This window comes from Micromonospora sp. IBHARD004 (genome assembly GCF_052814115.1).
In genome coordinates this window covers 4155427-4264862 of the sequence record NZ_CP199934.1, presented here as the reverse complement: position 1 = coordinate 4264862, position 109436 = coordinate 4155427, and the positions used below count along the sequence as shown (strand labels likewise).

Annotated in this window: 110 protein-coding genes, 5 pseudogenes and 1 riboswitch (2 of these 116 only partly in view); of the genes and pseudogenes, 74 read left to right on the top strand and 41 right to left on the bottom strand. The window is 74.6% G+C overall.

The features are described from left to right. The 6 genes in view from cbiE to cobA are tightly spaced (at most 14 nt apart) and all read left to right on the top strand, a layout consistent with a single transcriptional unit that may run on beyond the window. Positions 1–840, top strand: the 3' portion of a protein-coding gene (gene cbiE, locus ACTWO6_RS20850; RefSeq protein WP_446220714.1) for a precorrin-6y C5,15-methyltransferase (decarboxylating) subunit CbiE. 471 nt of this gene lie to the left of the window's left edge; the window shows 840 of its 1311 coding nt (coding positions 472–1311); its start codon lies off the left edge, out of view; it ends in the stop codon at positions 838–840. 14 nt (positions 841–854) lie between these two features. Continuing rightward, positions 855–2564: a precorrin-3B C(17)-methyltransferase gene (cobJ, locus tag ACTWO6_RS20845; RefSeq protein ID WP_446220713.1), complete on the top strand. Its 1710-nt coding sequence runs from the start codon at positions 855–857 to the stop codon at positions 2562–2564. Continuing rightward, entirely contained in the window at positions 2561–2803 is a 243-nt protein-coding gene (locus ACTWO6_RS20840) for a DUF362 domain-containing protein (RefSeq protein WP_446215497.1), read from the top strand. The genes cobJ and ACTWO6_RS20840 overlap by 4 nt, the downstream gene beginning before the upstream one ends. Next, entirely contained in the window at positions 2800–3879 is a 1080-nt protein-coding gene (locus tag ACTWO6_RS20835) for a HoxN/HupN/NixA family nickel/cobalt transporter (protein WP_446215496.1), read from the top strand. Before ACTWO6_RS20840 ends, ACTWO6_RS20835 begins: the two co-directional genes overlap by 4 nt. After that, a complete protein-coding gene (locus tag ACTWO6_RS20830; protein ID WP_446215495.1) occupies positions 3876–4466 on the top strand; it encodes a precorrin-8X methylmutase in 591 nt (196 codons plus the stop codon). Before ACTWO6_RS20835 ends, ACTWO6_RS20830 begins: the two co-directional genes overlap by 4 nt. After that, positions 4463–6142 carry a uroporphyrinogen-III C-methyltransferase gene (gene cobA / locus ACTWO6_RS20825; RefSeq protein ID WP_446215494.1) on the top strand — a complete coding sequence of 560 codons (1680 nt, stop codon included), beginning with the start codon at positions 4463–4465 and terminating at the stop codon, positions 6140–6142. The genes ACTWO6_RS20830 and cobA overlap by 4 nt, the downstream gene beginning before the upstream one ends. 36 nt (positions 6143–6178) lie before the next feature. On the opposite strand, the gene crcB is transcribed toward cobA, so the two are convergent. Then, the gene (crcB, locus tag ACTWO6_RS20820; protein ID WP_446215493.1) at positions 6179–6541 is read right to left on the bottom strand and encodes a fluoride efflux transporter CrcB; all 363 of its coding nucleotides are present in this window, start codon (positions 6539–6541) and stop codon (positions 6179–6181) included. Further along, a complete protein-coding gene (locus ACTWO6_RS20815; RefSeq protein ID WP_446215492.1) occupies positions 6538–7011 on the bottom strand; it encodes a FluC/FEX family fluoride channel in 474 nt (157 codons plus the stop codon). Before ACTWO6_RS20815 ends, crcB begins: the two co-directional genes overlap by 4 nt. 432 nt (positions 7012–7443) lie before the next feature. On the opposite strand from ACTWO6_RS20815, the gene paaK reads away from it, so the two are divergent. The 3 genes from paaK to ACTWO6_RS20800 all read left to right on the top strand — a co-directional run bounded on the left by paaK (position 7444) and on the right by ACTWO6_RS20800 (position 9805). Further along, positions 7444–8751 (top strand): phenylacetate--CoA ligase PaaK, encoded by a 1308-nt coding sequence (gene paaK / locus ACTWO6_RS20810; protein WP_446215491.1) that lies wholly within the window; start codon positions 7444–7446, stop codon positions 8749–8751. 1 nt (position 8752) lies between these two features. Next, positions 8753–9172 (top strand): hydroxyphenylacetyl-CoA thioesterase PaaI, encoded by a 420-nt coding sequence (paaI, locus tag ACTWO6_RS20805; RefSeq protein WP_446215490.1) that lies wholly within the window; start codon positions 8753–8755, stop codon positions 9170–9172. 66 nt (positions 9173–9238) lie between these two features. Beyond that, positions 9239–9805, top strand: coding sequence for a dienelactone hydrolase family protein (locus ACTWO6_RS20800; RefSeq protein ID WP_446215489.1), 567 nt, complete (start codon positions 9239–9241; stop codon positions 9803–9805). A 124-nt stretch (positions 9806–9929) separates the two neighbouring features. Here the strand turns inward: ACTWO6_RS20800 and ACTWO6_RS20795 are convergent, their stop codons facing one another. After that, a complete protein-coding gene (locus ACTWO6_RS20795) occupies positions 9930–12230 on the bottom strand; it encodes an AAA family ATPase (protein ID WP_446215488.1) in 2301 nt (766 codons plus the stop codon). A gap of 247 nt (positions 12231–12477) precedes the next feature. Between ACTWO6_RS20795 and ACTWO6_RS20790 the strand changes: the two genes are divergently transcribed. From ACTWO6_RS20790 to ACTWO6_RS20780, 3 genes are all read left to right on the top strand, one after another. Continuing rightward, a complete protein-coding gene (locus ACTWO6_RS20790; protein WP_446215487.1) occupies positions 12478–15444 on the top strand; it encodes an ATP-binding protein in 2967 nt (988 codons plus the stop codon). Positions 15445–15553: 109 nt separating this feature from the next. Continuing rightward, positions 15554–16324, top strand: a complete 771-nt coding sequence (locus ACTWO6_RS20785; protein WP_446215486.1) for a DUF5995 family protein — start codon at positions 15554–15556, stop codon at positions 16322–16324. An 84-nt stretch (positions 16325–16408) separates the two neighbouring features. Further along, positions 16409–17158, top strand: coding sequence for a phosphotransferase enzyme family protein (locus ACTWO6_RS20780; RefSeq protein WP_446215485.1), 750 nt, complete (start codon positions 16409–16411; stop codon positions 17156–17158). 4 nt (positions 17159–17162) lie between these two features. Here the strand turns inward: ACTWO6_RS20780 and ACTWO6_RS20775 are convergent, their stop codons facing one another. Further along, positions 17163–17321: a CGNR zinc finger domain-containing protein gene (locus ACTWO6_RS20775; protein WP_446215484.1), complete on the bottom strand. Its 159-nt coding sequence runs from the start codon at positions 17319–17321 to the stop codon at positions 17163–17165. A gap of 425 nt (positions 17322–17746) precedes the next feature. Between ACTWO6_RS20775 and ACTWO6_RS20770 the strand changes: the two genes are divergently transcribed. Both ACTWO6_RS20770 and ACTWO6_RS20765 read left to right on the top strand, forming a co-directional pair. Continuing rightward, positions 17747–18187 (top strand): hypothetical protein, encoded by a 441-nt coding sequence (locus tag ACTWO6_RS20770; protein WP_446215483.1) that lies wholly within the window; start codon positions 17747–17749, stop codon positions 18185–18187. A 148-nt stretch (positions 18188–18335) separates the two neighbouring features. Continuing rightward, the gene (locus tag ACTWO6_RS20765) at positions 18336–20435 is read left to right on the top strand and encodes an amino acid transporter (protein WP_446215482.1); all 2100 of its coding nucleotides are present in this window, start codon (positions 18336–18338) and stop codon (positions 20433–20435) included. Positions 20436–20567: 132 nt separating this feature from the next. On the opposite strand, the gene ACTWO6_RS20760 is transcribed toward ACTWO6_RS20765, so the two are convergent. The 3 genes from ACTWO6_RS20760 to ACTWO6_RS20750 form a co-directional block, all read right to left on the bottom strand. After that, positions 20568–21287 carry a TIGR03557 family F420-dependent LLM class oxidoreductase gene (locus ACTWO6_RS20760; RefSeq protein WP_446215481.1) on the bottom strand — a complete coding sequence of 240 codons (720 nt, stop codon included), beginning with the start codon at positions 21285–21287 and terminating at the stop codon, positions 20568–20570. A gap of 180 nt (positions 21288–21467) precedes the next feature. Then, a complete protein-coding gene (locus ACTWO6_RS20755; protein ID WP_446215480.1) occupies positions 21468–21674 on the bottom strand; it encodes a hypothetical protein in 207 nt (68 codons plus the stop codon). 136 nt (positions 21675–21810) lie between these two features. Continuing rightward, on the bottom strand, positions 21811–23016 hold the full coding sequence (locus ACTWO6_RS20750) for a low temperature requirement protein A (protein WP_446215479.1): 1206 nt from the start codon (positions 23014–23016) through the stop codon (positions 21811–21813). A gap of 172 nt (positions 23017–23188) precedes the next feature. On the opposite strand from ACTWO6_RS20750, the gene ACTWO6_RS20745 reads away from it, so the two are divergent. Beyond that, on the top strand, positions 23189–24103 hold the full coding sequence (locus ACTWO6_RS20745) for an aminoglycoside phosphotransferase family protein (RefSeq protein ID WP_446215478.1): 915 nt from the start codon (positions 23189–23191) through the stop codon (positions 24101–24103). A gap of 50 nt (positions 24104–24153) precedes the next feature. Here the strand turns inward: ACTWO6_RS20745 and ACTWO6_RS20740 are convergent, their stop codons facing one another. From ACTWO6_RS20740 to ACTWO6_RS20730, 3 genes are all read right to left on the bottom strand, one after another. Beyond that, on the bottom strand, positions 24154–24924 hold the full coding sequence (locus tag ACTWO6_RS20740; protein ID WP_446215477.1) for a hypothetical protein: 771 nt from the start codon (positions 24922–24924) through the stop codon (positions 24154–24156). Between the two features lie 179 nt (positions 24925–25103). Further along, complete coding sequence (locus ACTWO6_RS20735) at positions 25104–25451, bottom strand: TcmI family type II polyketide cyclase (protein ID WP_446215476.1); 348 nt, start codon at positions 25449–25451, stop codon at positions 25104–25106. A gap of 82 nt (positions 25452–25533) precedes the next feature. Further along, entirely contained in the window at positions 25534–26334 is an 801-nt protein-coding gene (locus tag ACTWO6_RS20730; protein WP_446215475.1) for an AfsR/SARP family transcriptional regulator, read from the bottom strand. 413 nt (positions 26335–26747) lie between these two features. Between ACTWO6_RS20730 and ACTWO6_RS20725 the strand changes: the two genes are divergently transcribed. From ACTWO6_RS20725 to ACTWO6_RS20690, 8 genes are read left to right on the top strand one after another with little or no spacing between them, the layout of a single operon-like run. Next, the gene (locus ACTWO6_RS20725) at positions 26748–27080 is read left to right on the top strand and encodes a TcmI family type II polyketide cyclase (protein WP_446215474.1); all 333 of its coding nucleotides are present in this window, start codon (positions 26748–26750) and stop codon (positions 27078–27080) included. Further along, positions 27077–28798, top strand: a complete 1722-nt coding sequence (locus ACTWO6_RS20720; RefSeq protein WP_446215473.1) for an acetyl-CoA carboxylase carboxyltransferase subunit alpha — start codon at positions 27077–27079, stop codon at positions 28796–28798. Before ACTWO6_RS20725 ends, ACTWO6_RS20720 begins: the two co-directional genes overlap by 4 nt. Further along, on the top strand, positions 28795–29268 hold the full coding sequence (accB, locus tag ACTWO6_RS20715; protein WP_446215472.1) for an acetyl-CoA carboxylase biotin carboxyl carrier protein: 474 nt from the start codon (positions 28795–28797) through the stop codon (positions 29266–29268). Before ACTWO6_RS20720 ends, accB begins: the two co-directional genes overlap by 4 nt. Continuing rightward, a complete protein-coding gene (locus tag ACTWO6_RS20710; RefSeq protein WP_446215471.1) occupies positions 29268–30710 on the top strand; it encodes an acetyl-CoA carboxylase biotin carboxylase subunit in 1443 nt (480 codons plus the stop codon). Before accB ends, ACTWO6_RS20710 begins: the two co-directional genes overlap by 1 nt. Then, entirely contained in the window at positions 30707–31417 is a 711-nt protein-coding gene (locus tag ACTWO6_RS20705) for an SRPBCC family protein (protein WP_446215470.1), read from the top strand. The genes ACTWO6_RS20710 and ACTWO6_RS20705 overlap by 4 nt, the downstream gene beginning before the upstream one ends. Beyond that, the gene (locus tag ACTWO6_RS20700) at positions 31410–31814 is read left to right on the top strand and encodes a cupin domain-containing protein (RefSeq protein ID WP_446215469.1); all 405 of its coding nucleotides are present in this window, start codon (positions 31410–31412) and stop codon (positions 31812–31814) included. The genes ACTWO6_RS20705 and ACTWO6_RS20700 overlap by 8 nt, the downstream gene beginning before the upstream one ends. After that, the gene (locus ACTWO6_RS20695; RefSeq protein ID WP_446215468.1) at positions 31811–33079 is read left to right on the top strand and encodes a beta-ketoacyl-[acyl-carrier-protein] synthase family protein; all 1269 of its coding nucleotides are present in this window, start codon (positions 31811–31813) and stop codon (positions 33077–33079) included. The genes ACTWO6_RS20700 and ACTWO6_RS20695 overlap by 4 nt, the downstream gene beginning before the upstream one ends. After that, a complete protein-coding gene (locus tag ACTWO6_RS20690; protein ID WP_446215467.1) occupies positions 33076–34329 on the top strand; it encodes a beta-ketoacyl synthase N-terminal-like domain-containing protein in 1254 nt (417 codons plus the stop codon). Before ACTWO6_RS20695 ends, ACTWO6_RS20690 begins: the two co-directional genes overlap by 4 nt. Before the next feature lie 32 nt (positions 34330–34361). Here the strand turns inward: ACTWO6_RS20690 and ACTWO6_RS20685 are convergent, their stop codons facing one another. Then, positions 34362–34520 carry a mycothiol transferase gene (locus ACTWO6_RS20685; RefSeq protein ID WP_446215466.1) on the bottom strand — a complete coding sequence of 53 codons (159 nt, stop codon included), beginning with the start codon at positions 34518–34520 and terminating at the stop codon, positions 34362–34364. 26 nt (positions 34521–34546) lie between these two features. Here ACTWO6_RS20685 and ACTWO6_RS20680 point away from each other — a divergent pair, with 26 nt between their 5' ends. Together ACTWO6_RS20680 and ACTWO6_RS20675 are read left to right on the top strand one after the other, a co-directional pair. Further along, on the top strand, positions 34547–34942 hold the full coding sequence (locus ACTWO6_RS20680) for a zinc ribbon domain-containing protein (protein WP_446215465.1): 396 nt from the start codon (positions 34547–34549) through the stop codon (positions 34940–34942). 240 nt (positions 34943–35182) lie between these two features. Continuing rightward, positions 35183–35659 (top strand): SLOG cluster 4 domain-containing protein, encoded by a 477-nt coding sequence (locus ACTWO6_RS20675; RefSeq protein ID WP_446215464.1) that lies wholly within the window; start codon positions 35183–35185, stop codon positions 35657–35659. Positions 35660–35666: 7 nt separating this feature from the next. On the opposite strand, the gene ACTWO6_RS20670 is transcribed toward ACTWO6_RS20675, so the two are convergent. From ACTWO6_RS20670 to ACTWO6_RS20660, 3 genes are read right to left on the bottom strand one after another with little or no spacing between them, the layout of a single operon-like run. Beyond that, positions 35667–36308, bottom strand: coding sequence for an HAD family hydrolase (locus tag ACTWO6_RS20670; RefSeq protein WP_446215463.1), 642 nt, complete (start codon positions 36306–36308; stop codon positions 35667–35669). Between the two features lie 57 nt (positions 36309–36365). Beyond that, on the bottom strand, positions 36366–36758 hold the full coding sequence (locus ACTWO6_RS20665; protein ID WP_446215462.1) for an MmcQ/YjbR family DNA-binding protein: 393 nt from the start codon (positions 36756–36758) through the stop codon (positions 36366–36368). Between the two features lie 52 nt (positions 36759–36810). Further along, complete coding sequence (locus ACTWO6_RS20660; RefSeq protein WP_446215461.1) at positions 36811–37278, bottom strand: nucleotidyltransferase domain-containing protein; 468 nt, start codon at positions 37276–37278, stop codon at positions 36811–36813. A gap of 51 nt (positions 37279–37329) precedes the next feature. Between ACTWO6_RS20660 and ACTWO6_RS20655 the strand changes: the two genes are divergently transcribed. The 4 genes and pseudogenes from ACTWO6_RS20655 to ACTWO6_RS20640 form a co-directional block, all read left to right on the top strand. Continuing rightward, the gene (locus tag ACTWO6_RS20655) at positions 37330–37884 is read left to right on the top strand and encodes a dihydrofolate reductase family protein (protein WP_446215460.1); all 555 of its coding nucleotides are present in this window, start codon (positions 37330–37332) and stop codon (positions 37882–37884) included. A gap of 30 nt (positions 37885–37914) precedes the next feature. After that, positions 37915–38100 (top strand): annotated as a pseudogene (locus tag ACTWO6_RS20650) (alpha/beta hydrolase); the annotation flags it as partial. A gap of 85 nt (positions 38101–38185) precedes the next feature. Beyond that, positions 38186–39454, top strand: coding sequence for an alpha-hydroxy acid oxidase (locus tag ACTWO6_RS20645; protein WP_446215459.1), 1269 nt, complete (start codon positions 38186–38188; stop codon positions 39452–39454). A 41-nt stretch (positions 39455–39495) separates the two neighbouring features. Next, positions 39496–39727, top strand: a pseudogene (locus tag ACTWO6_RS20640) (PLP-dependent aminotransferase family protein); the annotation flags it as partial. Here the strand turns inward: ACTWO6_RS20640 and ACTWO6_RS20635 are convergent. Both ACTWO6_RS20635 and ACTWO6_RS20630 read right to left on the bottom strand, forming a co-directional pair. Continuing rightward, positions 39705–40760 carry a LacI family DNA-binding transcriptional regulator gene (locus ACTWO6_RS20635; protein ID WP_446215458.1) on the bottom strand — a complete coding sequence of 352 codons (1056 nt, stop codon included), beginning with the start codon at positions 40758–40760 and terminating at the stop codon, positions 39705–39707. The pseudogene ACTWO6_RS20640 and the gene ACTWO6_RS20635 sit on opposite strands and share 23 nt — an antisense overlap. 90 nt (positions 40761–40850) lie before the next feature. Continuing rightward, positions 40851–42665: a GH32 C-terminal domain-containing protein gene (locus ACTWO6_RS20630; protein ID WP_446215457.1), complete on the bottom strand. Its 1815-nt coding sequence runs from the start codon at positions 42663–42665 to the stop codon at positions 40851–40853. Between the two features lie 51 nt (positions 42666–42716). Here ACTWO6_RS20630 and ACTWO6_RS20625 point away from each other — a divergent pair, with 51 nt between their 5' ends. The 6 genes from ACTWO6_RS20625 to ACTWO6_RS20600 all read left to right on the top strand — a co-directional run bounded on the left by ACTWO6_RS20625 (position 42717) and on the right by ACTWO6_RS20600 (position 48733). Next, entirely contained in the window at positions 42717–43739 is a 1023-nt protein-coding gene (locus tag ACTWO6_RS20625; RefSeq protein WP_446215456.1) for a substrate-binding domain-containing protein, read from the top strand. Positions 43740–43837: 98 nt separating this feature from the next. Next, on the top strand, positions 43838–44866 hold the full coding sequence (locus tag ACTWO6_RS20620; protein ID WP_446215455.1) for an ABC transporter permease: 1029 nt from the start codon (positions 43838–43840) through the stop codon (positions 44864–44866). Continuing rightward, positions 44863–45708, top strand: a complete 846-nt coding sequence (locus tag ACTWO6_RS20615) for an ATP-binding cassette domain-containing protein (protein ID WP_446215454.1) — start codon at positions 44863–44865, stop codon at positions 45706–45708. The genes ACTWO6_RS20620 and ACTWO6_RS20615 overlap by 4 nt, the downstream gene beginning before the upstream one ends. Before the next feature lie 48 nt (positions 45709–45756). Then, a complete protein-coding gene (locus ACTWO6_RS20610; RefSeq protein WP_446215453.1) occupies positions 45757–46713 on the top strand; it encodes a carbohydrate kinase family protein in 957 nt (318 codons plus the stop codon). Positions 46714–46773: 60 nt separating this feature from the next. Beyond that, on the top strand, positions 46774–47025 hold the full coding sequence (locus tag ACTWO6_RS20605) for a hypothetical protein (protein WP_130337177.1): 252 nt from the start codon (positions 46774–46776) through the stop codon (positions 47023–47025). A 55-nt stretch (positions 47026–47080) separates the two neighbouring features. Beyond that, a complete protein-coding gene (locus ACTWO6_RS20600; RefSeq protein WP_446215452.1) occupies positions 47081–48733 on the top strand; it encodes a ribulokinase in 1653 nt (550 codons plus the stop codon). A 14-nt stretch (positions 48734–48747) separates the two neighbouring features. Here ACTWO6_RS20600 and ACTWO6_RS20595 read toward each other — a convergent pair whose 3' ends face one another. After that, on the bottom strand, positions 48748–49371 hold the full coding sequence (locus ACTWO6_RS20595) for a hypothetical protein (RefSeq protein ID WP_446215451.1): 624 nt from the start codon (positions 49369–49371) through the stop codon (positions 48748–48750). Positions 49372–49549: 178 nt separating this feature from the next. After that, positions 49550–50968, bottom strand: coding sequence for a glycine hydroxymethyltransferase (locus tag ACTWO6_RS20590; protein WP_446215450.1), 1419 nt, complete (start codon positions 50966–50968; stop codon positions 49550–49552). An 18-nt stretch (positions 50969–50986) separates the two neighbouring features. After that, a riboswitch (ZMP/ZTP riboswitch) is annotated at positions 50987–51076 on the bottom strand. A 41-nt stretch (positions 51077–51117) separates the two neighbouring features. Here ACTWO6_RS20590 and ACTWO6_RS20585 point away from each other — a divergent pair. Continuing rightward, positions 51118–51573, top strand: a pseudogene (locus ACTWO6_RS20585) (metallophosphoesterase); the annotation flags it as partial. A gap of 129 nt (positions 51574–51702) precedes the next feature. On the opposite strand, the gene ACTWO6_RS20580 reads toward ACTWO6_RS20585, so the two are convergent. The 4 genes from ACTWO6_RS20580 to ACTWO6_RS20565 form a co-directional block, all read right to left on the bottom strand. Next, positions 51703–52203, bottom strand: coding sequence for a hemerythrin domain-containing protein (locus ACTWO6_RS20580; RefSeq protein ID WP_446215449.1), 501 nt, complete (start codon positions 52201–52203; stop codon positions 51703–51705). Between the two features lie 116 nt (positions 52204–52319). Beyond that, the gene (locus tag ACTWO6_RS20575) at positions 52320–52508 is read right to left on the bottom strand and encodes a hypothetical protein (RefSeq protein ID WP_446215448.1); all 189 of its coding nucleotides are present in this window, start codon (positions 52506–52508) and stop codon (positions 52320–52322) included. Positions 52509–52559: 51 nt separating this feature from the next. Then, positions 52560–53429 (bottom strand): NAD(P)H-hydrate dehydratase, encoded by an 870-nt coding sequence (locus ACTWO6_RS20570; RefSeq protein ID WP_446215447.1) that lies wholly within the window; start codon positions 53427–53429, stop codon positions 52560–52562. Continuing rightward, positions 53413–54144 carry a histidine phosphatase family protein gene (locus ACTWO6_RS20565; RefSeq protein ID WP_446215446.1) on the bottom strand — a complete coding sequence of 244 codons (732 nt, stop codon included), beginning with the start codon at positions 54142–54144 and terminating at the stop codon, positions 53413–53415. The genes ACTWO6_RS20570 and ACTWO6_RS20565 overlap by 17 nt, the downstream gene beginning before the upstream one ends. 134 nt (positions 54145–54278) lie before the next feature. Here ACTWO6_RS20565 and ACTWO6_RS20560 point away from each other — a divergent pair, with 134 nt between their 5' ends. The 3 genes from ACTWO6_RS20560 to ACTWO6_RS20550 all read left to right on the top strand — a co-directional run bounded on the left by ACTWO6_RS20560 (position 54279) and on the right by ACTWO6_RS20550 (position 56051). Further along, complete coding sequence (locus ACTWO6_RS20560; RefSeq protein WP_446220712.1) at positions 54279–54509, top strand: hypothetical protein; 231 nt, start codon at positions 54279–54281, stop codon at positions 54507–54509. Positions 54510–54707: 198 nt separating this feature from the next. Beyond that, positions 54708–55034 carry a hypothetical protein gene (locus ACTWO6_RS20555; RefSeq protein WP_446215445.1) on the top strand — a complete coding sequence of 109 codons (327 nt, stop codon included), beginning with the start codon at positions 54708–54710 and terminating at the stop codon, positions 55032–55034. 42 nt (positions 55035–55076) lie between these two features. After that, positions 55077–56051 carry a DNA polymerase domain-containing protein gene (locus ACTWO6_RS20550; protein WP_446215444.1) on the top strand — a complete coding sequence of 325 codons (975 nt, stop codon included), beginning with the start codon at positions 55077–55079 and terminating at the stop codon, positions 56049–56051. A gap of 4 nt (positions 56052–56055) precedes the next feature. Here the strand turns inward: ACTWO6_RS20550 and ACTWO6_RS20545 are convergent, their stop codons facing one another. Next, entirely contained in the window at positions 56056–56562 is a 507-nt protein-coding gene (locus ACTWO6_RS20545) for an Lrp/AsnC family transcriptional regulator (RefSeq protein WP_446215443.1), read from the bottom strand. A 72-nt stretch (positions 56563–56634) separates the two neighbouring features. On the opposite strand from ACTWO6_RS20545, the gene pdhA reads away from it, so the two are divergent. From pdhA to ACTWO6_RS20520, 5 genes are all read left to right on the top strand, one after another. Then, positions 56635–57840, top strand: a complete 1206-nt coding sequence (gene pdhA / locus ACTWO6_RS20540; protein ID WP_446220711.1) for a pyruvate dehydrogenase (acetyl-transferring) E1 component subunit alpha — start codon at positions 56635–56637, stop codon at positions 57838–57840. Beyond that, on the top strand, positions 57840–58856 hold the full coding sequence (locus ACTWO6_RS20535; RefSeq protein ID WP_446215442.1) for an alpha-ketoacid dehydrogenase subunit beta: 1017 nt from the start codon (positions 57840–57842) through the stop codon (positions 58854–58856). The genes pdhA and ACTWO6_RS20535 overlap by 1 nt, the downstream gene beginning before the upstream one ends. After that, the gene (locus ACTWO6_RS20530) at positions 58853–60268 is read left to right on the top strand and encodes a dihydrolipoamide acetyltransferase family protein (protein ID WP_446215441.1); all 1416 of its coding nucleotides are present in this window, start codon (positions 58853–58855) and stop codon (positions 60266–60268) included. Before ACTWO6_RS20535 ends, ACTWO6_RS20530 begins: the two co-directional genes overlap by 4 nt. Positions 60269–60507: 239 nt before the next feature. Continuing rightward, complete coding sequence (locus tag ACTWO6_RS20525; RefSeq protein WP_446215440.1) at positions 60508–62187, top strand: right-handed parallel beta-helix repeat-containing protein; 1680 nt, start codon at positions 60508–60510, stop codon at positions 62185–62187. Positions 62188–62386: 199 nt separating this feature from the next. Next, positions 62387–63658, top strand: a complete 1272-nt coding sequence (locus tag ACTWO6_RS20520; protein ID WP_446220710.1) for an Ig-like domain-containing protein — start codon at positions 62387–62389, stop codon at positions 63656–63658. Between the two features lie 72 nt (positions 63659–63730). Here the strand turns inward: ACTWO6_RS20520 and ACTWO6_RS20515 are convergent, their stop codons facing one another. After that, positions 63731–64750, bottom strand: a complete 1020-nt coding sequence (locus ACTWO6_RS20515) for an SMP-30/gluconolactonase/LRE family protein (protein ID WP_446215439.1) — start codon at positions 64748–64750, stop codon at positions 63731–63733. Positions 64751–64969: 219 nt separating this feature from the next. Here ACTWO6_RS20515 and ACTWO6_RS20510 point away from each other — a divergent pair, with 219 nt between their 5' ends. Further along, complete coding sequence (locus ACTWO6_RS20510; RefSeq protein ID WP_446215438.1) at positions 64970–65335, top strand: STAS domain-containing protein; 366 nt, start codon at positions 64970–64972, stop codon at positions 65333–65335. Between the two features lie 133 nt (positions 65336–65468). Here ACTWO6_RS20510 and ACTWO6_RS20505 read toward each other — a convergent pair whose 3' ends face one another. After that, positions 65469–65837, bottom strand: a complete 369-nt coding sequence (locus tag ACTWO6_RS20505) for an FKBP-type peptidyl-prolyl cis-trans isomerase (RefSeq protein ID WP_446215437.1) — start codon at positions 65835–65837, stop codon at positions 65469–65471. Between the two features lie 176 nt (positions 65838–66013). Then, positions 66014–66589, bottom strand: a complete 576-nt coding sequence (locus tag ACTWO6_RS20500; protein WP_446215436.1) for a hypothetical protein — start codon at positions 66587–66589, stop codon at positions 66014–66016. Between the two features lie 218 nt (positions 66590–66807). Between ACTWO6_RS20500 and ACTWO6_RS20495 the strand changes: the two genes are divergently transcribed. Beyond that, positions 66808–67506 (top strand): CBS domain-containing protein, encoded by a 699-nt coding sequence (locus ACTWO6_RS20495; RefSeq protein WP_446215435.1) that lies wholly within the window; start codon positions 66808–66810, stop codon positions 67504–67506. Positions 67507–67607: 101 nt separating this feature from the next. On the opposite strand, the gene ACTWO6_RS20490 is transcribed toward ACTWO6_RS20495, so the two are convergent. Continuing rightward, positions 67608–68324: a helical backbone metal receptor gene (locus tag ACTWO6_RS20490; protein WP_446215434.1), complete on the bottom strand. Its 717-nt coding sequence runs from the start codon at positions 68322–68324 to the stop codon at positions 67608–67610. A 30-nt stretch (positions 68325–68354) separates the two neighbouring features. On the opposite strand from ACTWO6_RS20490, the pseudogene ACTWO6_RS20485 reads away from it, so the two are divergent. Beyond that, positions 68355–68501 (top strand): annotated as a pseudogene (locus tag ACTWO6_RS20485) (nitroreductase family protein); the annotation flags it as partial. A 9-nt stretch (positions 68502–68510) separates the two neighbouring features. Here the strand turns inward: ACTWO6_RS20485 and ACTWO6_RS20480 are convergent. From ACTWO6_RS20480 to ACTWO6_RS20460, 5 genes are all read right to left on the bottom strand, one after another. Continuing rightward, positions 68511–69059: a hypothetical protein gene (locus ACTWO6_RS20480; protein WP_446215433.1), complete on the bottom strand. Its 549-nt coding sequence runs from the start codon at positions 69057–69059 to the stop codon at positions 68511–68513. Beyond that, positions 69056–69574, bottom strand: coding sequence for a DUF6286 domain-containing protein (locus ACTWO6_RS20475; RefSeq protein WP_446215432.1), 519 nt, complete (start codon positions 69572–69574; stop codon positions 69056–69058). The genes ACTWO6_RS20480 and ACTWO6_RS20475 overlap by 4 nt, the downstream gene beginning before the upstream one ends. 1 nt (position 69575) lies before the next feature. Next, positions 69576–69932: an Asp23/Gls24 family envelope stress response protein gene (locus ACTWO6_RS20470; protein ID WP_446215431.1), complete on the bottom strand. Its 357-nt coding sequence runs from the start codon at positions 69930–69932 to the stop codon at positions 69576–69578. An 11-nt stretch (positions 69933–69943) separates the two neighbouring features. Further along, positions 69944–70132 carry a hypothetical protein gene (locus tag ACTWO6_RS20465; RefSeq protein ID WP_446215430.1) on the bottom strand — a complete coding sequence of 63 codons (189 nt, stop codon included), beginning with the start codon at positions 70130–70132 and terminating at the stop codon, positions 69944–69946. 88 nt (positions 70133–70220) lie between these two features. Continuing rightward, the gene (locus tag ACTWO6_RS20460) at positions 70221–70346 is read right to left on the bottom strand and encodes a hypothetical protein (RefSeq protein ID WP_446215429.1); all 126 of its coding nucleotides are present in this window, start codon (positions 70344–70346) and stop codon (positions 70221–70223) included. 280 nt (positions 70347–70626) lie between these two features. Here ACTWO6_RS20460 and ACTWO6_RS20455 point away from each other — a divergent pair, with 280 nt between their 5' ends. Then, on the top strand, positions 70627–71502 hold the full coding sequence (locus tag ACTWO6_RS20455) for a hypothetical protein (RefSeq protein ID WP_446215428.1): 876 nt from the start codon (positions 70627–70629) through the stop codon (positions 71500–71502). Positions 71503–71847: 345 nt separating this feature from the next. After that, a complete protein-coding gene (locus ACTWO6_RS20450; protein WP_446215427.1) occupies positions 71848–73125 on the top strand; it encodes a hypothetical protein in 1278 nt (425 codons plus the stop codon). A 64-nt stretch (positions 73126–73189) separates the two neighbouring features. Here the strand turns inward: ACTWO6_RS20450 and ACTWO6_RS20445 are convergent, their stop codons facing one another. Beyond that, complete coding sequence (locus ACTWO6_RS20445) at positions 73190–74437, bottom strand: MDR family MFS transporter (RefSeq protein WP_446215426.1); 1248 nt, start codon at positions 74435–74437, stop codon at positions 73190–73192. Positions 74438–74571: 134 nt separating this feature from the next. Between ACTWO6_RS20445 and ACTWO6_RS20440 the strand changes: the two are divergent. Together ACTWO6_RS20440 and ACTWO6_RS20435 are read left to right on the top strand one after the other, a co-directional pair. After that, positions 74572–74715, top strand: a pseudogene (locus ACTWO6_RS20440) (hypothetical protein); the annotation flags it as partial. A gap of 20 nt (positions 74716–74735) precedes the next feature. Beyond that, a complete protein-coding gene (locus ACTWO6_RS20435; protein ID WP_446220709.1) occupies positions 74736–74906 on the top strand; it encodes a mycothiol transferase in 171 nt (56 codons plus the stop codon). A gap of 116 nt (positions 74907–75022) precedes the next feature. Here ACTWO6_RS20435 and ACTWO6_RS20430 read toward each other — a convergent pair whose 3' ends face one another. Further along, a complete protein-coding gene (locus ACTWO6_RS20430) occupies positions 75023–75370 on the bottom strand; it encodes a histone-like nucleoid-structuring protein Lsr2 (protein ID WP_130337113.1) in 348 nt (115 codons plus the stop codon). A 259-nt stretch (positions 75371–75629) separates the two neighbouring features. Here ACTWO6_RS20430 and lon point away from each other — a divergent pair, with 259 nt between their 5' ends. Next, entirely contained in the window at positions 75630–77966 is a 2337-nt protein-coding gene (gene lon / locus ACTWO6_RS20425) for an endopeptidase La (protein WP_446215425.1), read from the top strand. A 69-nt stretch (positions 77967–78035) separates the two neighbouring features. Here the strand turns inward: lon and ACTWO6_RS20420 are convergent, their stop codons facing one another. After that, entirely contained in the window at positions 78036–79835 is a 1800-nt protein-coding gene (locus ACTWO6_RS20420; RefSeq protein WP_446215424.1) for a DEAD/DEAH box helicase, read from the bottom strand. Positions 79836–79903: 68 nt separating this feature from the next. Next, positions 79904–80746 (bottom strand): hypothetical protein, encoded by an 843-nt coding sequence (locus tag ACTWO6_RS20415; RefSeq protein WP_446215423.1) that lies wholly within the window; start codon positions 80744–80746, stop codon positions 79904–79906. Between the two features lie 133 nt (positions 80747–80879). Here ACTWO6_RS20415 and ACTWO6_RS20410 point away from each other — a divergent pair, with 133 nt between their 5' ends. Genes ACTWO6_RS20410 through ACTWO6_RS20400 form a run of 3 tightly spaced genes read left to right on the top strand, consistent with a single transcriptional unit; the run spans position 80880 to position 83197 of the window. Then, on the top strand, positions 80880–82031 hold the full coding sequence (locus ACTWO6_RS20410; RefSeq protein WP_446215422.1) for a sensor histidine kinase: 1152 nt from the start codon (positions 80880–80882) through the stop codon (positions 82029–82031). Beyond that, on the top strand, positions 82028–82633 hold the full coding sequence (locus tag ACTWO6_RS20405) for a response regulator transcription factor (protein ID WP_446215421.1): 606 nt from the start codon (positions 82028–82030) through the stop codon (positions 82631–82633). Before ACTWO6_RS20410 ends, ACTWO6_RS20405 begins: the two co-directional genes overlap by 4 nt. 48 nt (positions 82634–82681) lie before the next feature. Continuing rightward, the gene (locus ACTWO6_RS20400; protein ID WP_446215420.1) at positions 82682–83197 is read left to right on the top strand and encodes a 2'-5' RNA ligase family protein; all 516 of its coding nucleotides are present in this window, start codon (positions 82682–82684) and stop codon (positions 83195–83197) included. 100 nt (positions 83198–83297) lie between these two features. On the opposite strand, the gene ACTWO6_RS20395 is transcribed toward ACTWO6_RS20400, so the two are convergent. Further along, complete coding sequence (locus tag ACTWO6_RS20395; RefSeq protein WP_446215419.1) at positions 83298–85517, bottom strand: family 43 glycosylhydrolase; 2220 nt, start codon at positions 85515–85517, stop codon at positions 83298–83300. Between the two features lie 292 nt (positions 85518–85809). Between ACTWO6_RS20395 and tnpB the strand changes: the two genes are divergently transcribed. The 9 genes from tnpB to ACTWO6_RS20350 all read left to right on the top strand — a co-directional run bounded on the left by tnpB (position 85810) and on the right by ACTWO6_RS20350 (position 95460). Next, positions 85810–87210, top strand: coding sequence for an IS607 family element RNA-guided endonuclease TnpB (gene tnpB, locus ACTWO6_RS20390; RefSeq protein ID WP_446215418.1), 1401 nt, complete (start codon positions 85810–85812; stop codon positions 87208–87210). Between the two features lie 11 nt (positions 87211–87221). After that, the gene (locus ACTWO6_RS20385) at positions 87222–87968 is read left to right on the top strand and encodes an ArsR/SmtB family transcription factor (protein WP_446215417.1); all 747 of its coding nucleotides are present in this window, start codon (positions 87222–87224) and stop codon (positions 87966–87968) included. A gap of 196 nt (positions 87969–88164) precedes the next feature. Next, positions 88165–89175, top strand: coding sequence for a cytochrome P450 (locus ACTWO6_RS20380; RefSeq protein ID WP_446215416.1), 1011 nt, complete (start codon positions 88165–88167; stop codon positions 89173–89175). Continuing rightward, positions 89172–89978 (top strand): isocitrate lyase/PEP mutase family protein, encoded by an 807-nt coding sequence (locus ACTWO6_RS20375; protein WP_446215415.1) that lies wholly within the window; start codon positions 89172–89174, stop codon positions 89976–89978. Before ACTWO6_RS20380 ends, ACTWO6_RS20375 begins: the two co-directional genes overlap by 4 nt. 110 nt (positions 89979–90088) lie before the next feature. Then, complete coding sequence (locus tag ACTWO6_RS20370) at positions 90089–91057, top strand: hypothetical protein (protein WP_446215414.1); 969 nt, start codon at positions 90089–90091, stop codon at positions 91055–91057. Between the two features lie 5 nt (positions 91058–91062). Continuing rightward, positions 91063–92676 carry an asparagine synthetase B family protein gene (locus ACTWO6_RS20365; protein ID WP_446215413.1) on the top strand — a complete coding sequence of 538 codons (1614 nt, stop codon included), beginning with the start codon at positions 91063–91065 and terminating at the stop codon, positions 92674–92676. Between the two features lie 219 nt (positions 92677–92895). Further along, positions 92896–93399 carry a DUF1203 domain-containing protein gene (locus ACTWO6_RS20360; RefSeq protein ID WP_446215412.1) on the top strand — a complete coding sequence of 168 codons (504 nt, stop codon included), beginning with the start codon at positions 92896–92898 and terminating at the stop codon, positions 93397–93399. Between the two features lie 28 nt (positions 93400–93427). Beyond that, positions 93428–94360, top strand: a complete 933-nt coding sequence (locus ACTWO6_RS20355; protein ID WP_446215411.1) for a PfkB family carbohydrate kinase — start codon at positions 93428–93430, stop codon at positions 94358–94360. Between the two features lie 98 nt (positions 94361–94458). Beyond that, positions 94459–95460 (top strand): linear amide C-N hydrolase, encoded by a 1002-nt coding sequence (locus ACTWO6_RS20350; protein WP_446215410.1) that lies wholly within the window; start codon positions 94459–94461, stop codon positions 95458–95460. Positions 95461–95516: 56 nt separating this feature from the next. On the opposite strand, the gene ACTWO6_RS20345 is transcribed toward ACTWO6_RS20350, so the two are convergent. Next, complete coding sequence (locus tag ACTWO6_RS20345) at positions 95517–96965, bottom strand: LVIVD repeat-containing protein (RefSeq protein WP_446215409.1); 1449 nt, start codon at positions 96963–96965, stop codon at positions 95517–95519. Between the two features lie 269 nt (positions 96966–97234). Between ACTWO6_RS20345 and ACTWO6_RS20340 the strand changes: the two genes are divergently transcribed. Further along, a complete protein-coding gene (locus ACTWO6_RS20340; RefSeq protein ID WP_446215408.1) occupies positions 97235–97447 on the top strand; it encodes a hypothetical protein in 213 nt (70 codons plus the stop codon). Here ACTWO6_RS20340 and ACTWO6_RS20335 read toward each other — a convergent pair. Next, the gene (locus ACTWO6_RS20335) at positions 97426–98871 is read right to left on the bottom strand and encodes an LVIVD repeat-containing protein (RefSeq protein WP_446215407.1); all 1446 of its coding nucleotides are present in this window, start codon (positions 98869–98871) and stop codon (positions 97426–97428) included. The genes ACTWO6_RS20340 and ACTWO6_RS20335 overlap by 22 nt on opposite strands. A 138-nt stretch (positions 98872–99009) precedes the next feature. On the opposite strand from ACTWO6_RS20335, the gene ACTWO6_RS20330 reads away from it, so the two are divergent. Genes ACTWO6_RS20330 through ACTWO6_RS20310 form a run of 5 tightly spaced genes read left to right on the top strand, consistent with a single transcriptional unit; the run spans position 99010 to position 103078 of the window. Beyond that, complete coding sequence (locus tag ACTWO6_RS20330) at positions 99010–99702, top strand: DUF305 domain-containing protein (protein WP_446215406.1); 693 nt, start codon at positions 99010–99012, stop codon at positions 99700–99702. A 37-nt stretch (positions 99703–99739) separates the two neighbouring features. Next, on the top strand, positions 99740–100468 hold the full coding sequence (locus tag ACTWO6_RS20325; protein ID WP_446215405.1) for a hypothetical protein: 729 nt from the start codon (positions 99740–99742) through the stop codon (positions 100466–100468). Positions 100469–100518: 50 nt separating this feature from the next. Continuing rightward, positions 100519–101184, top strand: a complete 666-nt coding sequence (locus tag ACTWO6_RS20320; RefSeq protein ID WP_446215404.1) for a GntR family transcriptional regulator — start codon at positions 100519–100521, stop codon at positions 101182–101184. Beyond that, positions 101181–102416 carry a sensor histidine kinase gene (locus ACTWO6_RS20315; RefSeq protein ID WP_446220708.1) on the top strand — a complete coding sequence of 412 codons (1236 nt, stop codon included), beginning with the start codon at positions 101181–101183 and terminating at the stop codon, positions 102414–102416. Before ACTWO6_RS20320 ends, ACTWO6_RS20315 begins: the two co-directional genes overlap by 4 nt. Continuing rightward, on the top strand, positions 102413–103078 hold the full coding sequence (locus ACTWO6_RS20310) for a response regulator (protein WP_446215403.1): 666 nt from the start codon (positions 102413–102415) through the stop codon (positions 103076–103078). Before ACTWO6_RS20315 ends, ACTWO6_RS20310 begins: the two co-directional genes overlap by 4 nt. 115 nt (positions 103079–103193) lie before the next feature. Here ACTWO6_RS20310 and ACTWO6_RS20305 read toward each other — a convergent pair whose 3' ends face one another. Further along, positions 103194–103748 (bottom strand): hypothetical protein, encoded by a 555-nt coding sequence (locus ACTWO6_RS20305; protein ID WP_446215402.1) that lies wholly within the window; start codon positions 103746–103748, stop codon positions 103194–103196. Between the two features lie 322 nt (positions 103749–104070). After that, on the bottom strand, positions 104071–105465 hold the full coding sequence (locus tag ACTWO6_RS20300) for a serine/threonine-protein kinase (RefSeq protein WP_446215401.1): 1395 nt from the start codon (positions 105463–105465) through the stop codon (positions 104071–104073). 558 nt (positions 105466–106023) lie between these two features. On the opposite strand from ACTWO6_RS20300, the gene ACTWO6_RS20295 reads away from it, so the two are divergent. The 4 genes from ACTWO6_RS20295 to egtB form a co-directional block, all read left to right on the top strand. Beyond that, complete coding sequence (locus ACTWO6_RS20295) at positions 106024–106665, top strand: RNA polymerase sigma factor (RefSeq protein ID WP_446215400.1); 642 nt, start codon at positions 106024–106026, stop codon at positions 106663–106665. Between the two features lie 16 nt (positions 106666–106681). Further along, the gene (locus ACTWO6_RS20290; RefSeq protein WP_446215399.1) at positions 106682–107434 is read left to right on the top strand and encodes a hypothetical protein; all 753 of its coding nucleotides are present in this window, start codon (positions 106682–106684) and stop codon (positions 107432–107434) included. Positions 107435–107588: 154 nt separating this feature from the next. Then, a complete protein-coding gene (egtA, locus tag ACTWO6_RS20285; protein WP_446215398.1) occupies positions 107589–108824 on the top strand; it encodes an ergothioneine biosynthesis glutamate--cysteine ligase EgtA in 1236 nt (411 codons plus the stop codon). Next, on the top strand, positions 108821–109436 hold the start of the coding sequence (gene egtB / locus ACTWO6_RS20280) for an ergothioneine biosynthesis protein EgtB (RefSeq protein ID WP_446215397.1). The gene runs 722 nt beyond the window's last position; only the first 616 of its 1338 coding nucleotides appear in the window; it begins with the start codon at positions 108821–108823; its stop codon lies off the right edge, out of view. The genes egtA and egtB overlap by 4 nt, the downstream gene beginning before the upstream one ends.

Here is a 109436-nt window from a genome sequence, read left to right as displayed (position 1 = left end):
GGGGCGGGGGCGGCCGAGCTCGGGGCGGGCCTGGTCGGCTGGGCCCGCCGCCTGCTGGTGGCCGAGCACCTGGGCACGCCCGACGAGCGGGTCACCTGGACCACCCCGGCGGAGGCCGCCGGGCGGACCTGGGCCGACCCGCACGTGCTGCTCAGCCTCGCCGCTCCGCCGGCCGGCGACGCGACGGCCGGGCCGCCATCCGGCGCAATCGGCGCCGGCGCATCCGGCGTCCGGGGAGTCGGCGGGCCCGCCCTCGGGGCGATGCGCGCGGACGACCAGCCCGCCGCCGCGCCGGCCGGCGGCTGGGCGCTGCCCGAGTCCGCGTACGCGCACCGCGACTCGATGATCACCAAGGCCGAGGTGCGCGCGTTCGCGGTGGCCCGGCTGCGGCCCCGCCTCGGCCGGCTGGTCTGGGACGTGGGGGCCGGCAGCGGCTCGGTCGGTATCGAGTGCGCCCTGCTCGGGGCGGCCGTCGTCGCCGTCGAACGCGACCCGGCCGCGCCGGTCCGGGCCAACGCGGCGCGGCACGGCGTCGACGTCCGGGTGGTGACCGGCAGCGCCCCGGCCGCCCTGGCCGGGCTGCCCGACCCGGACGCCGTCTTCGTCGGCGGGGGCGGCACCGACGTGCTCGCCGCGGTCGCGGCCCGCCGCCCCGAGCGGGTGGTGGTGACCCTCGCCGCGCTGGACCGGGTCGCGCCGGCCGTGCACCTGCTCCGCGCCGCCGGCTACACGGTCGAGGGCAGCCAACTCGCCGCCGCCCGCCTCGCCGACCTGCCCGGCGGGTCGATCCGGCTCGCCGCCACCAACCCCGTCGTCGTCCTCACCGGAGAGCGCCCGTGACGTCCGTCCACACCATCGACCGCCCGGCGGGGCAGCCCCGCCCGACGCGGATCGGCCTCGTCGCGGCCACCGCTGCCGGCCGGCGGCACGCCAACACCCTCGCCGCGGCCTGGCCGCACGCCCGTCCGGTCGACGGGGCGACCGTCGCCGACGCGCTCCGCACCGCCTGGACCGGCTGTGACGCGGTGGTGGCCTTCCTGGCCACCGGGGCGGTGGTCCGCGTCCTCGCGCCGCTGCTCGGCGACAAGCACACCGACCCGGCCGTGGTCGTGGTCGACGAGGCGGCCCGGCACGCCGTCGCCCTGCTGGGCGGGCACGCCGGCGGCGCGAACGCCCTCGCCGCCGAGGTCGGCGCGCTGCTCGACGCCCGGCCGGTGGTCACCACCGCCACCGACGCCGCCGGGCTGCCCGGGCTGGACACCCTCGGCTGGCCGGTCGAGGGGGCGGTGGCCGCGGTGACCCGGGCGATCCTCGACGGTGATCCGGTCCGGCTGGTCGCCGACGCCACCCGGCCCCTGCCCGCCCTGCCGGAGAACGTCACCGCGGACGCGCCGGAGCACGCCCCCCGGCTGCTGGTCACCGACCGGATCGTGTCGTTGGACGGCCGTACCGCCGTGCTGCGGCCGCCGTCGCTGGTCGCCGGCATCGGTTCCAGCCGGGGCGTCACCGCCGCCGAGGTGACCGACCTGCTGCGCCGGGCGCTCGCCGACGCCGGCCTGAGCCCGGCGAGTCTGCGCTGCCTGGCCAGCGTCGACCTGAAGGCCGACGAGGCGGGCATCGTGGCGACCGCCGACGCGCTCGGCGTACCCCTGGAGACCTGGCCGGTCGCGGAGCTGGCGGCGGTCGACGTGCCGCACCCCAGCGAGGTGGTCCGGGCCGCGGTCGGCACCCCCAGCGTCGCGGAGGCCGCCGCGCTGCACGGCGGCGGCGTGCTGCTGGTGCCGAAGACCGCGTCGGCGATGGCCACCGTGGCGGTCGTCCGGCACGCCCCGCGCGGCCGGCTGGCGATCGTCGGCCTCGGCCCCGGTGCGGCCGACCTGCGCACCCCGCGCGCGGTGGCCGAGCTGCGCCGGGCCGCCGTGGTCGTCGGCCTCGACCAGTACGTCGAGCAGGTCCGCGACCTGCTCCGGCCCGGCACCCGGGTACTGGCCAGCGGGCTCGGCGCGGAGGAGGAGCGCGCCCGGGCCGCCGTCGCCGAGGCCACGGCGGGGCACGCCGTCGCGCTGATCGGCTCCGGCGACGCGGGGGTGTACGCGATGGCCAGCCCCGCCCTCGACCACGCCGACGAGCGGATCGACGTGGTCGGCGTGCCGGGGGTGACCGCCGCCCTCGCCGCGTCCGCGCTGCTGGGCGCGCCGCTCGGTCACGACCACGCCTACCTGAGCCTCTCCGACCTGCACACCCCCTGGGCGGTGATCGCGCGCCGGGTCGCCGCCGCCGCCGAGGGCGACTTCGTGGCGCTGCTGTACAACCCGCGCAGCCGGGCCCGGGACTGGCAGCTCGGCGCCGCCCTGGAGACCTTCGCCGCGCACCGGCCGCTGCACACCCCGGTCGGCGTGGTGCGCAACGCCAGCCGGCCCGGCGAGCGGGTGCACCTGGCCACCCTGGCCACCCTCGACCCGGCGCTGGTCGACATGTACAGCGTGGTCGTCGTCGGCAGCTCGCAGACCCGGATCGTCGGCGGCCGGATGGTCACGCCGCGCGGCTACCGGTGGCGCCCGTGACCGCCCGCCGGGCGCCGGCCGCGCCCCCGCCCGTCGGCGCCCGGTGGGCCGCGCCGGTGATCGTCGACGCCTGCCAGGGCTGCGGCGCCTGCCTGTTGACCTGCCCCGAGCACGCGCTGCGCCCGGTCCCCGGCGGCCTGGCCGTCCGCGTCGACCGGTGCACCGGCTGCCTGGAGTGCCTGGAGATCTGCCCCGTGGACGCGATCCGCGTCAACCCCGAGACCCGAGGAGAACGATGACCGCCACCCCGACCACCGTCGCCCCGCCCACCGGCCGCTGGAGCCGAGCCGAGCAGGTACGCCTCGGCGGCATCGTCTGTGCCGTCGCCATGCTGCACGTCGTCGGCGTCAGCCTCTACCTGTACTGGAACGACCAGCCCGTGGCGGCCGGCGGGCTGGCCGGCGCCGGCACCCTCGCGTACCTGCTGGGGGTGCGGCACGCCTTCGACGCCGACCACATCGCCGCGATCGACGACACCACCCGGCTGATGCTGCTGCGCGGCCGGCGGCCGGTCGGCGTCGGCTTCTTCTTCGCCCTCGGGCACAGCGCGGTGGTGCTGCTGCTCGCCCTGGTGATCGGCCTCGCCTCGGCCCGCTTCACGGGCACCGGGATGGTCCGGATCCGCGAGGTCGGCGCCACCGTCGCCGTGGTCGCCGCCACGCTGTTCCTGGCGCTGGTCGCCGTGCTCAACGCGGTGGTGCTGACCGGGCTGGCCCGGCTCTGGCGGCGGCTGCGGGCCGGGGCCCTGGACGAGGCGGAGCTGGACCTGCTGCTGCTCAACCGGGGGCTGCTGCACCGGGTGCTCGGCGCCCGCGCCCGGACGCTGGTCCGCTCCTCGTGGCACATGGCCCCGATCGGGTTCCTCTTCGGCCTCGGCCTGGAGACGGCCAGCGAGGTGACCCTGCTGGCGCTCTCCGCCAGCACCGCCGCGGCCGGTGGCCTGCCCGTGCTGGCCCTGCTCACCCTGCCGCTGCTCTTCGCCGCCGGGATGTCCGCCATGGACACCGCGGACTCCCTGCTGATGAGCCGCGCCTACTCGTGGGCGCACCGGCAGCCGGCCCGGCGGCTCTGGTACAACCTGGCCACCACCGGGATGACCGTGCTGGTCGGCGGCTTGGTCGCCAGCGTCTATCTGGCCGCGCTGCTCACCGACCGCTTCGGCGTCACCGCCCTCGCCGGGTACGCCTCGATCGCCGACCACTTCGAGCAGCTCGGCTACGCCGTGGTGGCGCTCTTCGTGCTCGCCTGGGGCGGCGCGGTCGCGGTGTGGCGGCTGCGCGGCTTCGACCGCCGCTACGGGCAGGCAAGCCAATGAGCCGCGTCGTGCACCCGATCGAGCGGGAGTCCTACCGGATCCTGCGGTCCCGGGTCGACCTGTCCCACCTGCCGCCGCTGACCCGGGCGGTCACCGAGCGGGTGGTGCACGCCAGCGCCGACCTCGACTACGTCACCGACCTGGTCTGCGACGAGACCGCCCTGGCCGGCGGGCGGGCCGCGCTGCGGGCCGGCGCGCCCGTCGTCACCGACGTCTGGATGGTCGCCGCCGGCATCACCCGGCGGGACGTCGTCTGCCCGGTCGCCGACCCGGCCGCCGCCGTACTGGCCCGCGAGACCGGGCTGACCCGCTCGGCCGCGGCGGTCCGGATCGCGTACGAGCGGGTCGGGCCCGGGGCGGTCTGGGTGGTCGGCTGCGCGCCGACCGCCCTGGTCGAGCTGATCGCCCGCGACGCGGCGCCCGCGCTGGTGGTCGGGCTGCCGGTCGGCTTCGTCGGCGCCGCCGAGTCCAAGGCCGCGCTGCGGGCCAGCGGCCTGCCCGCGGTCTCCAACGTGGGCGAGAAGGGCGGGTCCGCGGTGGCCGCCGCCGCCCTCAACGCCCTGCTCTACCTGGAGGAGACGTCATGACCCCGGACCGCACCCCGCTGCTGATCGTCGGGCACGGCACCCGCAGCGCGCCCGGCGTGACGCAGTTCGCCGCCCTGGTGGAGCGGATCCGTCGCCGGGGCGTCGTCGACGACGTCGAGGGCGGCTTCATCGAGCTGTCCCGGCCGCCGCTGACCGACGCGGTCGGCGCGCTGGCCGGCCGGGGGCACCGGAACCTGGTGGCGCTGCCGCTGGTGCTCGCCGCCGCCGGGCACGGCAAGGGCGACATCCCCGCCGCGCTGGCCCGGGAGAGGCAGCGCCACCCCGGGCTGCGCTACGCCTACGGCCGGCCGCTCGGGCCGCACCCGCTGCTGCACGAGATCCTCGCCGGGCGGATCGACGCCGTCCTCGACGGCGCCGACCGGGCCGGTATCTGGATCGCGCTGATCGGGCGCGGCTCCACCGACCCGGACGCCAACGCCGAGGTCGCCAAGGTGGCCCGGCTGCTCTGGGAGGGGCGCGGCTACGCCGGCGTCGAGCCCGGGTTCATCTCCCTCGCCGAGCCGTCCGTACCGGCCGTGCTGGAGCGGCTGCGCCGGCTCGGCGCCCGGCGGATCGTGGTCGCCCCGTACTTCCTCTTCGCCGGGGTGCTGCCGGACCGGATCGTGGCGCAGTCCGACGCGTACGCCGCCGAGCACCCGGAGCTGGACGTGCGGGTGGCCGACCTGATCGGCGACTGCGACGCCCTGGCCGACCTGGTCCTCGAGCGGCACGCCGAGGCGCTGCGCGGGGACATCCGGATGAACTGCGACACCTGCGCGTACCGGGTGGCGCTGCCCGGGTTCGCCGACAAGGTGGGCCGGCCGCAGACCCCGCACCACCACCCCGACGACCCGGCCGGCGGTCACGACCACCACCACCATCACCGTCACGGCCACGACCCGGGCCTGCGCCCGGGCCAGGTCGCCATCGTCGGCGGCGGGCCCGGCCCCGACGACCTGATCACGGTACGGGGGAGGGCGTTGCTGGACGCCGCGGACGTGGTGGTGGCCGACCGGCTCGCCCCGGCCGGCCTGCTCGCCGGGCTGCGCCCGGAGGTGCTGGTGGTGGACGCCGCGAAGGTGCCGCGGGGCCCGTCGGTGGGGCAGGACACCATCAACGACGCGCTGGTCGCGCACGCCCGCGCCGGCTGGCGGGTGGTCCGGCTCAAGGGCGGCGACCCGTACGTCTTCGGCCGCGGCCACGAGGAGGTGCAGGCCTGTGCGGCGGCCGGCGTGGAGACCGTGCTGGTGCCGGGGGTGAGCAGCGCGGTCGCCGCGCCGGCGCTCGCCGGGGTGCCCGTCACCCACCGCGGGGTCGCGCACGACGTCACCGTGGTCTCCGGCCACCTGCCGCCCGGTCACCCGGACTCGCTGGTGGACTGGCCGGCGCTGGCCCGGGCGCGGGGGACGGTGGTGCTGCTGATGGCGGTGGACACCATCGCGAAGATCGCGGCGGTGCTGATCGAGCACGGCCGCGACCCGGGGTCACCGGCGCTGGTGGTGCAGGACGCCGGCCACCCCGGGCAGCGGGCGCTGCCGGGCCGGCTCGACGAGGTCGGCGCGCTGACCGTCCGGGAGGGGGTACGGCCCCCGGCGGTCGTCGTGCTCGGACCGGTGGTGGCGCTGCGCGCCCCGGCCCGCCGGCCGGCGTCGCGGGGTCAGGAGCCGCCCCGGTAGTGGTGGCGAGCGGGACTCGGCCGCGTGGGCGGTGGCTCAGCCGGTCAGCGCGTGGGCGAGGGCGTAGCCGAGTGCGGCCGCGCCCAGCCCGGCGACCACGCTGGCCAGCGCGTTGGCCACGGCGTGGAAGCGGGCGCCCTCCCGGGTCAGCCGCAGCGTCTCGTAGCTGAGGGTGGACCAGGTGGTCAGCGCGCCGCAGAAGCCGGTGCCGATCAGCGCGGTCACCGCCGGCGCGGCCGGCACCGCGGCCACCGCGCCGAGCAGCAGCGACCCGGCCACGTTGACGGTGAGCGTCCCCCACGGGAACGGCGAGTCGTGCCGGGCCTGCACGGCGCGGTCGGTCAGGTAGCGCAGCGGCGCGCCGAGCGCCGCCCCGAGCGCGATCAGCAGGACGGTCACCGCGCCGCCCGCCGCGCCAGCAGCCGGGCCGCCGCCGCGTCCCCGATCCAGACGGCGAGCAGCGCGCCGACCAGCGTCGCCGCGAGGTACGCCAGCGCGGTGCCGGCCGCGCCGGCGGTCACCGCCCGCTGCGCGTCGACCGCGTACGTGGAGAAGGTGGTGAAGCCGCCGAGCACCCCGACGCCGAGGAGCGGCCGGACCAGCGGGTGCACCGGGCGCGCCCCGATCACCGCCATCAGCACGCCGATCAGCAGGCAGCCGGCCAGGTTGATGCCGAAGGTGGCCCACGGGAAGCCGGTGGGGGAGTGCGGGAAGGCGGACTGGATGCCCGCCCGGGCCAGCGCGCCGAGCACGCCGCCGGCGGCGATGGCGCCGAGCACCGCCGCGGGGTGGGCGGCCAGCTCCGCCCGGTCGGCGGGTACGTGCAGGTCGACGTCGGGGTCGACGCGGAATTCGGGTGGTGGTGTCACGGTGCCTCCCCACCAGGACGGGCATCACTGGCAGGGACCGTTGGCGAGCGTGTCGCGGTTCTCCCGGCCTGACCCGGGACGGCGGGCCCCACCGCCGGTCTCCGGCCGAGCATAACCCCGCGCCGTACGGCAGTCGGCGTTGCCCGCAGCCCGCAGTCGGCCGGGTCAGGCCGCGGCGTCGACCAGGTCGGCGGGGGCGGCGGCGCGGGCGGGCGGCGCCGCTGGTGGACGCGCTGCACCGGCTGCCCGCCGCCCGCTGACCCCGGCGCCGCTCGCCCTCTGGGCCCGGCTCCGCACGCCGCTCCCGGGCCCGCCGCCGCTCCCGTGCCAGGCCCACGCCGTGACCTGGCACGACAACCCGGTACGGGCGTACGGTACGCAGCATCGCCCGGCGCCGCGCGGCGTCGGGACACCGTCGCGCAGGAGGCAGCCGTGCAGGACCGCACCCCTCGTCCGGAGGAGCTGGAGCCCGTGGAACGGGCCGGCGTCGACGAGCTGCGGGCGCTGCAACTCGACCGGCTGCGCCGGTCGCTGCGGCACGCGTACGACAACGTGCCGCACTACCGCCGCGCCTTCGAGGCGGCGGGCGTCCACCCCGACGACTGCCGGGAGCTGGGCGACCTGGGCCGCTTCCCGTTCACCGGCAAGGCCGACCTGCGGGAGAACTACCCGTTCGGCATGTTCGCCGTGCCCCGGGAGCGGATCGCCCGGCTGCACGCCTCGTCCGGCACCACCGGCCGGCCCACCGTCGTCGGCTACACCAGGGACGACCTGGCCACCTGGGCCCGCCTGATGGCCCGGTCCATCCGGGCCGCCGGCGGCCGGCCCGGCGACCGGGTGCACGTGGCGTACGGCTACGGCCTGTTCACCGGCGGGCTCGGCGCTCACTACGGCGCCGAGGAGCTGGGCTGCACGGTCATCCCGGTCTCCGGGGGCATGACCGAGCGACAGGTCATGCTGATCCGCGACTTCGAGCCGGACGTCATCATGGTCACCCCCAGCTACATGCTGGCCATCGTGGACGAGATGGAACGCCAGGGCGTCGACCCGAAGTCCACCTCGCTGCGGGTCGGCATCTTCGGCGCCGAGCCGTGGACCGAGGACATGCGCCGGGAGATGGAGCAGCGGCTCGACATGCACGCGGTGGACATCTACGGGCTCTCCGAGGTGATGGGCCCCGGGGTGGCCGTCGAGTGCGTGGAGACCAAGGACGGCCTGCACCTCTGGGAGGACCACTTCTACCCGGAGATCATCGACCCGGTCACCGGTGCGGTGCTGCCCGACGGCGAGCAGGGCGAGCTGGTGCTCACCTCGCTGACCAAGGAGGCCATGCCGGTGGTCCGCTACCGCACCCGGGACCTCACCCGGCTGCTGCCCGGCACGGCCCGGACGATGCGCCGGATCGAGAAGATCACCGGGCGGACCGACGACATGATGATCGTGCGCGGGGTGAACGTCTTCCCCACCCAGATCGAGGAGCTGATCCTGCGTACCCCGGCGCTGTCGCCGCACTTCCAGTGCGTGCTGGACCGGCAGGGCCGGATGGACACGCTCACCGTCAAGGTGGAGCGGCGGGTCGGGGTGTCCGCCGACGAGGCCACGCGGGCCGGGGCGGCGCTGGTGGAGCAGGTCAAGAACACCATCGGGGTCAGCGTCGCGGTGCAGGTGATCGAGCCGGACGGGGTGGAACGGTCGATGGGCAAGATGCGCCGGATCGTGGACCAGCGGCGGGGGCGCTGAGATGGGGGAGCGTGACGGTCGTACGGCGGCGCACGAGATGTTCGACGCCGACGTGGCCTCCAAGGGGCTCGGCATCGAGCTGGTCTCCGCCGCCGACGGCGCGGCCGTGGCCCGGATGCGCGTCACCGCGGCCATGCTCAACGGCCACGCCATCGGCCACGGCGGCTTCGTCTTCCTGCTGGCCGACACCGCGTTCGCGCTGGCCTGCAACAGCCACGGGCCGGTGACCGTCGCCGCCGGCGGCGAGATCAGCTTCGTCCGTCCGGTCCGCGAGGGTGACCTGCTGGAGGCCCGGGCCACCGAACGCACCCGGTACGGCCGCAGCGGCATCTACGACGTCACCGTCTGGCGGGACGACGAGGTGGTCGCCGAGTTCCGCGGCCGCAGCCGGACCCTGGCGTCCCGCGCCGAGCCGGGCTGAGCGGCCGGCGTCGGGCTGTCGGCCCGGCGTGGCCGCGCTGTCAGGGAGCTGCGGCACGATGGCCGGATGGGACAGATCCTGCTCTTCCATTCCGTCTACGGGCTGCGCCCCGCGGTGCTCGCCGCCGCCGACCGGTTGCGCGCCGCCGGGCACCGCGTGGTCACCCCCGATTTGTACGGCCTGCCGGCTGCGGAGACCGTGGCGGAGGGCTTCGCCCTGCTCGACAAGGTCGGCCGGGACGTGGTGCTCGACCGGGCCCGGGCCGCGGCGGCGGACCTGCCGGCGGAGACGGTGCTCGCCGGCTTCTCGATGGGCGCCGGCGTGGCCGGGGCGCTGCTCGCCGAGCGGCCCGCCGCGGCGGCCCTGCTCCTGCTGCACGGCACCGCGGGCGCGCCCGAGGCGGTCCGCCCGGGGCTGCCGGTGCAGCTGCACCTCGCCGACCCGGACGAGTACGAACCGCAGCACGAGGTGGACGAGTGGCAGCGGGCGATGACCACCGCCGGCGCGGACCTGTCGGTGTACCGCTACCCGGGGCCCGGGCACCTCTACACCGACCCGGACGTGCCCGACCACGACCCGGTGGCCGCCGGACACACCTGGGAACGCGCGCTGGCGTTCCTCGCCGACCGCTGACCCGCTCCGCCGGTCCGGCCCGCCGGCGCCGGGTGCGCTGTCGACGCGGGCAGCTCTGTTGGCGTGGGCCGGTACCTCCGTCCTGGGCGCTCCGACGCCCGGGCTCACCTGCCTCCGCCGCTGATCAGGCGGCGGCGAGTGCGATCGGTCCGGCCGCGGTGGAGCCGGTCCGACGGCGTCGGGCCGGGGTGTCGGCCAGCCTGACCGGGGATCCGGCCGGTGCGGAGGACGCCACGTTTCCGAGCGGGGCGACTGAGCCCCGCCGCGCCGCCGGTGGGCCGACGGTCGCCGGCCCGGGCGGGGTCCCGCCGCCCGGCGCTCGGACCGGGTCCGGGGTGGACGATCCCCACCGGCGCCGGCGCCGGCGGACCGGGACGGGCGGGGCGAACCCGGCGCGTCCCCCGGCCGCGCCGGCCGGAGCGGCCCCCGCCCAGTCCGGCCCGGACCCGTTCCGGGTGACCGATCCGGAGCCGGACCGGTCTCGCGGCGCGGACCGGGAGTCGGCGCCGGCGGCTGTCCGTCGGGGCGTCACCTCGGCCGGGTGCCTCCGCTGCCAGGCGCCTTTGGTTGGGCGCGCGGAATCGGCGCAGCCGGCCGGGCGCCCGCTACCGACGACAGCGTCCGTGCGTGCGGCACCGGGGACGTGGTCCGGGCGCGCGGTAGCGGGGACGCCGTTCGGGCGTGCGGTCCCGGGGACGTGGTCCGGGCGGGTCCCGGCGCCGACCGTGCAGGCCGCGGCGAGCGGGGCCCCGGCCCGCCGGGCGAACTCCGCCCGGACCGCGCGGGGCAGCCGGTGCTGCGCCACCCGGGCCACCGCCGGCTCGGCGACCGCGTACCCGCCGCGGGCAGGCCGCCGCAGCAGGCCGCCCGCCGCCAGCTCCCGCAGCACCGGCTCGGCCCGGCCCGGCGCCCAGCCGAGCAGCCGCTCGACTGTGCCGGCCGCGAAGCGCGCGCCGAGCTCCGCGCCGGCCATCAGCACCGCCCGGTGGTCGCCGTCCAGCCGGTCCAGCCGGGCGTCGACGATCCGGCGTACCGGGTCGGGCACCCGCCCGGCCGGCGCGCGGCCGCCTTCCTCGTCGAGCGCCCGCACGTAGGCCGCGGCGACGGCCGGGTTGCCGCCGACCAACGGCAGCAGGTCCCGGGCCAGCGCGGCCGGTCGGCCGGCCCGGCCGAGCAGGTGCCGCAGCAACCGTCCGGTGTCGACCGTGCCGAGCGGGGGCAGCGGCACCCGGCGACGCCGCTCGCCGGCGCCGGGCAGCACGTCCGCCCAGCCGGCGTCGTGGGTGGCGACCACCGCCAGCGGCAGGCTCCGCTCGGTCGCCGCGGCGAAGAGCCGGTGCAGGAAGCGGTTCATCGCCGGCGCCGCCCGGTCCAGGTCGTCCACCGCGACCACCACCGGCTGCCCGGCGGCCAGCTCCAGCAGGACCTGCCGCCAGACCTCGGCGCCCCGGCCCGCGGCACCGGCGTCCTCCGGCGCGGCGAGCAGCTCCGCCAGCGCGTGCGCCGCCGGACCCAGCCGGGCCGGTGGGAGCAGCCCGTCGAGCGCCGTGGCCAGCCGCCTTCGTGCGGTCGGCGGCAGATCGGTGTCGCGGACGCCGGCGAACCCGCGGACCATGTCGGCCAGCGGCGCCAAGGCCCCCTCGGCGTACGGCGGGCAGTGCGCGACGCACCAGCGCACCGGCGCTCCGTCCACCGTCGACACCGTCCGGGCCAGCTCGTGCAGCAGCCGGCTGCGCCCGCTGCCGGCCGGGCCGGCCAGCGAGATCCAGCCGGGCCGACGGTCCCGGACCGCCCGGGCGATCTCGTCGCCCGCGGTGGCCAGCTCCCGGCGCCGGCCGACCAGCGAGCCGTGGTGCGGGGTGGGACGCGGCCGGCTCGTCCCGGTGACCCGCCAGACGTCCAGCGGCAGCGCCTTGCCGGCGACCGTCATGCAGGCCAGCGGCCGCTGCTCCACCAGGCCGACGGTGGCCCGCTGGGTGGCGGCGCAGACCACGACGGCGCCCGGCGGGGCGTACTCCTGCAGGCGGGCCGCGGTGGTGATCACCGCGCCGCTGGCCGTGCCGTGACCGCCGTCGCGGGTGGCGGCGAGGTCCACCAGGACCTCGCCGGTGGCCACCCCGACCCGGACCCGCAGCCGGATGCCGGCCGGCACCCGCCGGTCGACGGCCCGCTGGATCTCCAGCCCGGCCCGCACCGCCCGGTACGCGTCGAAGCCGTCGGAGGCGTGCGCGCCGAAGAGCGCCATGACCGCGTCGCCGATGTACTTCTCCACCACGCCGTTCCACCGGCGCAGCACCCCGGCCACGGTGTCGAAGTACGCGCGCTGCAGGGCCCGCACGTCCTCCGGGTCGAGCCGTTCGGTCAGGCCGGTCGACCCGACGATGTCGGCGAAGAGCACGCTGACCGTGCGTCTCTCCTCCGGCACCGGCCATCGTGTCGAGCTGACGACATTCCGACGTCCCACCGTCGTGGACATTGGCATCGCACCCACCTTTCCCCCCGCTCCGGTGCCTGACGACCTTCGGAGACTTACACCACCGGGTTCTCGGGGGATCGGCAGAACGACGTATGTCGGCCACCCGCAACCTTTAGTCGCAATGTCGACGCGAGGAGTACCACAAGGGCACTGAGCCCGTAGAACGGTTCGGGAGTCTGTGATTAGGCTGCGAGCCATGGCCAGCGATGTGGACACCGCACCGCTCGTCGGCCGTGCCGACCAGCTCGCGGCGCTGCGGTCGGCGCTGCTCGACGACGTCGCGCAGGGGCACACCGCGGCGGTCTTCCTCACCGGCGAGAGCGGGGTGGGCAAGACCCGCCTGCTGGCTGAGGTCAGTGCCCGGCTGCGGGACGCGGGTGCCCTGGTGCTGACCGGCACCTGCCTCGACATCGGGGACGCCTCCCCGCTGCACCCGCTGCGACAGGCGCTGCGCCGCTTCGACACGGAGCTGACCGCCGCCCAGGCCCGCACCTCCTCGGCGGTGCGCGGCCTGCTGCAGGTGTTCGACGACGAGACCCCGGGGCCGGACGGCGCCGGCGCGCTGCTGGAGCGGGTCGCCCGCGGCCTGCACCTGGTGGCCGGCGGTCGCCCGCTGGTCATCGTGCTGGACGACCTCCAGTGGGTCGACCGGAGCACCCGTCAGCTCCTGCTCTACCTGCTCGCCGGCCTCGGTGACCTGCAACTGTCGGTGCTCGCCGCGATCCGGGCGGAGGCGCTGCAGGGCGCCCACCCGTTGCGCCGCGTCCTCACCGAGCTGCGCCGGCTGCGGTCGGTCCAGGTGGTCGACCTGGCGCCGCTGGACCGGGCGGACACCGACCGGCTGGCCGCGGCCGTCGTCGGCCGGCCGCTGGCCCCGGAGGCGGCCGAGCTGGTCTGGCAGCGCAGCGGCGGCAACCCGTTCGTGGCCGAGGAGCTCGCCCGGGACCTGCGCGAGGGCCGCGACGGGCTCTCCGACACCCTCCGGGAGATCTTCCTGGCCCGGGTCGACGCCCTGCCGCAGCACGCCCACGCGGTGGTGCACGCGGTCGCCGCCGGTGTCGAGCCGGTCGAACACTGGCTGCTGGCCCAGGTTGTCCGGCTGCCGGAGGAGGAGCTGATCGAGGCGGTCCGGGCCGCGGTGGCGCACCGGCTGCTGGTCGGCGACGACGAGGGCTACCGGCTGCGGCACCGGCTGGTCGCGGAGGTGCTGGCGCACGAGCTGCTGCCCGCCGAGCGGTCCGCCCTGCACCGGCGCTACGCCGAGGCGCTGACCTCGGCCACGGCCGAGCTGCACCAGGCCCGGCTGGCGCACCACTGGCGGCTGGCCGGCGAGCCGGCCCGCGCGTTGCCGGCCGCGATGGCCGCCGCCCGGGAGGCCGAACGGCTGCACGGTTACGCCGAGGCGCACCGGCACTGGTCGGCGGCGCTGCAGCTGGCCGACGCGCCGGCCGCCGTTCCGCCGGACCCGGGCCGGGCCACCCCGGTCGAGGTCGACCGCGCCGAGCTGCTGGAACACGCCGCCGAGGCGGCGCACCACTGCGGCGAGCACGCCCGGGCGCTGGCCCTGCTGGAGGAGCTGGCCCGGGATCCGGCCGGCCCGCCGGCCTGCGCCCTGCACATCCGGCGGGCCCGCTACCTGGCCGCCGCCGGCCGGTCCGCGCCGGCGGAGGCGGAGTACCGCGGGGCGCTCGAGGCCGCCGACTGCACCGCGCGGGAGCGGGCCACGGCCGCCGCCCACCTGGCCGAGCTGCTGCTGCACCTCGGCCGGTACGCGGAGGCCGGCGTGCAGGCCCGGGAGGCGTTGCAGCTCGCCGCCGCGGTCGAGGGCTCCACCTCGGAGGTGGTGCTGGCCAGCGCCGCGCTCGGCTTCAGCGACGCCTTCCTGGAGGATCCCGACGCGGGGCTGGCGGTGATGCGGGAGGCGGTGGAGATCGCCGAGCGGTCCGGCCGGCCGGAGGACGTCGCCTGCGCGTACCTGCACCTGGCGGAGCTGCTGACCGGCCCGCTGAACATCCTCGAGGAGGGCGTGGTGGTGGCCCGCCGGGGCGCGGAGCGGGTCGCCGAGCTGGGGCTGGGCCGCACCTGGGAGACCCGGCTGCTGGCCATCGCCACCAACGGCCTGTTCCGGGTGGGGCAGTGGTCGGAGGCGGAGAAGGTGGTCGCCGCGGCGCTGCGGCACCGCCCGTCCGGCGCGGACGCGGTCGAGCTGCTGCTGGCCCGCTGCCGGCTCTCCGTCGGGTACGGCGACATCGAGGCGTCCGACCGGGACCTGGAGGCGGTGGCCACCGTGCTGGCCGGCGGCGGCGCCCGGCACGTGCTGCCGATGCTGATCCTGCGCGCCGGGCTGGCGATGTGGCAGGGGCGGCACGACCTGGCCCGGCAGGCCGTCCAACGTGGCCTGACCGAGAGCCGCTCCGACGACGTCATCGTGCTGGCCACGCTGGCCTGGCACGGCCTGCGGGCGGAGGCGGAGGCGCACGCCAGCCGCACCATCGCGGTGGACGAGACGGCGGTCCGCCGGCTGCGCGAGGTGGTCGACCGGGTGGCCCGCAAGAGCGAGCACGCCGGCCGCCCGGTGCGCTACATCGTCGACGGCTTCCTCGCGCTCTGCGCGGCGGAGCTGAGCCGGCTCGACGGCCGGGGCGACCCGGAGTTGTGGGCCCGGTCGGCGGTCGAGTGGGACCGCCGGAACCACCCGTACCCGGCGGCTTACTCTCGGCTGCGGCAGGCCGAGGCGCTGCTGGCCCGGCGCAGCCGGGTGGCGACCGCCGGCAAGCTGCTGCGCCAGGCGTACCAGGTGGCGCAGGGCCTCGGCGCGTTGCCGTTGAGCTCGGAGATCCGTATCTTGGCCGGCCGGGCCCGGGTGACGCTGGAGGAGCGCCCGGCGCCCGCCGGTGGCCCGCCGGTGCCGGCCCCCCGCCGGCCCGCCGCGGCGCCGCCCGCCGAGTCGACGGTCGACGAGCTGGCCGTGCTGACCGCCCGGGAACGGGAGGTGCTTGCCGCGGTCGCCGAGGGGCTGACCAACAAGGAGATCGGCCAGCGGCTGTTCATCAGCGAGCGGACCATCGGGGTGCACGTCTCGCACATCTTCGACAAGCTCCAGGTGCGGACCCGGGTTCAGGCGAGCGCGATCCTCCTGCGCAACCGCGGCGAACAGTCGTAGGACCGGCCACCCGACATACGTCGTTCTACTGATTCCGCCGACCGGCGGGGCTGGAAGGCTGTCCCACGTCACCGGCGGCACGGGGGTGATCGGCCACAGTGGAGGAGAGATGACCGAACCGGTCTGGGGTCCAGTGCACCAGGACATCGTCGGGCTGCTCGCCGACCACCCGGCCGACGTGCCGGCGGTCGTCGACCACCTGACGAAGCTGCAGGACATGCTGGTCCGGCTGCCGCCGTTGGAGGCGAGCTGTCCCCTCGCGGACTTCAACAAGCTCTACCTGACCATCACCACCAGCGTGCTGGACGGCCTCTACGACGACCGCTTCGCCGACCCGGCCTTCCTGGCCCGGCTGGACGTCGAGTTCGCCGCGCGCTACTTCGACGCGCTGCGGTTCTGGACGGAGTCCAGCCCGAGCACGCCGAAGGCCTGGGCCTGTCTGTTCCAGCGGCTGCGCGGCCCGGACGCGCGGCCGTTGCCGTCGGCGGCGGCCGGGGTGAACGCGCACATCAACTTCGACCTGCCGTTCGCGCTGGTGACCACCCTGGAGAGCCTGGAGTCCGAGCCAATCGACGACAGCGACCAGCACCACGACTACCTGGAGATCAACAAGATCTTCGCCGAGCGGATCCCCGAGCTGCGCCGGGGCTACCTGGACCACTGGCAGCTCATGATCGACATGGTGAACGGCGACATCGACGACTGGTACCAGGGCGAACTGGTGGAGTACACCCGGAACGTCGCCTGGCGCAACGCGCAGAAGATCTGGCGCTGCCGGCACGATCCGGAGGCCCGCGAGTGTGAGCGGACGCGGTTGGACGACAACGCCGCGCTGCTCGGCCGGCTGCTGCTCTCGCCCCTCGGGGCGTTCCTGCAGTAGCCGCGACGGGGGGTCCCCGCGTTCCGCCGTCGCGGTGGGACGCGGGGACGTCGTCGTCCGAGGGCCCGGTGCGAGGATGGGCGGATGACGGGGGTCGAGCTGTCGCTGAGGGGCAACGTCACCGCGGGGGTGGTCCGCGTCGGGGACACCGTCCGGCGGCCGGTCGGCCCGTGGACCGAGAGCGTCGACGCGCTGCTGCACCACCTGCACGAGGTCGGCTTCCCCGGCGCGCCGCGGCCGCTCGGCCGGGACGCCCGGGGCCGCCAGGTGCTGGAGTACGTCCCGGGGGAGCCCGGCGACCCCGCCGGCACGTACGCCCCGGCCGAGCTGGCGTCGATCGGGGCCCTCCTGGCCGAGCTGCACCGCGCCACGGCCGGTTTCGTGCCCCCGGCGGCGGCGGTGTGGCAGCGGGTCATCCCGCCCGACGGCGAGGAGCTGGTCTGCCACCACGACGCGGCGCCGTGGAACCTGGTCCGCTCGCCGCGCGGCTGGGTGCTGATCGACTGGGACTCCGCCGGGCCGGGCACCCGGCTGTGGGAGCTGGCGTACGCGGCGCAGAGCATGGCCGGGATGCGGCCGGACCGGCCCGTGCGGGAGTCGGCGCGGCGACTGCGGGTCTTCGTGGACGGTTACGGCCTGGCCGGGGCGGACCGTCCGGCGCTGGCCGGGCTGCTGGGCCGGCGCGCCCGGGCGATGTGCGACCTGCTCCAGCGGGGCGCCCGGGACGGCGTCCAGCCCTGGGCGCGCATCCACGCCGAGGACGGCGCCTACTGGCGGGACACCGCCGCCTACCTCGACGCGCACGTGGCGGCCTGGACCGCCGCCCTCACCTGACGGGTCAGGGCCGCCGGATCCGGCTGCGGTACGCCACCGCGGCGGCCCGGTTGTTGCACAGCTCGCAGCAGTACCGCTGCCGGCCGGCCCGGGTCCGGTCGAGGTACGGGGCCCGGCAGGGATCGGCCGCGCAGACCCCGAACCGGTCGGCGCCGCCGGCCACCGCGGCCCGGGCGAGCGCCCCGGTGACCAGGGCGGCGAACGGCCCGACCGGGCCGGCGTGCGGCAGCGGCGTCAGCCGCAGCGTGCCGTCGGGCGCTCGGCGCCGGGGCGTACCTGCAGTTCGCGGCCGAGGACCGGTTCGTCGGCCCGGAGACCCGGGCGGCCTTCGCCGCCGCCGCGCCCGGGGCCCGGGTGTCGCTCTACCCCCACGAGGAGCACGACCTGGGCGGTACGCGGGTCCGCGACGACCGGGTCGCCTGGCTCACCGACCGGCTCGCGCTGGTCGGCTGAGCCGGGGTGCGGGGCCGGCCGGCCCGGGGGGTGTCGGCCGGCCCCGCGTCGCGCTGTCGTCCGGTCGGCCGCGGTCGGCCGGGGGAGCGGGCGGTGGGACGGTGTCGTCCGTCGCGCACCGGGTACGCCCGGTCCATGGCGAGCAGCGAACCGGGTCGACCCCCGACCGAACCGATCGGCGGACCGCGACGCCAGTTCGGGTTCCGCTTCGACCCGCCGTTCCGGCTGCCCCTCGCCCTGCTCGGGGTCCGGCCCGGGACCGCCGTCGTCGAGGTGGACGCCGAGACGCTGACGGTCCGGTTCGGTCCGTGGCGGCTGCGGACCGACCGGCGCAACGTCACCGGGGTGGAGCCCAGCGGGCCGTACCGCTGGTGGCGGGCGGTGGGGCCGCGCCTCTCGCTGGCCGACCGTGGCGTCGCCTTCGGCACCGGCACCACGGCGGGCGTCTGCGTCCGCTTCGCCAGCCCGGTCCCCGCCCTCGCGCCCGGCCGGTGGCTGCGCCACCCGGCGGTGACGGTGACCGTCGCCGACCCCGACGGGCTGCTTCGCGCCCTGCGCACCCCGGTGGCCGGCTGACCGGCGGGCGCCGCCCCCGGCCGTACGATCCCTCGCGCCCTGGTGATCTTCCCGGCTTGCCGGGTTCGACGGGTGACGCCGTGGGTACCGCCGACGGGTGACGCCGTGGGTACCGCCTACGGTCGGGTCAGGGCCTGAAGGGGTGCAGATGTCGGACGGGCAACGCGGGGCGCAGCCCCGGCGTACGCGGGGGCGGCGCGACCAGGCGCGGTCAGGCCGCGCGCCGCGCGCGGGACGCGAGCCGGAGCGCGGCGAGCGGGTCGGTCGTGGGCCGCTGGGCGTCCCGGAGTGCGTGGAGACCCCGGTCCGGCCGGCCGAGCCGGCCAGCCGACTGAGCCGGTGGCTGTTCCAGCACCGGGTGCAGCCGGTCGGCCCGGAGGCCCGGGAGCCGGAGGCGAAGGCGCACCCCTGGTGGCAGGTGATGTGCCTGACCGGCGTGGACTACTTCTCCACCCTCTCCTACCTGCCCGGCATCGCCGCGTTGGCGGCCGGTGCGCTCTCCCCGCTGGCCACCCTGCTGATCGTGGCGCTGACCCTGTTCGGGATGCTGCCGATGTACCGGCGGGTGGCCCGGGAGAGCCCGCACGGGCAGGGCTCGGTGGCCATGCTGGAGCGGCTGCTGCCGTTCTGGCGGGGCAAGGTCTTCGTGCTGGTGCTGCTCGGCTTCGTGGCCACCTCGTGGATCATCACGATCACGCTCTCCGCCGCCGACGCCACCGTGCACCTGCTGGAGAACCCGATCCTGCCGGCGTCCTTCCCGCACGGCGCCACGGCCGCGGTCGCGGTGACCGTGGTGCTGCTGCTCATCCTCGGCGGCGTCTTCCTGATGGGTTTCAGCGAGGCGGTGCAGGTCGCCATCCCGCTGGTGGCGGTCTTCCTCGGGCTCAACGCGGTGATCGTGGTCGTCGGTCTGGCCGAGGTGGCCGCCGACCCGGCGGTGCTCAGCGGCTGGACCGGCGCCCTCACCGCCCGGGGCACCGGCCTGGGCGACCTGGTCGGGCCGGCCGTGCTGGCGTTCCCGCTGCTGGTGCTGGGGCTCTCCGGCTTCGAGACCGGGGTCAGCATGATGCCGCTGGTCAAGGGCGAAGGCGCCGACCCGCGGCAGCGGCTGGAGGCCCGGATCCGGAACACCCGCAAGCTGCTCACCACCGCGGCGCTGATCATGTCGGTCTACCTGATCGCGACCACCTTCGTCACCACCGTGCTGATCCCGGCGGAGGAGTTCCAGCCCGGCGGCGCGGCCAACGGGCGGGCGCTGGCGTTCCTGGCCCACGAGCACCTGGGCGAGGCGTTCGGCACCGTCTACGACATCAGCAGCGTGCTGATCCTCTGGTTCGCCGGCGCCTCGGCGATGGCCGGACTGATCAACATCGTGCCCCGCTACCTGCCCTCCTACGGCATGGCGCCGGAGTGGGCCCGGGCGGTCCGGCCCGTGGTCCTCGTCTACACGCTGATCAGCATCGCCATCACCGTCGCGTTCCGGGCCGACGTCGACGCCCAGGCCGGCGCGTACGCGACCGGGATCCTGGCGATGATGGTCTCCGGCGCGATCGCGGTGACCATCTCCGCGTACCGGGCGCGGCACCCGTTCGCCGGGGCCGGCTTCACGGTGCTGACCCTGGTGCTGCTCTACGCCCTCACCGAGAACGTGATCGAGAAGCCGGACGGCATCACCATCTCCGGCATGTTCATCGCCGGCATCGTCGCCGTCTCGCTGATCTCGCGGGTCACCCGGACCACCGAGCTGCGGGCCGAGCGGATCGAGTTCGACGAGGCTGCCCGGCGGTTCATCGCCGACTCGCTGACCCACGACGGCCGGCTGCACCTGATCGCCAACAAGCGGCAGAGCGGCTCGGTGAAGGAGTACCGGGTCAAGGAGCGGACGCAGCGCGCGATGAACCCCGTGCCCGGCGCGGCCGACGTGCTCTTCCTCGAGATCGACGTGGTCGACCCGTCCGAGTTCAGCCAGGTGCTGCGGGTGCACGGGGTGGAGGTCGACGGGTACCGGGTGCTGCGGGCCGGCAGTCCGGCCGCGCCGAACGCGATCGCGGCGATCTTGCTGGCGCTGCGCGACGGCACCGGGGTCCGCCCGCACGCCCACTTCGAGTGGTCGGAGGGGAACCCGATCGCGCACCTGCTGCGCTACCTGATCCTCGGCCGCGGCGACACCCCGCCGGTGGTCCGGGAGATCATCCGCAAGTCCGAGCCCGACCCCATCCGCCGTCCCGGCATCCACGTCGGCGGCTGAGGCCGCGCCGGGCCGCCGGCCTCCACCGCGGTCCGGCCGCCCCGCCGGTACGCGCACCCCGGAGCCCGCCGGGCTGCGCCCGGCTACCGCGCAAGGGCCGCCGGGCCCGCAGCCGGGCTCGGCCGGGTGGGCTCAGCCGAGCGCGCGCAGCCGGGCGTTGAGGTCGCCGGCGAAGAAGTCGAGGAAGCCGTCCGGGTCGGGGCCGGCGTTCTGCATGACGATGTGGTCGTAGCCCGCCTCGACGTAGGGGCGCGCCTTCGCGACGTGCACCTCCGGGTCCGGGCCGACGGAGAACTGCTGGCGGACGTGGTGGTCCTCCACCCAGGAGGTGGCCGCGTCGAAGTTGACCGGGTTGGGCAGCTCGCTCATCACCTTCCACCCGGTGATCGCCCACCGGCTGGTCTCCCGGGCCGCGCGGACCGCCTGCTCCTCGTCCGTGGCCCAGGCGATCGACACCTCCGCGTAGCGCGGGCCCTGACCGCCGGCCTCCCGGTAGTGGTCCACGATCGACGACTTCGGCTCGGTGGCGAAGAGGCCGCCGCCCAGCTCGGCGGCCATCGCGGCCGAGGCCCGGCCGCCGGCCGCCACCGCGATCACCGGCAACGTCTCCGGCAGGTCGAAGACCCGGGCGTCCTCCAGCTGGAGGTGCTTCCCCTCGTACGACTGGTAGCCGCCCTGCCAGAGCAGCCGGATGATCTCCAGCGCCTCGCGCAGCCGTTCGTGCCGTCCGCGTACGCTCGGGAAGCCCTGTCCGACCACGTGCTCGAAGCCGGCCTGTTCGGCGCGGACCGCCTGGCGGATGAGTTCATGCGGTCCGAATGCCTCCGAGGCCAGCTTGTAGCCGATCTGCATCGCCGGATCTCCCGTTCCGTCCGCGGGGGATCCTGGCGGTTCCCGGCAGGCCGGTCGGCAAACTCCGACGAAGAGCCCAGCCTCCTAGGACGCGCTACGGATGGTGACCCGACCGACCCGGGGCACGGAACGGCCCGCGCCTCGGGGGAGCGGGCGCGGGCCGGAGGAGCGGGGGGTTGGTTACTTGGACGGCTCGGGGAGCTTGCAGTCCACCTTGGGGTTGGCGCCGATGTAGTTCAGCGGGCCGGCCACGATGGTGACCAGGATGGTGCCCGCCTCCGCGCAGTTGGTCTCGTCGTTGCTGTAGTAGCCGCGCTGACCGGCCGCGATCGCGCCGATGATCAGCCAGATCACGACCAGGACTCCGAGTATCGAGGTGCCGCGCATGGGTTGCCTCCACGGGGGTTGTGGTGGATTCGAGGTGCAGAACCTGTACCCAATCCCGGCGAACGGCTAACGGTGGCGGGGAGCGGTCGGACGGCCGTTTACGACCATGCCGGCGCATTCGCCCCAGTAGGTCGGCTCAGTGCGGCGGTTTCGGTTCCTCCGGGGGGTGGCCCCGGCTGCGCAGGTAGTCGGCGACGGCCACCCCGGCGAGCACCAGCATGGCCCCGGTCGCGGCGACCAGCGGCGGCGTGAAGAGCACGCCCGGGGCGATGGTGAGCAGCGCCAGCAGGCCGCCGGGACGGGACAGCGAGACCCTGCTGAACACCTCGTATTCGAAGAACGCCCGGCCCACCAGGAACAGCGCCGGCCCGCCCAGGATGACCGCCATCCAGGCGGGCGGCGTCCGTCCGGTCGGCTCGTGCAGCACCAGGTCGAAGCCGGCCGCGGTGGTCACCACCCCGGTCACCATCAGCAGATGGGTGTACGGGGCGGTGTTCAGGAAGCGGCTCGGCTGCTTCGAGGCGGAGATGGCGTGCGGCAGCAGCGCCCCCGACTTGTGCACGTAGATCCGCCACAGCAGCAGGGTGGTGACGAAGGCGACCGCGAAGGCGCCGATGTTCTCCGCCTCCGAGTGGTAGAGGCTGAACACGGTGCCGATGGTCAGGATGGCGTCGCCCAGGGCGATGATGAAGAACTGCTGGTAGCGCTCGGACAGGTGCTCGGCGGTGACGTTGCGCTGGGCGTCCGGCACCGCGCCGAGGCCGGGCACCGGGTAGGCGAGCCGGAAGCCGAGGTAGTCGATGGCCAGCGCCAGCGCCCAGAGTGCCTCCCGGGCCCGGTCGTGGACGAGCCCGCCCGCGATCCAGGGCACGGCGGAGATGGCGAACCAGATGAAGATCCGCGCCGCCCGCCGCTGGGTCTGCCGGTGGTGCCGGACCGTCGGCATGAGGAACAGGCCGCGACCGAGATGGATCGCCACGTACGTAGCGGCGAATACCAGCCCTCGGCTGCCGAACGCCTCCGGGATGGCGGTGGTCATCAGCAGCGCCCCGAACATCACCGCGGTGACCAACAGCTTGATCTCGGTGCGCTCGGGGTCGTACACGTCGGTGACCAGGGTGGTGATCGCCCAGGTCCACCAGAGCGCCATCAGGATGAGCAGGGCTTGCAGGGCGCGTTCCCAGTTGAGATCGACGACCATGCCGCGCGAGACGAGCGCCAGCGCGACGACGTAGACCAGGTCGAAGAAGAGCTCCAGCAGCGTCACCCGGCGGGGTGACTCCGGGTCGCGTACCGGGGGCCGGTCCCGTTTCCCGGGCTGGTCCGGCGTGGCGACGGGCACGGGCTGCTCCTGCGGTACGGGATCGGCGCGGCGGGCCGGTGGACCTCACCGACGGTAGCGACGACCACTGGGCAGTGTGTCCGGTTTTGGCCTATCGATCCGGTTCGGCCGAGGGACCGTCGCGGCCGGAAACCAGTTGCGAGGGACCAGGCGCCCGGGAACGCTGACCGGGATGAGGCCGCAGGACGACAGCCCGCCGCCCCGGGTTCCGCCGATCGACGTGGCGCTGGTGCGCCGGCTGATCGCCACGCAGTTCCCGCGCTGGGCCGACCTTCCGGTCCGACCGGTCGCGGTCGGTGGCTGGGACAACCGCACCTTCCACCTCGGCGACGCGATGACCGTGCGGCTGCCCAGCGCCGTGGGGTACGTGCCGCAGGTCGACAAGGAGCACCGCTGGCTGCCGGTCCTCGCGCCGCGGCTGCCGCTGACCGTGCCGACCCCGGTGGCCCGGGGCGAGCCCGGCGAGGGCTATCCGTTCCCCTGGTCGGTCCACCGCTGGATCGACGGGGAGACCGCGCGCGTCGACCGGATCGGCGACCTCAACGGGTTCGCCCGTACGCTGGCCGGCTTCCTGGCCGCCCTGCACCGGCCCGAGCCCGCGGCCGGTCCGCCGGCCGGGGCGCACAGTAGCTTCCGGGGCGCGTCGCTGATGACGTACGACGCGGAGACCCGGCGGGCGATCGAGGCGCTCGGCGACCGGATCCCGGTCGGCACGGTCACCGAGATCTGGGCGACCGCCCTGCGCTTTACCTGGTCCGGCCCGCCGGTCTGGTTCCACGGTGACGTCGCGTGGGGCAACCTGCTGGTGCGGGAGGGGCGGCTGGCGGCCGTCATCGACTTCGGCTGCTGCGGGGTGGGCGACCCGGCCTGCGACCTGGCGGTCGCCTGGACGCTGCTGTCCGGCGCGAGCCGGTCGGCGTTCCGCGCCGCGCTCGCCGTCGACGACGGGACGTGGGCCCGCGGGCGGGGTTGGGTGCTGTGGAAGGCCCTGATCACGCTCGACAATCCGGACCCGGTGCGCGCGGCGGAGGCGCGCCACATGCTCGACGCGGTCTGCACCGAGTACGCGGAGTCCGTCGCCCGGTGACCCCGGGCCGGTGGCGACGACGGATCGTCACCACCGGCCCGGGACGGTACTCAGGCGTTCTCGCCGGTCCCGGCCGGGAGCGCCCGGTCGGCCTCGGCGCCGGCGCCGGCCAGCACCCGCGCCTGCTGCGGCCAGGTGGGCAGGCTGGCGGCGGCGCGCAGGCCGGCGGCGCGGATGGTCTCCCGCAGCGCCGCCTCGTCCAGGTCGCCGAGCTGACGGTAGGTGCGGATCCCGGCGGTCTGCAGGGCGGCGGCCAGCTTCGGCCCGATGCCCTGGATCCGCCGGAAGTCGTCCGCGGTCTCCGCCGGGGCGGTGCCGTTCGTCGCCACGGCGGCGGCCGGCTCCGGCTGGGTCGGCGTGGTCACGGCGTCCGACGTGAAGCCGTCCTCCGCGGCGGCCCGGGGCGCCGGGACGACGGCGGACTCCTCGACCGGCTCGCTGGCCACGGGTGCGGTCTCGACCTCGGCCGGCGCGGCCTCGGTGGCCTCGGTCCGCTCGGTGTCGACCTCGGTCGACGGCAGGGTGCTGGCGTTGGCGGCCAGGGTGGCGGCGGCCGGGGGAGCGTCGTACTCGGCCGCGGCCGGCTCCTCGGTGACCGCGGCGGGCGGGGGGACGTCGTCCACGACGGCCGCCGGCCGCTCGTGGTCGACGGTGGCGGTGGCCGGGGCGCTGACCTCGGCGGCTGGCGCCACCGGGTCACCCTCCACGATGGGCGCCGTCGGGCTGGCGGCCGCCTGGCGACCGCGCAGCACCCACCCGCCCGCGAGGCCCACCAGCAGGGCCAGGATCAGGATCAGCCATTGCCCGAAAGTCGACGGCACGGCAAACCTCCCTCTTATGTACGTGAACGACAGTCGTGAGAAAAACCGGGGGCAGCTTCGCACACGTACGTCGTGGACGACAGGGAGGTGGGCGGCTTGCGTCCCTGCTGGGACACGCCGTGCCGGCGGGTGGTGACGGGATGACCGAGCGTGTGCCGTGCGGGTCCGGGACGCCGGTCTCAGCACACCGGGTCGGACGCCGGCGCGGCGGCGGCGTCCCAGGTGTAGAAGCAGCCGGCGATGGCGTCCCGGGGGGAGCCCCAGGTGGGCAGGTACGGCGACGTGTGCGCGGAGAGTCGCTCGTTGACCTGCCGGTAGAGCGGGTGGTTGCGCAAGCCGGCCACCACGTCCGGGTCGACGTCCACGGTCTCCATCAGGTGCACGCACAGGTCGTGCAGGCAGTACAGCGACCGGTGCCGGACACCGGTGAGGCCGGGCAGCTCCGTCGCGTCGGACTCGGCGAAGATCTGCGCGACCCGCCCCTCCGCTCCCGGGACGATCCGGCTGACGATCAGCAGACGACTCATCGGGGACCCCTCTCGCCGGTGGTGCCCCTGATCCAGCCCGAGGACGTCGGACACCGTTCCGGGCCACCATGCCCGGCCGCTGTCACCTCCCCGTCACGCGGGGAAAGCGGCCGGTGACGCCGGGGCGGGGCGAGGGCGGGCGGGTGGCGTGCCGGATCGGGGCGAGGGTGTCGTCGAGCAGCGCGCACATCGCCGGGGAGGGCTCCAGGTGCAGCTCCCGCAGCAGCAGGTCGCGGTAGACGTAGAAGGCGTGCACCGCCTCGAAGGCGTTCCCCTCCGCCAGGTGGATCCGGACGACCAGGCGGTGCGGGGTCTCGCGGAGCGGCTCGGCGGCCATCGCCTCCAGCGCCGCCTCCAGCGCCTCGCCGTGCCGGCCCGCCGCGAGGTGGTTGCCGGCCAGCTGTTCGAGCATGTGCAGCCGGAGCTGGCGCAGCCGTTCGCGTTCCAGCAGGACCCAGTCGTCGTACCAGCCGGGGAGGAGGTCGTGGCGGCCGGCGACGCGGACGGCGTCGGGCACCTCCCCGTCGCGGACCCGGGCCGCTACGTCGACCAGCTCGTCGGTGTCGAGGTGGACGGTCGGGTCGAGCCGGACGGTGTCCCCGTTGGTCAGCAGCGGACAGCACGGGTCCTGGCGCAGCCGCCACAGCGCGGTACGCAGTGACGACAGCGCCCGCTCCTCGGACGTCTCCGGCCAGAGCAGTCCGGCCAGGTGGCTGCGGGTCGCGGCCGGTCGCAGGCCGATCAGCGCGATGACCCGTTGCAGTCCCCGGGGCACCACCACCGGCGCGTCGTCGTGCAGCAGCCGGAAACCGCCGAGCAGCTGCAACGACACCCGCGGCGCGGGTCCGGCGCCGGCCATCGGCACTGTGGAATGACCGGTCACCGGCGCACCCCCGCCCCCGGGATTCTCGTCCCGACCGTCCTTGGTTGCCCCGGTGCGCGGCTGCCCCGCGACGCCGGTGTCGGAACGGCTCGCGGCGGCGGCGTCGGATGTCGGCGCCGTCCGGGCTGACCAAGACGGAGATTATCAATCACGATTACACTGGGTCAACCTATTCGTCGTTAATGTGACCGTCCCGTACGGTCGGTAACAGCGGTCCTGAACTGCGAATATTTATCGCTATGTGACGGGTGCCGTGAGTGGGCGCATAGCCTACGCACAGTTTCCGTCAACGCAGCGTCACGACCTGTCTACGCGGGACGGCGGCAGTGCGTGACGCCGCGGTGACGTCCAAAGCGGGATCGTGTCGGCAGTCGTCCGGCCGCACCGGAACCTGCCCGAGGGGGAGACGCCTCATGGACCGCTCGCTCATCGTCGCGAAGGTGGTGCCCACCGCCGAGGACCAGGTCGCCGAGATCTTCGCCGAGTCCGACGCGACGGAGCTGCCGCGCCTGGTCGGCGTCCGGCACCGCTCGCTGTACCGGCTGCACGACCTCTACGTCCACCTGATGGAGACGGAGCTGCCGGGCGAGGGGGCGGTGGAGGACGCCCGCGGGCATCCCGAGTTCGTCCGGGTCAGCGCGCGGTTGCGGCCGTTCATCTCGCCGTACCTGCCGGACTGGCGGTCGCCCCGGGACGCGATCGCCCACTGCTTCTACCGGTACGACGCCCCCGGACGGCGGCCGTGACCACCACCGCGCCGCACGACGAGCAGCTCTGGTCCCGCTGCGCCGGCTGCGCCTCGCTGCTGTACCGCAAACGGCTGCGCCGCAACCTCGACGTCTGCCCGGAGTGCGGCACGCACTCCCGACTGGACGCCCCGGCGCGGGTGGCGCAGCTGGTCGACCCGGACTCGTTCGCCGCCCTGCCCGACCGGGCGGTGGAGGTGGACCCGATCGGTTTCGTCGACGTGCTGCCGTACCCGCACCGGCTGACCGCCGCCCGGGCCGGCACCGGGCTGGACGAGGCGGTGGTCTGCGGCACCGCCGCCGTCGGCGGGCACCGGATCGCGCTGGCGGTGATGGACTTCCGCTTCCTCGGCGGCAGCCTCGGCTGCGCGGTCGGCGAGCTGATCACCCGGACCGCCGAGCGGGCCCTCGCGGACGAGGTGCCCCTGGTGCTGGTCACCGCCTCCGGCGGGGCCCGGATGCAGGAGGGCGCGCTGTCGCTGATGCAGATGGCCACGGTCAGCCAGGCCGTCGCCGGGCTGCGCGAGGCGGGGCTGCTCACCGTCAGCGTGATCACCGATCCGACGTACGGCGGGGTGGCGGCCTCGTTCGCGACCAACACCGACGTGGTGCTCGCGGAGAGCGGCGCGCGGATGGGCTTCGCCGGGCCGCGGGTGATCCGGCAGGTCACCGGCGCCGCGCTGCCGGAGGGCTTCCAGACGGCCGACTTCCTGCTGCGGCACGGGCAGGTCGACATGGTGGTGCCCCGGCACGCGCTGCGGGGGCGGCTGACCGCGCTGCTCGCCGCCGCCCGGGAGGGCCGCGGGATCCGTCGATGCCCGCCCGTACCCCGGCAGGAGCCGGCGCCGCGACCATCGGCGCCGGCCGGCGGGCCGTCGCCGGAGGCGGCGGACGGCTCCGGGCGGGACGCCTGGGAGACGGTGCGCACGGCCCGCAACCCGGGCCGGCCCACCACCCTGGACTACCTGGAGAGCGCCTTCGACGGCTTCGTCGAGCTGCACGGCGACCGGCTCGGCGCGGACTGCCCGGCGATCGTCGGCGGGCTGGCCCGGCTCGACGGCCGGCCGGTGATGGTGATCGGCCACCAGAAGGGACACACCACCGGCGAGCTGGTGGCCCGCAACTTCGGCATGGCCAGCCCGGCCGGGCACCGCAAGGCGCTGCGGCTGATGCGCCTGGCCGCCCGGCTCGGCCTGCCCGTGGTGACCCTGGTGGACACCCCGGGGGCGGACCCGGGGGTGGGCGCGGAGGAGCAGGGCCAGGCGGCGGCGATCGCCGAGAACATCCTGGCGCTCTGCGTGCTGCCCACCCCGGTCGTCGCGGTGGTCACCGGGGAGGGCGGCAGCGGCGGCGCGCTGGCGCTGGCCGTCGCCGACCGGGTGCTGATGCTCGAACACGCCGTCTACTCGGTGATCAGCCCGGAGGGCTGTGCCGCGATCCTCTGGCCGGACAGCTCCGCCGCGCCGCAGGCCGCCCGCGCGCTCCGGCTCACCGCGCCGGACCTGTGCCGGCTCGGCGTGGTCGACGAGGTGGTGCCCGAGCCGTCGCCCGCCGCCGACCACGACCCGGCGGGCGCCGCCGAACTGCTGGCCCGGGCGGTGGCGGTGAACCTCGCCCCGCTGCTCGACGTGCCACCGGCCACCCTGGTCCGCCGCCGGCGGCAACGCTTCCGCCGGTTCGGCGCGGCCCGCGCCGGAGCTCCGGCGGTGCGGCGATGAATGTTCCCCAGAGCCCGGACGCGGCCCTCGACGGCCTGCGCCGGCACGCCCGCCGGCTCGTCGCCGAGCTGGCCGGCCCGGTGCGCCGGGTCCGGCTGCGCAGCGGCGAGACCGTCCTCGAGGTGGAGTGGCACGTCCCGGCCCAGGCCGCGCCCGGGGCCGGGCCCGCACCCGAGCCCGCGCCGTCCGCCGGACCGCCGTCGCCCGAGCCCGGCCGGCTCGCCGTGCGGGCGCCCGTCGTCGGCACCTTCTACCGGGCCCCGGAACCCGGCGCGGCGCCCTTCGTCGCCGTCGGCGACCTGATCCGTCCCGGCCAGGTGATCGGCATCGTCGAGGCGATGAAGCTGATGAACGAGGTGACCGCCGACCAGGCCGGGCGGGTGGTCGAGGTGCTCGTGGACGACGGCCAGCCGGTCGAGTACGACCAGCCGCTGATCGTCCTGGAGCCGGCCGGGCAGCGGGGTGGCTGATGTTCGAGAAGGTGCTGATCGCCAACCGGGGCGAGATCGCGCTCCGGGTGCTGCGGGCCTGCCGGGAACTGGGCGTGCGCACGGTGGTGGTGCACTCCAGCGCCGACGCCGACTCGCTGCCGGTGCGGCTGGCCGACGAGACCGTCCGGATCGGACCGGCGCCGAGCCGGCAGAGCTACCTCAACGCGGCGGCGATCGTCGAGGCGGCCCGGCAGACCGGCGCGCAGGCCGTCCACCCCGGCTACGGCTTCCTCTCCGAGGACGCCGACTTCGCCGAGATCTGCGCGGAGAACGGCCTCGTCTTCGTCGGGCCGCCGCCGCAGGTGATGTCCGCGCTGGCCGACAAGTCCACCGCGCGGGCGCTGATGAGCCGGGCCGGGCTGCCGCTGCCGCCGGGCAGCGTACGGACCCTGCCGACCGTCGCCGAGGCCCTCGACGTGGCCGCCGAGGTGGGGTACCCGGTGATCGTGAAGGCCGCCGCCGGCGGTGGCGGACGCGGGATGACCGTGGTCCGCTCCGCCGCCGCGCTGCCCCGGGCGTACGGCCGCACCCGGGCCGCCGCCCAGGTCGCGTTCGGCGACGACCGGGTGTACGTCGAGCGGTACCTGACCGACGCCCGGCACGTCGAGGTGCAGGTGCTCTGCGACGGCCACGGCAGCGGGGTGCACCTGGGCACCCGGGACTGCTCGGTGCAGCGCCGGCACCAGAAGCTGGTCGAGGAGGCGCCCGCCCCGGCGCTCTCCGCGGCCACCCTGGACACCCTGGCGGAGACCGCGCTGCGCGGCGCCCTCTCGGTCGGCTTCACCGGCGCGGGCACCGTGGAGTTCCTCGTCGACGAGGCGGAGCGGTGCCACTTCCTGGAGATCAACTGCCGGATCCAGGTGGAGCACCTGGTCACCGAGATGGTCACCGGCATCGACCTGGTCCACGAGCAGCTGCACATCGCCGCCGGGGTGCCGCTGCGCTGGCGGCAGGAGGAGATCCGGCTGCACGGGGTGTCGGTCGAGTGCCGGGTCAACGTGGAGGACCCGGACCACGACTTCGCACCCACGCCGGGGCGGCTGGACCGGTTCCGGCCGCCGGGTGGGCCGTTCACCCGGGTCGACACCCACGGCCACGCCGGGTACCTGGTCAGCCCGCACTACGACTCGCTGCTGGCCAAGGTGGCGGTCTGGGCGCCGGACCGGCCGTCCGCCCTGGACCGGCTGGAACGCGCGCTCGGCGAGTTCGACGTCGCCGGCCCCGGCGTGCGGACCACCATCCCCTTCATCCGGCGGGTGCTCGACGACGCCGCCTTCCGCAAGGCCCGCCACACCACCGGCCTGGTCGACCGGCTGCTCGCCGACCGCGCCCCGACCGGTGCCCCCGTACCGGCGCGGGCCGTACCCGCCGCGGCCACCGTCGCCAACCCGCCCGGCACATCCGTCAGGAGGACCCGATGACCGTCGCCCCCGACCGAACGCTCACCACGGAGATCACCGACATCCTGGTCACGCACTGCGGCCTGGACGCCGAGACCGCCGCCCGCAGCCCCGCCGCCAGCCTGGAGGAGCTGGGCATGGACTCGCTGGCCCTGCTCGAACTCTCCGCGGTCGTCGCCGACCGGTGGCGGGTGCGCATCCCGGAACAGGCCGGCCAGCTCAGCATCGCGGGCGTTGCCGACCTGGTGGCCCGCCGGGCCGACCAGGCCGGGCACACCGAGAACAGCGTGGTCATCGACGCGCCGCTGCCGCTGGTCTGGCGGGTCACCAACGACGTCGCCCGGTGGACCGAGCTGTTCACCGAGTACGCCGTGGTGGAGATCCTGGAACAGACCGGCGACACCGTCCGGTTCCGGCTCACCATGCACCCCGACGAGAACGGGATCTCCTGGAGCTGGGTCAGCGAACGCACCGCCCACCCGGCGACCCGGCAGGTACGGGCGCACCGGGTGGAGACCGGCCCGTTCGAGTACATGCGCATCCACTGGCGCTACGACGAGGTCCCCGACGGCACCCGGATGACCTGGGTGCAGGACTTCGCGATGAGGCCCACCGCGCCGGTCGACAACGCCGGGATGGCCGAACGGATCAACGCCAACAGCCGGGTCCAGCTCGCCGTCATCAAGGAGCGCATCGAGCGGCTGCACCAGGGGGGCGACGATGAGTGAGACCGTCATCGGCGTCATCGCCGCCCGCGACGTCGCCGCCGACCGGCGGCGCGGCGGGGAACTGCGGGTGCTGCTCGGGCCCAAGACCGTCGGCAGCACCTCCGGCTTCATGGGGGTGGCCGCGCTCGCGCCGGGGGAGCGGATCGCCGAGCACTACCACCCCTACAGCGAGGAGTTCCTGTACGTCGCGCGCGGCGCCATCACCGTGGACCTCGACGACGAACCGGTGCCGCTGGCGTCCGGGGAGGCGCTGTTCGTGCCGCGACTCGTGCGGCACCGGCTACGCAACACCGGCGACGAGCCCGCCGAGGTGGTCTTCCACCTCGGCCCACTCGCGCCCCGCCCGGAGCTCGGCCACGTCGACACCGAGGTCGCGCCGCAGCGGGGCCCGTCGTGACCGGCCGGCGCACCGTCGTCACCGGCATCGGGGTGGTCGCCCCGGGCGGCGCCACCCGGGACCGGTTCTGGAAGGCCATCACCGAGGGGCGCACGGCGACCCGGCGGATCACCTTCTTCGACCCGGCGCCGTTCCGCTCCCGGATCGCCGCCGAGTGCGACTTCGACCCCGACGCCGCCGGGATCACCCTGGCCGAGCGGCGGCGCGCCGACCGGTACGTGCAGTTCGCCCTGGCCTGCTCGGCGGAGGCGCTCGCCGACAGCGGCCTGGACCTCACCGACGCCGAGCGGGAGCGCGCCGGGGTGGTGCTCGGCACCGCCGTCGGCGGGACCATGGCGCTGGAGAAGGAGTACGTCCGGGTCAGCGACAGCGGCCGGCACTGGCTGGTCGACCACACCCTCGGGGGGCCGTACCTCTACCAGGCGCTGGTCCCGAGCAGCCTGGCCGCCGACGTGGCCTGCCGGCACGGCCTGCACGGCCCGGCCCAGGTGGTCTCCACCGGCTGCACCTCCGGCATCGACGCCATCGGCTACGCGCACCAGCTCATCGCCGACGGCGAGGCCGACGTGGTGCTGGCCGGGGCCACCGACTCGCCCATCTCGCCGGTCACCGTCGCCTCGTTCGACGCCATCGGGGCGACCAGCCCGGACAACGACGACCCGGAGCACGCCTCCCGCCCGTTCGACGCCGACCGGCACGGTTTCGTCCTGGCCGAGGGCGCCGCGGTGCTGGTGCTGGAGGAGGCCGGGCACGCGCGCCGCCGGGGCGCGCACGTCTACTGCGAGGTGGCCGGATACGCGAGCCGCAGCAACGGTTTCCACATGACCGGGCTGCGCCCCGACGGGGTGGAGATGGCCGTCGCCATCGGTGACGCGCTGCGGCAGGCCAGGCTCGTTCCGCGCGACGTGTCGTACATCAGCGCGCACGGCTCCGGCACCCGGCAGAACGACCGGCACGAGACCGCGGCGTTCAAGCGGGCGCTCGGCCCGGCCGCGTACCGGGTGCCGATCAGCTCGATCAAGTCGATGGTGGGGCACTCGCTCGGCGCTATCGGCTCGATCGAGATGGCCGCCTGCGCCCTGGCCATCGAGTACGGCGTGGTGCCGCCCACGGCGAACTGGACCACCCGCGACCCGGAGTGCGACCTGGACTACGTGCCCAACGAGGCCCGCGAGCTGCCGGTGGACGTGGCGCTCTCGGTCGGCAGCGGCTTCGGCGGCTTCCAGTCCGCGATGGTCCTCCGCCGGCTGGCGGCAACGGCATGACCGCGCGGGCGGTGGTGACCGGGATCGGGGTGGTGGCGCCGAGCGGCGTCGGCGCCGACGCGCACTGGGCGACCGTGCTCGCCGGCACCCGGCGCATCGGGCCGATCACCCTCTTCGACCCGACCGGCTACCCCACCCGGGTCGGCGGGGAGGTGCCCCACTTCGACGCCGCCGGGTACGCCGACGGCCGGCAGCGGGTGCAGACCGACCGGTGGACGCATCTCGGGTTCGCCGCCACCCGGCTGGCGCTGGCCGACGCCGGCCTGCCCGAGCAGGCCCCCGACCCGTACGGCTGGGCGGTCACCCTGGCCAGCTCGTCCGGGGGGAACCTGTTCGGGCAGCGGGAGCTGCAACGGCTCTGGGGCGGGCCGACCCGGACGGTGGGGGCGTACCAGTCGATCGCCTGGTTCTACGCGGCCAGCGTCGGGCAGCTCTCCATCCACCACCAGTTCAAGGGGCCGTGCGGGGTGCTGGTCGCCGAGTCCGCCGGCGGGCTGGACAGCCTCGCCCACGCCGTCCGGACCATCCGTCGGGGCACCCCGGTGGTGATCGCCGGGGCGACCGAGTGCCCGCTGAGCCCGTACGCGCTGGCCTGCCAGCTCCGCTCCGGCCTGCTCAGCGACGTGGCCGACCCGGAGCGGGCGTACCGGCCGTTCGACGTGGGGGCCGCCGGGTACGTACCCGCCGAGGGCGGCGCGGTCTTCGTGGTGGAGGAACTGAGGCACGCGCTGTCCCGGGGCGCCCAGATCTACGGCGAGGTGACCGGTTGGGCCGCCACCCACGACGCCGCCCCCACGGACCCGGAGGCCGGCCCCGACCCGACGCACTACGCCCGGGCGTTGCGGCTGGCCCTGGACCGAGCCGGCGTCCGGCCGCACGACGTGGACGTGGTCTGGCCGGACGCGCTCGGCGTGCCCGCCCACGACCGGGCCGAGGCGGCCGCGCTGCGCGCCGTGTTCGGCTTCCGGAACCCGCAGGTGACCACGCAGAAGCCGCTGACCGGCCGGGCCCACCAGGGCGGATCCGCCCTGGACGCGGCGACCGCGCTGCTCGCCTTCCGGCACGACCTGCTGCCCGCCTCCGCCGGCCCCGAGCAGCCCGCGGAGGGCTGCGAGCTGAACTTCCTGCGGGCGCCCCGCCGGCCGCGCAGCCGCATCGCGCTGGTCGGCGCACGCGGCTTCGACGGTTTCAACAGCGCGTTGGTGCTGCGTGGCGCCGCGCCGCCACCACCGACGGCAGAGGGGATCTGACCGGGCCGCGGGCCCGCCTGATCCTCGCGTGGTCAGTGCCCGGTGGCGCCGTCGATCGCCTCGCGGATGACGTCCGCGTGGCCGTTGTGCCGGGCGGTCTCCTCGATCATGTGGACCAGGATCGAGCGCAGGTTGACCGGCGCGCCCCAGCTCGTGCGGACCACGTCGGCCAGGCTTCCGGCGGCCACCACGGTCCGCGCCTGGGCAGGTCGGGGTCGTGGCCCCGCAGAAGCTCGGCGCTCTCTCGCACGGAGGCGTGGCCGGGATGGTCCGCAACCGTAAGCTGGCCAGGGCTCTGATCGACGCCGCCCCGGCGACCCTGCGCCGGCACCTTGGCTACAAGACCGGTTGGTACGGCAGCGTGTTGTACGTCGCCGACCGGTGGTACCCCAGCTCCAAAACCTGTTCAGGCTGTCAGACGGTGAAACCCAAGCTGTCGCTGGCCGAACGCACCTTCAACTGCACCACGTGCGGACTGTCCCTGCACCGGGACGTCAACGCCGCACGTAATCTTGCCGGCCTAGTTCGGCACGTCGACCTGGAGTTGCTGGGCGACACAAAAGCAGGACGTGGAGCCTACGTAAGACCCGTAAGACCTGCACCCGCAGGCTAGGCAGCAGGCCGTGAAGCGTCAAGACCGGTTCATCCGGTCAACGCCGCCCGGCAACGGACGGCTGCCAATCGTGAGTCACGTTTACTCACTGAACGGTAACGGTCACTCGCTTCCGTCAACGTCGATGGCATGCCGGAACGGCATCCGCCCCTGTCCGGTCCGGCCAGTGTGCGAAGACGTTGCCACCTGGCGTCCGTCCAGGGCGTGGGCGGCGATAACCTCGGCGGCGGAGGTGGGGCGGTGAGATTCCAGGTGGCGGTGTGCGGGCCGGCGGAGGCGACGGAGACGGAGCTGACCCACGCCCGACGGGTGGGGGAGCTGCTGGCCGAGCGGGATGTCACCGTCCTCTGCGGAGGCGGCGGTGGGGTGATGGCCGCGGTCGCCGCCGGCGCCCGCTCCCGCAACGGCCTGGTCATCGCCGTACGCCCCGACGACGGCGCCGATCCCGGCCCGGCCGACGTGTCCGCGTCCGTGGTGACGAACATGGGGCAGGCGCGCAACGCGATCCTGGTGTGGAGCGCGGACGCGGTGATCGCCGTCGGCGGCTCCTGGGGAACGCTCAGCGAGGTGGCCCTGGCCATGCGTCGGGGCGCCGTCCCGGTCGTGCTTCTCGGCGGCTGGCGGATCCTCGGTCCCACCGGCGAGCCGGTGCCCGGGCCGCGGCCCGTCGACACCCCGGAGCAGGCGGTGCAGACGGTGCTCCCGCCCGGGCCGTGACCCGAGCTCAGCCGAACAGCGACAGCAGATCACCAGGGTGGCCGGCGGTACGGTCCGCCGGCTCACCCGGGTCGTACTGATGGCCCCAGCCGGCGGCCACCGCCAGCGCGCCGCCGCGTCGCGCCGCCCGCAGGTCGAGCGGCGAGTCACCGACGTACGCGGTTCGCGTGGGATGGACGCCGAGCAGCCGGCAGGCCAGCTCGACACCGTCGGGCTCGGGTTTGGGTCGCGCGACCTCGTCCCCGCCGACGACGACCTGGAAATGCCCGAGCAGACCGACCCGGTCGAGCAGAATCTCGGCCGCCCGGTGGCTGGCGCCGGTGAAAAGACCGACCGCCCGCCGTCCGGCGATGCCGGCGAGCAGGTCGGCCACCCCGGGATAGACGGTGACCTGCGTCGCGAGGGCGGTCAGGTGGGCGTGGTAGCGGGCGAGTTCCCGGTCGGTGGCCGGCCGCCCCAGCAGGTGCGTCAGCAGCGCGGCCGGTGGCCCGAGCGGGTACCCGGCGATGATCTCGGCGTCGGAGAGCACCGGCCCTCCGCCGTCCACGATGGTGGCGCGGTAGGCCGCGGGCACCACCGCGTGGGATTCGATCAGCGTGCCGTCCATGTCGAAGACGATCGCGTCCACCTGCTCGTGTGCCGCCCGCATGGGCAGATGCTATGGCAGCCCGGCGGATCCCGTCGGACCCGGACGGCGGGGGAGACCTCAGCCCGCCGTCGTCCTGAGCTGGGCGGCGAGGCGCTTCGGGGCGCGCGCGTACCAGGCCTCGGTGATCAGCTCGGTCAGCTCCTCGACACCGATCCGGTCGAGCCGGACGAGCACCGCCGGGTACCCGTCGAAGTGCGGCGTGGTGAAGTAGACCGCCGGATCGTCGGCGAGCAGCGCCTCCTTGGCGCCCAGGTCGGGCACCCGCGCGCCGAGGATCGGCCCGTCGGGCGCGGCGTCGCCCAGCGCCGCCAGGTCACCGCGGCGCAGCGGTCGTTCCCAGACGAAGAGCTTGTCCCGGACCCGCCACGCGGGCAGGTCGTCGTGCGAGCCGCGCTCGGTGGTCTCCGGCAGGGCGAGCGCGATGCGTCGTACGTCGTCCCAGGTCGCCATGGCCCGACCGTACCCCCGCCCACCGACACCTCGGGCCGGCCGGGCAGGGTGGTTAGTGCCCGCGCAGCAGGGCGATGTCGTGGTGGTCGACCTCCCGCGGCGGGTAGCCCTCCCGGAAGCGGAGCTGCTGGTCCACCGACAGGCAGGGCACCGGGCGGCCGTCGATGACGCCCTCGGCGAAGCCATCCGCGGCGTACGCGAACGTCGCGCCGTCCAGTCCAGACTGGACCCCGCTGCCGTCCGGGCGGAACGCCACCGGGTGGATGTCGACCTTCCGGCCGTCCGGCGCGGTCAGCTCGGCCCGGACCGGCAGCCAGTCCACGGTGGTCACGAAGCCGAGCCGGCCGAGCAGCGCGAGCAGCTCCGCCTGCCGGCTCGCGTCGATCGCCAGGTCGAGGTCGGCGTGCGGCCGGGTCTGCCGGCCCACCACCGCGTCCGTCGCCCAGCCGCCGGCCACCCAGACCCGCAGGCCGTGCGCGGCGAACTCGGCCAACAGCGCGGTCACCTGGTCCCCGTTCATCCGGCGATCTTGGCAGAATGGCCCTTTGCCGGCAAACGGGAAAGGACCGTGATGCGCAGGATCATCGTGTGGATGTCCATCTCCCTCGACGGCTTCATCGAGGGACCGGATCGGGAGCTCGACTGGCACCGGGTCGACGAGGAGCTGCACCGGCACTTCAACGACGAGCTGCGCACCAAGGGAGCCTTTCTGGACGGCCGCCGCACCTACGAGCTCATGGCCGGCTTCTGGCCGACCGCCGACCAGGACCCGGCGGCCAGCGCGCCGACCCGTGAGTTCGCCGCGATCTGGCGGGACATGCCCAAGATCGTCTACTCCCGGACACTGGCGCGTGCCGACTGGAACGCCACGGTCGTCCGGGAGGTCGTCCCGGAGGAGGTCATGGCGCTCAAGGCCCAGCCCGGCGGTGACCTGGTGGTCGGCGGCGCGGACCTCGCGTCCGCCTTCCGGCGCCACGGGCTGGTCGACGAGTACCGGATCTACCTCCACCCGGTCGCCATCGGCCGGGGCAAGCCGCTTTTCCCGCCCTCGGACACGCCGGTCGACCTACGGCTGGTCGAATCCCGGCCGTTCGGCAACGGGGTCGTGCTGCTGCGCTACCGCTGACCGTCACCACTGGCAGCTAGGAGACCCGGCATGGCCCTCGACCCGCAGGTGGTCGCGTATCGGGCCGCGCGCGCGGCCGCCGGCACCGCACCGCTCTACGCCCGGACCCTGGCGGAGGCCCGCGCCGCGGACCTCGCCGGCGGCGGCGCGGTCGAGCCGGTCCATCAGGTACGCGACACGCACGTCCCCGGCCCGGCCGGGCCCCTGCCGGTGCAGGAGCAGGCCGCCGCGTTCCTGCGGCAGCGGTTCGGGCTGGACCCGGTCGCGTCGGCGGCCGGTGCGCCGGACGGTGGGTGCGTCGATGGCTGAGCCGCTGCTGGCCGACGTGCCGCCGGACGGGTCCGGTGTCGGCCGCGGCACCGTCGCGGTCCCGGCACCCGACGGGTCCGCCACGCCGCCCGGGGCTCCGGCCACGGCAGCCGGCACGGATCGGTCCGCCACGGCGGGCGCCACGGCCGACGCGTCGGTGACCGGGGCCGGCGGCGGGTTCGCCGGGCCGGCGAGCCTGGCCGACTTCGCGGGGCTGGCCCGGGCCGCGCTGCCGCCGGAGGTGTGGGACTTCGTCGACGGGGGCAGCGGGATGGAGACCACGCTGACCGCCAACCGGGCCGCGCTGGACCGGGTCGCGGTGCTGCCCCGGGTGCTGACCGGGGTGGACCGGCCGCGGACCGACGCGCCGCTGCTCGGCCGGCCGCAGGCGATGCCGGTGGCGGTCGCGCCGATGGCGTACCAGCGGCTGGTGCATCCGGACGGCGAGCCGGCGTTGGCGGCCGCCGCCCGCGCGGCCGGGGTGCCCTACGTGGCCAGCACGCTGAGCAGCACCCGGATCGAGGAGATCGCCGCGGTCGGCGGGGAGGTCTGGTTCCAGCTCTACTGGCTGCGCGACCGGGGCCTGGTCGCCGACCTGCTGGACCGGGCGCACGCCGCCGGCTGCGCCGCGCTGATGGTCACCGTCGACGTGCCGATCCTCGGCCGGCGGCTGCGCGACGTCCGCAACGGCTTCGCCCTGCCGCCGCACGTCACCGCGGCGAACCTGCCGGGCGGGCGGGACGACCTGGCCCACCAGGGCACCCCCGGGGTCTCCGCGGTCGCGGTGCACACCGGCGCGGTCTTCGCCCCGGCGCTGAGCTGGGCGGACCTGGCCTGGCTGCGCGGCCGTACCCCGCTGCCCCTGCTGGTCAAGGGGATCCTCGACCCCCGCGACGCGGCCCGCGCAGCGGAGACCGGGGCGGACGCCGTGGTCGTCTCCAACCACGGTGGCCGGCAGCTTGACGGCGCGCCGGCCACCGCGACGGCGCTGCCCGAGGTGGTGGCCGCGGTGGGGGAGCGGTGCGAGGTGCTGCTGGACAGCGGCGTGCGCGGCGGTGTGGACGTGCTGCGGGCGTTGGCGCTCGGCGCGACCGGGGTGCTGGTCGGCCGCCCGATGCTCTGGGCGCTCGCGGCGGGTGGCCGGGCCGGTGCCGAGGCGGCCCTGGCGCTGCTCGCCGCCGAGCTGCACGACGCGCTCACCCTGACCGGCTGCGCCGACCCGGCCGCCGCCCGACACCTGCGCACGACGACCGGAGGCTGACCGAGGAGCCGGTGGACCTGGACGTCGGCGGGCTGCACCCGCCCGTCGACGACGCGCTGCTGCACCCGCTCGGCCCGTGAGTACGGCGTGCTCTGGACCTCGATGGCACACTTCTACGACGACGGGGCAACGGTCGACGCGCTGCGGCTTTCGGTCAGCGCGGTGACGCCGGAGCAGATCGACCTGGGCCCGGACCGGCTGGCCGCCCTGATCGACGAACTGCGGACCGCCCGGTCGGCGGGAGCATTCGTCAGTCCTGGTGCGGGCCCCTGATCTCGCCCGAGCCGCGGGGGATCAGCCGGGTCGCCACCAGGTGGGTCCGCGGGCGCCACTGCTCGCCGTCCAGCCGCCAGAAGATCAGCGACGCGGCGACCCGGCCCATCTCGGACGGGTCCTGCGCGACCACCGTGACGGCCGGCTGGAGGAGGTCGGCGAGGGGGAAGTCGTCGAAGCCCACGAGCGCGACGTCGTGCTGCCGGCCGAGCTGCTGGAGGGCCCGGATGGCCCCGATGGTGACGAGGTTCTGCGAGGTGAAGAGCGCGGTGGGCGGGGACTCGGCGGAGAGCAGCCGGCGCACCGCCTCCTCCGACTCCCGCTCGGTGTGCAGGTCGTGGACGGCGGTGGCGGCGGACGGTCGGATGCCGTGGTCGGCGAGGGCCTCCCGGAAACCCTGGAACCGCTGCCGGGCCGTGGGGATCGCCTGCAGATCGCCGAGGTAGGCGATGTCCCGGTGGCCGTGTGCGACGAGGTGGTGGACGGCGGACGCGGCGCCGTCGTGGTTGTCGGCGAGGACGGCGTCGACCGGCAGTCCGACCGGCGGCCGGTCGACGAAGACCACCGGGGTGCCGGCGTTGACCTCGCCGGCCAGGTAGCTCTGGTCGTCGCTGGCGGGCACGACGACCAGGGCGTCGGCCTGCCGCATGGTGAAGGCGTGGATGAGGTCCCGTTCCCGTTCCGGGTTCTCGTCCACGCTGCCGGCGAAGATGAGCACGCCCCGGTCCCGCGCGGCGTCCTCCAAGGCCCGGTGCAGGGCGGCCGAGAACGGGTTGGCCAGGTCCTCCAGGACCGCGGCGATCGCCGCGCTGCGGCCGCTGGACCGCCGGAGGCTGCTCGCGGTGAAGTTGGGCCGGTAGTCGAGCTGGGCGATCGCCCGCTGCACGGCGGCGGTCTTCGGGGCGGAGACCCCCGCCTCGCCGTTGACCACCCGGGAGACGGTCTTCGGGCTCACGCCGGCGAGCAGTGCGACGTCCCGGAGCGTGGGCCGGGCCTTGGCGGCGTTCGACGTAGCGGGGGCGGCAGCGTGCATGGGCGCTCCTACCGGGCGGGGTGCTGCGGTGGCGGTCGGGGGCCACGGCGCACGCCCGTGGCCCCCGACCGATGGTGATCGACGGTCAGGTTATCGCCACACCGACCGCAGCGGCCGGATGGTGAGCGACCGCACCATCACGTCACCGCCCTCGGCGAATAGGCGCGTCTGGTCGCTGGTGGGCGTGGGGAAGATCTGGTCGGTGATGGTGGTCTGTCCCGCCCCGCCGAAGACCTCCACCGAGGAGCGGTCCACGTACACCGTCATCCGGACCCGGTCGCCGTCCACGGAGAGCGGGCCGGAGTGCACGCCGGGGAAGAGCGGACCGACGTCGACCTGGCCGGATCGCGTCCGGTCGACGTAGAGGCGGCGCGCCCCGGCGTCGTACCCGATCACCGTCCGTTCGTCGTCGCCGCCGCGGACCTGGAGGCCGAAGCGGTCGGCGTCGCGGAGTTCGAACTCCGCCTGGATCTCCAGCACGGTGCCGTCCGCCGCCGGGGGCAGGTCGCGCACCCCGGGCCGCACGGTCGCGTCGTGCAGGGTGAACACCTCGCCGTCGCCCCGCAGCGAGGTGAGCTGACCGGTCGGCCGCTGGACCAGGCGCACCTCGCCGTCGATCGTCCGCAGCGCGAACTCCCGGGGCAGCGCCATCGCGCCGCGCCACGGCGCGGTCGGGGCGCTGCCGGCGTACTGCCAGTTGTTCATCCAGCCGACCGCGACGCGCTCGCCGCCGGGGGCGTCGTTGTAGGTGACCGCCGCGTAGTAGTCCTTGCCGTGGTCGAGCCAGTCGTAGCGTTCCAGCTCGCTCTGCGCCGGCCGGTCGGCGAACATGACGTGGTCGACGAGGATGTGCCCCCAGCCGCCGGAGTTGAAGTCGTTGATCTCCAGGTGGGCCCGCCGCCCGGCGAACTCGCGGACGTCCCAGCCCACCCAGTCCAGGCGTTCGCTGTCCTTGCCGGTGGCGGTCCGGACCACCTGGCCGTCGACGACGAGGTTGACCGCGGTCTCCACGGACCGGGGCAGCGCCGGTTCGTCGGTGGCGACGAGGTGGTCGACCAGGAGGTGCCCCCACCCGCCGGTGTTCTCGTCGACGATCCGCAGTTGGGCGGTGCGCCCCCGGAGTTCGGTCACGTCCCAGCTGCGCCAGTTCATGAAGCCGGAGAAGTTGCCGGTGGCGGTCCGCACCACCTGGCCGTCCACCAGCAGCTCGACCACCGTACGGCCGGTGCCGTCGTCCAGGTGGCCACCGGCGCCGACGAGCAGGCTCAGGTGGTTCCGGTCGATGGTGAAGGCGGGCGAGGTCAGGGTGCCCGTGGTCGAGTCGGCCGCGAAGAAGGTGGTGAGCAGCTTGTCGCCGACGTGGCCGCGCTCGGACCGGGCGGGACCGACCACCGGCGCGCGGTCGCGCAGCCCGCCCGTCGCCGCCCACCCCGCCTGCTCGTACGTCTGGCCGTCGGCCAGCTCGAAGTCGATGACCGGCTCGGCCCCGGCGGGCACGAAGTCGGTCGTCGTGCCGCGCAGGTGCGGGTGGGCGCCCCCGCCGACGAGGAGGTTCAGGTAGTCCCGGTCGAGGGTGAAGTCGGGGGAGACCAGCCGCCCCTTCGGCGCGTCGGAGCCGAGGAAGCTGTTGACCAGGGACCGGCCGCGGAACCCGCTGACCTGCTGCTGCCCGGGCACCGTCCCCGGGTACGGGCCGGCGCCGAAGGGCCCGGGTCCCAGCGTCGGGTCGTTCTCGACGGTCCAGCCGGCGTACTCGTGCTCGAAGTCGGCGAGGAGCGTCCCGGCCGGCGGCTCGGGGTCGCCGGTGACGATGTTGTCGGCGGTGAAGCGGGTGCCGTCCCAGTCGCCAACGAAGTACTGCGCGCCGGATCCGCCGGCCACCGCTCCCGGGTTCAGGTTGACCACCAGGACACCCGTCGCGCGGCCCTGCTGGTCGCCGCCGCGGCGGCGACCAGCATGGTCGTCAGCGGGTGCGGCGACAGCTCGGGCGACGGCGCCGGCGACGGTGACAAGAGCGTCGCCGTCTCGCTGATCACCAAGAACTCCACGAACCCGTTCTTCGTGACCATGCAGCAGGGCGCGAAGAAGGCCGCCGAGGCGGAGGGCGTGAAGCTGACCATCGCCGCCGGCAAGGAGGACGGCGACGAGGCCGGCCAGGTGCAGGCCATCGAGGACGCGATCGCCCGCGGCGACGAGGGCATCCTGATCACCCCGAACGGCCCCGGCGTCAACCCCGCCATCAAGAAGGCCCGCGACGCCGGGCTCTACGTCATCGCGCTGGACACCCCGCCCGACCCGGCGAACACCGTGGACATCACCTTCGCCACCGACAACTTCAAGGCCGGTGAGCTGATCGGCAAGTGGACGGCGACCCAGCTCGCCGGCAAGCCGGCGACCATCGCCCTGCTGGACCTCTTCAACGACAAGATCGTCTCCGTCGACTACAACCGCGACCAGGGCTTCCTGACCGGCATGGGCATCGACACCGCCGACAAGAAGAAGAACGGCGACGAGGCGAAGACCGGCAGCTACTCCGGCGGCAGCTACACCATCGCCTGCAACGAGCCGACCAACGGCGCCGAGGACGGCGGCCGGACGGCGATGGAGAACTGCCTGACCAAGAACCCCGACATCAACGTCGTCTACACCATCAACGAGCCGGCCGCCGTCGGCGCGCACAAGGCGCTGCAGGCGGCGGGGAAGACCCAGGGCGTCCTGGTCGTCTCCGTCGACGGCGGGTGCGACGGCGTACAGCAGGTCAAGGACGGCGTCATCGGCGCCACCTCGCAGCAGTACCCGCTGAAGATGGCCGAGCTGGGCGTGCAGGCGATCAAGAAGATCGCGAATGACGGGGAGAAGCCCAAGGTCTCCGAGGGCCTCGACTTCTTCGACACCGGCGTCACCCTGGTCGCCGACAAGGCCGCCACCGGGGTCGAGAGCATCACCAGCGCCGACGGCGCCCAGCGCTGCTGGGGCTGAGCCACCGCCGCCACGGTCGAGGGCCGGAGGCATCCTCCGCCCCGCGCCCTCGACCGGACAGTTCGTTAGCCACCGCCGACATCGGCAGGGAGCCCGCCGTGACCACCACGACACCACCGACCACCGCCGCGCAGCAGTTCGCCCTGCGCCGGCAATCGCCACTGCAACGCGTCCAGCACCTGCTGCACGCGCACCCCGCGATCAGCCCGTTCCTCGTGCTGGTCATCTCGTTCGTCGTCTTCTCCACCCTCAACCCGCGCTTCGCCTCGCCGAACTCGCTGTCGCTCGTCCTGCAGCAGGTGGCGGTCATCGGCGCGCTCGCCGTCGGGCAGACACTGATCATCATGACCGCCGGCATCGACCTGTCGGTCGGCGCCATCGCCATCCTGGCCATGATGCTCGCGGCCAAGCTGGCCGAGGGCCAGGGGCTGCCGGGAGCCCTCGCCATCGCGCTGGCCATCGCCGTCGGCGCCGCCGCGGGCGCGCTCAACGGCGCGCTGGTGACCCGGCTCAAGCTGCCGCCCTTCATCGTCACCCTCGGCACGCTCAGCGTCTTCACCGCCCTCGGGCTCCTCTACTCCGAGGGCCGGAGCGTCCAGGCCACCGACCTGCCCGCGGTGCTCAGCTGGACCGGCGAGTCCTTCCCGGTGGGCCGGTTCCGGATCACCGTGGGCGTGGTCGCCGTCGTCCTGCTCTACCTCGCGGTGGGCTTCGCCCTGGCCAAGACCGCCTGGGGCAGGCACGTCTACGCGGTCGGTGACGACAAGGAGGCCGCCCGGCTCGCCGGCATCCGGGTCGACCGGGTCCTGCTGAGCGTGTACGTCGTCGCCGGCGCGATCTACGGCATCACCGCCTGGATCCTGATCGGACGCGCCGGCGCGGCCAGCCCGAACGCCATCACCGACGCCAACCTGGAGAGCATCACCGCCGTCGTCATCGGCGGCACCAGCCTCTTCGGCGGCCGCGGCGCGGTGCTCGGCACCCTGCTCGGCGCGCTGATCGTCGGCTTCTTCCGCAGCGGCCTCTCCCTCGCCGGGGTCGACGACCAGTACCGCGTACTCGCCGTCGGCCTGCTGGTGATCCTCGCCGTGGCCGTGGACCAGTGGATCAGGAAGGTGAGGTCATGACCGCCACCAGCACGCAGACCCCCGCCGCCGGCCGGTCCGGCGCGGCGGAGAGCGGGCAGCGCTCGCCGGTGCTCTCGGCCCGCGGCCTGGTCAAGACGTTCGGCAAGGTCGTCGGGCTCGACGGGGTGGATCTCGACCTGTACCCGGGCGAGGTGCTCGCCGTCATCGGGGACAACGGCGCCGGGAAGTCCACGCTGATCAAGTGCCTGACCGGCGCGCTGGCGCCGGACGCCGGGGAGCTCTTCCTGGAGGGCAGGCCGGCGCAGTTCAAGCGGCCGCAGGACGCCCGGGACGCCGGTATCGAGACCGTCTACCAGACGTTGGCCGTGGCGCCGGCGTTGGACATCGCGAGCAACCTCTTCCTGGGCCGGGAGAAGCGCCGGCGCGGCGTGCTCGGTTCGGTGTTCCGGATGCTCGACCAGAAGGGCATGCGCCGGGAGGCCGCGCAGGCCCTCTCCGACCTCGGCATCGGCACACTGCAGAACGTGGGGCAGGCGGTCGAGACGCTCTCCGGCGGACAGCGCCAGGCCGTGTCGGTCGCCCGGGCCGCGGCCTTCGGCAGCAAGGTCATCGTGCTCGACGAGCCCACCGCCGCGCTCGGCGTCAAGGAGTCCAACCAGGTGCTCCGGATGATCGAGGAGGTCCGGTCACGCGGACTGCCGGTGATCCTGATCAGCCACAACATGCCGCACGTGTTCGAGGTCGCCGACCGCATCCACATCCAGCGGCTGGGCCGCTGTGCGGGCGTGGTGACGCCGGCGTCGCACACGATGCCGGAGGCGGTGGCCGTCATGACCGGCGCGACCACCCTCGAGGAGACCCCAGGCCGGACGGCGGGCTGAGCCCGTCGTGGACGTGACCGGGCGATCCAGGCCCGGGAGAGGAAGACTGTGATCACGGTTGTCGGCGAGAGCCTGGTGGATCTGATCGAGGATCCGTCGGGCGGGGCGGTCGCCCACCCGGGGGGCAGCCCGGCGAACGTCGCCGTGGCGCTCGCCCGCCTCGGTCAGCCCACCACCCTGCTCACCCAGCTCGGTGACGACGCGCACGGGCGGCTGCTCCGCGCCCACCTGGCCGGCAGCGGCGTACGGCTCGATCCGGCGTCGGTGCCGGACCTGCCGCATACGAGCGTGGCCCGGACCCGGGTGGGCGTGGACGGACAGGCCCGGTACGACTTCGACATCGCCTGGCGGTCCTTTCCAGACCGGGCGCTGGCAGGTGTCGGGTCGGGGAGCCGGTGCCTGCACACCGGCTCGCTCGCCACGGTGCTCGAACCGGGCGCCGGTGACGTGCTGGCCCTGGTCCGGGACCGCCGGGCGACCACGATGATCAGCTACGACCCGAACTGCCGCCCCGCCCTGATGGGCGACCGGACCACGGCCCGGCACCGGGTCGAGGAGCTGGTGGCGGTCAGCGACGTCGTCAAGGTCAGCCTGGAGGACCTGGCCTGGCTCCACCCGGGCCGTGGGTACGAGGAGCTGGGGCGGGCGTGGCTGGAGCTGGGCGCCGTCCTCGTGGTGGTCACCCGCGGCGACGGCGGGGCCTGGGCGGTCAACCGCGGCGGTGCCGTGCAGGTGGACGCCCGACCGGTGCGGGTGGTGGACACCGTCGGCGCCGGTGACGCGTTCACGGCCGGGCTGCTGGCCGCGCTGAGCGAGCGGGACCTGCTCGGCGCCGCGCGGCGGACGGCGCTCGGCGACGTCGGCCGGGACACGCTCGCCGCCGTCCTGGCGGAGGCGGCCCACGTCGCCGCCCGCACCTGTGCCCGGCGGGGGGCGGATCCACCCACCCGGGCCGAGCTGGCCGTCGACCGGCCCGCGGTGGTGGGATCCGGCGGCGGCGCCTGATCCCGCCCGGGCGCCCGGGCCACGATTTCCCGGCGCGCGCCGACCCACCATACTGGACCGATGGTTGCCTGGGAGTACGCGTTGCTGGTCCGTCGCTATCAGGGGCAGGGCCGCAACTTCCACGTCTCGTTCGTCTGGTACGGCCCCGACGGCTCACGCACCGACATCACCGCGTACGGCGACACCGCGATCGCGCACCTCAACCGCGCCGGCCGGGAGGGCTGGGAGCTGGTCTCCGCCGGCGAGGACGTCAACAACGTGCAGGGCAGCACCGAGGTGCACCGCTACCACCTGAAGCGCCCGCTCGCCTGACCCGTTACCGTCTTCTCCCACCGCCGCGGAGCCGACGGTGGTGGGAGGAGGAACGGTGGGCCGGTACGTCGTCGGCGTGGACTTCGGCACGCTCTCCGGCCGGGCGGTGGTGGTCGACGTGGCCGACGGCGCCGAGCGGGGTAGTGCAGTGCACGCGTACCGGCGCGGGGTGCTCACCGACCGGCTGCCGGACGGGTCGGCGCTGCCCCCGGACTGGGCGCTGCAGGACCCGGAAGACCACCGCGAGGTGCTGCGGACGGCCGTGCCCGCCGCCGTCCGCGCGGCCGGCATCGACCCGGCCGAGGTGATCGGCATCGGGCTGGACGCCACCTCCTGCACGGTGCTGCCCACCCTGGCCGACGGCACCCCGCTCGCCGAGCTCGCCGAGCTGCGCGACCGGCCGCACGCCTGGCCGAAGCTCTGGAAGCACCACGCCGCGCAACGGCAGGCCGACCGGATCAACGCCCTCGCCGCCGAGCGCGCCGAACCCTGGCTGGCCCGCTACGGCGGTCGGGTCTCCGCCGAGTGGCAGCTCGCCAAGGCGCTGGAGGTGCTGGAGGACGACCCGGCGGTCTTCCGCCGCGCGGAGCGCTGGATCGAGACGGCCGACTGGCTGGTCTGGCAGCTCTGCGGCCGCCCGACCCGCAACGTCTCCGCCGCCGGCTTCAAAGGGCTGCGCCAGGACGGCCGCTACCCGGGCGCCGGGTTCCTCGCCGCACTCCATCCCGAGCTGCCCGACCTGCTGCCGAAGGTCGACGGGCCGCTGGTGGAGCCCGGTGCCCGGGCCGGCGCACTGACGGCCGAGGCGGCCCGGTGGACCGGCCTGCCGGCCGGCGTCGCGGTGGCCGCCGGCGCGATCGACGCGCACGTCACCGCCGCCGCGGCGCGTTCGGTCGAGCCGGGCCGGATGCTCGCCGTCCTCGGCACCTCCACCTGCCTGATCATGAATGCGGACGCCTGCCACGACGTGCCCGGGGTCTGCGGCGTCGTCGCGGGCGGGGTCACCGCCCGCGGCTGGGGCTACGAGGCCGGGCAGAGCGGCGTGGGTGACATCTTCGCCTGGTACGTCGAGCGGGCCCTGCCCGCGTCGTACGCGGACGAGGCGCGGCGGCGCGGCATCTCCCCGTACGAGCTGCTGGACGCCCTCGCCGCCGACCAGCCGGTCGGCGGGCACGGGCTGCTGGCGCTGGACTGGCACAGCGGCAACCGCTCGGTCCTGATGGACCACGAGCTGAGCGGCGTGCTGGTCGGGCTGACCCTGGCCACCCGGCCGGAGGAGATCTGGCGGGCGCTGCTGGAGGCCACCGCGTTCGGCGCGCGGACGGTCGTCGAGGCGTTCACCGCGGCCGGGGTGCCGGTGGACGAGGTGACCGCCGCCGGTGGGCTCACCGCAAACCGGCTCCTGCTGCGGATCTACGCCGACGTGCTGCGCCGGCCGCTGCACGTGCTCGACGCCGCGCACCCGGCCGCCCTCGGCGCGGCGATCCACGCGGCGGTGGCCGCCGGGGCGTACCCGGACGTGGAGGCGGCCTCGGCGGCGATGGGCGCGCGGCACCGCGAGACCTGGCACCCCGACCCGGCCCGCGCCGCCGCCTACGACGACCTCTACGCCGAGTACCGCGACCTGCACGACCACTTCGGCCGGGGAGGAACCGACGTCCTGCACCGCCTCCGCACCCTCCGCAACCGCGCCCGGCACCCCCGCTGACCCACCCGGCGGGTTCAGGCCGATGTCTGGGTGAGGAGGTCCTTGTGCTGGCGCCATAGCCAGCGCAGGTACTCCTGTAGTTCCTCGAGCGTGGCAAGCCACTGGTTGTTCATGTACGTGAGGATGCGTTCCGCTTCGCCGGGGAGCAGGTCGTAGGCGGTCGCTTGCGTTTCCGGGATGGCGGTGTCGGGAGAGACAGTGACCGGGTCCGGCACGAGGGGGATGCGGACCCCGCCCTGGCTGAGCGCTTTGAGGACGGTGAGGTAGACGCGGGGCAGGTGGTATGAGGAGACGGTGAGCGCGAGGCTCGTGATGCCGAGGTCTTCGACCTGGTCGACAATCCATGCGGCTTGTAGGCCGGTGTTGGGGGCCGGCTCGGCCTGGAGGTGCACCCCGGAAAGGCGGCGGAGGCCGAGGCTGCGCAGGTAGGCAGGCGTGATCTCGATGTACGTGTCTTCCGCCGGGTTGCCATTTGCCACCAGCAGGTAGCTGATGTGTCGGTTGGCCTCCCAACGACGGATCGCATGGGTGAGACGCCACTCCTCGCCCTGGCCGGTGGGTACGACGAGTGCGTCGACGTGGTCAGCGGCTGACTGAGGCAGGGCCAGGATCACCATGAACGCCTTCATCACGTCCATGAGCTGGCCGGCTGTGAGGGCAGCGAGATCTTCTACCCGCGCGACCCGAGGGGTGGGCCTGTTCCGATATACCGGATGCACTGCTCTCGAATCCGATCTTGTATCGGGTGACTGGCGTCATGGAGATGGGACGCCCCGCCCGGCCGGAGGCAGGGCGGGGCGTCGAGGGAGCCGCGGGTCAGCCGAGGTCGACGGCGGGGTAGAGGGGGAAGCCGGCCAACAGCTCGCTGGCCTGCTTGCTGACCTTGTCGGCCAGCGCCGGGTCGAGGACGTACTTGGCCTTGGACTCGCCCGACGTGGTCTGGCTGAGCACGGTGTGGATCAGCTCGGCGGTCTGGTCCATCTCCGCGGTGCCGAGACCGCGGCTGGTCAGCGCCGGGGTGCCGATCCGGATGCCCGAGGTGTACCAGGCGCCGTTCGGGTCCTGCGGGACCGCGTTGCGGTTGGTGACGATGCCCGAGTCGAGCAGCGCCTGCTCGGCCTGCCGGCCGGTGAGGCCGTAACCGGTGACGTCGATGAGCACCAGGTGGTTGTCGGTGCCGCCCGTGACCAGCTTCGCGCTCCGGCGCGTGAGCCCCTCGGCGAGCGCCTGGGCGTTGTCGACGATCCGCTGGGCGTAGCCGGCGAAGTCGGGGCGGCGGGCCTCGGCCAGGGCGACCGCCTTGGCGGCCATCACGTGCGGCAGCGGGCCGCCGAGCACCATCGGGCAGCCCCGGTCGACCTGGTCGGCCAGCTCCGGCCCGCAGAGCACCATGCCGCCGCGCGGGCCGCGCAGCGACTTGTGGGTGGTGGTGGTGACGATGTGCGCGTGCGGCACCGGGTCGAAGTCGCCGGTGAAGACCTTGCCGGCGACCAGGCCGGCGAAGTGCGCCATGTCGACCATGAAGGTCGCGCCCACGGAGTCGGCGATCTCCCGCATGATCCGGAAGTTGACCTTCCGCGGGTACGCCGAGTAGCCGGCCACCAGGATCAGCGGCTTGAACTCGCGGGCCGCCTCGGCGACCTTGTCGTAGTCGATCAGGCCGGTCGCCGGGTCGGTGCCGTAGCTGCGCTGGTCGAACATCTTGCCGGAGATGTTCGGCCGGAAGCCGTGGGTGAGGTGACCGCCGGCGTCCAGCGACATGCCCAGCATCCGCTGGTTGCCCAGCTCGCGGCGCAGCGCGAACCAGTCCGCCTCGGTGAGGTCGTTGACCTGGCGTACCTGGGCCTTCTTCAGCGCGAGGGACTCGACCCGGTCGGCCAGGATCGCCCAGAACGCGACCAGGTTCGCGTCGATGCCGGAGTGCGGCTGCACGTACGCGTGGGCGGCGCCGAACAGCTCCCGGGCGTGCTCGGCGGCGAGCGCCTCGACGGTGTCGACGTTCTGGCAGCCGGCGTAGAAGCGACGGCCGACGGTGCCCTCGGCGTACTTGTCGCTGAACCAGTTGCCCATGGCCAGCAGGGTGGCCGGGGAGGCGTAGTTCTCGCTCGCGATGAGCTTCAGGGACTCGCGCTGGTCGGCCAGCTCCGCCCCGATGGCGTCGGCGACCCGCGGCTCCACGGCGCGGATCACCTCGAGCGCGCTGCGGAAGGCGGTGGATTCGGCGTTCAGCGACATGCGACCTCCTGGTGACGTGCGGAAGGCCCAGGCGCTCGGCATGCGTCCTCATGACGGGACCGCTTCCCGATGGTTCTCCATCCCCACGCGCCAGTCACGGCCCGCGCCGATCCTACCGGGTCGACCCCGGCCTGCTCTCGTAGGATCGGCTGGTGGGGGCGGACGACGGAGCGCTGCTCGCCATCAGCGACCTGCACGTCGGGCACGCCGACAACCGCGCGATCGTCGAGGCGCTGCGCCCGGAGTCGCGCCGGTGCTGGCTGCTGGTGGCCGGCGACGTCGGCGACACCGTGGCCCAGGTGGAGTGGGCGCTCGACCTGCTCAGCCGGCGCTTCGCCACGGTGGTCTGGGCCCCGGGCAACCACGAGCTCTGGACGCCGCCGGCCGACCCGGTCCAGCTCCGCGGCGTCGCGCGCTACCGCCACCTGGTCGACCTCTGCCGCCGGCTCGGCGTGTTCACCCCGGAGGACCCGTACCCGGTGTGGCGCGGTCCGGGCGGGCCCGCGCTGGTGGCGCCCCACTTCCTGCTCTACGACCACAGCTGGCGTCCGGACGGCCTGGACACCCCGGAGGCGGCGCTGGCCGAGGCGTACCGGACCGGGATGGGCGGCAGCGGTCGGCGCAGGCGGGGGTTCTGCGACGCATCCTGCCCGCCCCGGAGGGGACCCCGCCGACCGCCTGGTGACACACGTCGGGGCCCGACCGGCGGCCGGGCCCCGGGGGAGTCGCGGGGGTTAGGCGGTGGCGGCGTCGACCTGGCTCTTGCGGGCCTTCGGGTCGTCGAGGGTGCGCGGGGCGGCCTTGCGCATCGCGATCATCCGCTCGCCGATCTCCTGGAGCTGGTTGCGGCCGAGCGCCTCCCGCACCTTCGGGAACCACTCCTGCTCCTCCTCCTCGACGTGGTGCTCGACGTTCTCGATCAGCACCGTGGTCTTGGCGACGAAGCGCTCGTCGGAGGCGTCCATGGCGGCCAGTTCCGCGCAGAGCAGGTCCGCCACGTGGTGCTCCTCGTACGACTCGAGGATGTCGTCCTCGAGGTCCGGCAGGAGCTTGCGGACCTCTGGGTACATCACCTCGTTCTCCAGGTAGGTGTGCACGGTCAGGGCCTCCAGGATCTGGTTGACCAGCTCCTGGCGCCGGCTGGCCGGGCCCTCTTCGGCCTTCTGGAACTCCCGGAAGAGGCGGCGCATCTCCTTGTGGTCCTCTTTGAGCAGCACGATGGCGTCGGTGGACACCGGTACCTCCTAGGGGGTTGGGCTGATGGCTGATCCCCTACCCCCGACGTGAGCTGCGAAAACGGATGGGGCCCGGCGACGTTCCGCCGGGCCCCATCACGGGTCGTGCCGTGCTGCTACTTCACCACGTTGAACGCGTCGACCATGCCCGCGCCGTAGAAGCCGTTACGCTCTCCGCCGGAGCAGGTCGCGTCGTAGGCCGTCGGGCCCGCCGGGTGCAGCGGCGCCGGGTTGTAGACGCCCGCCGGGCAGGACCGCGCCACCGACGTGCCCTCCAGGAACGCCGCCAGCTGGCCCGGGGCCATCCCGGGGGACAATGTGGTGTTACACACATCCGAACGGATGAACAACAACCGTCAGACGGTGGCCAGCGTGTGAGGGATCTCGTCGAGCAGCTCACGGGCGAGGAAGCCGATCCGGCCGTATTGGGGGACCAGCCGTTGGCCGCTGACGGCGTGCGCGAACGCGGCCCAGCAGGCGGCCTGCGCCGGTGCCGCGCCCCGGGACAGCAGGCCGGCGAGCAGCCCCGCGCGGACGTCGCCGCTGCCCGAGGTGCCCAGCCCGGCGTCGCCGCTCTCCTCCCGCCAGCCCCGTCCGTCCGGGGTGGCGATGTGCCCGTACAGGGAGACCACCGCGTCGTACCGGCGGGCCACCTCGGCTGCCTCGGCGTCCAGGTCGTCGCCTAGGTCCCGGTCGAGCAGGTGCCGGGCCTCGGTGAGGTTCGGGGTGAGCACCACCGGGCGGCCCGAGCCGACCAGCAGGTCCGGGGCGTGGCTGAGCGCGCCGAGGGCGTACGCGTCGAGCACCAGGGACGTCTCCGGTCGGGCGGCGCCCAGCACCAGGTCCAGCAGCGAACGGGTGTGCTCGATGTCGTTGAGCCCCGGGCCGACCGTGACCACGTCGGCCTGGCCGACCAGCTCGGCGAGCCGGTCCCGGCGGTCGCCGGCGACCGCCCCGTCGGGGGTCTCCGGCAACCCCACCACCAGCGCCTCCGGCACCTGGATGCTCAGCGCGGTGGCGGTGGACTCGGCGGCGGCGAGCTGGAGCACGCCGGCGCCGGCGCGCAACGCGGCCACCCCGGCCAGGAGCACCGCGCCCGGCGTGAACCGGGAGCCGCCGACCACCAGCACGGTGCCGCGGTTCTCCTTGCCGCCGGTCGGCACCGGCAGCGCCCAGTCCCGCAGCAGCGCGGGGGTGATGACCGGGGTGTCAGACCGGTTCGGCATGGACCTCGTCCTCCCTGGTCGGCCGCGCGCCCTGCTGGTGCAGGTGGGCGACGTCGTTGAACCCGTCCGGGACCAGCCGGCCGTCGGCGTCCGCCGACCAGCCGGTCACCGAGCAGTTGGCGATGACGTGCTCCCGGGTGAGCGCCATCAGCTCCGTCTCGGTGAGCCCCTCCACCAAATAGCGCAGCAGGAAGACCAGCGCGTCGTGGCCGAAGAGCAGCACCCGGCGGTCCTCGTGGTCGCGGCGCAGGTCGCCGAGGAGGGTACGCAGCCGCAGCGCCACGTCCGTCCACGACTCGCCGCCCGGCGGGCGGTAGTAGAACTTGCCGAGCCGGGCCCGGCGGTCCGCCTCGGCCGGGAACCGTCGGCGCACCCCGCGCCCGGTCAGCCCGTCGAGGATGCCCAGTTCCCGGTCACGTAGCCGCTCGTCGCGGCTGACCGGGATCCCGGTGCCGGCGAGGGCCAACTCGGCGGTCCGCACCGCCCGGAGGTACGGCGACACCACCGCCACGTCGGGACGGCGCGCTTCGGGCAGGCCGGCCAGCCAGCGGCCGGTGGCCCGGGCCTGCTCCTCCCCGGTGGCCGACAGCGGCACGTCCGCGTCCCGGTGGGTCAGGTCGATCAGCTCGGCCCCGGATGCCTCCGCCTGGGTCGCCGCGACGTTCGCCGTGCTCTCGCCGTGCCGCACGATCCAGAGCGTTGCCAGTTCCGCCATGCGCCCTCCGGTACCCGGGGCCCGTGCCGGGTAACCGCGTGGTCCGGGCCCGCCGAGGGCGTGAAGGGGGCGGCGGCGGGTAAGCGCGGTGCTCCATCGGAAGCCGACACATGGGGAGGTGCGCCGTGGCGACCATGGTCAAGGAACCGGCCAGCCCGGTCAAGGACAAGAACTACGACCTGATCCACGCGATCCAGCTGTCGTTGGAACACATCTGGCGGATGGAGACGTACATCTCCGACGCGGAGGACCGGGGCGACACCGAACTCGCCAACTGGTTCCGAAAGATGCAGGACAACAACCGCAAGGCCGGCGAGCAGGGCAAGAAGATGCTCATGGAACGCATGCAGCGGGAGAACGGCTAGACCGGGCGCACGGCGACCGGACGGGCGGTGCGCCCTCCGGTCGCCGCGGCATGTCCGGGGTGGGTCCCATTCCGCCCGTAGCCGTTCCGACCGCCGAAAACCGGGCAGCGGGATCCCCATCGACCGGGCAGAATGTCACCGTCGTCGGGCGGGCGGCGGGGGCGCCGGGGGTCCGCCCCGATCGGGGGAGGACGGCCCATGACGGTCATCAGGGGGCTGCGGGAAGCACTGGTGCTTTTCGTCATCGCGGTGGTGCTGATCGCGGCCGGCGTGGGCGTCTGGGTGGCGGTGAGCGGGGGCGAATTCACCCACCGGCTCGGCGTGGCGTGTTTGGTCGTCGGCGCGCTGCTCGGCATGACGGGCGACCTGACGCTGAGTCGGATCGAGACGATGCCCGCGCGGTCCGTGTTCGGGCTCGCACCCGAGCGGGAGGGGGCCGGTGGCGGACGGGTGCTCACCGGGGTCGGCATCTTCCTGTTCGTCGCGGTGCCGCTGATCGCCGTCGGCATCCTGCTGGTCGCCTGACAAGTCCCCCGGCGGGCGGACCGGCGTCGTACGGTGTGAGGCGTGGCGACCACGGCGGCCGAGGAGATCCGGGTGGGGGAGCGGCTGGTCCGGGTCTCCAGCCCCGACAAGCCGTATTTCCCCGAGCGCGGACTGACCAAGCTGGACGTGGTCCGTTACTTCCTCGCCGTCGGCGACGGCATCCTGCGCGCGCTGCGGGACCGTCCGACCATGCTGGAGCGCTGGCCGCGCGGCGTGTTCGAGGGGGCGAAGATCGCCACCCGGCAGACCAACCGGGGCGACGCCTTCTACCAGAAGCGGCTGCCGGCGGGCGCGCCCGACTGGGTGCGCACCGCGCACCTCACCTTCCCCAGCGGGCGGACCGCCGACGAGGTGGCCCCGAGCGAGCTGGCGGTGGTGATCTGGGCGGCGAACCTCGGCACGCTCCGGTTCCACCCGTGGCCGGTCTCGGCGACCGACGTCGACCACCCCGACCAGCTCCGCATCGACCTCGACCCGATGCCGGGCGTCGACTTCGCGCAGGTGGTCCCGGTCGCGCACGAGGTGCGGGCGTTCCTCGACGAGCTGGGGCTGGTCGGCTACCCGAAGACCACCGGCGGGCGCGGCCTGCACGTCTACCTGTCGATCGAGCCGAGGTGGAGCTTCGGCGAGTGCCGGCGGGCGGTGCTGGCGCTGGGCCGCGAGATGCAGCGCCGGCTGCCGGACCTGGTCACCACCACCTGGTGGCGGGAGCAGCGGGACCGGCCGATCTTCGTGGACTACAACCAGATGGCCCGGGACCACACCATGACCTCGGCGTACTCGATCCGGCCCACCCCGGCGACGCTGGTCTCCGCGCCGCTGGACTGGTCGGAGCTGGACGACGCGCGGCCGGAGGACTTCGACGTGCTCGGCATGCCGGGCCGGTTCGCCGAGCGGGGTGACCCGCACGCGGGCCTGGACGGGCGCCGCTTCTCGTTGGCGCCGCTGCTGGAGCTGGCCGACCGGGAGGGGCTGGCGGCCCCGCCGGAGCGCTGACCGCTCACTGCCAGGGGCTCTGCGCCCCGCTGAACTCCTCGAAGACCAGCCAGGTCCGGGTCGACAGCACCCCGGCGATGCTCTGCACCCGTTCCAGCACCACGTCCCGCAGGGTGGCGTTGTCCGGCGCCCGGACCAGCGCGAGGACGTCGTGCTCGCCGCTGAGCAGCGCGACGTGTTCGACGAAGCGGACCTGGGCCAGCTCGGCGGAGACCTCCCGCCAGGTGTTCTGCTCGATGGTCAGCGCGATGTACGCCGACGTGCCCAGCCCGGCCGGCTCCGGCGCCACCAGGGCCCGAAACCCGGTGACCACCCCGTCCCGCAGCAGCCGCTCCACCCGGGCGTACGCGTTGGTCCGCGAGACGTGCACCCGTTCGGCCAGCGTACGGATGGAGAGGCGCCCGTCCCGGACCAGTTCGTCGAGGATCCGCCGGTCCACCTCGTCGAGGGGCCCGGCCGAACGTCCCGTTCCGCCCGCCTCGCCCGGCGTCGGGGTGGTCTCCTGGCTCATGAATCGCTCCTCGGCTCACCATTCGTCCCACGTTCACCGGGGATCTTGAGTCAATCATCCAACAGCAGGAGCATAGGGCCACCACACGTCCAGGAGGTCCCCGCCGTGACGACCACACCCCAGGCGGTCCGCAGGGCATCCCCGCGCACCCGCCGGCCGGCCACCCCGGCCGCCCCCGACCCGACGGCCGGCCTGCTGCCGACGACCGAGCCGGTCCGACTGCTGAACCCGGACGGCACCCCGCTGCCGCCCCGCGCCGACTACCCCGAGCCGCCGGTCGAGGCGCTGCGCGAGATGTACCGCCGGATGGTCGTCGGCCGCCGCTTCGACGTCCAGGCCACCGCGCTGACCAAGCAGGGTCGGCTCGCCGTCTACCCGTCCTCGCGCGGCCAGGAGGCCTGCCAGGTCGGCGGGGTGCTCGCCGTCCGCGACACCGACTGGGTCTTCCCCACCTACCGCGAGTCGATGGCGCTGACCGCCCGGGGCATCGACCCGGTCGAGGTGCTCACCCTGCTGCGCGGCGACTGGCACTGCGGGTACGACCCGACGCGGGTGCACACCGCGCCGCAGTGCACCCCGCTGGCGACCCAGTGCGTGCACGCCGCCGGGCTCGCCTACGGCGAGTCCTACCAGGGCCGGGACACCGTCGCGCTGGCCTTCATCGGCGACGGCGCGACCAGCGAGGGCGACTTCCACGAGGGGGTCAACTTCGCCGCCGTGTTCAAGGCCCCGGTCGTCTACTTCGTGCAGAACAACAAGTACGCGATCAGCGTCCCGCTGTCCCGGCAGACCGCCGCGCCGAGCCTGGCGTACAAGGGCGTCGGCTACGGCGTGCCCAGCGAGCAGGTCGACGGCAACGACCCGGTGGCCGTCCTGGCGGTGCTCACCCGCGCGGTCGAGCACGCCCGCTCCGGCAAGGGGCCGTTCCTGGTGGAGGCGCACACCTACCGGATGGAGGCGCACACCAACGCCGACGACGCCAGCCGCTACCGGGACCCGGACGAGGTGGAGGCGTGGCGCGACCGGGACCCGGTGGCCCGCCTGGAGACGTACCTGCGGGCCCGCGGCGTGCTCGACGACGCGGCCGTCGCGGCGATCGCCGACGAGGCCGAGGCGTACGCGGCGGAGCTGCGCGAGCGGATGAACGCCCAGCCCACCGTCGACCCGCTCAGCCTCTTCGAGCACGTCTACGCCGAGCCGACCCCGCAGCTGGTCGAGCAGCGCGAGCAGGTCCGCGCCGAGCTGGCCGCCGCCCGCGACGAGGAGGGGGACGCCTGATGGCCACCATGACCATGGCGAAGGCGCTCAACGCCGCGCTCGCCGACGCGATGCTCGACGACGACCGGGTGGTCGTCTTCGGCGAGGACGTCGGGCAGCTCGGCGGCGTCTTCCGGATCACCGACGGGCTCCAGGCCCGCTTCGGCGACAAGCGCTGCTTCGACACCCCGCTCGCCGAGGCCGGCATCGTCGGCTTCGCCGTCGGCCTGGCCATGTCCGGCCTGCGGCCGGTGGTCGAGATGCAGTTCGACGCGTTCGCCTACCCGGCGTTCGAGCAGATCGCCTCGCACGTGGCGAAGCTGCGCAACCGCACCCGCGGCGCGCTCAGCGTGCCGATCGTGATCCGGGTGCCGTACGCCGGCGGCATCGGCGGCGTGGAGCACCACTGTGACTCCTCCGAGGCGTACTACGCGCACACCCCCGGCCTGAAGGTGGTCACCCCGGCCACCGTCGAGGACGCGTACTCGTTGCTGCGGGAGGCGATCGACGACCCGGACCCGATCGTCTTCATGGAGCCGAAGAAGCTCTACTTCTCCAGCGCCGAGGCGGAACTGCCGGCGCGCACCGCGCCGTTCGGCAAGGCGGTCGTGCGCCGGGCCGGCACCGACGCCACCCTGGTCGCGTACGGGCCGGCGGTGCCGGTCGCGCTGGAGGCCGCCGAGGCCGCCCGCGAGGAGGGCTGGGACCTGGAGGTCGTCGACGTCCGGACCATCGTGCCGTTCGACGACGCCACGGTCACCGCCTCGGTGCGGAAGACCGGCCGCTGCGTGGTGATCCAGGAGGCGCAGGGCTTCGCCGGGGTCGGCGCGGAGATCGCCGCCCGGGTGCAGGAGCGCTGCTTCCACGCCCTGCACGCCCCGGTGCTGCGGGTGTCCGGCCTGGACATCCCGTACCCGGCGCCGATGCTGGAGCACACCCACCTGCCCTCGGTGGACCGGGTGCTCGACACCGTGGCCCGACTCCAGTGGGACGACCAGCCCGACCCGCGCTGGCTGTCGCAGGGGAGCGCCGCATGACCACGGTCGAGCGGACGCAGGTCTTCCTCCTGCCCGACCTGGGCGAGGGGCTGAGCGAGGCCGAGATCGTCGAGTGGCGGGTCGCCGTCGGCGACGTGGTGACGGTGGACCAGAGCGTGGTCGAGGTGGAGACCGCCAAGGCGGTCGTGGACGTGCCGTGCCCGTACGCCGGTCGGGTCGTCGCGCTGCACGGCGCGGCGGGTGAGGTACGCCCGGTCGGCCAGCCGCTGATCACCATCGCGCCGCTGGACGGCGCCGGCCCGGACGACCAGGAGCCCGCCGGGCACGCCACCTACCGCGAGGAGGAGCGCGCCGGCTCCGGCAACGTGCTGATCGGGTACGGCACCGGCCACGGCGGCTCCGGCCGGCGGCGCCGCCGGCCCCGCCTGGCAGTGGCCCCCGAGCCGACGGCCGCCCCACCGGCCTCCGCCGTAGCGACCAGCCCGGCGGCTCCGACCAGCGCGGCGGCTCCGAGCGGCCCGGCCGGTCCGGCCGCCGGCTCCCCGCGGGCCGCCCTGGTCATCTCGCCGATCGTCCGGCGACTGGCCCGGGAGAGCGGCGTGGACCTGGCGACGGTCCGGGGCAGCGGGCCGGGCGGCGTGATCCGCCGGGCCGACGTGGCGGTCGCGCTCGCCGAGGCCAGCACCGACGCCACCGCCCGGCTCGCCGCGGTGCCGGACGCCCCGGCCGCGCACGTCGGTCTCCCCCCGGCCGGCGAGCAGGACGTGGTGATCCCGCTGACCGGCATCCGTAAGGTCATCGCCGACAAGCTCTCCCGCAGCCGGCGGGAGATCCCCGAGGTGACCATCTGGGTGGACGTGGACGCCACCGCGCTGCTGGCGACCCGCGCCGCGATCAACGCGGCCACCCCGGACGCACCGGTCAGCATCCTGGCCCTGCTGGCCCGGATCTGCCTCAGCGGGCTGCGGAGGTATCCGCAGCTCAACGCCCACGTCGACACCGAGGCGCAGCGGATCGTCCAGTCCGCCGGGGTGCACCTGGGCATCGCCGCGCAGACCGACCGAGGCCTGCTGGTCCCGGTGCTGCGCGACGCCCAGCGGCTGACCACCCGGGAGCTGGCCGCCGAGCTGGCGGCCACCACCGCCGCCGCCCGCGCCGGCACGCTGCCCCCGGCACGGCTCACCGGTGGCACCTTCACCCTGAACAACTACGGAGTGTTCGGTGTGGACGGTTCCACCCCGATCATCAACCACCCGGAGGCGGCGCTGCTCGGCGTCGGTCGGATCGTGGACAAGCCCTGGGTGGTCGACGGGCAGCTCGCGGTCCGCAAGGTCACCCAGCTCAGCCTCACCTTCGACCACCGGGTCTGCGACGGCGGGGTGGCCGGCGGCTTCCTGCGGCACGTCGCGGACTGCGTCGAGCAGCCCGCGCTGCTGGTCGCGAACGTCTGACGGCGCGGAGCCGGCCGCCCGTCCGGGCGGCCGGCTCCGACCCGTACGGGCCGCCGTGGGGGTCGATTCCCCGGTACTGACCGGTGTCGCCGGCGTTGGCCGGCCCGCCCCACCGAAGGCGGCGGAATCCACCGCGTCCGCTCTGTCGCATCTGCTCCCCGTGCCCGTCCCGCGGTGTTAGCCGCTCGGGAGGCCGGGAATCCGAGGCCGTAGACGCCCGGAGCCCGAGGGGAGCAGCCGTGTCGTACCAGCAACTGCCGGCCACCGTGCGGAACCGCCGACCGGCCGTCGCGGGCGCGCCGCTGTGGTGCGACGCGCGCGAGTACGGCCTGACCGGCGACGGGGTGACCAACGACCAGCCGGCGCTGGCCGCGCTGGTGGACCGGCTCGGCGACGGCTACGTCGCCGACGGGCGGGCGCGAGTGATCTACTGCCCGCCGGGGATCTACTCCGTCCGCGACGCCGGGACCGTCTGGCGCAGTGGGGTGTCGCTGATCGGCGCCGGCCCGGCCGCGACGCGGTTCGTGCTGAGCAACGAGGGCAACCGGGCTGACCCGACGCCGCTGGCCTTCTGGACCACGGTGCAGCACGGCGCGAGCCGGGACCGGCACATCGCCGACTGCACCTTCGCCGACTTCGAGATCGACGGCTCGGGGGTGGCGATGGCCGAGTACAACTACCTGGCCAAGGGGCTGGGCCTGCAGTATCTGGTACGGGGGGTGTTCCGCAACCTCTACATCCACCACACGGCCGCCTCCGGGCTGGGCTGCGACTTCCTCCAGGACAGCATCATCGACGGGGTGGTGGTGGTCGGCTGCGGCCGGCTGGACAACGGGGAGGAGATGGGCGGCGCCGGCATCGGCGTCGGCATCGGCGGCTGGGGGACGGTCGAGCGGCTCACCATCGCCAACTGCACCGCCCTCGGCAACGGCACCAACGGGATCTTCCTCGAGCTGCAGAAGGACTACTGGCCACCGCCGCGCGGGTACCGGATCATCGGCTGCCACAGCCAGGGCAACCGGTTCGGCATCTCCGACTGGGGGGCCGACGGCCTGATCGTCACGGCCTGCACGATGACCGGGAACCTGGAGGCCGGCTACGACGTCTCGGCCAACGGCACCGCCGGGGTGGCCGGCCGGGGCGGGCTGCTGACCGACTGCGTGATCGACGGCAACCTGGCCGACGGGCTCAGCATGGGCAACACGCCCGGCCCGTACACCGTGCGGGGCAACCGGATCACCGGCAACGGGCGGTACGGCTACCACGAGCACAACCTGGGCCGCGGATACCAGGACCCGGCGATGGACGTGGTGATCGAGAGCAACGAGTTCTGGGGCAACGGCCTGGACGCGATCCGGGTCGACCGCCCGATGACCGACACCGTCCTGCTCAACAACCGCATCCGCAACAACGGCCGACAGTGCGCCGGGGCGTACACGGGCGGCGGCGAGACCGTCCGCTACGGCGACAGGAAGCTGGTCGACCGGTCGGCGGACTGGCCGCACGACGGCCACCGGGGCAAGGTGCTCCGGGTCGGCAAGCGCGCCGCCGTGGTGGCCGCGAACACCGGGACCGAACTCTCCCTCGCCCCGGTACGACCCGACGCCTGCACCGCGTGGAGCGGCGACACCCCGCCGCCCGGCACCCCGTACGAGCTGCCGGCCGCGCCGGAGACCCGGGCCGGCATCGCGATCAACGCGGCGTTCGACTCGGCGACCATCCGGGGGAACCGGGCCTGGGACAACCACGACGTGCGGACGCAGACCCACGGGCTGTGGATCACGGACCGGGGCAGTTGGGTGGACTGCCGGGTGGAGGAGAACGACTTCGCCGGCAACGGCGCGGCGGCCACCCGGCTGGACACCCCGCCGCTCGGCGGGCGGTGGGACCGCAACCACGGCGACGAGGAGTGGGACTGACCGGCCCGGTCCGGCACGTCCGGTGCGCCACCCGCCCAGGGCTGCCGATCCGGACGTCGTGGCCCGCCCGTCACCTACCGGGCACACCCGACATCAAAATGCCCGCGCCTTCGCCCACCATTTCCCCCAAAAGTGCGACCCGGCCGGAGAAACGCCGTACAGAATGGGGCCAACGGGGACTGGAAATGGGGTGCGGAATATGGATGTGAGACGGCGACTGAGGCTGTTCGCGGTAACCATCGCAGTCACACCCTTGGTGATCGGCGGCTGCACCGCCGGTCAGCGGGAGGCCGCGAAGCCGGGGCACAAGAAGGCGGCCGCGCCGGCGGTGACCGTGACACCGGCGGACCGGACCAAGGATGTGCCGATCAGCGCCGAGGTGGGCGCGAAGGTCGCGAACGGGAAGATCACCACGGTCCGGCTCACCGACGACAAGGGCGCGCAGGTGCCGGCCGAGCCGCGGGAGGACGGGTCGAGCTGGGTGCCCACCAAGCCGTTGCAGAATTCGCGGACGTACACCGCAGAGGTGACCGCGACCGGCGGTTCCGGACGTACCACCACGCAGAAGACGACGTTCACCACGATGGCGAAATCGACCAAGCCGGCCATCACCACCGAGCTCTATTTCACCAGTAAGCAGACGTACGGGACGGCTCTGCCGTTAACCGTCGCGTTCGATCCGCCAATTCCCAAAGAGGCCCGGGCGGACGTGCAACGGCGATTGTTCGTGAAGACCGACCCGCCGCAGCCGGGCACCTGGTCGTGGGTGGCGGACGGCAAGCAGGTCGAATACCGGGCGCCTGATTTCTGGAGGCCCGGCACGAAGATCAGCGTACGGAGCGCCCTGCAGGGGCTGCCGATCGGCAAGAACGCCATCGGCGACGCAGATCGCAGCGCGACCTCGAAGATCGGCCGGCAGGTCTCGCTCGACATCGACAACGCCACCAAGCAGATGTCGGTCTATCAGGACGGCAAGCTGCTCCGCAAGATTCCGGTGAGCCTCGGCAAGTCGAGCACCCCGACCTCCAGCGGCAAGATGGTGATCATGGAGAAGTTCGACCGGACCACCTTCGACACGCGGGGCGACCCGAACGGCGGCTACGTGGTCGACGTTGACGACGCGCAGCGGCTGACCTGGGGCGGCGAGTTCATCCACTCCGCGCCATGGTCGGAGGGGGACCAGGGCAACAGCAACGTCTCGCACGGCTGCACCAATGTCTCGGCCGATGCGGCGCACTGGCTGATGGGGATCACGCAGGTCGGCGATCTGGTGACCGTCAAGGGCACCGAGGTGCAGTTGGACCAGGGCAACGGCTGGACCGCCTGGAACGTCAGCTGGGACGACTTCGCCAAGGGCAGCGCCCTGCCCGTCCCGGCCGGACTGAAGCCCACCCCTGCCAGCACGCCGCACCCGGGCGCGGTGGCCGGCGGTTCGGCGCCCGCACCGGCCCCCTCGGCCAGCGGCGGCTGATCGACCGGGGAGGAACGACCGGGCCGGCCCGCCACCTCACCGGTGGCGGGCCGGCCCGGTCGTCGCGGTCGCTCAGCCGAGGCTCACCCGGGCCACCCCCGTCGCGGTCAGGCTGCCCAGCCAGAGCAGGTCCCCGTGCTGCCGCACGCCGGTGATCATCGAGTACGCGCCGGTCGGGCCGTGCAGCGTCCGAAGCACCCGCCCCTCGCCGTCGACCAGCGCGACCAGGCCGTACCGCCGGGGCTGCGGCTGCACCGCGCCCGGCAGCAGGGCCACCAGCTGTCGTACCCGCGGATGCGGCAGGAGCCGCTCCATGATCGGAAGGCGGGGGCTGGGCAGGGCGATCCAGTACGTCCCGTCGCCCACCGCGGCGACGTTGTCCGGGTACGCCGGCAGGTCGGTCAGCACGGTGGCCCGGCCGTCCGGCAGGTCGATCCGGAGCAGCCGGTGGGTGGCCGTCTCCACCAGCATCAGCGCCGACTCGTCCGGGGTGAGCGCGACGCCGTTGGGGAAGTAGAGCCCGCTCGTCACCACCTCGGTACGCCCGGTCCGCCGGTCGTACGCCAGCACCCGGCCGTTGGGCCGGTGCTCCAGCAGGTCCCGCTTCCAGTGCGAGAGCGGGAACCGGTCGGACGAGTCGGTGAAGTAGATCGTGCCGTCCCGGGCCACCGTGGCGTTGTCGGCGAGGTGTACCGGCGGCGCGCTGCCGGTCAGCTCGTGCACCACGCCGTCCGGGGTGACCCGCAGCAGCCCCCGGTAGGCGTCGCAGACGACCAGCGCACCGTCGACCGGGTCGAGCTCGATGCCCAGCGGCCGGCCGCCGGTCTCGGCGAGCAGCCGGGGTCGGGTGCCCGCCGGCGCGTCCGCCGGCCACCACCACAACCGGCCGTCCTCGTCCCCGCTGACCACCCGGCCGTCCGGGTCGATCAGCACGTCCTCCGGCCCGTGCGCGCCGTCCGGCAGCGGCAGCAGGTCGGCGTGGTCGAGCCGGAGGTCGGTAGGGGCCCACGGCCCCTCCAGCGGCGGGGGCACGGTGGCCGGTTCGCGGACGGGCCGGATGAGTCGGGGCGGGCGCTGACGGGGAACGACCATCCGCTCATTGTCACCCGCCGATGCGCCGCCGCGCGCACCCGTCGGCGTGTCGGCGGCGACGGCGGCGGGGCGACCCGATCCGCCCGGGAGTAGGGGAACGGCATCATGGAGAGCACCTGAGCGGCGACCCTGACGTCCTCGGGGTCGGACCCGGGCCGTACCCGGATCCCGGGCTCGGGCGGGCCGGAACTGTCGGTCCCGGCCGATAGGTTCGTCGGCATGGGACAGCACAGCGACCGGTTCCACCTGGAGATCAGCGTCGGCGACCACGTGGTGGACGTGAGGGCGGTCGGCGAGATCGACATCGCGACCGTCGGGTCGTTCCGGGCCGCGCTGTGGGCGGCCCCGGCCCGCCCGGTGCTCCGGCTGGACCTCTCCGGCGTGCGGGTGCTCTCCGCGACGGCGGTGCGCACGCTGGTCGCCGCCCACCTGCGGATCCGCGCGCGCGGCGGCGAGCTGGTGCTGGTCGACCCGGATCCGGTGGTGGCCCGGGTGCTGCGCGTCACCGGCCAGCACCGGGTCCTGCCGGTGCGGGAGTCGGCGACCGCGGGCACGGCGGCGGTGGCGGTGCTGGCACCGGCCTGACCTCGTCGGTCGGCCCGGGACGATCGCGCCGGGGGCGGCGCGAAAGACGCGACCGTGGCCGGGTGCCGGCCCGGGCAGCGCGCCTGGGCCGCCGGCGCGTTGCCGGCGGCCCCTGGCGTGCGTCAGTGCCGGGTCAGCGGACGCCGAGCAGGTCGACCACGAAGACCAGGGTCTCGTTCGGCTTGATGACCCCGCCGGCGCCCCGGCTGCCGTAACCCAGGTGCGGCGGGATGGTCAGCCGACGACGGCCGCCGACCTTCATGCCCACCACGCCCTGGTCCCAGCCGGCGATGACCTGGCCGCCGCCGAGCGGGAACTCGAAGGTCTCACCCCGGTTCCACGACGCGTCGAACTCGCGGCCGGTCGAGTGGGCCACCCCGACGTAGTGCACGCTGGCCAGCTGACCCGGCTGGGCCGCCGCGCCCTCGCCGACGGTGATGTCCTCGATGACGAGATCGGCGGGCGGCGCGCCCTCGATCGGGCCTACCTCGGGCTTGTCCATTCGCAGGTCTCCTACCTCGGTGATGGATCCGGTCCCCGTCGATCCTGCCCGATTGCGGCCCACCTATACGCGTCAGTCCCCGCCGGGTGACCGGGCGGGGACCGTGGGCGGACGAAACGGCGGGCGTCACCACCGGTGACGCCCGCCCTGTGCGGGGTACTGCCAGATCCGTCACTTCACTTCAGCCAAGGGAGCCGCTGGACGATGGGGAGCTTCGCCCAGGCCCGGCCGAGCCCGAGGGTGTTGCCGGCGCCGACCAGGGCCAGCGCGGCCAGCAGACCGGCGTAGATCAGGTGGTCGTCCATGAACGGGTTGTTCTCGGGGGGCAGCACGACCGTCCACATCATGACCAGGAGGACCCCACCGGCGACCGCGGCGACCCGGGTGCCGATGCCGAGCAGCAGGGCGACGCCGAGGGCCGCGAGGCCGATCATGAACAGCCAGTCCGCCCAGGCCGCCCCGGCGATGTCGTTGTACAGGCCCTTGAACGGACCGGCGGCGCCGAAGGTGAGGAAGCCCTTGGTGGGGCTGCCCCCGTTGATCCAGGCGTTCTTCGCCGCGGTCTCGTGGCCGAGCCCGAACATCTTGTCCAGAAAGGCCCAGAGGAAGGTCCAGCCCAGCGCGATCCGGAGACCGGCGAAGACGTACCGGGTGGCCTTCTGGCCGATTGTCTCGACGTCGCGGGTGGTCCCGGCCGCCGGAGCGATGGTGTTGGCGGTGATCCGCTCGACTGTCGCGGTCATGGTTTCCACGTCCCTTCTTGTGCCTCGCACCGCGCTTCCCGGTGGCACTTTCATTCCACCCCCGTCCCGTCGTCGCGGGCAGGGCCGACCGGGCCGCTCCGGACCGGGACCTTGGGCCCCTTTCGGCCCGGTCCGGACGGCCTTCCCGGGCCTGCCGACCGCCTCTGACCGGCACCGCCGCCCCGGTCTTACGGTCGCCTCTGGAGACCCGTGACGAGGAGGCCGTGATGAGGACGTGGCAGGTGGACGACGTGATGACCAAGGACGTCGCGACGGTCGGGGAGGGGACCCCGTACCGTCAGATCGTCGACGTGCTGATCCGGCGGGGCATCAGCGCCGTGCCGGTGGTGGACGGCTTCCGCCGGGTGCTGGGGGTGGTGTCCGAGGCCGACCTGCTGCACAAGGTGGAGCGGGCCGGGCACCCGGACGAGCGGCGGGTCTTCGAGGGACGGCGCCGGCGTACCGCCCGGGAGAAGGCGGACGCGCTGCTGGCCGGCGAGCTGATGACCGCGCCGGCGGTGACCACCTTCCCGGAGGCGTCGCTCCCGGCGGCGGCCCGGCTGATGGACCGGGAGGCGGTCAAGCGGCTGCCGGTGCTGGACGACCTCGGTCGGCTGGTCGGCATCGTGACCCGCAGCGACCTGCTCCGGGTGCACCTGCGCAACGACGCGGAGATCCGCGAGGACGTGGTGCAGGAGGTGCTGCGCCGGGTGCTGGCCGTGCGGGACGGCCTGGTCACCGTCCAGGTCCGCGACGGCGCGGTCACCCTGGACGGCCGGCTGGACCGGCGGACCGCCGTCGACCTCGCCGGCCGGCTCGCGGCCCAGGTCAGCGGCGTGGTCGCGGTGCACAACGCGATCGGGTACGACGTGGACGACACCACCCTGGTCGAGCTGGACCCGGACCCGGTCACCCCGGTCGCCTGACCGCCGCCGACCGCGGGCACCGGGACGACCACCACTGGGCAGCTCGCCGTGGCGGGCGGACAGGCGCGAAGGACCCACCAGGGTGGGGCCGTCCGCCCGGTTCAGCCGGGTGGGGCGAGCTGGGCGGCGAGCAGCGCGGGCGCCTCGGCGAGGGAGGGGCCGTACCAGGTCAGATGCCGCCCGGAGACCAGCGCGCAGGGCACCTCGGGGAAGGATTCCGGTCCGTCGTCGGCGGTGAACCGGTACGGCTCGTCCGGCAGCACCACCAGCTCCGGCCGGCGCGCCCGCAGCTCGGCCAGGTCGGGGCGGGGGTAGCGCTCGGCGTGCTCGGCGTACAGGTTCGCCACGCCGAGCCGGCGCAGCACGTCACCGGCGAACGTCCGGCTGCCGAGCACCACCCACGGCCGGCGCCACACCGGTACGACCGCCCGGCGCAGCGCCCCGGGCTCGGGCAGGGCGGCCCAGGCCCGGCGGGCCGCCACGAGCCAGTCCGGCTCGGCGGTCGCGCCGAGCGCGCCGGCCAGGTCGGCCAGTTCGGTCAGCGCCTCGGGCACGGTACGCGGGAAGGTGACCCGGACCGGCACGCCGGCCGCGAGCAGGGCTTCGGCGTCGGCCCGCCGGTTCTCCTCCTCGTTGAGCAGGACCAGGTCGGGTCGGAGCGCGAGCACCCGGGCCAGGTCCGGGTACTTGCTGCCGCCGACCCGGGCGACGTCCAGCCCGGCCGGGTGGGCGCACCAGTCGGTCGCGCCGACCAGCACCTCGGGGCGGGTCAGCGCCACCGCCTCGGTCAGGGACGGCACCAGGGAGACCACCCGCACCTGTCGCTCCTCTCCGCCGCCGTTCCGACCTCGATCATGCGCTTCCTCAACGAGCTGCTCGACCGGCCCGCCGAGGAGCGCGGCAACCTGATCATCCCGGTCGGCTACCCGGCGGCGGCCGCCACGGTGCCGGACATCGCCCGCAAGCCGCTCCCCGAAGTGGTCGTCTGGCGCTGACCGCGCCGGTCAGAACTCCGCGTCCACCCGGGCGGTGACGTCCAGGTGGGCGGGCCGGCAGCCGACGGTCGCGGCGAACCGCCGGACGGCGGCGTCGACGTGCGCGCGGACGGCGGCGGTGCCGGCGCGGGGGTCGAGCTGCACCTCCACCCAGAAGTCGGGCCGGCCGGTCGGGCCGGTGAGCAGCACCCGCGCCCGGCGTACCCCGGGTTCCCGGAGCAGGTCCCGCTCCAGCGCGCCGGTGAGCACCCCGCTCGCCACCCGGGTACGCCCGCCCCCGTCGCCGCCGTGCACCAGGGTGCCCGCCAGCCGGCCCGGCGCCCGCAGCTCCCGGGCGAGCAGCCGCTGGCCGAGCAGGGCCAGCAGCACCCCGCCGACCACCACCGCCAGGGCGCTCCACGGCGTGCCGGCCCGCCACCAGCGCAGCGGGCCCGCACCGAGCAGCGGGCTGTCGGCGCCCGGCAGCCGACCCAGGCTCACCGCCAGGCCGGTGCCGCCCAGGGCGGTCAGCAACAGGGCGACGACCGTCCAGAGCAGCCGGTGAGCGGCGTTGCTCATGCCGCCCGCCTGGCGGGGACCAGCCGGACCTCGACCCGGCCGCGGGTCGGCGCGGCCAGCCGGTCCAGCTCGCGGTGCACGGCGAACTCGACGTCCGAGCGGGCCGCCGGATCGCCGGTGGCGGTCACCCGGGGCCGCCAGGCGTCCCCGCGCCGACGGATCCGCACCCGGGCCCGTCGTACGCTCGGCACCGAGCGGACCGCACGGGCCAGCCGTCGTTCGACCGAGCGCCGGTGCAGGTGCCAGCCGTCGTCCCCGTCGAGCCGCAGCCGGGTCGGCCGCCACCGGATCAGCTCGGCGGCGAGGACGACCAGGCCGATCAGGGTGACGGCGGCGGCGACGCCCCGGGCCGGGGCGTCCTGCCAGCGGGTGCCGGTCAGGGCGGCGTGGCCACGGTGGAGCAGCAGGCCGGGGCGGCTCAGCGCGGCGAGTGTCCCCTCGACCGCGACGAGGACGCCGCCGACGAGCAGGGCGACGGCGAGCAGCAGGGTGGCGATCCGGTTGACCGTCCGCACCTCAGCCTCCGGTGTCCGGCGGGATGCCGTCGTCCCGCGCCGGCAGGAGCAGGTCCACCACGGTGACGGTGACGCCCGCCACGGTCAGCCCGGTCTGCGCCTCGACCTGGGCGGCCACCCGACGGCGTACCGCCTCGGCGACCGTCGGCAGGTGTGCGCCGTGGTCGACGGCGAGGTCGAGGTCGACGCGGGCGACCCGGCCGTCGGCGCGGACGGTCGCCACCGGGGCGGAAACGGCGGTGGTGCGCCGCGCGGCGTCCTCGGCGAGCCGGGCGATCCGCTCCTCCGGCCAGCGGTCCAGGCCGGCGTCGGAGCCGGCGGGCGCGGTGCGCCCGCGGCGGGGCAGGGTGCCGGTCATCGGGGCCCCGGTCAGCGCCGGCGTGGCGGGGCCGCCCGGTCGGCGAACCCGGCCACGGTGACCTCGCCGTCGAGGACCCGGACCAGGACCCAGCCGACCAGACCGGCCAGGGTGGCGGCCGCGGCGGCGCCCGCCCCGCCCAGCGCCCAGACCGCCACCACGAGGAATCCGGCGAGGAACCCGAACTGCTGCCGCGTCATGCCCACCTCCGCTCGCACCGCCGGCTCATGGGCGCGGCGTACCCGTTCCCGCCGTCGCCAGTCCTCCGCACCGTGCCGATGCTCGGGATCAGCGCGCGCCCGCCGCGACCCGGGCCGGCTCCGCGGCGAGGGTCGCCACCGGCACCCCCTCCCGCGCCGCCCACTCCACCGCGTGCCGCACGTCCCCCACCGGCAGGGGCCGACGGTCGGTCACGGTGACCGCGGCGTGCACCCCGAAGGTGACGAACGGGTACGACCGGGCCAGCCCGCCGACCGCCTCGTGCCCCGGCCCGCCAGTGCCACACGCTCCACTCCCGGGCCAGCTCCTCCGCCTCGTCCAGCACCACCCCGCACGCCCCGGCGGGCAGCCCGCCCGCTCTCGCCCGGCGGCGCCGGCCGGTCCGGGCAACCGGATTCGGCCGCACCGGCGAGGCGCTCATCATGATCGACGTCCTAGACTCGGCCCGGTCGACCGACGGATGGATCTGGCGAAGATGACGAGCACCGGCAGCGAGGACGCGTCCTGGCTGCGTCCGATCACGGCCGGGGGCGAGCCGCTGCTCACCCGGGCCGGTCAGGTCGTGTACGCGTCGCGCCGGCTCAGTGAGCTGGTGCACGGGCGGCCGCCGGGCATCACCGGCAACCAGTGGAGCACCGCCATCCGGGAGGGCTTCGACCAGGTGGTCTGCGCTGCGGACGACGGTCGGCCGCTGTTCGCCGTGGAGATCGCCGCACCGCCGGCGGCCGGCTCGCCCGAGCAGCGCGCCGAACGGATGAAGAGCGCGGTCTGCGCGGCGGTCGGCCTGGAGGTGCTGCGGATCGAGTCGCCGACGTTGCGCGGCGCCGACCACGGCCGCCGGATCGTCGAGTACGTCATCGACGCGCGCGGCTACGCGGACGCCACCGCGGCCGGGCCGGAGGGCGTCGAGCCGGTCGGCTTCCGTGACATCGTCGGCCGGCTGCCCGACGGCCGCAGCGGGCACGTCAACGACCTCGGCGCGCTGACCCGGGCCGCCGTCGTCGAGGCGTACGTGGATCGGCGCCTCGCCGACCCGATCGTCCGGGGCCTGCATGCGCGCTGGAAGAACGGCCCGGCCGAGGGGTGGAGCTGGGTCGAGGTGCGGCCCGGACGGTGCCTGGTCGAGCGGGTCCGGCTCTACCCGCAGCGGTTCTCCTGCGGGGTCGACCCGGCGCGTCTCGCCGAGGACCTCTCCGCCCTGGCGGTGGGAGAGCGGCTGCGCGGCCTCGACGCCGGTGACCCGCCGTCGCTGATGGACCGGGACCAGCTCCGCCGCGACATCCGGCTCCTCGCGTCCCATGAGGACGAGCTGGAGGGCGGCTTCGCCTTCGCGCACCTCTGCGCCGACTGACACCGCCCACCGCCGCGCGGCTCGCGCCGCCACCTGCGCCCGCCGCGCCCGTGCCGATCGTGGCGGGCCGCTGAGCGTGATGTGCCGCCGACCGTGCACGGCTCGGCTGGACCGCCGGTGCGGAATTTTCCCGATCCGGACTTGAACCTTCGCCGCCGCCGCTCCGTACCTAAACGGGAATGGACCCAGATCTTCCAGCCGCGTCGACAGGCGCGGGAGACGGTGCGGAAAGGGCATCGTCGGTCATCGACGTGCGACCGGAACGTCGCAGTGATCCTCACCCCGAATTCCGTCGGTCCGCCGGGGTCACGAGTCAGCCACCGGATCGAGAAGGAGAGCAATTCGATGCGCAGGTCCACATGGGCGCGCCGGCCATCCGGTAACGCGCGGAGCAAGCGACTGCTGGCCGTTGTCGGCACGCTCGCGGTCTTCGGCGGAATCGTCGCCGTGACCCAGATCTCGTCGGCCCAGGACCGGCGGACGTACACCCGCACCGCCTCGGCGTCCTGCCTCCAGCCGAGCCCCGGCGCCACCTCGCCGAGCGGCCAGGGCAGCACCACCCGGACGTGGCAGAACGGCCGCTGGGTGCGCAACCACTGGGGTGACGGGCAGATGTCCGTCGCCGAGTGCCAGGCGGTCAAGGCCGGCGGCGGCGCCGCGGCCGGCCCGCCCACCGTGGCCTGCCCGGACGTGAAGGGCAAGCTTCCGCAGGTCCCCGACCAGGCGCGCAACGAGGTGGACCGCAACCTCGCCCTGTTGGACGCCCAGATCGCCGAGGCCAACCGGCGGCTCGCCGCCGACGGCAGCCGCAACGGCCAGGACTTCATCAACAACGTGATCCTGCGGCCCCTGGCCGACAAGCGGAAGGCGGCGTTGAACCGGATCGCGACCGCGATCGGGCGGGTGGCGCAGCGGCCGCAGGGGCTCGACCAGCTCGCCCAGTGCGCCCTCGCCGACGCCGGTCAGAACGCCGGCGACCAGAATGGCGGCCAGAACGACAACGGTGGCCAGAATGGTGGTCAGAACGACAACGGCGGCCAGAACGGCGGTAACAACAACGGCGGTAACAACGGCACCGGGCTGGGGGTTCTCGCCAAGGACTGCACCAACAGCAAGCTTCAGCCGCACGACGGTTTCCAGAACGGGAACCGCTGTGTGAGCACCGCTTTCGGTGAGGTGGGTGCGGCCGCGAACAATCCCTCGCTGCTCATCACGCAATTCCCGAACCAGGTCAACCGGAACCAGCCGTTCACCCTCCGGGTCACCACGGAGAATCTGGTCCGGGACCGCTTCCTCGCGGCCGGCCAGGGTGGCTACTACCTGGAGAGCTCGCTGCTGAACGATCAGGGCCTGGTCCGCGGGCACTTCCACACCGCGTGCCGGATGCTCAACGACACCCGGCAGCCCCCGAGCCCGCAGGACGTACCGGCGTTCTTCGTGGCGACCGAGGACGGTCGGGGTGGCGCCCAGCCGGACGACGTGCAGATCCAGATCCCCGGGCTGCCGCAGTCGGGTCTCGCGCAGTGCGCCGTCTGGGCCGGTGACGGTTCGCACCGCATCCCGATGATGGAGCGGGCCAACCAGACCCCCGCCTTCGACGTGGTGCGGATCCAGGTCAACTGAGACCGGGTCGGTCGACGGCCGGAGCCGCCCGGAGGGTACGCCCCCGGCGGCTCCGCCGTTTCCGTCAGACCAGCGCGGGCGCCGGTCGGGCGGGTTCGTCGGCCGGGGCCCGCAGCGCGCCGATCCGCCGGGTCCGGGCCTGCGCGGCGAGCAGGTTGCCGAACGCCACCAGCAGGGCCAGGCCGAACAGGCCCAGCCAGAGCGCGGCGTCGCCGAACCGGTCGGTGACCAGCCCACCGACGGTCGGGCCGCCGAAGGTGGCGAAGGCGTATCCGAGGGAGTAGACGCCCTGGTAGCGGCCGCGCTGGGCGGCGGGGGAGAGGTCGGCGGTCAGCGCCGAGTTGGCCGGCGTCATCATCATCTCGCCGAGTGTCCAGACCAGCACGGCGAGCCCGTAGAACCAGATGCTCTCCGCCAGCGCGGTGAGCGCGAAGCCGGTGCCGATCACCACCGCCGCCACCGCGATGGTGCGGGACCGGTCGAAGCGGCCGATCAGCCGCGGCACGAAGAGCTGTCCCACCACGATCATCAGTCCGTTCACCGCGATGATCGGCCCGTACGCGGCTGCGGGCAGCCCGTCGGCCTGCAACGCCACCGGCAGCATCACGTTCGCCTCGATGCAGAGCCAGGCCAGCCCGGTGAGCGCGGTGAAGGTCAGGAAGACCGGGTCCCGCAGCACCACGCCGAGCCCGCCCCGGTCCGCCCGGGTGAACTGTCCGATGGTGACCGGGGCCGGCCGGGACTCGGGCACCTTGACCGCGATCAGCGCGGCGGTGCCGAGCAGCACGGCGGCGTTGACCAGGAAGAGCAGCAGCGGGTCCACCCGGACCAGCAGGCCGGCCACGGTCGCGGCCACCGAGAAGCCGATGTTGATGGCCCAGTAGTTGAGCGTCATCGCCCGCAGCCGGTCGCGTTCGCCGACCACGTCGATGATGGTGGCGGTGAAGGCCGGCCGGGCGACGCCGAGACAGAGCCCGAGCAGCAGGGTGAGCAGCGCGATGGCGACCGGCTGGGTGCTCAGCCCGAGGGCGCTCGCGGTGGCCGCGGCGGTGACGTTGCCGGCCAGCATGGCCGGCCGCCGCCCCCACCGGTCCGCGACGATCCCGCCGAGCAGCGTGCCGACCGCGCTGCCGGCGCCGTGCAACCCGATCACCATCCCGGCGTACGACGCGTCGAAGTGGCGTACCGAGACCAGGTAGACGCCGAGGTAGATGGCGACGAAGCTGCCCAGCCGGTTGATCAGGGTGGCGGTCCAGAGATACCAGAACGTGCGCGGGAGTCCGCCCGCCGTCTGCCGCCACCAGGTCGCCACGCGCCACCCCCGAGAGTCGTCTTGTGTAATGCCTGCTAGCTACTCCGGTCATTACAGCCCAGGGGTACGACACTCCTACGGTCCGGCGTCGATCATGGTGGCGCGGCTCACCTTCCGGGCCGTACCGTCGACCGATGTCGACCGAGCGCTTCCCGGCGCTGCTGGACGGGCCGGGCAACCACGTCAGCGACCCGCGCGAACTGCTGCTCGGCTACCTCGACTGGTACCGCCGGGCGCTGGAGCGCAAGACCGCCGGGCTCTCCGAGGCCGCGCTGCGGACGCCGGTCGACGGCCTCGGTTGGGCGCCGCTGGGGCTGGTCCGCCACCTCGGCTGGGTGGTCGGTTCCGCACGCCGGAGGAGGCGCCCAGCCTCGGCCGGATCCTCTTCCAGCTGCTCCAGGAGTACGCCCGGCACGTGGGTCAGCTCGACGTGGCCCGCCAGCTGCTCGACGGGAAGATCGGGGAGTGATCAGCCCGGCGGCGTGGACACGCAGGGCGGGAAATTGTGAACGGTTGAAAAAGCGACCGGGGCCACGCCGATTTCTCAGCGTGACCCCGGCGTGCCCGAAGGTGATACCCGACCGCTCAGCGGTTCTTGTACGCCTCCACCACGGAGACCGGGATGCGGCCCCGCTCGGAAATCTCGTAGCCGTTCTTGGCGGCCCATTCCCGGATGGCCCGGTTCTGCTCGCGGTCCATTCCGGAGGTGGCCGGGCGCCCCGGGCGGCGCGCGGCGCGGGCGGCCTCGACGGGTCCGCGGCCGATCCGCCGGCCAGCGCTGATGTAGGGGTCCAGCGCCTTACGCAGCACACCCGCGTTCTCGTCGGAGACGTCGATGGTGTACGCCACGCCGTCCAGGCTGAACTCGACGGTCCGATCGGCCTTTCCGCCGTCCAGGTCGTCGGTCAGAACGGTGATTACTTTCCTTGCCATCGCCATTGCTCCCTGTGTCGGGCGGGGTGTGGCTAAGAGTTTGACGTATGGCGCGGCGAATTCGCAACAATACCCGCCGTTTGCCATTCGGCGGGTCGCCTAATCCGGTCGCGAAATCGTCCACCCCCGGCCGGTGGCGGGGGGCGGGTCGGCCGCCGGTCGGTTCCGGGGACGTGGCGTGGGTCACAGCCCGGAACAAGGGGAACGCTTTGTTACTTGAGCCTGACACGCTCAATCTCAACGTGATAGCAGGTGTTCGATGGCAACTCTTCCGGTACTTCCGCTGACCGACGCCGTCCTGCTGCCCGGCATGGTCATCCCGGTGACCCTCGACCCGACCACGCAGGCCGCGGTGGACGCGGCCCGCGCCACCGGCGACAAGAAGCTCCTCGCCGTGCCCCGCATCGACGGCGAGTACGGCTCCGTCGGCACGGTCGCCACCATCGAGAAGGTCGGCCGGCTGCCCGACGGGGAACCCGCCGCCGTCGTCCGCGGCCTGTCCCGGGCCCGGATCGGCTCCGGCGTCCCCGGACCCGGCGCCGCCCTCTGGGTCGAGGCGACCGAACTCGACGAACCCGCCCCGGCCGGCAGGGCCCGGGAACTCGCCCGCGAGTACCGCGCGCTGATGACCTCGGTCCTCCAGCAGCGCGGCGCGTGGCAGGTCATCGACGCCATGGAGCGGATGACCGACCTCTCCGAGCTGGCCGACGCGGCCGGCTACGCGCCCTGGCTCAGCCTGGCGCAGAAGACCGAACTGCTCGCCGCGCCGGACGTCACCGCCCGGCTGGAGCTCCTCGTCGGCTGGGTGAAGGACCACCTCGCCGAGCAGGAGGTCACCGAGCAGATCAACAGCGACGTCCGCGAGGGGCTGGAGAAGTCCCAGCGCGAGTTCCTGCTGCGCCAGCAGCTCGCCGCGATCCGCAAGGAGCTCGGCGAGGACGAGCCGGACGGCTCCGCCGACTACCGCATCCGGGTGGAGAGCGCCGACCTGCCGGAGAAGGTCCGCGAGGCGGCGCTGCGCGAGGTCGGCAAGCTCGAGCGGGCCAGCGACGCCTCCCCGGAGGCCGGCTGGATCCGCACCTGGCTCGACACCGTGCTCGAGATGCCGTGGAGCACGCGTACCGAGGACAACACCGACCTGGCCGCGGCCCGCGCGGTGCTCGACGCCGACCACGCCGGCCTGGCCGACGTGAAGGACCGCATCCTGGAGTACCTCGCGGTGCGCAACCGCCGGGCCGAGCGCAACCTCGGCGTCGTCGGCGGGCGCGGCTCCGGCGCGGTGCTCGCCCTCGCCGGCCCGCCCGGCGTCGGCAAGACCAGCCTCGGCGAGTCCGTCGCCCGGGCGCTCGGCCGCAACTTCGTCCGGGTCTCCCTCGGCGGCGTCCGCGACGAGGCGGAGATCCGCGGCCACCGGCGCACCTACGTCGGCGCGCTGCCCGGCCGGATCGTCCGGGCGCTGCGCGAGGCCGGTTCGATGAACCCGGTCGTGCTCCTCGACGAGGTGGACAAGCTGGCCGTCGGCTACTCCGGCGACCCGGCCGCCGCCCTGCTGGAGGTGCTGGACCCGGCGCAGAACCACACCTTCCGGGACCACTACCTGGAGGTCGACCTCGACCTGTCCGACGTGCTCTTCCTGGCCACTGCCAACGTGGTGGAGACCATCCCCGGCCCGCTGCTGGACCGGATGGAGCTGGTTACCCTGGACGGCTACACCGAGGACGAGAAGGTGGCCATCGCCCGCGACCACCTGCTGCCCCGGCAGCGGGAGCGGGCCGGGCTGACCGCCGACGAGGTCACCGTCGCCGACGAGGCCCTCGCCCGGATCGCGGGGGAGTACACCCGGGAGGCGGGCGTACGGCAGCTCGAACGGGGCCTTGCGAAGATCCTCCGCAAGGTCGCCGTTGAACTCGCCACCGACCCGGGCCCGGTCCGGGTGGACAACGGCAACCTGGCCCGCTACCTGGGCCGGCCCAGGTTCACCCCGGAGTCGGCCGAGCGGACGGCGGTGCCCGGCGTGGCCACCGGCCTCGCGGTCACCGGCGCCGGCGGCGACGTGCTCTTCATCGAGGCCACCAGCATGGAGGGCGAGCCGGGGCTGACCCTGACCGGCCAGCTCGGCGACGTGATGCAGGAGTCGGCGCACATCGCGCTGTCGTACCTGCGGTCCAACGGGCGACGCCTCGGCATCGACCCGAACGCCCTCGCCGGGCGGCGGATCCACGTGCACTTCCCGGCGGGCGCGGTGCCCAAGGACGGCCCCAGCGCCGGCATCACCATGGTCACCGCGCTGGCGTCGCTGGTGACCGGCCGGCCGGTCCGCCCCGAGTTCGGGATGACCGGCGAGGTGACCCTCTCCGGCCGGGTGCTGCCCATCGGCGGGGTGAAGCAGAAGCTGCTCGCCGCCCACCGGGCCGGCCTGACCGAGGTGATCATCCCGGCCCGCAACGAGCCGGACCTCGACGACCTCCCCACCGAGGTCCGCGAGGCGCTGACCATCCACACCCTCGCCGACGTCGCCGACGTGCTCGCCCTGGCGCTGCGCCCCGCCGACGTCGACGTGGAGACGCTCGGCGGTCAGACGCTCAGCGCGGCCTGACCACCACCCGCTTCGGACGGGATACCCGGAGGCCCCCTGCCGGACCGGCAGGGGGCCTCCGCGCGTGGCTCAGCGCCGGTCCCGCCGCTCGGCGCCGAAGTCCCGGTCGCGCCGCTCGCGCCGGTCGGCCCCCTCGAAGCGGCGCTCGCCGCCCCCGTCGCCGTCACGATCCAGCCGTACAGTGGTCTTGCGGCCCTTGATGGTGCTGCCGCGCAGCCCGTTGATCACGTCGTCGGCGACCCCGACCGGGACCTCGACCAGCGAGAACCGGTCGGCGATCTCGATCGAGCCGATGTCCCGGCCGCTGAGCTGGGTCTCCCCGGTGATCGCCCCGACCAGGTCCTGCGGCCGGACCCCGGCGCGCCGGCCCAGCCCGATGAAGACCTGCGTGGTGCCGCCGGTACGCGGCCGGGCGCCCCCGCCGCGCCGCTCCCCGCCGCGGCCCTCGTACCCGGGCCGGGTCTCCCGCTGCGGACGGACCGCGACCTGCGGGATCTCCACCTCGTCGGCGGCGCCGGGCAGGGTCGCCTCGTGGGCCAGCTTCACCGCGGCGAGGGCGACCTCCATCATGTCGAACTCGTCCGACAGCGACTCCACGATCACCCGGAACGGATCGAGGTCATCCTCCAGCAGGCTCTCCCGCAGCGCGGCCTGGGTGAGCTCCAGCCGCCGGGTCCGCAGGTCCGCCACCGTCGGGATCTTGTCGATGGCGATCCGCTGCCCGGTGACCCGCTCGATGGTCTTGAGCATCCGGTGCTCGCGCGGCTCGGCGAGGGTGATCGCCACGCCCTCCCGGCCGGCCCGGCCCACCCGGCCGATCCGGTGCACGTACGACTCCGGCGCCGACGGCACGTCGTAGTTGACCACGTGGGTGAGCTGCTCGACGTCCAGGCCACGGGCCGCCACGTCGGTGGCGACCAGCAGGTCGGCGGTGCCCGACCGGAGCCGGCCCATCACCCGGTCCCGCTGCTCCTGGCTCATCCCGCCGTGCAGCGCCTCCGCCCGGTAGCCCCGCCCGTTCATCGTCTCGGTGAGCCGGTCCACCTCCTCCCGACTGCGGCAGAAGACGATCGCCGCGGTCGGCGACTCCACGTCCAGCACCCGCCCCAGCGCCGCCGGCTTGTGCCCCCGGGCCACGATGTACGCGCTCTGCCGCACCCGGGGGGCCTCGCCGGCCACCGCCCGCTCACGCTCGATCTGGATGCGCTGCGGGTCGGTCAGGTGCTTGCGGGCCAGCCCGTCGATCCGGGACGGCATGGTCGCCGAGAACAGCACCGTCTGCCGCTGCGCCGGGGCGTGCTCCAGGATCGCCTCGATGTCCTCCGCGAAGCCCATGTCGAGCATCTCGTCCGCTTCGTCCAGCACCACGGTGGCCAGCGAACCGAGCCGCAGGGTGCCCCGGGCGATGTGGTCCAGCGCCCGGCCCGGGGTGGCCACCACCACGTCCACGCCAATGTCCAGGGCGCGCAGCTGACGGCCGATCGGCTGGCCGCCGTAGATCGGCAGGACCCGGGTGCCGAGGTCCTTGCCGTAGCGGTGGAACGCCTCGGAGACCTGCACCGCCAGCTCCCGGGTGGGCACCAGCACCAGCGAAACCGGGTCACCGCCGCTCCGGTCGTCCGGCATCCGCTGCAGCAGCGGGAGGGCGAACGCGGCGGTCTTGCCCGTACCGGTCGCCGCCTGCCCCAGCAGGTCCCGGCCGGCCAGCAGCGGCGGGATCGCCTCCCGCTGGATCGGGGTCGGCTCCTCGTAGCCGAGCGCGGAGAGCGCGCCCAGCAGCTCGGCGCGCAACCCGAGATCCGCGAAGGCGGTCGCCTCGTCGGTGTCGGCGGCGGGGGTGGGGTCGGTCGGTGTTGGTGCGGAACTCATGGGCCAAGCCTTTCATCACCCCCGCCGGGCCGTCGCGGCGACCGGCACAACGGTCGCCCCCGACACGTTTATCCGACGATGGCCAGCACCATGGTGAGCCCGACGACGGCGTCCAGGACGGCGCACCACTCGGCGTACCCGCGCGGCACCACCGCGCCGCGCCGGTGGTGCGCCATGTCCCAGCCGGCGTGCCCGAGCCAGCCGGCGGCCACCAGCCACCGCGCCGGCCCGTCGTCGGCGACAGCGGCCAGCACGGCCAGGGCCGTCCAGCCCGCCAGGCCGGCCAGCTGCGCCGGCAGCGCGCCCGGGGTACGCCACTGCCGGCGCAGCGTGCCGATCAGCAGGTAGCCGGCCGGCAGGACCAGCAGGCTCCACGGCGGCAGGACCATCGGGGCGACCCAGTTGTCGACCGTCATCAGCAGCGCCAGCCAGGTCGGCCAGCGGGCCGCCAGCGCGGCGACCACCGGGTGCCGGGGCGTCGGGGTCGGGTGGTGGCGCCGGTGCCGCAGGGCGACCAGGACCATCGCCGGCACCATCAGCAGGTGGCCGCCGAGCAGCAGGGCGTCCCCGCCGACCAGCCCGGCGGCGAAGGGCACGAGCAGCAGCAGGAACGGCACGTACATGGCGGCGACCATCTCGGCGGTGGCGCGGGCCCCGTGGCCCCGGTGCCACATCCACACCGCCATCCCGATCGACATGTCGGTCGCCATCACGAGGGCGGCGACCTCCGGGCGGGCCAGCCCGGCGGAGAAGCCCAGCGCCGCGCCGGCCGTACGCCAGAGCGGACCGAGCAGCAGCATCCCGACCACCATGGCGACGGTCATCTCGGCCAGGTGCCGCAGCAGGCGGCGGCCGGTGCGGTGGTCCGCGGGGGTCGGCGGGGAAGCGGGTACGGCGAGCGTCTCGGACATGTCTCGACTCTGCGGCACACCCGCGCCGGGGAACAGGCGCGACCGTCACGGGAAAGCCGTGCGGAACGCACGGGCGGTCCGTGACATTCCGCAGGGGTGGACGGGACCGACCGGGGCCCTAGGATCGGCGGACATGACGGTCGGGACGGCGAGGGCGGACCGGCGGCTGCGCCGCGCCCGTCAGGTCACCCTCGCGTCGCTGGCGACCAGCCTCTGGACCAGTCTGCTGCTGCCCGGCGTCGGCCTGACCCGGGAGCCCGACCCGCTGCGGCTGACCCTCGGCGCGGTGGGCGTCGCCGCGTTCGCCGTCGCCCAGGCCGGCGTGCTCCACGCCGCGGTCACGCCCTGGCTGGCCCAGCGGTGGCGGCGCCGGTCCGAGGTCGCGTTCGCCCTGTCCGCGGTGTTGAGCGTGCCGCTGGTCGGCCCGGTGGCGGCCGGCGGGTGGCCGACCTGGGCCTGGCTGGGCGCCTCGCTGGTCGGGATGACCCCGCTGCTGCTGCGGCCCGGCACCGCGCTCGCCGCCGCCGCGCTGACCGTGGTGACGTCGCTCGCGGTGGCCGCCTGGACCGGTGGGCCGGTCGGCCCCGGCTTGGCGATCACCGGGGGCGTCGGGGCCGGGATCGCGGCGGTCAACTGGGCTCAGGTGTGGTTCTGGGACCTGCTCGTGGAGGCCCGGCAGGGGCACGACGCCCGGGCCCGGCTGGCCGCCGCCGAGGAGCGGCTGCGCTTCGCCCGGGACGTGCACGACCTGCTCGGGCACGACCTCACGGTGATCGCGCTGAAGGCGGAGCTCGCCGCCCGGCTCGCGCCGGCCGACGCCGGGCGGGCCGGTCGGGAGGCGGCCGAGGTGCAGCGCCTCGCCGGTTCGGCGCTGCACCGGGTCCGCGAGGCGGTGCACGGGTACCGGACGGTCGACCTGTCCGAGCAGCTCGCGGCGGTGCGGGAGGTGCTGCGCTCGTGCGGGGTGCGCTGCGACGTCGTACGGCCGCCGGGGGAGCTGCCGGCCGGCGCCGCCGCCGAACTGGGGGCGGTGCTCCGGGAGGCCGCCACCAACGTGCTGCGGCACAGCCGGGCAGGCTGGTGCCGGATCGAGATCAGCTGGGACGGCGACGTGGCCACGGTGACGGTGAGCAACGACGGCGTCGACCCGCACGTCGGCCCGGACGGTCACAGCCACGGGCTGCGCGGCCTGGCCGAGCGGCTCGCGTCCACCGGCGGGCGTGTCGTCGCCCGCCGGGAGGCCGGGGTCTTCACCCTCCGCGCGACCGTGCCGGTGACCTCGTGATCCGCGTGCTGCTCGCCGACGACGAGGAGCTGATCCGGCACGCCCTCGCCGCCCTGCTCGGCATCGAGGGCGACATCGAGGTGGTGGCCCAGGCCCACGACGGGCGTACCGCGCTCGACGCCGCCCGGTCCCACCGGCCGGACGTCGCCGTGGTCGACCTGGAGATGCCGCCGCCGGCCGGGATCGAGGTCGCGGCGGAACTCGGTCGGGCGCTGCCCAACTGCGCGGTGGTGATCCTGACCGGGCACGGCCGTCCCGGCCACCTGCGCCGGGCGCTGACCGCCGGGGCCCGCGGCTTCCTGGCCAAGGGCGCCCCCGGCGGCGCGCTCGCCGAGGTGATCCGCCGGGTCCATGCCGGCGAGCGCTACGTCGACCCGGCGCTGGCCGCCGACGCGCTGACCCTGCCGCCCTGCCCGCTCACCCCGCGGGAGCTGGAGACGCTGCGGCTGGCCGAGTACGGCACCCCGGTCGCGGTGATCGCCCGGCGTACCCACCTGGCCGCCGGCACGGTCCGCAACCACCTGGCGGCCAGCGTGCAGAAGCTCGGTGCGGCCGACCGGGCGGAGGCGGTCCGGATCGCCCGTGAGGCGGGGTGGCTCTAGGACTTCCCGGGGACATCCCCGCACACCGGCGGCGACTAGCCTGACCGGGTGCGCACGGTCGAACTGGTCTGCTCCCCGCCGCTGGAGGAGACGGTCCGGGGAATCTGGGACCGGCTCGCCGCCGCCGGGCTGCCCAGCCTGGCCCGCAACACCCACCCCACCAACCGGCCCCACCTGACCCTCGCCTCGGTCGACGAGTTCCCGCCCGGCGCCGAACAACGCCTCGCCGACCTCTGCGCCGCCGCGCTGCCCCTGCCGGCCCGCCTCCAGCGGGTCGAGGTGCTCGACGGCAGTGCCCCGCTGGTCTGGCTGGTCCGGCCCGTACCGGAGCTGGTCGCCCTGCACGGCGCGGTCTGGGACGTCCTCGCGGGCGCGCCCGGGCAGAATCCGTGGCACCTGCCGGGGCGGTGGATCCCGCACCTGAGCCTGGCGCTGCGGTTCCGGGACGCCGACCGGCGGCTGGCCCGGGCGCTGGCCGGCGCCGACCGGCCGAGCGGGGAGCTCGTCGGCGCGCGCAGCTACGACGGCGACACCCGGACGGTCAGCGAGCTGGCCGCCGCCTGATTCGGGGCCGGGCCACTCCTCGCGGCGGCGGTCGTCCACCTGTGGTACGGCGAGCCGTCGGGGGTCGGCCGCGCGACGGCGGACGACCCCCAACCCCGAATCAACGGTAGAAGCGGAGGTAGCCGAACTCCGCGGTCACCGGCGGCGCGGCGCCGCCGTGCGCGACCAGGCCGATCCGGGGCGTCGTGTCGGCCGGGAAGGTCCACACCCCGCCCCAGGTCCAGCGCACGCCGTCCCGGCTGGAACCGGCCCGGAACTCGTGCTCCCCGGTGGCCGGGTCGACGCGGTGGGCCAGCCGCAGCCAGGTGGTCGTGGCCGGGGTGCCGACGATGCTGCCGCCGTACACCGGCTGGCCGGCGAAGGGCAGCTCGTAGCCGTACTCGACCTGGCGGGTGTTCCAGATCGCCACCTGGCTCAGCCGGGCGAACCGGTCGTCGTCCACGTACGCCACCAGGCCGGCCTGCTGGTAGTTGCGAACGGTCTCCTCGCCGAGGTCCACGGTCACCTTGGTCTCCGCCACGTAGTCCCCGGTGGGCGCGTCGCGCAGCAGCACGCCGGCGGTGTTGCCGGTGCCGACCAGGTCGGTCGACTCGACCGGCCAGCGCAGCGCACCGTCGCCGACCGTGGCGGCGGGGTTCCGCCGGACCCACTGCCAGGCCGGGTCGAGCCCGTCGTCGAACTCGTCGGACCAGTCCGCGAGCAGCGGGCCGACGCGGGGCGGCGCCACCGCGTGCCGCGCCGGCCGGTACAGCCGGGCGACGCTCACGTTGTCGAACTCGCCGGTCCCGCCGTCGGCGAGGAGGGTGAGCGGGCCGGCGACCGGCTGGGTCAGCCGCAGCGTGGCCACGGCGAGCTGGTCGCCGAGGCGGGCCGGGCTCAGCTGGGCGACGAGCTGCCGGCCGCGGACCTCGACGGCCAGGTTGTGCCGGTCGGCGGGGTTGAACCCGGCGGGCAGCGGAGCCCGCGCGGTGGCCCCGCCGGCCTCGCGGGCGGTCAGCTGCCCGCCGTCGACCCGGACCTCCACCCGGCCGAGCCGCAGCCCGGCGGCGTCCGCCCCGGTCAGCCGCAGGTCGGCCTCCGCCCGCACGTCGCCCCCGGCGGCGGTACGACTCGTCAGCGCGCCGGTGCCGGTGAGCCGCCCGTCGGTCACCTGCCACGTGTCGTCGCCGGCCCGCCAGCGGGTGAGCGTGGGGGAGTCGAAGCGTTCGTCGAGCCGGGCGGTGGTGACCGGCGCGGGCCGCGGCTGCTCCGACGGGCCGGCCCCGGCGTTCACGGTGGGCCAGCCGTCGATCCAGTCGAGGCGGTCCACCAGCATCGGCCGCTCGTTGATGCCGAACGGCTCGTCGAGGTACGGGTCGGCCCGGTCGATCGCGTGGTAGCCGATCCAGTCCTGGCCGGACAGGTCGGTGAGGAAGCCGTTGTGGCCGGTGCCGATCCAGCGGTTGCCGTTTTGGGTGAGCACCGGGGTGCCGCCGGCCCGGGAGGCGTCCAGCCGCAGGCCGTCCCGGTCGACGAACGGGCCGCGCGGGCTCCTCGAGCGTCCCACCTGGACGGAGTACCCGGTGGCCGGGCCGGCGCAGCAGTTCGCGGTGGAGGCGAACAGGTAGTACCAGCCGTCGTGGCGCAGCACGTAGCCGCCCTCGAACTTGTTGTCGACGGCGACCAGGCTCGGGGCGCCGACCGCGTGCAGCCCGTCGGCAGTGAGCTCGGTGACCGAGATGCCGCCGTAGTAGCTGCCGAAGTAGAGGTAGGTGCGCCCGTCGACGTCGGTGAACTGGCTCGGGTCGATGGTCCACAGGTAGCCGCCACCGCCGCCGGGGCGCGGGGCGACCACCGGCTGGTCGGCGAAGGTCCACGGGCCGGTCGGGGTGGGTGCGGTGGCGGCACCGATGGCGGTGTCGAAGGTGTCGGCGGAGACGGTGGTGTCGGTGACCGTCACGTACATGACCCACCGGTCGGCGACCCGGCGCACGTCGGGCGCCCAGAACGCCGCGCCGGGGGCGGCCCAGGACGGGCGCTGGTCGGGGCCGAAGGCGTCGCCGACGTACGTCCAGTGGACCAGGTCGGCGGAGCGGGCGGTGGGCACCCGGTGGGCCTGCCGCTCGCCCTGCCGGAGCGGGTCGGAGGTGCCGTAGGCGTACCAGAGGCCGTCGTCGCCGCGGACGACGACCGGGTCGGCGAAGGTGTCGGCGAATCCGGCGGAGACCGGGTTGCGGTAGCGGTCGGGCCCGGAACCGGCGACGGCCGGCGCGGAGGCCGTCGTCGCCAGCACCAGTCCGAGTACGGCGGCGAGCACGCCGCCACGGTGGAGGTGTCCCATCAGACCTGCCTCGGGTCGGTTCGACAGAGGTCACTGCGGTGTCACCGTTTCTACAACGTTGGATACAACGATGTAAAGGGCGGCGGCACCGTTCGGTGAGCGCCGAAACGTCCGCGTGCCAGCATGGGGCAGTCAACTGTTCCCGGTTGAGTAGGTGTTGGTGACAGGAGGAGTGGCTTGCGGTGTGGGTGGTGCATCGTGAGGGGGATCCGGTGGTCGGCGGCGCGCTGTGGTGGGGGGCGGCCGTGGTGGTTGCGGGTGAGTGTCGTACCGGGTGGTTACGGTGCTGGGCGTGGCGGACCGGGAGCGGTTGAGTGTCGTGCAGGCGTACCGGTTCGCGTTGGACGTGACGCCCCGGCAGGAGCGGGTGGTGTTGGCTCATGCGGGTGCGGCGCGGGTGGCGCACAACTGGGCGCTGGCCCGGGTCAGGGCGGTGATGGATCAGCGGGCCGCTGAGCGTTCCTACGGCATCCCCGACGAGAGCACCTCACCCCCACGATTGGTTGGTCTCTGCCGGCGCTGCGTAGAGCGTGGAATCGGGCGAAGTCCGATGTGGCACCGTGGTGGGCCCGAGTGTTCGAAGGAGGCGTTCAACACCGGCCTGGACGCCCTGGCCCGGGGGTTGAAGAACTGGTCCGACTCCCGCACCGGCAAGCGTGCCGGACGGCGGGTGGGGTTCCCCCGGTTCAAGTCACGCCGCCACTCGACCCCGTCGGTGCGGTTCACCACCGGGGCCATCCGGGTCGAGCCGGACCGCAGGCATGTGGTGTTGCCCCGGCTCGGCCGGTTGAAGCTGCACGAGTCCGCCCGCAAGCTCGCCCGCCGCCTGGAGGCGGGCACCGCCCGGATCTTGTCGGCGACGGTGCGCCGCGACGGTGGCCGCTGGTACGTGGCGTTCTGCGTCGACGTCGACCGCGCCGCACGCACTCCACACCAGCCACAAGCGGTGGTCGGCGTGGACCTGGGTGTGACGCATCTGGCGGTGGTGTCCACCGGTGAGGTGGAGCCCAACCCGCGCTACCTGGACGCCGCCGCCTGCCGGTTGCGGCGTCTCGCTCGGCGCATGTCTCGCGGGGTCGGCCCTGACCGGCGCACGGGCCGGCGTGGGTCGAAGCGGTGGGAGCGGGCGTCCGCCCGGCTCGGTCGGGCGCACGCCCGGGTCGCTCATCTGCGCCGTGACGGTCTGCACAAGCTGACCACCCGGCTCGCCGCCGAGTACGGCACCATTGTGGTCGAGGACCTCAACGTGTCCGGGATGCTCGCCAATCGGCGGCTGGCTCGGCGCGTCGCCGATGCCGGGTTCGCCGAGCTGCGGCGGCAACTGGCGTACAAGGCGGGGTGGAGTGGCGGCCGGCTGGTGGTGGCCGACCGGTGGTATCCGTCCTCGAAGACCTGCTCGGGCTGCGGCGCGGTGAAAACCAAACTCGCCCTGTCCGAGCGCACCTACACCTGCACCACGTGTGGCCTCGTCCTGGACCGGGACGTCAACGCCGCACGGAACCTGGCCGCCCTGGCGGTCACCGTCGCCGGGAGTGGCCCGGAGACGCGAAACGGACGCGGAGCCGACCGTAAGACCCGCCCTGGCGGGCTGGTGGCTGTGAAACGTCAACCCGGCACCGCCACCGCGGGGAACACCGGGACCGTCCCACCGCAAGGTAGGACATCCAATCATGAGCTCACCCACGCATCATGAAAGGAAACGGCATGACCACCACCAGCACCGACGGCGGTTCGGTCGCCAGCCTCGCCGCGCTGCTCGCCGACCGCACCCGGGCCAGCTTCTGCCTGGCCCTGCTCGACGGGCGGGCCTGGACGGCGGGGGAGTTGGCTCGCGCCGCCGGGGTGGCCGCGTCCACCGCGAGCGACCACCTCACCCGGCTGGTCCGCGGCGGACTGCTGGTCGAGGAGCGGCAGGGCCGGCACCGGTACGTCCGCCTGGTCGGCCCGTCGGTGGCTCAGCTCATCGAGGACCTGGCCGGGCACGCCCCCGCCCCGGTGGCCCCACCCCGCACCCTGCGCGCCGCGTCGGCCGGCGCCGCCCTGGCGTACGGCCGGACCTGCTACGACCACCTGGCCGGGCGGCTCGGTGTGCGGCTGTACGACGGGCTGCTGGCCCGGAACGTGCTGGACCGGTCGGGCGGCCTCGCCCTCACCCCCGCCGGCCTGGACTGGCTGGCGGGGATCGGCGTGCCGGTCGAGCCGCTGCGGGCCGCCCGGCGGCCCCTGGTGCGCGACTGTCTCGACTGGACCGAGCGCCGCCCCCACCTGGCGGGCGCGCTCGGGGCGGCGCTCTGCCGCCGCTTCCTCGACCTCGGCTGGACCGTACGCGGCACCGGTCGCGCGATCCGCCTCACCCCGGCCGGCGCGCCCGCCCTCGCCGCCGCCCTCCACCTCGACCCCGCCGACCTCGCACCCGCCCCGCCCCGCGACACCGGCGCCGGCCGCGCCTGACCGCCCGCCTCGCCCGCCCCGCCGCGCCTGCCCTTCGCCTATGCCGACTGGCTCGCCCCCAGTTCGGCGAAGTGGGGGTGTCCGGGTGGGCGCGATGGCGCCACATCGCCGATCTGGCGCGGGGCCACCGGCGGGTGGGGCGCCGCGCGGAGACGGTTCGGCGGGGGCCGAAGGGTTCCGGGCCTAGCGTCGGGTCATGAGCTGGCCGATGATCGCCGCCGAGCCCGACACGCCCGCCTGCGGACCGCCCGTCCCCGACGTCGAGGGCGGCTGGTCCGTCACGCGGCACGCCGACGTGACCGCCATGCTGACCCACCCCGACTGCGTGGTGCCGACCGCCCCGGGCGGGCCACTGGGCACCCTGGCCTGGCTGCGTGGCGCGGTGAGCCGGTTCAGCGACCCGGAGCGACACCCGGCCCGGCGCGCGGTCGGCGTGGTCGTCCTGGCCAAGCTCGACCCGGACGAGCTGCGGACCGCCGCCGGCCGGCTGACCGAGGGCGAGCTCGACCGGGCCGGCGGGCGGCTCGACGTGATGGCGCGGCTGGCGCGGCGCGTACCGCTGGAGGTGCTGACGGCCCGGCTCGGCCTGGCCGACCCGGCGGCGGCCGTGCCGGCGGTCGCCGCGGTGGCCGCCGCCTATCACCCGGGCGCGACGCCGGCGGCGGTGGCGCGCGCCGACCGGGCGGTCAACACCCTGCTGGCGATGTCGCCGCCGGCCCCGCCGGAGGTCACCGCGAACCGGCTCGGGCTGCTGGTGCAGGCCTGTGACGCCACCGCCGGGCTGATCGGCGCCGCCGCCCGGCACGTCCTGCCGGCGCCGGCGTCGATGTCGACGGGCGACCTGCTCGCCGAGGTGCTCCGGCTCGACCCGCCGGTCCGCGCCACCCGCCGGGTCGCCACCGTCGCGCTGCGGCTCGGCGGGCGGGAGATCGACGCCGGCAGCGCGCTGCTGCTCCGCTTCGACGCGGCCAACCGCGATCCGGCCGTCTTCGCCGAGCCGGACCGGTTCTCCCCGGGCCGGCCCGGACGCGCGTCGACCTTCGGCGCCGGGCCGCGGGGGTGCCCGGGCGAGCGGCACGCCCTGGCCCTGGCCGCCGGGGTGGTCGACGTGCTGCGCCGCCGCTGCCGCGCCACAGGCGCCGAGATCAGCTACGACCCCCACCCGACGCTGCGCGTCCCCACCAGACTCGAGGTGATCCCGCGATGAACGACCGGTACGCCGCCTTCCACGCCCTGCACCGGCCGGGCCGCCCGCTGCTGCTCCCCAACGCCTGGGACGCCGCCTCCGCTGCGGCGCTCGCCGCCCGGGGCCATTCGGCGATCGGCACCACCAGCCTCGGGGTCGCCGCGGCCGGCGGGAAACCGGACGCGGCGGCGGCGACCCGAGGCGAGAACCTCGACCTCGCCCGCCGGCTGCGCGGGCTTCCGGTGCTGCTCACCGTCGACGTCGAGGGCGGCTTCAGCGACGATCCGGCGGCGGTGGCCGGGTACGTGGCCGAGTTGGCCGCGCTCGGCGTGGTCGGGATCAACCTCGAGGACGGCCGCCCCGACGGCACGCTGGCCCCGCCCGAACTGGTGGCGGCCAAGGTCGCCGCGGTGCGGGCGGCGGTGCCCGGGCTCTTCCTCAACGCCCGCACGGACGCGTGGTGGCTGGGGGTGCCCAAGCCGCTGGAGCAGGCCCTGCACCGGGCCCGCGCGTACCGGGACGCGGGCGCCCACGCGGTCTTCGTCCCCGGGGCACCGGACGACACCGTCGGGCTGCTCGCCGCCGAGGTCGGCGTCCCGCTGAACGTGCTGCACCGACCCGGCGGCCCGAGCCTGGCCGAGCTGGGCCGGCTCGGGGTCGCCCGGGTGAGCACCGGCTCGCTGCTGTTCCGCGCGGCCCTCGGCGCGGCGCTCGACCTCGCCGACGCCGTCCGCGCCGGGCGCGACGGTGAGCCGCGGGCCGTCCCGTCGTACGGGTGGGTGCAGGAGCTGTCCGGGCGGTTCGGGGCGGACCACACTGGATAGGGCGTCGTTTGGGGGAGATAGGAGGATTGTTCGGGGATCCGCGGGTTCTGGTGCTTACGGTGTTTTTCGGTTCACCCACACCGTGTCCTGCCCGGAGAGAGGACCCGACCATGCGAGTGCCCAGCCGAAGCCCCGGCCAGCAGCCCGGGCCCGCCGTCGCGTCCACCGCCCCCGTCAGCCGCCTGCCCACGTCGTCCCCGGCCCGCCGGTCCACGCCCGAGGAGCCGGACCTGGCCGCGTACCGGGCCGCGGTGGCGGAGCTGGTCGTCGAGGTGGGCGCCCTGGCGGACGCCCCGTCGACCGCCGCCCGGCAGGTGCTGCTGGACCAACGGCTGCGCGAACCGGCGATCGCCGCGGTGCTCGACGCCACCGCGCAGGGGTTCGTCGGCGCCCGGGAGACGCTGCTGCTGGAGATGGCCCGCTACCAGCCGAACGCCCGCAGCTCCGCCGCCGACCTGACCGCGCTGGTCCGCATCTACCTGCTCTCCCGCATCGACGTGATGTGGTGGCGGGATGCGCCCACCTTCGCGACCGACGCGCAGGTCAACGGCAGCGTCGACCTGGTCGACCTGGAGTGGCTGCGCCGCCGTGGCCTGCTCGGCTTCCGGTACCTGGAGCAGCCGGCCAGCGTCCTCGGCCGGAGCCTGCGCGCGGTACGCCGCCGGCTCCTCCCGGACGCCACCCCGCGTACCGCGGGGCTGATGTTCCGCCGGGCCCGCCGCGAGGTGGTGGCCCTGCTCAACGACATCGCCCGGGAGTTCGCTCTGGCCACCCCGCCCGGCACCCCGCCGCTCTGGGTGACCAGCCTGGCCCGCAGCGCCGAGCACCAGCACCGGCTGCGCCGCCTCGGGTACGCCGCCATGGTGCCCAGCGGGCACTGCCTCGGCTACGCCGCCGACGTGGAGCTGGCCTGGTACCGGCGCTTCGGCGTCCGGGACACCCTGGCCGGGCTGCTGCTGGCCCGGCAGGACGCCGGCGAGATCAACGTGGTCGACGAGGGCCAGGCCTGGCACCTCTGCCTCGCGCCCACCGCCCACCGCCGCCTGCGGCGGGCGTACGAGGCCGAGATGGGGATCTGAGGAGGATGTGCGGCGTCGCGCTCAGCATCGGTCCGGAGGCCGACCCGGCCACCTTCCGCCGGATGCTGGCCGTCCTCGCCCCGCGCGGCGAGGTCACCGAGACGCGGCAGGAGAACGGCCTGCTGGCCGGCGTCCGGCGGCTGCGGGTCGTCGACCGGGACCGCGCGGTGCAGCCCTGGGTCTCGCCGGACCAGCGGTACCTGCTCTGCTACAACGGCGAGGTCTTCAACCACCGTGAGCTGCGCGTGGAGCTGACGCGGCTCGGGTACGCCTTCCGGGGCGAGAGCGACACCGAGGTGGTGCTGGCGGCCTTCCTGCGCTGGGGCGAGGACGCGGTGCGCCGGTTGCGCGGGGAGTACGCCCTCGCCGTCGTGGAGCGGGCCACCGGCCGGGCGTACCTGGCCCGCGACCCGCTCGGGGTGAAGCCGCTCTACTGGGCCCGCGGCCCGGGCTGCCTGCACCTCTCCTCCGAGGTCAAGGCGCTGGTCGGGCACGGGGCGCCGATCAGCGAGGTGCCGCCCGGGCACCACGGCTGGGCCGAGCCGGACGGCCCGGTCCGGCTGCACCCGCACGTCGACCTGCTGACGCTGGGCGTGGGGCTGCCGGTGATCGACGACCCGGACGAGGCCGCCCTGCTCGTTCGGGTCGCGCTCACCGACAGCATCCGGATGCGGGTGGACACCGACCTGACCGTGGGCGTGGTCCTCTCCGGCGGGCTGGACAGCTCGCTGGCGCTGCTGCACGCCCACCGGATGCACCCGGACTGCGTGGCGATCACCGTCGGCGTTCCGGACAGCCCCGACGTGGCGTACGCCCGGCGGTTCGCCGCCGACCTCGGCGTGCCGCACGAGGTGGTCGAGCTGCGGCCGCGCGACATCCGGCTGGCCGACGTCCGGGAGGCGATCCGGATCTCCGAGCTGACCGAGTACGGCGACATCATCAACGCCGTGGTCTCGGTGCCGATCTTCCGCCGGCTGCGCGAGCTGGGGGTGAAGGTGGTGCTCACCGGGGACGGGTCGGACGAGCTGTTCGGCGGTTACCCGATGTACCACCGGGTCGGCCCGGAACGGTCCCGCCGGCTCGTCCTGCACAGGATCCGCAACCTCTGTCGTACGGAGTTGCAGCGGGTCGACCGGACCAGCATGCACCACGGGGTGGAGGCTCGGGTGCCCTTCCTCGACCTGAGCGTGGTGGAGCTGGCCATGCGGCTGCCGCTGGAGCTGAAGATGCGCGACGGGCAGGAGAAATGGATCGTCCGGCGGGCGTTCGCCGACGTGCTGCCCGACTACGTCCGACGGCGGCCGAAGAGCCCGATGTCGTACTCGTCCGGGCTGCACGAGCGGGCCCGGCTGTACAAGCCGCTCTTCGCCCGGCTGCACCGGTCGTTCGGCTACGACCTGCTCGAACCCGTTAGACGGGACTTCGACAGCGTGCTCACCCGCTGCGGCAACGACCTGGACCGGGCGATCGCCGACGGGCTGGCCCGCCCCGACTACACCGTGCTGGAACACGCCCGGGACCTGGTCGGCGCGGCGAGGTGGAACGCCGCGCCGGTGGTCCGCCGGCTGGTCGGCCCGCGCCGGACCCGGGGCGGCGACGAGGCACCGCTGCCGGGCTGAGTCCTGGAACCCTGCGCTTGACTCTGACACCGGGTCAGGGCCCACCGTGGGGGGACCGTGTTCCCCATCGGGGAGTTCGCCGGACTCGGCCGGGTGTCGGTCCGGATGCTGCGGCACTACGACGGCATCGGGCCGTCGCGGCAGCCCGTCCGTGCCGGTCGGTGACGCGAGGTCCGATCGCCGCCAGCATCCCCGCCCCGACCGGGCGAGGGTGGGGCCATGACGACAGCCACCCACACCACCTTCCTCGTCCGCCCCCTACCGGCCGGAGCGCTGGCCGCCGTCCGGCAGACCGGCCGCGACGCGGCGGGGCAGCCGGTGGAGCGGTGCACCGCCGAGGGCGGGGAGCCGCTGCGCTGCTGCCTGCGCGACGCGACCCCGGGCGAGCCGCTGCTGCTCTTCGGCTACGCGCCGCCACCGGCGGCCGGGCCGTACCGGGAGGTGGGGCCGATCTTCGCCCACGACGCGGACTGCCCGGGCGCGGATCCCGCCGGCGGCTACCCGGCGCAGTGGCGGGGGCGTCCGCAGGTGCTGCGGGCGTACGACCGGCGGGGGCGCATCCACGGCGGCCGGCTGCACGACGGCGACGACCCGGAGGCGGTCATCGCCGAACTCCTCGCCGACCCGGCGGTGGTCGCGCTGCACAGCCGCAACGTGGCCTACGGCTGCTACATGTTCACGATCGAGCGGGCCGGCGACCGAGCCACCCCGCCGGGGGCGTGACCGGGGGCGGCTCGGGTATCAGCCCCGCATGGCGGGACTGGACGCGATCGCGGTCGGGCAGGTGGCGCGGGACCTCGTGCTGCTGGTGGACGAGGTCCCGGACGCCTCCCGGACGGCCCCGGTGCGGTGTCGACGGGAGCTGCTCGGCGGCAAGGGCGCCAACCAGGCCGTCGGCCTCGCCCAGCTCGGCGCGCGCGTCGGCCTGCTCGGGGTGGTGGGGCTGGACGAGGTCGGGGACCGGCTGCTCGGCCGGGCGCGCAGCGACGGCATCGACGTCGCCCCGGTGCTCCGCCGGGAGGGCACGCCGAGCGCGCTCATCGTCGACGTGGTGGACGCCCACGGCCGCTGGCGCTACCTGGAGGACATCCCCGAGGAGACCCTGCTGACCGAGGCGGACGTGGCCGGCGCGGAGGACGTGGTGCGGGCGGCCCGGGCGGTGCTCGTACAGCTGCAGCAGCCGTTGCCGGCGGCGCTGGCGGCGGCGCGGTGCGCCCGGGCGGCCGACCGGCTGGTGCTGCTGGACGGCGCGCCGGACGACCCGGACGGCGCGGCGGAGCTGCTCGCCCTCGCCGACGTGCTGCGCGCCGACGCGCGGGAGGTCGGCCTGATCGTCGGCGACCCGCCGCGGGACGCCGACGCCGGCCTGCGGGCCGGCCGGCAGCTGCTCGGGCGGGGGCCGTCGCTGGTGGCCGTCGAGGTGGCGGGGGAGGGGAACGCCTTCGTCTGGCCGGGCGGGGAGCTGTTCGTGCCGCTCAGCGAGACGCCCACGGTGGACAGCACCGGCGCCGGCGACGCGTTCGTCGCCGCGCTCACCGTCGGCCTGCTCCGCGGCGAGCCGCCCGAGCGCACCGCCCGGTACGCGGTCGCGGCGGCCGGCGCCACGGTGGGCCATCCCGGCGGCCGGCCGGCCCTCACTCCGGCGGCGATCGAGGAGCAGCTGGCCCGCATCCCGGCGTCCTGACGGCCGGCCCGCCGGCACGGCTGCGCCGGGACGGCGAGGCAGGCGAGCGGCCGGTGGGGCGATGGACAACCGTCTCTGCCTGCCCTAGCGTCGCCGGTATGCGGAGGAGGACTCTGATCGCCGCAGGCGGCGTCCTGCTGCTCGAAGTCACCGCGTGCACGCGTCCGCCGACCCCGGCGCCGCCCCCGGCCGCGGCCGGGACGCCGACGGCCTCCCGGCAGGACCCGGGCCAGGTCGAGCGGACCCTGGCCAGCCTGCGCAAGGTCGACGACCTGCCGCTGTACGAGATGACCTACGCCGGCGACTACGACCCGACGGTCGGCATGTCCGCGCCGTCCACGGCGAGCCCCTTGGGCTGTTCGCTCTTCGCCGCCCTCGGCGACCGTGGCCGGCCGTTGTTCGCCCGCAACTTCGACTGGGAGCCCAACCCCGCCCTGGTGCTACGGACCGACCCGCCGGACGGCTACGCCTCGATCTCCCTGGTGGACATCTCCTACCTCGGGGTGGGCTCCGACCCGGCCGGCGATCGCCGGCTGCTCAACGCGCCGCTGCTGCCCTTCGACGGTATGAACGAGCGCGGACTCGCCGTGGGACTGGCCGCCGACGACCGGGCGATCGCGCGGCCGGTGCCGGGCCGGCCCACCGTCGGTTCGGTACGCATCCTGCGCCTCGTGCTGGACAACGCCGCCACGGTGGACGAGGCGATCGGCGTCTTCGATCGCTACAACCTGGACTTCGCCGGCGGTCCGCCGCTGCACTACCTGCTCGCCGACGCCACCGGCGCGTCCGCCGTGGTCGAGTTCGTCGACGGGGCCATGCGGGCCCACCGGGGCCGGGGCGCCTGGCAGGCACTGACCAACGTGCCGGTGGTGGGCGTGTCCGAGCAGGTGCTGCGGCAGGACCACCGGTACGGGGTGATCGCCGCCGCGCTGGACCGGACCGGCGGCGTGGCGGACGGACCCGCCGCGCTGAAGATCCTCGACGTCGTCCGGCAGCCGCACACCCGCTGGTCGGTGACGTACGCGCTGCGGGCCGGCGAGGTGCGGCTGGTCACCGCGACCGGTGACGGCGAGCGGCGCTACCAGTTGCCGATGAGCTGACGGGAGAGGGCCCGGCCCCCGTGTGCGGGGACCGGGCCCGAGTGTGGTGGAGACCGTCAGTCCCGGTAGTCGGGCTGGGTCTGCACGTTCAGCCGGGTGTAGTGCCTCGTCTCCGCGCCCGGGATGGACGCCTGGTCGATCTCCAGCACGTCCAGACCCTTCTGGATGTCGCTGGAGAAGATGTTGCCGTTGTAGTAGTACGACGACCAGGCGCCGCCGAGGACCAGACGGGTGTCGGAGATCGGTCCCCGCTCCCAGTAGCCGATCTCCCGCGGGGCCGACGAGTCGGTGAAGTCCCAGACGGAGATGCCGCCCTGGTACCAGGCCTGGACCATGATGTCGCGCCCGGGCACCGGGATCAGCGAGCCGTTGTGGGCCACGCAGTTCTCGGTGCTGGAGTTGTCCCGGGGGATCTTGAAGTAGCTGCGGAACACCATCGTCCGGGCGTCACCGCTGCCGGTGACGTCGTAGATGGCGTCCGCGCCGCGGTTCGGCCCGACGGCCGTGTTGCAGGTCGCCGCGCCACCGCCGCCCAGCTCATCGGTGAAGATGACCTTGGTGCCGGTGTTGTTGAACGTGGCCGAGTGCCAGAAGGCGAAGTTGACCGTGTCCCGGACCTGGTTGATCACCCGGGGCGCCTCCCGGTCGGAGATGTCCATCAGGATGCCGTCACCCATGCAGGCGCCGGCGGCCAGGTCCTGCTGCGGGTACGCCGTGATGTCGTGGCAGCCGGTGGTCGCGGAGCCGCCCGGGCGGCCCGGGTACCCGCCGTCCGGGAAGAGGTTCGGCGTGGCCACCACCGCCGCGTCGGTGGGCGTCTCAAGCGGCACCTTGACGATGGAGATGGAGTCGTGCGGTGGCTGGCAGTCGGGGAAGGCCGACGCCGGGCTGTACGAGGAGACGTACAGGTAGACGGACAGGCCGTCCTTCGCGGGCACGAGGGTGTGCGTGTGCGAGCCGCAGTCCGTCTCGACGGCCTTGATGTAGCGCGGGTTGGTCTTGTCGCTGATGTCGAAGACCTTGATGCCCTCCCAGGACTCCTTGACCGCCGCCGACTGCGAGACGCTGCTGCAGGAGTCGTCGCTGCGCGAGGAGTCGGTGGAGAGGAAGAGCAGGTCACCGTAGACGGAGACGTCGTTCTGGGACCCCGGGCAGAGCACCTGCGACATGATCTTCGGGTTCGACGCGTTCGCGATGTTGTAGATCGTGAACCCGTTGTAGTTGCCGACATACGCGAACGGCCCCTGGAAGGCCATGTCGGTGCCGAAGGCGCTCTCGGTGTCGAACGGCGCCTGCTTCGGCAGGCTGGCGATCTGCCGGATGTTCGGGCTGCTGGAGATCTGGTCGACGCCGAGCCCGGTGGTGTCCACCGTGGCGGGTTCGGCGCTGAGCCGTGGCGTCGCCTGAGCGCCCGGGGCGGCGGCGACGCTGGCGAGAAGGAGGCCGGTGGCGGCGAGGCTCACGATCCGGAGTCGACGGGATGGGGAAGTACGGAATCTGATCATCGGCGAGACCCTTCGAAAGGGGATGATGATTGTCCACACCTTACCGGCGAACGACCGACCTCAATGTGAGCTGGGTCACATCATATGTGTTTTGCCGATGGATGCGATCGGTGCGACCTCGACCGGGAGAAGACACGCATGACCGATCGGCGTGGACGGACCATCATGGCCGTCACAGTCGCGGCGGCGTTGTATGTGGAGCTTTCTCTGGAGCTGAATCGCCGCGGCATCAGGTCCGCTGTCAGGGGGCGCACGCGCCGTCGTGGCCAATGAGGAGCGGGGACCTGAACTTCGACGGCGGACCGTCGCTGATATACCTGATCGCCGACGACGCCACCGGCGCGTCGGCCCTGGTCGAGCGCATCGACGGCCCGCATGCGGGTCGACCGGGGATCGGTGGCTGGCGGGCGCACACCCGGGCCCGGCCCCGCCAGGGGCCGGGCCCGGGTGTGCCCTCCGGTCAGTCCCGGTACTCGAACTGAGTCTGCACGTTGAGCTGGGTGAAGTGCCTCGTCTTTGCGCCGGGGATCGACTGATCGTCGATCTCCAGCACGTCCAGGCCCTTCTGGTCGCTGGAGTAGATGTGTCCGTTGTAGTAGTACGCCGACCAGGTGCCGCCGAAGGTCAGCTGGTCGGCGTTGATCGGACCGCGCTCCCAGTAGCCGATCTCCTTCGGCTTTGCCGAGTCGGTGAAGTCCCAGACCGAGACGCCGCCCTGGTACCAGGACTGGACCATGATGTCGCGGCCGGGCACGGGGATCAGCGAGCCGTTGTGGGCGACGCAGTTCTCCGTGTCGGCGTTCTCCCGAGGGATCTTGTAGTAGCTGCGGAACACCAGCGAGCGGTCGCCACCGCTGCCGGTGACGTCGTAGATGGCGTCCGCGCCCTTGTCCGGCCCGACCTTCTTGTTGCAGGTCGCCGCGCCGCCACCGCCGAGTTCGTCGGTGAAGACGACCTTGGTGCCGCTGTTGTTGAAGGTCGCCGAGTGCCAGAAGGCGAAGTTCTTCGTGTCGCGCACCCGGTCGGTCACCCGGGGGGCCTCCCGGTTGGAGATGTCCATCAGGATGCCGTCGCCCATGCAGGCACCCGCCGCCAGGTCCTTCGCCGGGTAGGCGGTGATGTCGTGGCAACCGCTGGTCGCCGTGCCGTTGCCGCTGCCCTTGTATCCGCCGTCGGGGAAGAGGTTCGGCGTGGCCACCACCGCGGCGTCGGTCGGGGCGCCCAGCGGCACCTTGACGATGGAGATGGAGTCGTGCGGCGGCTGGCAGTCGGGGAAAGTGTCCGACGGGAAGTACGACGACACGTACAGGTAGACCGAGGTGCCGTCCTTGGCCGGGACGAGGGTGTGGGTGTGCGAACCGCAGTTGGTCTCGACCGCCTTGACGTAGCGTGGGCTGGTCTTGTCGCTGATGTCGAAGACCTTGATGCCCTCCCAGGACTCCTTGATGGTCGCGGACTGCGCGACGCTGTTGCAGGAGTCGTTGCTGCGCGAGGAGTCGGTGGAGAGGAAGAGCAGGTTGCCGTAGACCGAGATGTCGTTCTGCGACCCGGGGCAGAGCACCTGCGACACGATGGCCGGCGCGCTGGGACGGGCGATGTCGTAGACCACGAAGCCGTTGTAGTTGCCGACGAAGGCGTAGTTGCCCTGGAAGGCGATGTCGCTGTTGGTGGCGTTCAGCGGGGCCTGCTTCGGCAGGTTGGCGATCTGCCGCAGGTTGGGACTGCTGGCGATCTCGTCGACGCCGGGGATGGTGTTCGCGGCGTCCCCAGTGGTGCCTGACGCTGGCTGCGTTACCACCTGGGCATTGGTCGGTGGGGCGACCATGACACTGGCGATCAGGAGACCGGCCGCGGCCAGGCTCACGACTTGGAACCGCCGTGTTCGTGGCGTGGAGAATTTGATCATCGGCGAGCCCTTCGCAAGGGGGAGGACGACTGTCCACACCTTACTGTCCCCTGAGGTCGGTAGATGTGATCTGAGTCACATGTCGGCGCCTCGGTCAATGGATACCATCGCGGTGACCTCGACCTCAGGGAGTGGCTCATGACCAACCGGCGCGCCCGGACCCTGGCGATCGTCACACTGGCACTTGCGCTGCCGGTGGTGATCCTGATCGTGGTCCGCTTCGGCGGGTCAGGCTCCGCACGACCCGTCTCCGCCCCGGCCACCGCCGCCCCGGCGGGCACGCCCGCCCCGACCGGCCCCGCAGTCATCGTGCCCGGGCGGCCGGGTGAGTCGGCGGCCGTACGGGCGGCCGAGGAGATCGGCGACGTCGCTCCGGCCCCGCACAACTCGATGGACGTCTGGTTCGTGCGGATGATGATCCCGCATCACGCGCAGGCCCTGGAGATGGCCGCGCTGGCCCCCGACCGGGCCGCCGACCCCGACGTCCGCGCCCTGGCCGACCGGATCCGGGCCAGCCAGGGGCCGGAGATCGACATGATGCGCGGCTGGCTGCAGAACCGCGGCCTCTCGCTAGAGGTGGCGGGGCACGACCACGGCACGATGCGCGGCATGCAGTCGCCGGAGGCGATGCGCCAGCTCGCCGCCGCCCGGGGCGCCGAGTTCGACCGGCTCTTCGTGCGGATGATGACCGAGCACCACCAGGGTGCCGTCGAGATGGCCACCAATCTGCTCAAGGTCGGCTCGGATCTCACCCTGTCGGAGTTCGCCAACTCCGTCGCCACCGAACAGGCCGTGGAGATCAACCGCATGCACGAGCTGCTGGCCCGCTGACCGCCACATGACCACCAGTCCACGACGGACCGGGCGAATGGCAGCGGTTGTTGATTCCGCCGAGCCGCGACCCCAGCTCGACTACTACCTGATCCTCTCGCCCGCCGACGGCCGTCCGTTCAATCCGGAGGGGATCGTCATCGAGGAGTTCGTCCGAGACCGCCACTGCGTGACGGTGGGCCTGCACAATGCAGGATGGACGCCGGCGGACGGCCGCTGGTGGAGTTCCGCTTCGTTCAGCCGCGGTATGCGTACCGACCCGGAGCTGTCCGGGCGGGTGACGCCGGTCGGCCGCGGCGCCGCCGAGGCGGCCTACCGGCGGCTCGGCGGGGGACGGCTGCCCGCCGAAGCCGTACTGCGTACCTACTTCCGTGACTACGAACCGTTTGCGATCGCGCCGCCGCTCCGGCTCGGCCCGGCGGACGCACCGGACGGATTCCACGAGAAGCGGGTCTACCGCGTCCTGTTCGCCAAGGATCCTTGTGCGGACCAACTGGCGAACCTCACTGCCGTGTGGCGGACGCCGGCCGACGGAGAGCTCTCCGATCCGGCGGCATGGGGGTTGCCCACCGGCCGACTGCGCGTAGGCGGCGACCTCTTCGCCTGGAATCTCCGCAGGATCGGCCGGAACCTCGCCTGGTGCCTCGATCTGACCGCCTCGCTGGCGACCGACGCCGACGACGCCGTCGGGCCGGTGCTGTACGAGCTGACCTCCGTCCTGCGCCAGCAAGGGCTGATTCCCGTGACGACCGAACGGTTCGCCTGACGGCTCAGCCCTTCCCTACCGAAACCTCCCGTCCTGCCGGAGTACTTCGCATGCCCGCACCACGCGAGCCGCACTATCGGCGAATCATCGCCGACATCAGGGAACGCATCGCTTCGGGCGAGTGGCCTCCCGGACACAAGCTGCCCTCGACCAAGGCGCTTGCCAAGCTGTACGAGGTCGGCAGCCAGTCGACGGTCCGCCAGGCCATCACGATCCTCATCGAGACCGGCGAGCTCTACGGTCACCAGGGGGCTCGGCGTCTTCGTCGCCGAGCGTTCCTCGTGAGGACCCGACGGCGAGGGGAACGACGACCGCCGGCGTGTGACTGCACGCCGGCCTGGGTCACGCTGGCCGTCTGCGACGGGCGGTCCGGGCTGGCCTCGGGTACCGCCCACCTGCTGGCCCACCTGAGACGGGCGACCGCCCCGTTGCTGCCGGAGCTGGTCGGCGACACGGAGATCCGGGTCGCGCTGAGTTCCCGGGTGGAGGCCGATGCCCTCGGCCGGGCACTGTGCGACTGGGCGGCTGGCGCGGACGACGGCTGGACAGTGACCATCACCGGGTCGGGTTGGCCCGCCCCCGGCCGGGCCACGTTGCACCAGGTGCGCGGGCGGTTCGCCGCGGAATGGATCGCCTGGTCGGTCGCCGTGGCCGCCGGCTTCGAAAACGGTCCGACGGTAAGCATCGACGAGTGGGACGCCCCGTACGCTGGGTGACCGTGAACCGCACGATCTTCGGTCGTCCGCTGCGCGGCGTCGCGTTCGACGTCGCCGTCTCCGGCCTGGTGGCGCTCTTCGCCGTCGCCGGCGTGGTCACCCAGCCGGGCGGCTGGAAGGCGACCGGCGTCGGCCTCGCGATGGCGGTGGCGCTGCTGTTCCGGCGGTCGCACCCGACACCGGTGGCGGCCGTGGTGGGCGCGCTCGCGCTCACCCAGGTGATCGTCGGCTGGGGCCCGCTGGGCTACGACATCGCCGTGCTGATCGCCCTCTACAGCGTGGTGAAGTACGCCGACCGGCTGCGCGACGGCATCCTCGCCGGTGCGGTCGCCGCCGTCGGGGTGGTGCTCGCCGCGCTCCAGGTGCGCGGGGCGGCGGCCTGGTGGGCGAGCGCGATCTACTTCGGGCTGATCACCGGCGCGGTCTGGCTGGTCGGGCTCAACGTGCGGACCCGCCGGCTCTACGTGCTGACGCTCGAGGAGCGGGCCGCCACCCTGGAACGCGAGCGGGAGGCGGAGGCCCGGGCGGCGGTGGCCGAGGAGCGCACCCGGATCGCCCGGGAGCTGCACGACGTGGTCGCGCACAGCATGGCGGTGATGATCGTGCAGGCCGACGGCGCCCGCTTCACCATCGACCGGGACCCGGCCACCGCCCGGGAGGCGGTCAAGGTGGTCGCCGACACCGGCCGGCAGGCGCTGGAGGAGATGCGGCGGCTGGTGGGCGTACTACGGGAGCCGAGCCGGCCGGAGCCGGTGGCCGCGCCCGGGATGGCGGGTGAGCCCGGCGGTGGCGGGTTGTCGGCGGAGCCGGCGCACCGCCGGCCCGCGCTGGTCGAGCTGCCCGAGCTGCTGGACCGCTTCCGCGCCGCCGGGCTGCGGATCGCCTGGACCGTGACCGGCGAGCCGCCGGCGCTGCCGCCCGGCCTGGAGCTGACCGTGTACCGGGTGGTGCAGGAGGCGCTGACCAACGCGCTCAAGCACGCCGGGGTGGGCGCGTCCGTCGAGCTGGACCTCGGGTACTCCGACGACGCCGTGCTGGTCCGCGCCGTCGACGACGGGCGCGGCCGGCCGGTGGTCCGGCCGGCGCCGTCCGGCGGGCACGGCCTGGTCGGCATGCGCGAGCGGGTCAGCGTGTACGACGGCAGCCTCACCGCCGGGCCGAGGCTGGCCGGGGGCTGGCGGGTCGAGGCGCGGCTGCCGCTACCGTCGGCCGCCGAGGGGGTGGCGGCATGACGGTCCGAGTGGTGATCGTGGACGACCAGGCGCTGGTGCGCGCCGGGTTCAGGATGGTGCTGGACTCCCAGCCCGACCTGGCGGTGGTCGGCGAGGCGATCGACGGCGCCGACGCGCTGCGGGTGCTCGACCGGGTCGAGGCGGACGTGGTGGTGATGGACATCCGGATGCCGACCATGGACGGGGTGGAGGCGACCCGACGGATCTGCGCCGGGCGGCCGCCGGGGCGGCCCCGGGTGCTGGTGCTCACCACCTTCGACACCGAGGCCGACGCGTTCGCCGCCCTGCAGGCCGGGGCGAGCGGTTTCCTGCTCAAGAACGTCCCGCCGGAGGAGCTGCTGGCCGCGATCCGGGTGGTGGCCGAGGGCGACTCGGTGGTGGCGCCGTCGATCACCCGGCGGCTGCTCGACCGGTTCGCCGGTCAGCTCGGTCCCGGCCCGACCGAGGATCCCCGGCTGGCCCAGCTCACCGAGCGGGAACGGGAGGTGCTGCTGCTCGTCGCGCAGGGCCTGTCCAACGCGGAGATCGCCGCCCGGGTGCACGTCGCCGAGGCGACCGTGAAGACCCACGTGGGCCGGATCCTGGCGAAGCTCCAGCTCCGCGACCGGGTGCAGGCGGTGGTGCTGGCGTACGAGAGCGGGCTGGTCACCCCCGGCGGCTGAGCGCGCGTACGACCTGGGTCGCACGGGTCCACCCGGTCGGGCGACCCGGGGCGCACCCAGGTCGAGCGCGCAGGTGGAGATCAACTGACCGGTGCCGCGCATAGCGTCGGAAGGGTCAGATCCACCGCCGCCACGCCGGCCGGGGGGCGGTGACCCGATGTTCCGCCTGACCCTGCGCCAGGTACGCGCCGACGGGCTGCGTCTGCTGCTCTCCTCGCTGGCCGTCCTCCTGGGCGTCGCCTTCGTCGCCGGCACGCTGATCTTCACCGACGGCATGCGGGCCGCCGCCTACGACCGCGCCGGCACCTTCGACCGGCACACCGACCTCGCCGTGTACGCCGGGGAGACGCCCCTGCCGCCCGCCCTGGTCGACCGGGTGCGGGCCGTCGACGGGGTGGCCGCCGCCGACGGCGAGCTGACCGGCTCCGCCGGCGGTGCTGGTGCCGGCGCTGGTCCGGGTGCTGGGCTGGCCGGTCCGGCGACTGCTCGGCGCGACCGCCGAGCTCGCCGTCGCCAACGCGGTCCGCAACCCGCGCCGGATCGCCGCGACCGCCACCGCGCTGGTCATCGGCATCGGTCTGGTGTCGGCGTTCGTGGTCGGGGCGGGCAGCGCCAAGGCCGGCATCGAACGCGCGGTCGACGCCGAGATCGGCGTGGACTTCCTGGTCACCGGGATCGGTGCGGTCCTGCCGGCGCCGCTGGCCGGGGAGCTGGCCGCCCGCCCGGAGCTGGGCATCGTGCATGAGCAGCGCAGCCGCGTCGTCGGCGGCGTCGAGGTGCGCTCGGCGTACCCCGCCCTGGTCGGCCGGACCCTGACCGCCGTGGACGCCGGCGACGTCGGCCGGCTCGGCCCGGGGACCGTGCTGGCGCACCGGGAGTTGGCCACGGCGCGGGGCTGGACGGTCGGCTCGACCGTGACGCGGAGTGACGCCGGCCCCCGCAACGGCAACGCTCCGGCCCGCGGTAGCGGGCCGGAGCGTGGTCGCCTCAGCTCAGGTGGTGCCCTCGGCCGGCGGGTTCGGCGGGGTGCTCTCCGTCGTCGGCGGCGGGTTCGGCGGGGTGCTCTCCGTCGTCGGCGGCGGGTCGGGCGGGGTGCTCGCCGTGGTCGGCGGCGGGTCGACGGGCGCGGAGCTCGACGGGCTGCCCGACGGTGCCGGGTCGCCGGTCGCGCTCGGCACCGCGCTCGGCGTCGCCGAGGGCGAGACGGACGGCCGCGTGCCCGGGCCGACCGTGCGGTAGGTCCGGCCGTTCTGGTCGGTGGGCGTGACCTCGTTGCCCACGGGCTCCTCGCCGGCGCCCCCACTGGGCGCGGCCCCGGGCGACATGGGCGGGATGGTGGTGGCCGGGTTGTTGTCGACCGACTTCGCCGCACCGAGCGCCGCACCGAGGGCGGCCAGCGCCAGCAGCACGGCGGCGAGCGCGCCGACCAGGGTGCCGCGTCGGCCCCGGCGGCCCGCCGCGGGGACCGTGGCCAGCGGCGCCGCGGCCGTCAGGTCGTCCCGGGTGTTGGTCGGGCCGGCCGGCCGGCGCAGCGCGACCGGCACCATCGCGGTGGGCGACTCGGAGGCCGCGGCGCGGGCCGCCGCCGCCATCTCGGCGCCGGTCGGAAAACGGTCGGCCGGGTCCTTCGCCAGCGCCCGGGCGACCAGCTCGCGGACCGGCTCCGGGATGTCGGGCGACAGCTCCGGCGGCGCGTCGTCGAGATGGCGCACGGCGACCTGGAGCGGATTGTCGCCGGTGAACGGCGGACCGCCGGTCAGGCAGCAGTACGTGACCGCGCCGAGCGCGTAGATGTCGGTGGCGCCGGAGACCGGGCGGCCGGCGGCCTGCTCGGGAGCCATGTAGAGGGCGGTGCCGGGCACCGCGTTGGTGCTGGTGATGCTGGTGACGTTGGTCGACCGGGCCACGCCGAAGTCGACCAGCACCACGCTGCCGTTGTCCTGCACCAGCAGGTTGCTCGGCTTGACGTCCCGGTGCACGATGCCGCGGGCGTGCGCCGCGTGCAGGGACTGGGCCACCTGCGCCACGATCGACATCGTCTCGGCGACCTCGAGCTGCCCGGCGGCCTCGATCCGGCGGGAGAGCGGCTCGCCCTCGACGAACTCCATGACCAGGTAGTCGGCGCGGCTGCCGTCGGGAAGGTCGTCCGTGCCGGAGTCGAAGACCTGCACGATGCCGGGGTTGCGCAGCGAGGCCATGATCCGGGCCTCGGCCCGGAACCGGGCGATGAAGTCGGGGTCGGACACCAGCGCCGGAAGCAGGACCTTCACTGCGACCTGACGGCCCAGCACCTGGTCCGTGGCACGCCAGACGTCGCCCATGCCGCCGGTGGCGACACGTTCGTCCAGGCGGTACCGACCGCTGAGTACGACTTCCGATGACAACACCCCAATACCGTACCCAGCGGGGCGGCGGAGTATTTCCCGCGACTTCTCCGGTCGGTGACGGCGGCCGGCCCGAGGTCGATCCGCCGAACGGTCAGCGACACCAGCGCCGTTTGGCCAACCGCGACGACGCCGGTACGCTCCGGCCCGGAAAAGGCACCGCTGGGGTCGTATGTCCGTTTTTACGGCCCCTCGTTCACTGTTTCACCCCCTGATCCGGGCGTCGGAGCGTCGAAAGGGCATCCTCCGTTACGCCGACTCGCCGTGTCTGGCCGTAGATAAATCTCACTATTTCCCCGCTGGAGGGCGGCTTGTCCCGCCAGCGATCCACTCCTAGCGTTAGCCCGGCTCCGGGCCGCACCATCGCGCCGGTACGGTATGTCCGCCGACGGCCGTGCTTCACGGCGTTGTCCATACGTGCCGTCCGCCGCTCCGGCGTCGGGCGCGATCGGGTCAGCGGGGGGCTGATGGTGCGGGTGGTGGTCCGGTCACCGGACAGGGCGGGCGTCGGCCACGCCGGACCCGACACGGGCCGGCCCGCGGATTCGGGACGGCGGGTACATGACCGGTGAGCTGAGCGAGGCGGTCGTCGCCGCGCAGGCGGGGGACGAGGAAGCGTTCCGCTTCCTCTACCGCAGCCTGCAACCCGGCCTGCTGCGCTATCTCACCGCGCTGGTCGGCGCGGACGCCGAGGACGTCGCCTCGGAAACCTGGTTGCAGATCTCCCGTGACCTGCCGAGCTTCACCGGCGGCGAGTTCCGGGCCTGGACCGTGACGATCGCCCGTAACCGCGCCATGGACCACCTGCGCCGGCAGCGCCGCCGGCCGTCGCTGCCGGTGCCCGTGCAGGCGCTCAGCGAGCTGGCCGGGGACGCGGACACCGCCGAGCGGGCCGGCGAGACCATCGGCACCGAGGCGGCGCTCGCGCTGATCGCCACCCTGCCGCCCCGGGAAGCCGAGGCGGTGCTGCTCCGGGCGGTGATCGGGCTCGACGCGGAGACCGCCGGGCGGGTCCTCGGCCGGCGCCCGGGCGCCGTCCGCACCGCCGCCCACCGGGGGCTGCGCCGGCTCGCCGCCCTGCTCGAACGGGGCGAGCCGGGGCAGTCCTCGGGCGGGGACGGGAATCCGAGCCCGCCCCGCCCCCGTACCGGCCGGGGACGGCAGGCGCCCAGCGCGCCGTACGCCGAGCCCGCGGACGGATGACGTGAGGGGATTCCGAATGAGCTTTCGCCGGTCCGACGGACCCGCCGACCGGGCGGAGTCCGAGCGTCTCCTCGACACGGCCCGGGACGGCCGACCTCCGGCGGCAGCCGCCGACCCGCTGCGGCACCTGCTCGCCGCCGCGGCGGCCCCGGCGAACCCGGGCGAGCTGTCCGGGGAGGAACAGGCCCTGGCCGCGTTCCGGGCGGCCCGCGCGGCACCCGCGCCCGCGCCGGCGCGGGCACCCCGACGACGGCGGCTGCGGGCCGGCGCCGTGGCCTGGGTCGCCGGGCTCGCCACCACCGCCACCGCCGGCGTCGCCTTCGCCGCGGTCAGCCTCGACGCTCCCGAGGAGCCCACGCCCCCACCCGCATCCACCACGCCGGGCAGCTCCGGCGGCGACAGCTCGCCGTCGCCCACCCGGGGCGCCGACCCGACCGGCAGTGACCCGGGCGCTTCCGGCGCCGCCCCGTCCGGGGCACCCGGCACCATCGGCGCGGGGCCGGGCCGATCGGCGGGTACGGCGAAGCTGGCCGGGCTCTGCCGGGCCTACCTGGCCAGGTCGGCCGCGCAGCGCGCCCAGGCGCTGGAGACGCCGGCCTACGCCGACCTGGTCACCGCCGCCGGCGGCGCCGAGCGGGTCGAGGACTACTGCCTGCGGCTGGTGCCGGAGGCGAGCCCGACCTCCTCGCCCAGCCCCCGTGCCGCCCGGTCCACCCGGCCCACCCCCGCCGCCCCGACCGGGAAGCCGAGCACCGACACCGACGGCTGAGCCGGGGATCCGGACAAAAATTCATCTCCACGGGCGCGCGGATTCCGTCTGCTAGACAGAAGATGGTGGGACCGCGGGTGCACCCGCCGACGACGGTCGGTGACAGCGCGGTCGACGCAGCGGTCGGGACCCGCATGGAGAAGGGAGCCGTCTCTTGGTGATGTCATCGGAGCTGGACCGGACCACCGTCCTGGGGGACACGGCCGGGGCGGCCGGACACATCGCCAGGATCTGCTTCAAGACCGGCCCACCCAGGCTCACCGGCGTCGAACTGGAATGGACCGTGCACGACGCGGCGGACCCGGCCCGCCCCGTCGACCGTGAACGACTGCGCCGGGCGTTGGGGCGGCACAGCCCCGACACCATCGGCGGGACGAGCCCCGCCGAGCCGCTCCCCGGTGGCGGCATTGTGACCGTGGAACCGGGCGGGCAGGTGGAGATCTCCGCCCCGCCGCAATCGTCGATCGCCGCGCTGACCGCGGCCACCGAGACCGACATCGCCGCGCTGACCGCCGTGCTGAACGCCGCCGGCCTGGTCCTGGGCCACACCGGCATCGACCCTTGGCGGCCCCCGCGCCCGGTCGTGGAAACCCCTCGCTACCAGGCCATGCGCTGCGTCTTCGACCAGCGTGGACCGGCCGGTCGGACCATGATGTACAGCACCGCCGGGCTGCAGGTCTGCCTGGACGCCGGCGAGCCGGAGCGGCTGGCCGAGCGGTGGGCGGCGGTGCACGCGGTGGGCCCGCCGCTGCTGGCCGCCTTCGCCACCGCGGACCGGCACGCGGGCCGGCATACCGGCTGGGCCTCGGCCCGGATGGCCGCCTGGCTGGCCATCGACCCGGCCCGGACCCGACCGGTCTGGTCCCCGGCCCGGCCCGACCGGGACCCGGTCGCGGCCTGGATCGAGTACGTCCTCGCCGCGCCGCTGCTCTGCGTGCGCGACGACGGTCCGGACTGGACCCCGCCGACCGGGGTCACCTTCGCCGACTGGCTCGCCGGGGCGCTGCCCCGGCCACCCACCACCGACGACCTGGAATACCACGTCAGCACGCTCTTCCCACCGGTACGCCCCCGCGGCTACCTGGAGGTCCGCTACCTGGACGCCCAGCCCGGTCGGGAGTGGACGCTGCCGCTCGCGGTGCTGGCCGCCCTGCTCGCCGAGCCGGCCACCACCCGGACCGCGCTGACCGTCGCCGCCCCGGTGGCGGACCGCTGGCACGCCGCCGCCCGGTACGGCCTCGCCGACCGGCCGCTGGCCGCGGCGGCGGCGGCCCTGTTCGACCTGGCCCTGACCGCCCTGCCGGGGCTGGACCTGCCGGCGGGGACGCGCGAGGAGACGAGCCGAGGAATCCGGCGGCGCCGCGCCGTCGCGGAGAGGGGGCACCGGTGACGACGACCGAGCGGCCGGGCACGGAGGCGGAGCGGCTGCGCAGCCGGATCGCGGTGGAACTGGAGCGGACCCGGGCCCGCACCGCCCTGCTCACCGAGGCGGTGGACGACGACGACCTGATGCGGCAGCATTCGCCGCTGATGTCCCCGCTGGTCTGGGACCTCGCCCATGTCGGCAACCAGGAGGAGCTCTGGCTGGTCCGCGACGTCGGCGGTCGCCCACCCGTCCGTCAGGACATCGACGACCTGTACGACGCCTTCAAACAGCCCCGCAAGGACCGGCCGTCGCTGCCGCTGCTGCCGCCGGCCGAGGCGCGGGCGTACGTGGGCACCGTCCGGGACAAGGTCTACGACCTGCTCGACGGCATCCGCTTCACCGACCGCGGGCTGGTGGCCGACGGGTTCGCGTTCGGGATGATCGTGCAGCACGAGCAGCAGCACGACGAGACCATGCTCGCCACCCACCAGCTGCGCTCGGGGCCGCCGGTGCTGGACGCGCCGCCGCCGCCGGAGCCGCGGGCCCGGGTGGCCGGGGAGGTGCTGGTGCCGGCCGGCCCGTTCACCATGGGCACCTCCATCGACCCGTGGGCGCTGGACAACGAGCGTCCCGCGC

Excerpts from the sequence above, each read along its gene's own strand:
- ACTWO6_RS20835 (WP_446215496.1), top strand. The coding sequence starts at position 2,800 with ATGACCGCCACCCCGACCACCGTCGCCCCGCCCACCGGCCGCTGGAGC.
- ACTWO6_RS20830 (WP_446215495.1), top strand. The coding sequence starts at position 3,876 with ATGAGCCGCGTCGTGCACCCGATCGAGCGGGAGTCCTACCGGATCCTG.
- cobA (WP_446215494.1), top strand. The coding sequence starts at position 4,463 with ATGACCCCGGACCGCACCCCGCTGCTGATCGTCGGGCACGGCACCCGC.
- paaI (WP_446215490.1), top strand. The coding sequence starts at position 8,753 with ATGGGGGAGCGTGACGGTCGTACGGCGGCGCACGAGATGTTCGACGCC.
- ACTWO6_RS20800 (WP_446215489.1), top strand. The coding sequence starts at position 9,239 with ATGGGACAGATCCTGCTCTTCCATTCCGTCTACGGGCTGCGCCCCGCG.
- ACTWO6_RS20790 (WP_446215487.1), top strand. The coding sequence starts at position 12,478 with ATGGCCAGCGATGTGGACACCGCACCGCTCGTCGGCCGTGCCGACCAG.
- ACTWO6_RS20785 (WP_446215486.1), top strand. The coding sequence starts at position 15,554 with ATGACCGAACCGGTCTGGGGTCCAGTGCACCAGGACATCGTCGGGCTG.
- ACTWO6_RS20780 (WP_446215485.1), top strand. The coding sequence starts at position 16,409 with ATGACGGGGGTCGAGCTGTCGCTGAGGGGCAACGTCACCGCGGGGGTG.
- ACTWO6_RS20770 (WP_446215483.1), top strand. The coding sequence starts at position 17,747 with ATGGCGAGCAGCGAACCGGGTCGACCCCCGACCGAACCGATCGGCGGA.
- ACTWO6_RS20765 (WP_446215482.1), top strand. The coding sequence starts at position 18,336 with ATGTCGGACGGGCAACGCGGGGCGCAGCCCCGGCGTACGCGGGGGCGG.
- ACTWO6_RS20760 (WP_446215481.1), bottom strand. The coding sequence starts at position 21,287 with ATGCAGATCGGCTACAAGCTGGCCTCGGAGGCATTCGGACCGCATGAA.
- ACTWO6_RS20755 (WP_446215480.1), bottom strand. The coding sequence starts at position 21,674 with ATGCGCGGCACCTCGATACTCGGAGTCCTGGTCGTGATCTGGCTGATC.
- ACTWO6_RS20745 (WP_446215478.1), top strand. The coding sequence starts at position 23,189 with ATGAGGCCGCAGGACGACAGCCCGCCGCCCCGGGTTCCGCCGATCGAC.
- ACTWO6_RS20735 (WP_446215476.1), bottom strand. The coding sequence starts at position 25,451 with ATGAGTCGTCTGCTGATCGTCAGCCGGATCGTCCCGGGAGCGGAGGGG.
- ACTWO6_RS20725 (WP_446215474.1), top strand. The coding sequence starts at position 26,748 with ATGGACCGCTCGCTCATCGTCGCGAAGGTGGTGCCCACCGCCGAGGAC.
- accB (WP_446215472.1), top strand. The coding sequence starts at position 28,795 with ATGAATGTTCCCCAGAGCCCGGACGCGGCCCTCGACGGCCTGCGCCGG.
- ACTWO6_RS20710 (WP_446215471.1), top strand. The coding sequence starts at position 29,268 with ATGTTCGAGAAGGTGCTGATCGCCAACCGGGGCGAGATCGCGCTCCGG.
- ACTWO6_RS20705 (WP_446215470.1), top strand. The coding sequence starts at position 30,707 with ATGACCGTCGCCCCCGACCGAACGCTCACCACGGAGATCACCGACATC.
- ACTWO6_RS20700 (WP_446215469.1), top strand. The coding sequence starts at position 31,410 with ATGAGTGAGACCGTCATCGGCGTCATCGCCGCCCGCGACGTCGCCGCC.
- ACTWO6_RS20690 (WP_446215467.1), top strand. The coding sequence starts at position 33,076 with ATGACCGCGCGGGCGGTGGTGACCGGGATCGGGGTGGTGGCGCCGAGC.
- ACTWO6_RS20670 (WP_446215463.1), bottom strand. The coding sequence starts at position 36,308 with ATGCGGGCGGCACACGAGCAGGTGGACGCGATCGTCTTCGACATGGAC.
- ACTWO6_RS20665 (WP_446215462.1), bottom strand. The coding sequence starts at position 36,758 with ATGGCGACCTGGGACGACGTACGACGCATCGCGCTCGCCCTGCCGGAG.
- ACTWO6_RS20660 (WP_446215461.1), bottom strand. The coding sequence starts at position 37,278 with ATGAACGGGGACCAGGTGACCGCGCTGTTGGCCGAGTTCGCCGCGCAC.
- ACTWO6_RS20655 (WP_446215460.1), top strand. The coding sequence starts at position 37,330 with ATGCGCAGGATCATCGTGTGGATGTCCATCTCCCTCGACGGCTTCATC.
- ACTWO6_RS20645 (WP_446215459.1), top strand. The coding sequence starts at position 38,186 with ATGGCTGAGCCGCTGCTGGCCGACGTGCCGCCGGACGGGTCCGGTGTC.
- ACTWO6_RS20635 (WP_446215458.1), bottom strand. The coding sequence starts at position 40,760 with ATGCACGCTGCCGCCCCCGCTACGTCGAACGCCGCCAAGGCCCGGCCC.
- ACTWO6_RS20625 (WP_446215456.1), top strand. The coding sequence starts at position 42,717 with ATGGTCGTCAGCGGGTGCGGCGACAGCTCGGGCGACGGCGCCGGCGAC.
- ACTWO6_RS20615 (WP_446215454.1), top strand. The coding sequence starts at position 44,863 with ATGACCGCCACCAGCACGCAGACCCCCGCCGCCGGCCGGTCCGGCGCG.
- ACTWO6_RS20605 (WP_130337177.1), top strand. The coding sequence starts at position 46,774 with ATGGTTGCCTGGGAGTACGCGTTGCTGGTCCGTCGCTATCAGGGGCAG.
- ACTWO6_RS20595 (WP_446215451.1), bottom strand. The coding sequence starts at position 49,371 with ATGGACGTGATGAAGGCGTTCATGGTGATCCTGGCCCTGCCTCAGTCA.
- ACTWO6_RS20590 (WP_446215450.1), bottom strand. The coding sequence starts at position 50,968 with ATGTCGCTGAACGCCGAATCCACCGCCTTCCGCAGCGCGCTCGAGGTG.
- ACTWO6_RS20575 (WP_446215448.1), bottom strand. The coding sequence starts at position 52,508 with ATGGCCCCGGGCCAGCTGGCGGCGTTCCTGGAGGGCACGTCGGTGGCG.
- ACTWO6_RS20570 (WP_446215447.1), bottom strand. The coding sequence starts at position 53,429 with ATGCCGAACCGGTCTGACACCCCGGTCATCACCCCCGCGCTGCTGCGG.
- ACTWO6_RS20565 (WP_446215446.1), bottom strand. The coding sequence starts at position 54,144 with ATGGCGGAACTGGCAACGCTCTGGATCGTGCGGCACGGCGAGAGCACG.
- ACTWO6_RS20560 (WP_446220712.1), top strand. The coding sequence starts at position 54,279 with ATGGTCAAGGAACCGGCCAGCCCGGTCAAGGACAAGAACTACGACCTG.
- ACTWO6_RS20555 (WP_446215445.1), top strand. The coding sequence starts at position 54,708 with ATGACGGTCATCAGGGGGCTGCGGGAAGCACTGGTGCTTTTCGTCATC.
- ACTWO6_RS20545 (WP_446215443.1), bottom strand. The coding sequence starts at position 56,562 with ATGAGCCAGGAGACCACCCCGACGCCGGGCGAGGCGGGCGGAACGGGA.
- ACTWO6_RS20535 (WP_446215442.1), top strand. The coding sequence starts at position 57,840 with ATGGCCACCATGACCATGGCGAAGGCGCTCAACGCCGCGCTCGCCGAC.
- ACTWO6_RS20530 (WP_446215441.1), top strand. The coding sequence starts at position 58,853 with ATGACCACGGTCGAGCGGACGCAGGTCTTCCTCCTGCCCGACCTGGGC.
- ACTWO6_RS20520 (WP_446220710.1), top strand. The coding sequence starts at position 62,387 with ATGGATGTGAGACGGCGACTGAGGCTGTTCGCGGTAACCATCGCAGTC.
- ACTWO6_RS20515 (WP_446215439.1), bottom strand. The coding sequence starts at position 64,750 with ATGGTCGTTCCCCGTCAGCGCCCGCCCCGACTCATCCGGCCCGTCCGC.
- ACTWO6_RS20510 (WP_446215438.1), top strand. The coding sequence starts at position 64,970 with ATGGGACAGCACAGCGACCGGTTCCACCTGGAGATCAGCGTCGGCGAC.
- ACTWO6_RS20505 (WP_446215437.1), bottom strand. The coding sequence starts at position 65,837 with ATGGACAAGCCCGAGGTAGGCCCGATCGAGGGCGCGCCGCCCGCCGAT.
- ACTWO6_RS20495 (WP_446215435.1), top strand. The coding sequence starts at position 66,808 with ATGAGGACGTGGCAGGTGGACGACGTGATGACCAAGGACGTCGCGACG.
- ACTWO6_RS20480 (WP_446215433.1), bottom strand. The coding sequence starts at position 69,059 with ATGAGCAACGCCGCTCACCGGCTGCTCTGGACGGTCGTCGCCCTGTTG.
- ACTWO6_RS20470 (WP_446215431.1), bottom strand. The coding sequence starts at position 69,932 with ATGACCGGCACCCTGCCCCGCCGCGGGCGCACCGCGCCCGCCGGCTCC.
- ACTWO6_RS20465 (WP_446215430.1), bottom strand. The coding sequence starts at position 70,132 with ATGACGCGGCAGCAGTTCGGGTTCCTCGCCGGATTCCTCGTGGTGGCG.
- ACTWO6_RS20455 (WP_446215428.1), top strand. The coding sequence starts at position 70,627 with ATGACGAGCACCGGCAGCGAGGACGCGTCCTGGCTGCGTCCGATCACG.
- ACTWO6_RS20450 (WP_446215427.1), top strand. The coding sequence starts at position 71,848 with ATGCGCAGGTCCACATGGGCGCGCCGGCCATCCGGTAACGCGCGGAGC.
- ACTWO6_RS20430 (WP_130337113.1), bottom strand. The coding sequence starts at position 75,370 with ATGGCAAGGAAAGTAATCACCGTTCTGACCGACGACCTGGACGGCGGA.
- lon (WP_446215425.1), top strand. The coding sequence starts at position 75,630 with ATGGCAACTCTTCCGGTACTTCCGCTGACCGACGCCGTCCTGCTGCCC.
- ACTWO6_RS20420 (WP_446215424.1), bottom strand. The coding sequence starts at position 79,835 with ATGAGTTCCGCACCAACACCGACCGACCCCACCCCCGCCGCCGACACC.
- ACTWO6_RS20415 (WP_446215423.1), bottom strand. The coding sequence starts at position 80,746 with ATGTCCGAGACGCTCGCCGTACCCGCTTCCCCGCCGACCCCCGCGGAC.
- ACTWO6_RS20410 (WP_446215422.1), top strand. The coding sequence starts at position 80,880 with ATGACGGTCGGGACGGCGAGGGCGGACCGGCGGCTGCGCCGCGCCCGT.
- ACTWO6_RS20395 (WP_446215419.1), bottom strand. The coding sequence starts at position 85,517 with ATGGGACACCTCCACCGTGGCGGCGTGCTCGCCGCCGTACTCGGACTG.
- ACTWO6_RS20385 (WP_446215417.1), top strand. The coding sequence starts at position 87,222 with ATGACCACCACCAGCACCGACGGCGGTTCGGTCGCCAGCCTCGCCGCG.
- ACTWO6_RS20380 (WP_446215416.1), top strand. The coding sequence starts at position 88,165 with ATGAGCTGGCCGATGATCGCCGCCGAGCCCGACACGCCCGCCTGCGGA.
- ACTWO6_RS20375 (WP_446215415.1), top strand. The coding sequence starts at position 89,172 with ATGAACGACCGGTACGCCGCCTTCCACGCCCTGCACCGGCCGGGCCGC.
- ACTWO6_RS20370 (WP_446215414.1), top strand. The coding sequence starts at position 90,089 with ATGCGAGTGCCCAGCCGAAGCCCCGGCCAGCAGCCCGGGCCCGCCGTC.
- ACTWO6_RS20365 (WP_446215413.1), top strand. The coding sequence starts at position 91,063 with ATGTGCGGCGTCGCGCTCAGCATCGGTCCGGAGGCCGACCCGGCCACC.
- ACTWO6_RS20360 (WP_446215412.1), top strand. The coding sequence starts at position 92,896 with ATGACGACAGCCACCCACACCACCTTCCTCGTCCGCCCCCTACCGGCC.
- ACTWO6_RS20355 (WP_446215411.1), top strand. The coding sequence starts at position 93,428 with ATGGCGGGACTGGACGCGATCGCGGTCGGGCAGGTGGCGCGGGACCTC.
- ACTWO6_RS20350 (WP_446215410.1), top strand. The coding sequence starts at position 94,459 with ATGCGGAGGAGGACTCTGATCGCCGCAGGCGGCGTCCTGCTGCTCGAA.
- ACTWO6_RS20345 (WP_446215409.1), bottom strand. The coding sequence starts at position 96,965 with ATGATCAGATTCCGTACTTCCCCATCCCGTCGACTCCGGATCGTGAGC.
- ACTWO6_RS20340 (WP_446215408.1), top strand. The coding sequence starts at position 97,235 with ATGAGGAGCGGGGACCTGAACTTCGACGGCGGACCGTCGCTGATATAC.
- ACTWO6_RS20335 (WP_446215407.1), bottom strand. The coding sequence starts at position 98,871 with ATGATCAAATTCTCCACGCCACGAACACGGCGGTTCCAAGTCGTGAGC.
- ACTWO6_RS20330 (WP_446215406.1), top strand. The coding sequence starts at position 99,010 with ATGACCAACCGGCGCGCCCGGACCCTGGCGATCGTCACACTGGCACTT.
- ACTWO6_RS20325 (WP_446215405.1), top strand. The coding sequence starts at position 99,740 with ATGGCAGCGGTTGTTGATTCCGCCGAGCCGCGACCCCAGCTCGACTAC.
- ACTWO6_RS20320 (WP_446215404.1), top strand. The coding sequence starts at position 100,519 with ATGCCCGCACCACGCGAGCCGCACTATCGGCGAATCATCGCCGACATC.
- ACTWO6_RS20310 (WP_446215403.1), top strand. The coding sequence starts at position 102,413 with ATGACGGTCCGAGTGGTGATCGTGGACGACCAGGCGCTGGTGCGCGCC.
- ACTWO6_RS20295 (WP_446215400.1), top strand. The coding sequence starts at position 106,024 with ATGACCGGTGAGCTGAGCGAGGCGGTCGTCGCCGCGCAGGCGGGGGAC.
- ACTWO6_RS20290 (WP_446215399.1), top strand. The coding sequence starts at position 106,682 with ATGAGCTTTCGCCGGTCCGACGGACCCGCCGACCGGGCGGAGTCCGAG.